Origin of the sequence: Streptomyces sp. NRRL WC-3742 (assembly GCF_000720635.1) — a bacterium.
Classification (GTDB): domain Bacteria; phylum Actinomycetota; class Actinomycetes; order Streptomycetales; family Streptomycetaceae; genus Kitasatospora.
The window spans coordinates 1-115,343 of the sequence record NZ_JOCF01000056.1; the positions used below are offsets into that span (position 1 = coordinate 1).

At 73.7% G+C, this 115,343-nt stretch carries 92 protein-coding genes and 3 pseudogenes (1 of these 95 running past the window's edge); 41 read left to right on the forward strand and 54 right to left on the reverse strand.

The features are described 5' to 3' along the window. Window positions 1–631: 631 nt before the first annotated feature. From IH61_RS47205 to IH61_RS0127440, 4 genes are all read right to left on the reverse strand, one after another. Window positions 632–949 (reverse strand): hypothetical protein, encoded by a 318-nt coding sequence (locus IH61_RS47205; protein ID WP_158845347.1) that lies wholly within the window; start codon window positions 947–949, stop codon window positions 632–634. Window positions 950–1,248: 299 nt separating this feature from the next. Further along, on the reverse strand, window positions 1,249–1,908 hold the full coding sequence (locus tag IH61_RS0127430; RefSeq protein WP_234327353.1) for a transcriptional regulator: 660 nt from the start codon (window positions 1,906–1,908) through the stop codon (window positions 1,249–1,251). Between the two features lie 139 nt (window positions 1,909–2,047). Continuing rightward, window positions 2,048–2,443 (reverse strand): hypothetical protein, encoded by a 396-nt coding sequence (locus tag IH61_RS0127435; protein ID WP_158845352.1) that lies wholly within the window; start codon window positions 2,441–2,443, stop codon window positions 2,048–2,050. A gap of 132 nt (window positions 2,444–2,575) precedes the next feature. Then, on the reverse strand, window positions 2,576–3,175 hold the full coding sequence (locus tag IH61_RS0127440; protein ID WP_031074542.1) for a hypothetical protein: 600 nt from the start codon (window positions 3,173–3,175) through the stop codon (window positions 2,576–2,578). A gap of 265 nt (window positions 3,176–3,440) precedes the next feature. On the opposite strand from IH61_RS0127440, the gene IH61_RS0127445 reads away from it, so the two are divergent. Further along, on the forward strand, window positions 3,441–4,100 hold the full coding sequence (locus IH61_RS0127445) for a ScbR family autoregulator-binding transcription factor (RefSeq protein ID WP_234327354.1): 660 nt from the start codon (window positions 3,441–3,443) through the stop codon (window positions 4,098–4,100). Window positions 4,101–4,143: 43 nt separating this feature from the next. Here the strand turns inward: IH61_RS0127445 and IH61_RS0127450 are convergent, their stop codons facing one another. After that, on the reverse strand, window positions 4,144–5,682 hold the full coding sequence (locus IH61_RS0127450) for an MFS transporter (RefSeq protein WP_037973427.1): 1,539 nt from the start codon (window positions 5,680–5,682) through the stop codon (window positions 4,144–4,146). A gap of 134 nt (window positions 5,683–5,816) precedes the next feature. Here IH61_RS0127450 and IH61_RS0127455 point away from each other — a divergent pair, with 134 nt between their 5' ends. The 8 genes from IH61_RS0127455 (at window position 5,817) to IH61_RS0127490 (ending at window position 20,787) form a co-directional block, all read left to right on the forward strand. Then, complete coding sequence (locus IH61_RS0127455) at window positions 5,817–6,497, forward strand: TetR family transcriptional regulator (RefSeq protein WP_037973428.1); 681 nt, start codon at window positions 5,817–5,819, stop codon at window positions 6,495–6,497. 339 nt (window positions 6,498–6,836) lie between these two features. After that, complete coding sequence (locus IH61_RS0127460; protein ID WP_078911431.1) at window positions 6,837–8,198, forward strand: MFS transporter; 1,362 nt, start codon at window positions 6,837–6,839, stop codon at window positions 8,196–8,198. Between the two features lie 56 nt (window positions 8,199–8,254). Beyond that, a complete protein-coding gene (locus IH61_RS0127465; RefSeq protein WP_031074550.1) occupies window positions 8,255–9,604 on the forward strand; it encodes a hypothetical protein in 1,350 nt (449 codons plus the stop codon). A gap of 173 nt (window positions 9,605–9,777) precedes the next feature. After that, entirely contained in the window at window positions 9,778–12,909 is a 3,132-nt protein-coding gene (locus tag IH61_RS0127470) for a non-ribosomal peptide synthetase (protein WP_031074552.1), read from the forward strand. 64 nt (window positions 12,910–12,973) lie between these two features. Continuing rightward, the gene (locus IH61_RS0127475) at window positions 12,974–14,149 is read left to right on the forward strand and encodes an acyl-CoA dehydrogenase family protein (protein WP_031074554.1); all 1,176 of its coding nucleotides are present in this window, start codon (window positions 12,974–12,976) and stop codon (window positions 14,147–14,149) included. 51 nt (window positions 14,150–14,200) lie between these two features. Further along, window positions 14,201–16,003, forward strand: coding sequence for an AMP-binding protein (locus IH61_RS0127480; protein WP_051838114.1), 1,803 nt, complete (start codon window positions 14,201–14,203; stop codon window positions 16,001–16,003). 57 nt (window positions 16,004–16,060) lie between these two features. Then, window positions 16,061–17,995: a non-ribosomal peptide synthetase gene (locus tag IH61_RS0127485; protein WP_063763280.1), complete on the forward strand. Its 1,935-nt coding sequence runs from the start codon at window positions 16,061–16,063 to the stop codon at window positions 17,993–17,995. After that, window positions 17,992–20,787, forward strand: coding sequence for a condensation domain-containing protein (locus tag IH61_RS0127490; protein ID WP_031074559.1), 2,796 nt, complete (start codon window positions 17,992–17,994; stop codon window positions 20,785–20,787). The genes IH61_RS0127485 and IH61_RS0127490 overlap by 4 nt, the downstream gene beginning before the upstream one ends. A 104-nt stretch (window positions 20,788–20,891) precedes the next feature. On the opposite strand, the gene IH61_RS0127495 is transcribed toward IH61_RS0127490, so the two are convergent. Genes IH61_RS0127495 through IH61_RS0127505 form a run of 3 tightly spaced genes read right to left on the reverse strand, consistent with a single transcriptional unit; the run spans window position 20,892 to window position 24,766 of the window. Further along, window positions 20,892–22,127, reverse strand: coding sequence for a DUF2201 family putative metallopeptidase (locus IH61_RS0127495; RefSeq protein WP_031074561.1), 1,236 nt, complete (start codon window positions 22,125–22,127; stop codon window positions 20,892–20,894). Then, window positions 22,124–23,353 carry an AAA family ATPase gene (locus IH61_RS0127500; protein ID WP_031074564.1) on the reverse strand — a complete coding sequence of 410 codons (1,230 nt, stop codon included), beginning with the start codon at window positions 23,351–23,353 and terminating at the stop codon, window positions 22,124–22,126. The genes IH61_RS0127495 and IH61_RS0127500 overlap by 4 nt, the downstream gene beginning before the upstream one ends. Window positions 23,354–23,410: 57 nt before the next feature. After that, the gene (locus IH61_RS0127505; protein WP_031074566.1) at window positions 23,411–24,766 is read right to left on the reverse strand and encodes a hypothetical protein; all 1,356 of its coding nucleotides are present in this window, start codon (window positions 24,764–24,766) and stop codon (window positions 23,411–23,413) included. Window positions 24,767–25,265: 499 nt separating this feature from the next. Between IH61_RS0127505 and IH61_RS48890 the strand changes: the two genes are divergently transcribed. Both IH61_RS48890 and IH61_RS0127515 read left to right on the forward strand, forming a co-directional pair. Then, complete coding sequence (locus tag IH61_RS48890) at window positions 25,266–25,511, forward strand: DUF1772 domain-containing protein (RefSeq protein ID WP_051838116.1); 246 nt, start codon at window positions 25,266–25,268, stop codon at window positions 25,509–25,511. A 214-nt stretch (window positions 25,512–25,725) separates the two neighbouring features. Beyond that, window positions 25,726–26,412, forward strand: coding sequence for a polysaccharide deacetylase family protein (locus IH61_RS0127515; protein WP_051838119.1), 687 nt, complete (start codon window positions 25,726–25,728; stop codon window positions 26,410–26,412). A gap of 9 nt (window positions 26,413–26,421) precedes the next feature. Here IH61_RS0127515 and IH61_RS0127520 read toward each other — a convergent pair whose 3' ends face one another. Next, window positions 26,422–26,964, reverse strand: a complete 543-nt coding sequence (locus tag IH61_RS0127520) for a DUF1772 domain-containing protein (protein WP_234327355.1) — start codon at window positions 26,962–26,964, stop codon at window positions 26,422–26,424. A gap of 156 nt (window positions 26,965–27,120) precedes the next feature. Here IH61_RS0127520 and IH61_RS0127525 point away from each other — a divergent pair, with 156 nt between their 5' ends. Then, window positions 27,121–28,137, forward strand: a complete 1,017-nt coding sequence (locus tag IH61_RS0127525; protein WP_031074570.1) for an AraC family transcriptional regulator — start codon at window positions 27,121–27,123, stop codon at window positions 28,135–28,137. 72 nt (window positions 28,138–28,209) lie between these two features. On the opposite strand, the gene IH61_RS0127530 is transcribed toward IH61_RS0127525, so the two are convergent. Next, a complete protein-coding gene (locus IH61_RS0127530; protein ID WP_031074572.1) occupies window positions 28,210–29,235 on the reverse strand; it encodes a phosphotransferase family protein in 1,026 nt (341 codons plus the stop codon). A 120-nt stretch (window positions 29,236–29,355) separates the two neighbouring features. Between IH61_RS0127530 and IH61_RS0127535 the strand changes: the two genes are divergently transcribed. After that, window positions 29,356–30,351, forward strand: a complete 996-nt coding sequence (locus IH61_RS0127535) for a zinc-dependent alcohol dehydrogenase family protein (protein WP_031074574.1) — start codon at window positions 29,356–29,358, stop codon at window positions 30,349–30,351. 102 nt (window positions 30,352–30,453) lie between these two features. On the opposite strand, the gene IH61_RS0127540 is transcribed toward IH61_RS0127535, so the two are convergent. Further along, entirely contained in the window at window positions 30,454–31,641 is a 1,188-nt protein-coding gene (locus IH61_RS0127540) for an MFS transporter (RefSeq protein WP_031074576.1), read from the reverse strand. A gap of 131 nt (window positions 31,642–31,772) precedes the next feature. Between IH61_RS0127540 and IH61_RS0127545 the strand changes: the two genes are divergently transcribed. Then, on the forward strand, window positions 31,773–32,132 hold the full coding sequence (locus IH61_RS0127545) for an ArsR/SmtB family transcription factor (protein WP_051838121.1): 360 nt from the start codon (window positions 31,773–31,775) through the stop codon (window positions 32,130–32,132). 128 nt (window positions 32,133–32,260) lie between these two features. Continuing rightward, on the forward strand, window positions 32,261–32,755 hold the full coding sequence (locus tag IH61_RS0127550; RefSeq protein ID WP_037973430.1) for a hemerythrin domain-containing protein: 495 nt from the start codon (window positions 32,261–32,263) through the stop codon (window positions 32,753–32,755). 75 nt (window positions 32,756–32,830) lie between these two features. On the opposite strand, the gene IH61_RS0127555 is transcribed toward IH61_RS0127550, so the two are convergent. Then, window positions 32,831–33,376 carry an NUDIX hydrolase gene (locus tag IH61_RS0127555; RefSeq protein ID WP_031074581.1) on the reverse strand — a complete coding sequence of 182 codons (546 nt, stop codon included), beginning with the start codon at window positions 33,374–33,376 and terminating at the stop codon, window positions 32,831–32,833. Between the two features lie 172 nt (window positions 33,377–33,548). On the opposite strand from IH61_RS0127555, the gene IH61_RS0127560 reads away from it, so the two are divergent. Further along, on the forward strand, window positions 33,549–34,454 hold the full coding sequence (locus IH61_RS0127560; RefSeq protein WP_031074584.1) for a neutral zinc metallopeptidase: 906 nt from the start codon (window positions 33,549–33,551) through the stop codon (window positions 34,452–34,454). A gap of 202 nt (window positions 34,455–34,656) precedes the next feature. After that, a complete protein-coding gene (locus IH61_RS0127565) occupies window positions 34,657–35,022 on the forward strand; it encodes a hypothetical protein (RefSeq protein ID WP_031074586.1) in 366 nt (121 codons plus the stop codon). Between the two features lie 56 nt (window positions 35,023–35,078). Here IH61_RS0127565 and IH61_RS0127570 read toward each other — a convergent pair whose 3' ends face one another. Beyond that, complete coding sequence (locus IH61_RS0127570; protein ID WP_031074588.1) at window positions 35,079–35,990, reverse strand: MBL fold metallo-hydrolase; 912 nt, start codon at window positions 35,988–35,990, stop codon at window positions 35,079–35,081. Window positions 35,991–36,124: 134 nt separating this feature from the next. On the opposite strand from IH61_RS0127570, the gene IH61_RS0127575 reads away from it, so the two are divergent. Then, window positions 36,125–37,153, forward strand: coding sequence for an AraC family transcriptional regulator (locus IH61_RS0127575; protein ID WP_063763282.1), 1,029 nt, complete (start codon window positions 36,125–36,127; stop codon window positions 37,151–37,153). Between the two features lie 84 nt (window positions 37,154–37,237). On the opposite strand, the gene IH61_RS0127580 is transcribed toward IH61_RS0127575, so the two are convergent. Then, the gene (locus tag IH61_RS0127580) at window positions 37,238–37,807 is read right to left on the reverse strand and encodes a TIGR03086 family metal-binding protein (RefSeq protein WP_078911445.1); all 570 of its coding nucleotides are present in this window, start codon (window positions 37,805–37,807) and stop codon (window positions 37,238–37,240) included. Here IH61_RS0127580 and IH61_RS0127585 point away from each other — a divergent pair. After that, complete coding sequence (locus tag IH61_RS0127585; RefSeq protein WP_199823395.1) at window positions 37,806–38,615, forward strand: helix-turn-helix domain-containing protein; 810 nt, start codon at window positions 37,806–37,808, stop codon at window positions 38,613–38,615. The genes IH61_RS0127580 and IH61_RS0127585 overlap by 2 nt on opposite strands. Before the next feature lie 111 nt (window positions 38,616–38,726). On the opposite strand, the gene IH61_RS0127590 is transcribed toward IH61_RS0127585, so the two are convergent. From IH61_RS0127590 to IH61_RS0127630, 9 genes are all read right to left on the reverse strand, one after another. Continuing rightward, window positions 38,727–40,664, reverse strand: coding sequence for a PIG-L family deacetylase (locus IH61_RS0127590; RefSeq protein WP_031074593.1), 1,938 nt, complete (start codon window positions 40,662–40,664; stop codon window positions 38,727–38,729). Between the two features lie 213 nt (window positions 40,665–40,877). Further along, entirely contained in the window at window positions 40,878–41,948 is a 1,071-nt protein-coding gene (locus IH61_RS0127595; protein ID WP_199823396.1) for a glycerate kinase, read from the reverse strand. Window positions 41,949–42,079: 131 nt separating this feature from the next. Then, complete coding sequence (locus IH61_RS0127600; RefSeq protein ID WP_031074595.1) at window positions 42,080–42,901, reverse strand: sugar phosphate isomerase/epimerase family protein; 822 nt, start codon at window positions 42,899–42,901, stop codon at window positions 42,080–42,082. Next, window positions 42,898–44,055: a dihydrodipicolinate synthase family protein gene (locus IH61_RS0127605; protein ID WP_031074596.1), complete on the reverse strand. Its 1,158-nt coding sequence runs from the start codon at window positions 44,053–44,055 to the stop codon at window positions 42,898–42,900. The genes IH61_RS0127600 and IH61_RS0127605 overlap by 4 nt, the downstream gene beginning before the upstream one ends. 3 nt (window positions 44,056–44,058) lie before the next feature. Further along, entirely contained in the window at window positions 44,059–45,210 is a 1,152-nt protein-coding gene (locus IH61_RS0127610; protein WP_031074597.1) for a Gfo/Idh/MocA family protein, read from the reverse strand. Window positions 45,211–45,291: 81 nt separating this feature from the next. Continuing rightward, entirely contained in the window at window positions 45,292–46,317 is a 1,026-nt protein-coding gene (locus IH61_RS0127615) for a hydroxyacid dehydrogenase (protein WP_031074598.1), read from the reverse strand. Further along, window positions 46,314–47,228, reverse strand: coding sequence for a carbohydrate ABC transporter permease (locus IH61_RS0127620; RefSeq protein WP_234327356.1), 915 nt, complete (start codon window positions 47,226–47,228; stop codon window positions 46,314–46,316). Before IH61_RS0127620 ends, IH61_RS0127615 begins: the two co-directional genes overlap by 4 nt. Beyond that, entirely contained in the window at window positions 47,225–48,094 is an 870-nt protein-coding gene (locus IH61_RS0127625) for a carbohydrate ABC transporter permease (RefSeq protein WP_037973431.1), read from the reverse strand. The genes IH61_RS0127620 and IH61_RS0127625 overlap by 4 nt, the downstream gene beginning before the upstream one ends. 89 nt (window positions 48,095–48,183) lie before the next feature. Beyond that, window positions 48,184–49,515 carry an ABC transporter substrate-binding protein gene (locus tag IH61_RS0127630; protein WP_031074601.1) on the reverse strand — a complete coding sequence of 444 codons (1,332 nt, stop codon included), beginning with the start codon at window positions 49,513–49,515 and terminating at the stop codon, window positions 48,184–48,186. A 310-nt stretch (window positions 49,516–49,825) separates the two neighbouring features. Between IH61_RS0127630 and IH61_RS0127635 the strand changes: the two genes are divergently transcribed. Both IH61_RS0127635 and IH61_RS0127640 read left to right on the forward strand, forming a co-directional pair. Further along, a complete protein-coding gene (locus IH61_RS0127635) occupies window positions 49,826–51,772 on the forward strand; it encodes a DUF2264 domain-containing protein (protein WP_031074603.1) in 1,947 nt (648 codons plus the stop codon). A 2-nt stretch (window positions 51,773–51,774) separates the two neighbouring features. Continuing rightward, a complete protein-coding gene (locus IH61_RS0127640) occupies window positions 51,775–52,551 on the forward strand; it encodes a sugar phosphate isomerase/epimerase family protein (protein ID WP_031074605.1) in 777 nt (258 codons plus the stop codon). Window positions 52,552–52,658: 107 nt separating this feature from the next. Here IH61_RS0127640 and IH61_RS0127645 read toward each other — a convergent pair whose 3' ends face one another. Continuing rightward, window positions 52,659–53,723, reverse strand: a complete 1,065-nt coding sequence (locus tag IH61_RS0127645) for a substrate-binding domain-containing protein (RefSeq protein ID WP_031074607.1) — start codon at window positions 53,721–53,723, stop codon at window positions 52,659–52,661. A gap of 242 nt (window positions 53,724–53,965) precedes the next feature. Here IH61_RS0127645 and IH61_RS0127650 point away from each other — a divergent pair, with 242 nt between their 5' ends. The 3 genes from IH61_RS0127650 (at window position 53,966) to IH61_RS0127660 (ending at window position 56,500) form a co-directional block, all read left to right on the forward strand. Then, complete coding sequence (locus IH61_RS0127650) at window positions 53,966–54,385, forward strand: hypothetical protein (RefSeq protein ID WP_031074609.1); 420 nt, start codon at window positions 53,966–53,968, stop codon at window positions 54,383–54,385. A gap of 118 nt (window positions 54,386–54,503) precedes the next feature. Further along, window positions 54,504–55,166 (forward strand): ArsR/SmtB family transcription factor, encoded by a 663-nt coding sequence (locus IH61_RS0127655; RefSeq protein WP_031074612.1) that lies wholly within the window; start codon window positions 54,504–54,506, stop codon window positions 55,164–55,166. Continuing rightward, on the forward strand, window positions 55,163–56,500 hold the full coding sequence (locus IH61_RS0127660; protein ID WP_031074616.1) for an MFS transporter: 1,338 nt from the start codon (window positions 55,163–55,165) through the stop codon (window positions 56,498–56,500). The genes IH61_RS0127655 and IH61_RS0127660 overlap by 4 nt, the downstream gene beginning before the upstream one ends. Before the next feature lie 163 nt (window positions 56,501–56,663). Here IH61_RS0127660 and rpmG read toward each other — a convergent pair whose 3' ends face one another. Beyond that, window positions 56,664–56,828 (reverse strand): 50S ribosomal protein L33, encoded by a 165-nt coding sequence (rpmG, locus tag IH61_RS0127665; protein WP_030461239.1) that lies wholly within the window; start codon window positions 56,826–56,828, stop codon window positions 56,664–56,666. A 154-nt stretch (window positions 56,829–56,982) separates the two neighbouring features. Here rpmG and rpmB point away from each other — a divergent pair, with 154 nt between their 5' ends. The 3 genes from rpmB to IH61_RS0127680 are packed head-to-tail and all read left to right on the forward strand — an operon-like array spanning window position 56,983 to window position 58,693. After that, entirely contained in the window at window positions 56,983–57,219 is a 237-nt protein-coding gene (gene rpmB, locus IH61_RS0127670; protein WP_031074618.1) for a 50S ribosomal protein L28, read from the forward strand. Beyond that, complete coding sequence (gene rpsN / locus IH61_RS0127675) at window positions 57,219–57,524, forward strand: 30S ribosomal protein S14 (protein WP_031074620.1); 306 nt, start codon at window positions 57,219–57,221, stop codon at window positions 57,522–57,524. Before rpmB ends, rpsN begins: the two co-directional genes overlap by 1 nt. Window positions 57,525–57,529: 5 nt before the next feature. Continuing rightward, on the forward strand, window positions 57,530–58,693 hold the full coding sequence (locus IH61_RS0127680) for a CobW family GTP-binding protein (protein WP_031074621.1): 1,164 nt from the start codon (window positions 57,530–57,532) through the stop codon (window positions 58,691–58,693). A gap of 363 nt (window positions 58,694–59,056) precedes the next feature. Here the strand turns inward: IH61_RS0127680 and IH61_RS41485 are convergent, their stop codons facing one another. The 15 genes and pseudogenes from IH61_RS41485 to IH61_RS0127755 all read right to left on the reverse strand — a co-directional run bounded on the left by IH61_RS41485 (window position 59,057) and on the right by IH61_RS0127755 (window position 90,561). Continuing rightward, the gene (locus IH61_RS41485; RefSeq protein ID WP_158845355.1) at window positions 59,057–60,712 is read right to left on the reverse strand and encodes an RICIN domain-containing protein; all 1,656 of its coding nucleotides are present in this window, start codon (window positions 60,710–60,712) and stop codon (window positions 59,057–59,059) included. A 701-nt stretch (window positions 60,713–61,413) separates the two neighbouring features. Beyond that, complete coding sequence (locus IH61_RS0127695) at window positions 61,414–63,333, reverse strand: putative Ig domain-containing protein (protein ID WP_078911446.1); 1,920 nt, start codon at window positions 63,331–63,333, stop codon at window positions 61,414–61,416. Window positions 63,334–63,815: 482 nt separating this feature from the next. Continuing rightward, window positions 63,816–64,661, reverse strand: coding sequence for a TIGR03943 family putative permease subunit (locus IH61_RS0127700; protein ID WP_031074626.1), 846 nt, complete (start codon window positions 64,659–64,661; stop codon window positions 63,816–63,818). Next, window positions 64,658–65,662 (reverse strand): permease, encoded by a 1,005-nt coding sequence (locus IH61_RS0127705; RefSeq protein WP_234327363.1) that lies wholly within the window; start codon window positions 65,660–65,662, stop codon window positions 64,658–64,660. The genes IH61_RS0127700 and IH61_RS0127705 overlap by 4 nt, the downstream gene beginning before the upstream one ends. A 130-nt stretch (window positions 65,663–65,792) precedes the next feature. Then, window positions 65,793–67,616 carry an ABC transporter ATP-binding protein gene (locus tag IH61_RS48895; RefSeq protein WP_078911434.1) on the reverse strand — a complete coding sequence of 608 codons (1,824 nt, stop codon included), beginning with the start codon at window positions 67,614–67,616 and terminating at the stop codon, window positions 65,793–65,795. Further along, window positions 67,613–68,173: an ATP-binding cassette domain-containing protein gene (locus IH61_RS48900; protein WP_051838125.1), complete on the reverse strand. Its 561-nt coding sequence runs from the start codon at window positions 68,171–68,173 to the stop codon at window positions 67,613–67,615. Before IH61_RS48900 ends, IH61_RS48895 begins: the two co-directional genes overlap by 4 nt. Before the next feature lie 424 nt (window positions 68,174–68,597). Further along, window positions 68,598–69,311, reverse strand: a pseudogene (locus IH61_RS48905) (ABC transporter transmembrane domain-containing protein); the annotation flags it as partial. Then, a complete protein-coding gene (locus IH61_RS0127720) occupies window positions 69,304–70,818 on the reverse strand; it encodes a (2,3-dihydroxybenzoyl)adenylate synthase (protein ID WP_031074631.1) in 1,515 nt (504 codons plus the stop codon). The gene IH61_RS0127720 and the pseudogene IH61_RS48905, both read right to left, overlap by 8 nt. A gap of 28 nt (window positions 70,819–70,846) precedes the next feature. Beyond that, entirely contained in the window at window positions 70,847–72,142 is a 1,296-nt protein-coding gene (locus IH61_RS0127725; protein ID WP_051838129.1) for a salicylate synthase, read from the reverse strand. Between the two features lie 11 nt (window positions 72,143–72,153). Next, window positions 72,154–77,589, reverse strand: coding sequence for a non-ribosomal peptide synthetase (locus IH61_RS0127730; protein WP_031074637.1), 5,436 nt, complete (start codon window positions 77,587–77,589; stop codon window positions 72,154–72,156). Further along, window positions 77,586–78,941: an FAD-binding oxidoreductase gene (locus tag IH61_RS0127735; RefSeq protein ID WP_037973432.1), complete on the reverse strand. Its 1,356-nt coding sequence runs from the start codon at window positions 78,939–78,941 to the stop codon at window positions 77,586–77,588. Before IH61_RS0127735 ends, IH61_RS0127730 begins: the two co-directional genes overlap by 4 nt. Then, the gene (locus tag IH61_RS0127740; protein WP_031074640.1) at window positions 78,932–79,636 is read right to left on the reverse strand and encodes a VOC family protein; all 705 of its coding nucleotides are present in this window, start codon (window positions 79,634–79,636) and stop codon (window positions 78,932–78,934) included. Before IH61_RS0127740 ends, IH61_RS0127735 begins: the two co-directional genes overlap by 10 nt. Then, window positions 79,633–81,843, reverse strand: a complete 2,211-nt coding sequence (locus tag IH61_RS0127745; RefSeq protein ID WP_031074642.1) for a bifunctional Gfo/Idh/MocA family oxidoreductase/class I SAM-dependent methyltransferase — start codon at window positions 81,841–81,843, stop codon at window positions 79,633–79,635. The genes IH61_RS0127740 and IH61_RS0127745 overlap by 4 nt, the downstream gene beginning before the upstream one ends. Then, on the reverse strand, window positions 81,840–82,925 hold the full coding sequence (locus IH61_RS0127750) for a saccharopine dehydrogenase NADP-binding domain-containing protein (protein WP_031074645.1): 1,086 nt from the start codon (window positions 82,923–82,925) through the stop codon (window positions 81,840–81,842). Before IH61_RS0127750 ends, IH61_RS0127745 begins: the two co-directional genes overlap by 4 nt. 40 nt (window positions 82,926–82,965) lie before the next feature. Then, window positions 82,966–90,561, reverse strand: a complete 7,596-nt coding sequence (locus IH61_RS0127755) for a non-ribosomal peptide synthetase (RefSeq protein WP_031074647.1) — start codon at window positions 90,559–90,561, stop codon at window positions 82,966–82,968. A gap of 189 nt (window positions 90,562–90,750) precedes the next feature. Here IH61_RS0127755 and IH61_RS0127760 point away from each other — a divergent pair, with 189 nt between their 5' ends. Then, on the forward strand, window positions 90,751–92,295 hold the full coding sequence (locus IH61_RS0127760) for an MFS transporter (RefSeq protein ID WP_051838131.1): 1,545 nt from the start codon (window positions 90,751–90,753) through the stop codon (window positions 92,293–92,295). A 103-nt stretch (window positions 92,296–92,398) separates the two neighbouring features. Here the strand turns inward: IH61_RS0127760 and IH61_RS0127765 are convergent, their stop codons facing one another. From IH61_RS0127765 to IH61_RS0127780, 4 genes are read right to left on the reverse strand one after another with little or no spacing between them, the layout of a single operon-like run. Continuing rightward, window positions 92,399–93,136 carry a thioesterase II family protein gene (locus tag IH61_RS0127765; protein WP_031074652.1) on the reverse strand — a complete coding sequence of 246 codons (738 nt, stop codon included), beginning with the start codon at window positions 93,134–93,136 and terminating at the stop codon, window positions 92,399–92,401. Next, the gene (locus tag IH61_RS44010) at window positions 93,133–95,580 is read right to left on the reverse strand and encodes an ATP-binding cassette domain-containing protein (protein WP_234327357.1); all 2,448 of its coding nucleotides are present in this window, start codon (window positions 95,578–95,580) and stop codon (window positions 93,133–93,135) included. Before IH61_RS44010 ends, IH61_RS0127765 begins: the two co-directional genes overlap by 4 nt. Next, the gene (locus IH61_RS0127775) at window positions 95,577–96,575 is read right to left on the reverse strand and encodes an ABC transporter permease (RefSeq protein ID WP_234327358.1); all 999 of its coding nucleotides are present in this window, start codon (window positions 96,573–96,575) and stop codon (window positions 95,577–95,579) included. The genes IH61_RS44010 and IH61_RS0127775 overlap by 4 nt, the downstream gene beginning before the upstream one ends. After that, window positions 96,572–98,164 (reverse strand): ABC transporter substrate-binding protein, encoded by a 1,593-nt coding sequence (locus IH61_RS0127780; protein WP_031074659.1) that lies wholly within the window; start codon window positions 98,162–98,164, stop codon window positions 96,572–96,574. Before IH61_RS0127780 ends, IH61_RS0127775 begins: the two co-directional genes overlap by 4 nt. Before the next feature lie 315 nt (window positions 98,165–98,479). On the opposite strand from IH61_RS0127780, the gene IH61_RS0127785 reads away from it, so the two are divergent. The 5 genes from IH61_RS0127785 to IH61_RS0127805 are packed head-to-tail and all read left to right on the forward strand — an operon-like array spanning window position 98,480 to window position 102,569. Further along, entirely contained in the window at window positions 98,480–99,448 is a 969-nt protein-coding gene (locus IH61_RS0127785; RefSeq protein WP_031074662.1) for a metal ABC transporter solute-binding protein, Zn/Mn family, read from the forward strand. Next, on the forward strand, window positions 99,445–100,329 hold the full coding sequence (locus IH61_RS0127790) for a metal ABC transporter ATP-binding protein (protein WP_234327359.1): 885 nt from the start codon (window positions 99,445–99,447) through the stop codon (window positions 100,327–100,329). The genes IH61_RS0127785 and IH61_RS0127790 overlap by 4 nt, the downstream gene beginning before the upstream one ends. Beyond that, window positions 100,329–101,228 (forward strand): metal ABC transporter permease, encoded by a 900-nt coding sequence (locus tag IH61_RS0127795; protein ID WP_051838134.1) that lies wholly within the window; start codon window positions 100,329–100,331, stop codon window positions 101,226–101,228. Before IH61_RS0127790 ends, IH61_RS0127795 begins: the two co-directional genes overlap by 1 nt. After that, on the forward strand, window positions 101,225–102,061 hold the full coding sequence (locus tag IH61_RS0127800; protein WP_037973433.1) for a metal ABC transporter permease: 837 nt from the start codon (window positions 101,225–101,227) through the stop codon (window positions 102,059–102,061). Before IH61_RS0127795 ends, IH61_RS0127800 begins: the two co-directional genes overlap by 4 nt. Window positions 102,062–102,089: 28 nt before the next feature. Continuing rightward, window positions 102,090–102,569: a Fur family transcriptional regulator gene (locus IH61_RS0127805; RefSeq protein ID WP_078911436.1), complete on the forward strand. Its 480-nt coding sequence runs from the start codon at window positions 102,090–102,092 to the stop codon at window positions 102,567–102,569. Between the two features lie 30 nt (window positions 102,570–102,599). Here IH61_RS0127805 and IH61_RS48910 read toward each other — a convergent pair. Continuing rightward, window positions 102,600–102,897: pseudogene (locus tag IH61_RS48910) on the reverse strand (IS5/IS1182 family transposase); the annotation flags it as partial. Window positions 102,898–102,987: 90 nt separating this feature from the next. On the opposite strand from IH61_RS48910, the gene IH61_RS48915 reads away from it, so the two are divergent. Then, window positions 102,988–103,875 carry an ATP-binding protein gene (locus IH61_RS48915; RefSeq protein ID WP_234327360.1) on the forward strand — a complete coding sequence of 296 codons (888 nt, stop codon included), beginning with the start codon at window positions 102,988–102,990 and terminating at the stop codon, window positions 103,873–103,875. A 59-nt stretch (window positions 103,876–103,934) separates the two neighbouring features. Here IH61_RS48915 and IH61_RS0127820 read toward each other — a convergent pair whose 3' ends face one another. Beyond that, window positions 103,935–104,576: a DUF6461 domain-containing protein gene (locus IH61_RS0127820; protein WP_031074671.1), complete on the reverse strand. Its 642-nt coding sequence runs from the start codon at window positions 104,574–104,576 to the stop codon at window positions 103,935–103,937. A 190-nt stretch (window positions 104,577–104,766) separates the two neighbouring features. Between IH61_RS0127820 and IH61_RS0127825 the strand changes: the two are divergent. Then, window positions 104,767–105,066, forward strand: a pseudogene (locus IH61_RS0127825) (transposase family protein); the annotation flags it as partial. A 1-nt stretch (window position 105,067) separates the two neighbouring features. On the opposite strand, the gene IH61_RS0127830 reads toward IH61_RS0127825, so the two are convergent. The 5 genes from IH61_RS0127830 to IH61_RS48920 form a co-directional block, all read right to left on the reverse strand. Then, window positions 105,068–105,796 (reverse strand): SDR family oxidoreductase, encoded by a 729-nt coding sequence (locus tag IH61_RS0127830; protein ID WP_031074676.1) that lies wholly within the window; start codon window positions 105,794–105,796, stop codon window positions 105,068–105,070. Window positions 105,797–105,868: 72 nt separating this feature from the next. Further along, entirely contained in the window at window positions 105,869–106,111 is a 243-nt protein-coding gene (locus tag IH61_RS0127835) for a DUF397 domain-containing protein (RefSeq protein ID WP_031074680.1), read from the reverse strand. A gap of 18 nt (window positions 106,112–106,129) precedes the next feature. Continuing rightward, window positions 106,130–106,375, reverse strand: a complete 246-nt coding sequence (locus IH61_RS44895; protein ID WP_078911437.1) for a DUF397 domain-containing protein — start codon at window positions 106,373–106,375, stop codon at window positions 106,130–106,132. Between the two features lie 18 nt (window positions 106,376–106,393). Further along, window positions 106,394–106,525: a DUF397 domain-containing protein gene (locus IH61_RS50035; protein WP_324607626.1), complete on the reverse strand. Its 132-nt coding sequence runs from the start codon at window positions 106,523–106,525 to the stop codon at window positions 106,394–106,396. Next, window positions 106,488–107,435 carry a helix-turn-helix domain-containing protein gene (locus IH61_RS48920; RefSeq protein ID WP_031074682.1) on the reverse strand — a complete coding sequence of 316 codons (948 nt, stop codon included), beginning with the start codon at window positions 107,433–107,435 and terminating at the stop codon, window positions 106,488–106,490. Before IH61_RS48920 ends, IH61_RS50035 begins: the two co-directional genes overlap by 38 nt. 161 nt (window positions 107,436–107,596) lie before the next feature. Between IH61_RS48920 and IH61_RS0127845 the strand changes: the two genes are divergently transcribed. Genes IH61_RS0127845 through IH61_RS0127855 form a run of 3 tightly spaced genes read left to right on the forward strand, consistent with a single transcriptional unit; the run spans window position 107,597 to window position 109,839 of the window. Next, complete coding sequence (locus tag IH61_RS0127845; RefSeq protein ID WP_078911440.1) at window positions 107,597–108,013, forward strand: ATP-binding protein; 417 nt, start codon at window positions 107,597–107,599, stop codon at window positions 108,011–108,013. A gap of 13 nt (window positions 108,014–108,026) precedes the next feature. Continuing rightward, a complete protein-coding gene (locus IH61_RS0127850) occupies window positions 108,027–108,608 on the forward strand; it encodes a hypothetical protein (protein WP_031074687.1) in 582 nt (193 codons plus the stop codon). Between the two features lie 34 nt (window positions 108,609–108,642). Next, window positions 108,643–109,839, forward strand: coding sequence for a hypothetical protein (locus tag IH61_RS0127855; protein ID WP_037973435.1), 1,197 nt, complete (start codon window positions 108,643–108,645; stop codon window positions 109,837–109,839). A gap of 73 nt (window positions 109,840–109,912) precedes the next feature. Here the strand turns inward: IH61_RS0127855 and IH61_RS0127860 are convergent, their stop codons facing one another. Beyond that, the gene (locus tag IH61_RS0127860) at window positions 109,913–110,923 is read right to left on the reverse strand and encodes a hypothetical protein (RefSeq protein WP_031074693.1); all 1,011 of its coding nucleotides are present in this window, start codon (window positions 110,921–110,923) and stop codon (window positions 109,913–109,915) included. A 557-nt stretch (window positions 110,924–111,480) separates the two neighbouring features. Here IH61_RS0127860 and IH61_RS0127865 point away from each other — a divergent pair. From IH61_RS0127865 to IH61_RS0127875, 3 genes are all read left to right on the forward strand, one after another. Beyond that, entirely contained in the window at window positions 111,481–112,113 is a 633-nt protein-coding gene (locus tag IH61_RS0127865) for an SMI1/KNR4 family protein (protein WP_031074696.1), read from the forward strand. Between the two features lie 126 nt (window positions 112,114–112,239). Further along, a complete protein-coding gene (locus IH61_RS0127870) occupies window positions 112,240–113,001 on the forward strand; it encodes an IMP cyclohydrolase (protein WP_234327361.1) in 762 nt (253 codons plus the stop codon). A 181-nt stretch (window positions 113,002–113,182) separates the two neighbouring features. Then, window positions 113,183–113,899 (forward strand): phosphatase PAP2 family protein, encoded by a 717-nt coding sequence (locus IH61_RS0127875; protein WP_037973436.1) that lies wholly within the window; start codon window positions 113,183–113,185, stop codon window positions 113,897–113,899. A gap of 7 nt (window positions 113,900–113,906) precedes the next feature. Here the strand turns inward: IH61_RS0127875 and IH61_RS50040 are convergent, their stop codons facing one another. Beyond that, window positions 113,907–114,896 (reverse strand): SMI1/KNR4 family protein, encoded by a 990-nt coding sequence (locus tag IH61_RS50040; protein ID WP_063763284.1) that lies wholly within the window; start codon window positions 114,894–114,896, stop codon window positions 113,907–113,909. 139 nt (window positions 114,897–115,035) lie between these two features. Continuing rightward, on the reverse strand, window positions 115,036–115,343 hold the end of the coding sequence (gene deoC / locus IH61_RS0127885; RefSeq protein ID WP_031074708.1) for a deoxyribose-phosphate aldolase. Its footprint extends 412 nt past the window's final position; the window shows 308 of its 720 coding nt (coding positions 413–720); its start codon lies beyond the right edge, outside the window; it ends in the stop codon at window positions 115,036–115,038.

Sequence of the window (115,343 nt, forward strand, 5' to 3'; positions counted from 1 at the left end):
TGCTGACTCGCACGGGGCCCCCGCGTGCGCCCGTCCATCCGTCAGCGGTCAGTCCCAGCGTGATCTTCCGCTGCGATTTCCCCTGCGACGCCTCCTCGTGAATCCGTTCGCCCGCTGGGCCTCCACGTACGCGGCGTCGAGCCACCGACCTCGTGCCGTCGGCGCTTCGGACGGCGAGGCGAGCATCGCGAGTGCACGGTCGAAGGCGTGCTGGGCGGTCCGCTCGTCGCCAAGGAGCGCGTGGCCGTGAGCGCCGGCTGCTGTTCGGCATCTACTCCGGCATCGTCCCCGACGGCATTGACGACCTGGTTACCGACGACATCGACTGGGCGGGGGACTCGACAGTCCTTCTCTCCTATATCAAGGGCCGCACGACGGCGGAGAGCCTGATCCTGCCTCGCCGGGCCGTGCGCCTGCTGGAGCAGTGGCTGGCGCACTCGGCTCTGCTGCGGAGTTTCGCCGGGCCCGAGGACCGGCGGCGTCTGTGGCTGGCTCTCAGCCGCCCGGGGCAGTTCACCGTCGTCACGGGCTCCGGTGCACGGGCGGCCATCCAGCGGTGGGTGGTGCGCCACCAGATACTCGCGCAGGACGGCCGCCCGTTGAAGATCCACCGATCCCGGATCCGCACCACTCACCATGCAATGCGCGACAAGAGCACCTGGACGGGCAGCGGGCGGGCCACCATCGACCCGAACCACACCCCAGCGGTCCCGGACGGCGAGCCCCTGCGCCCGCAGTGGGTCCTCAAACAGCTCCGCAGGACGAGGTCCTCGAGTCGGCCGTCGGGGTGGGCGTCCATCTGGAGGGCGGCCTGGCGGTGGAGGGCCGTCATGACTCTGGGGGAGAGGCTGATCCAGGCGCGGCTGGCTTCGGTTTTGGGCTCGCTGAGGTGGATCTTCCCGTTGTTCACGGCGGTCAGGGTCCAGCGGACGTAGAGCTGGCGGTCCATGAGGTGTACGTCGGACCAGTGCGGGGCGAGGACCTGCGGGCATGTCCCCAACCCTCGGTGTTTGGCTCCAACGAGCTGGCGGCACTGGCGGGGTGGGTGTACGTGCGCCACGCGGCGTCGGACAGCTGGGTGCGGGCGCGGGAAAGACTCAGGAGGGCGGAGGCGTTCGCGCTGGCGGGAAGGACGGCGATGGGGCGGCGAAGTCGCTCTCACCAGTGCCCCAGACGGCGATCGGCTCACGGCGGTCGGGTCCGAACCCGTGGCGGGTCGGGTCGGGCTCCGTTTCCCGGGCGGGAGAGTCAGCGGGCCGTCGCCTCGAGGGTGTCCCAGAACAGGTGCTCGTACGCCTGGAGCAGCAGTCCGTACTCCCGCGCCGTGGCCACTGTGGCCGGGTCCAGGGGTTCGGGGCCGAGGGCGTCGGAAGCCTGTTGCTCCAGCTCGGTGGCGGGCTGGGCGAAGAAGTCGAAGAAGGCGCAGGCTTCGGCCGGGAAGCCGTAGTGCGTGCGCAGGGCCTGGCCGACGGTGGCACAGTAGCCGCCCCACGCGGCGAAGTTGGCGACGAGCGCGGCGGCGGCCGAGGCGGGTCGGCCGTTGAGGGCGAGCCAGGCGAGCTGGGCCGGGTACGCCTGGCAGCCGGGCAGCGGCGGGCGCTCGCCGAAGGTGTCGGGGTCGAGGCCCGTGGCGTCGGCGAGGGCGGGCAGGGTGCGCAGGGCGGCGCTCTCGCCGTCGGCCAGGGTCGCGAACCAGGAGCCGAGGGGTTGGTCGGCGCAGCGGGCGGCGAGGTAGAGGAGGCTGCGGCGGTCCGAGGTGATGATCCGGTGCTGCTGGGCGGCGAGTTCGGCCAGGGCCGAGCTCGGGGCCCGGCCGGCGGCGAATGCGGTGACCAGGGCTGGCTCGGCGTCGCCGGGCGCCAACTCGGCGCGCAGGGCCTGGATCTGGTCGAGGATCGGGTGGTTCACCGGTGCCTCCGGGGTGCGGGTCGGTCCGGAGCCCATTCCTACCGCCTCCGGGCCGGTGGATGGCGGCGACAGGCCGTCCGTGCGTCGGACGGGGCTCCCGGCCGTGCATCGGGCACGTCCGGGAGCGGGTCGGTACGGGTCAGCCGGCGCACGCCTTGGTGACGTCTCCGGAGGCGTCGCGGATCGCCCCGTAGTCGGGGGTCTCGCCCTTGGAGACCTTGCTCACGGCGGAGTCGAGCGCCTTGGACAGCTTGTCGGTGGCGGAGTTGAGCTTCCCGTCGCCGTCGTGGTGGAGCTTCTTCACGTCGTCGGCGATCTTCCGCAGCGCGGCGAGCGTGTGCTGACGGCGGTCGGCGTCGGTGATCTGGCCGACGTTGATGGCCGAGTCCATGAGGTCCTGGACGTCGCCGGTGAGGCTGATGGCCCGCTTCCCGCAGTCGAGGGCGTCGTCGGCGTTCTTGCAGGCGGTGAACAACGGGGCGGCCGCGAGCAGCACCAGCGCGGCGGCGGCCAACCGGTAAGGCTTCCTTGTCATGTCTGTATCCCTCCCGATGTCACCAACGCCCTTGCGGGGTAAGGCGGTTCCTGTGGGGCGGGTGAATGATCGGTGAAGCCTCCCCTTATTTGACGCGACGTCAGATTCCGGTCACGGTGGGGCGATGTGGCCTCAGCGGGTGTCCGGTTCCGAGTGGTCGGTGGCGCTCAGAGAGACTGAGCCGAAGGTGAACGGTGGCTCGTGGCGCGCCTTCGAGGCCGATCGGGCCTTCCGTCCGGGTGCGGGTGCGGGTGCGGGTGGGCGCGGGGCCGGGCCCTGGCGGCAGAGGTGGAGCGGGCCGTGTCGGACGGTGCCGCCGTCGGGGTCGGGCAGGGCCAGCCCCTCGGCGCGCAGGGCTTCGACCACCTCGTGGGCCGGCCAGCCGAAGACGTCGACGCGGTGCAGGCCGACCGGGCAGGGCGGGCGGTCGTCGTGAGGGTTGCGGGAGACGAAGACGACCTCAAGGCCGTACGCCTCCTCCGGCTCCTCCGCCTCCTCCGGTTCCTCGAAGCGGCCGGGGGCCCTGGCGCAGAGGGTGACGGTGAGCCCGGGGAGGGTGAAGGACAGGGCCCAGGCCGTGCCGCAGACGAAGGTGTCGCTCAGCCCGTCCGGCAGCGCGTCCCCGTGTGGGGCGAGGAGCCGGATCAGCTCCGCCTTGCCGAGGCCGAAGGCCAGTTCGGGCAGCGGTGCGGGCGGTCGGATGCCGCGTCCGGGGAGCAGGTCGATGGTCACCGGCCCATGATTCCCGGCCGGGGCGCTCCCGTCCGCCCCTTTTCGTCCGACGGAGGGGGTGGGTTCGGACAGGTTTGCCATGTTCATGCCTGATGGTGGGGTATCGTTGGTGCCCGTCATACGTCCGGACCCCCGGCTGGGGGCTCCGCTCAAGATCGGCTCCAATCGGGCTGGAGAGCCGGGGGCGCCGAGGTGGGGGCCCATAAGATACGGGGTGTTTGGTTTTTTTCAGTGCCGAGCGCCTGGACGGGGGACGATTGCGGTGGTGCGGCAGGAACGGGCGGTCCGGACGCGGCGGCTGATCCTGGAAGCGGCGGCCTCCGTCTTCGACGAGCACGGCTACGAGGGCGCGACCATCAACCTGGTCGTCGCCCGGGCGGGGGTGACGCGCGGGGCGCTGTACTTCCACTTCACGTCCAAGCGGGAGCTCGCCCGGGGCGTGCTGGCGGAGCAGTTCGGCCGCACCGACGTCCCCCGGCGGCACTGCCGACTCCAGGAGTTCGTCGACCTCGGGATGGTCGTCGCCCACCTGATGCCGCGCGACCCGATGCTGAGCGCGGGCGCGCGGCTCTCCCTCGGCCGCCACGCCTTCGGCGGGCCCGAGGGCGGCGCGGCCCCCGGGTGGATCAAGCGCGTCGAGGCGCTGCTCGAGGTGGCCGACGAGGCGGGCGAACTGCTGCCGCACGTCGTGCCGGCCGAGACGGCCTGGCTGATGACCGGCGCCTGGACGGGCGTGCAGATCCAGTCCCACAAGACCGCCGACCGCTCCGACCTGGAACACCGGGTCGCCGGGCTCTACCGCCACCTGATGCCGAGCATCGCCGTCCCCGGAGTCCTGGCCGCCCTCGACCTCGGCGAGGACCGGGGCGAACGCGTGGCCGCCGAACTGGCGCAGGTCCGGCGCGAGCCGAACGACACGGTCTAGGAAACGGGACGTGCGGTTCTGTGCGCGAGGGCGGTGACACGCCCTAGCGGTCCGTCGGCCGTTCCCTGAGCAGCAGCGACAGCAGGGCCGGGACCACCATGACGCATGCGGCGATGGCGAACACCGTGTCCGTCGAGGAGGCTATGGCCTCCAGCGCGGCCCGGTGGGCGGGGGAGGCCGAGGGTGATCCGAGCACCGCCGCGCCCGTGGACTCGCCGAGGCGGTCGGCGAGTTGGCGGTTCAGGACGGTGCCGAACAGGGCGAGTCCGGCCGAGGCGCCGAGCTGTTGGACGAAGCGGACGGAGGTGGTGGCGACGCCCAGGTCCCCGGCGCCCACCGCGTTCTGGGTGATCGCCAGGCCGACGCCCAGGCAGAGCCCGAGGCCCAGGCCCAGCAGGAACAGGCCGAGGCTCAGGTACCAGAGCGGGGTGTCGACGCCGAGCCGGCTGAACATCAGCATCGCCCCGGCGACCAGCAGGTGGCCCGCGAGGAGCTGGTAGCGGTGGCGGCCCGCCGTCGCGGCCGCGGCCCGGCCGGAGAGCAGGCCGACGGCGGTCATGCCGACGGCCATGGGGAGGAGGAGCAGTCCGGCGTCCGTCGGGTTCATCCCGCGGACCTCCTGGAAGTAGCCCACCAGGTACGCCACCGAGCCGGCCAGCCCGATGCCGCCGAAGAAGCCGAGCGGCACCATGACCCGGAAGGTCGGGTTGCGCAGCAGTGCGAGGGTGAAGACCGGTTCGGCGGCGGTGGCCTGGCGCCACAGGAAGGCGGCGAGCAGGACGGTGGCGGCGAGCGTCAGGCCGAGGATCGTCGGCGATCCCCAGGCGTACTCCTTGCCGCCCCACTGGGAGACCATCAGCAGGGCGCTCGCGGCGGCGGCCACGAGCGCGGCGCCGAGGTAGTCGACGCGGCGCCGGACGGGGGTCACGGGCAGCCGGACCAGGGCGAGCGAGGTGAGGAACGCGGCGATCCCCAGCGGGAGGTTGAGGTAGAAGACCCACCGCCAGTTCAGGTGGGTGGACACCAGGCCGCCCACGGCCGGGCCGAGGACGATGCCGATCCCGACCATGACGCCGCCGAGCCCGGCCTTGCCCTGGCCCTCATCGCCGTTCTCACCCCCATCGCCGCCGTCGCCGCTCGGCCGGAACAGCAGCCCCAGGACGACCATGGTCACCGACATCAGCCCGCCGCCGCCGAGGCCCTGGAGGGCGCGGAAGGCGATCAGCTCGGGCATCGTCCGGGCCAGGCCGCACAGCGCGGAGCCCGCGAGGAAGATCCCGAGGGCGGCCAGGTAGACGCGCTTGGCGCCGTACACGTCGGCGAGCTTGCCGTACAGCGGGAGCACGACGCAGTCCGCGAGCGTGTAGGCCGTCAGCAGCCAGGGCAGGCGGGCGACTCCGTGGGCGGGGTCGAGGTCCCTGACCATCGTCCACGACACCGCGCTGACGATGTTCTGGTCGAGCAGCCCCAGCAGCAGCGTGGCGAAGCAGCCGGTGGCGGCGATCACCACGTGCCGGCGCGGCATCGGCGGCGCGGCCCCGCCGGAGCGCACGCCCGGTGCGGCGGTCCCGGTCTCGGTCATCACAAACCTGTCCTTCGGTGGGTCGAGGTCCGGAGGCCCAGGTGGGCACCCCTCGGGCAGATTTCTATAGTGAGGAAAACTCTTGTGTCAATAAAAGTTTGTAGCAGCCAAAGCGAGCGGGGTAGGGTGTGCCCATGAGCGAACGGATCGGCCTGCGGGAGCGGAAGAAGCAGCAGACGCGGCGTGCCATCTCCGAGGCGGCGATCGCCCTCTTCCTGGAGCGCGGCTTCGACAAGGTCTCCGTCGCCGACGTCGCGGCGGTCGCCGACGTCTCGACGGTCACGGTGTTCAACTACTTCCCGACCAAGGAGGACCTCGTCCTCCACCGGTTCGAGGACCACGTGGACGACCTGGTGGCGGTCGTGCGCGGTCGCCGCTCCGGGGAATCGGCCGTGGCGGCGGTGCGGCGGCACTTCCTGGACGGGCTGGAGCGGCGCGACGCCCTCGCCGGGCTCGACGGGCGTCCGCACGTCCTCGCCTTCCAGCGGATGGTGCTGGCCGCGCCGGGGCTGCGGCTGCGGGTGCTGGACCAGGCGATGCGCAGCGTGGACGCGCTCGCGGCCGTCCTGGCGGAAGAGGCCCGGGAGGAGGCCCGCGAGGAATCCGGGGAGGAGTCCGGCGGGGCCGGTGGCTTCGCGGCGCGGACGGCGGCGGCGCAACTGTGCGCCGTTCGGACGGAGTTGGTGCGGGAGAACGTCCGCCGGCTCGCGGAGGGTGAGGAAGCCGAGGTCGTCCACGCCGACGCGGTGGCGGCGGCGGAGCGGGCGTTCGCCCAGTTGGAGCACGGCCTCGGGGGCTACTGCGTGCGGCCATGACGTGCCGCCTCGGCCGGCCCGGTATCACGGTTGGGTGACGCACTGTCAGTGCTCCATCGAATCCGGCCAAGTTGACGGCGGCCGTCCGGTGGCCGGAATAGGGATGTCCGGATAGCGGACGTCGAAATGGACGTGACGCGCGTGGACCGGCCCGAGGCGGCCCCGGGCCTGCGGCGACGGGGAAGGCGGCAGCTCTGCCGGGGCCTTCGGGGCCGCGCGGGGTCGTCAGGGGCGCGTGAGGACGGGCGGGCCGGTGGCGCGATCCGGCCGAGGCGCGGGTCGTCCGGAATCGGAGCCCGTCGGTTGCCCGTGTCGAATCCGTGACCGAGAGTCGCACCGATGAACGAGACGACGCCTCACCCTCGCCCGGCCCGTCTGTTCGGTCACCGCGACTTCCGGCTCCTGCTGAGCGGAGCCGCGGCGGCCCAGACGGGCAGTCAGGTCACCCTCGTCGCCCTGCCGCTGGTGGCGGTGGTGGTGCTCGACGCCTCCGCGTTCGAGGTCGGCCTGCTGACCGCCGCCGAGACCGCCGCCTTCCTGCTGGTCGGCCTGCCGGCCGGCGCCTGGCTCGACCGGATGCGCAAACTGCCCGTCCTGATCCGCGCCGACCTGGTGCGCTGCCTCGCCGTGGGCTCCATCCCGCCGGCGGCGGCGCTCGGGGTGCTGGGCATGCCGCAGCTCTACCTGGTCGCGCTGGTCACCGGCGTGGCGACGGTCTTCTTCGACGTCGCCCACCAGTCCTTCCTGCCCGCCGTCCTGCCGCGCGAGCACCTGGTCGCGGGCAACGGGGCGATCGAGACCGTCCGCTCCTCCGCGCAGATCGTCGGGCCCGGCCTCGGCGGCGGGCTCGTCCAACTGCTCGGCGCGGCCGCCGCGATCGTCGCCGACGCCTGCGGCTACCTCGCCTCCGCCCTTCTGCTCTCCCGCATCAAGGCCGAGGAGACGGTGCCGCAGGCCCGGCCGGGCCGGTCGCTGCGCGCCGAGATGGCCGAGGGCCTGCGCTTCGTCCTCGGCCATCCGCTGCTGCGGGTGATCGCCGCCGCGACCGCCGTCTCCAACCTGTTCGCCGCCGTCCTGACCGCCGTGCAGACGGTGTTCTGGGTACGGGTGCTGGACCTGGCGCCCGGCGCCATCGGCGTGCTGCTCTCCGTCTCCGCCCTCGGCGGGCTGGCGGGCGCGCTCTGCGCGGGGTGGCTGGCCCGCCGGCTCGGCCAGGCCCGGCTGATCTGGCTCGCCACCGTCGTCACCGCGCCGTTCGCGCTGCTGTGGCCGCTGGCCGGGCGCGGCGCCGGGGTCGTGCTCTTCGGCCTCGCCTCGGCGGTGGTGCTGTTCGGCGCGGTGGCCTACAACGTCGCCCAGGTGAGCTTCCGCCAGAGCGTCTGCCCGCCCGAACTGCTCGGCCGGATGAACGCCACCATGCGCTTCCTGGTCTGGGGCACCCTGCCGCTCGGCGGGCTGCTCGGTGGCGTGGTCGCCGACGCGGCCGGGCCGCGCGCCGCGCTGTGGCTCTGTGCGGCGGGCTTCGCGCTGGTGCCGCTGCCGCTGCTGCTCTCGCCGCTGCGGGGGATGCGCGACCTGCCGGAGGCCGGGCCCGGGGTCGGGGCCGCTGTTGGGACCGTCGCCGAGGAGGTCGCAGGGGAAGGCGCCGAGGACGTCGTCGAGGAGAGGGAGGCGAGCGCCGCCGGCCCGACGACCACCTGACCGGACGATACGACGAACGCCCAGAACGGAAATCGGAGACCAGCCCCGTGCCCCCCGTGTCCGCCAGCATCACCGCCGCCTACCTCGCCCGGTACTGCGCCCTCGCCGCCGACTCCCCGACGGAGTTCCTCCCGCTGACCGGCGCCCAGCGGCGCTTCCTGATCACCCGACGCCTCGCCCCGCAGGGCGCCCGCGCCGACCTCGTCCCGCTGTTCTTCGCCTACCCGCGCGGCACCGTCGACCCCGAGCGCCTCGCCCGCGCCGCCACCGCCGTCGCCGCCCGCCACCCCGCCCTGTGCGGCGCCTTCGCCACCGTCCGAGGCACGCCCGTCCTGCGCGTCGGCGGCCCCTCGGCCGAAGCCGCCCGGGTGCACGTCGCCCCCGGCACCACCGCCCGGCAGGCGCTGCTTGCCGCCCTGCGCGACTGGCCCGAGGACGGACCGGCGCTGCGTCTGCTGCTCGCCGCCGGGGCCGACGAGGAGGAGGAACTCCTCGCCCTCGCCCTCGACCACGCCGCCTGCGACGAGCAGTCCCTCGGCGTGCTCACCGCCGAGCTGACCGAGGCGTACGCCACCGACCAGCGGCCCGCCGGCGGCCCCGACGCGCAGGCCCTGGACGCCTACCGCGAGGCCGTCCATCTTCAACTGGCCGCCGAGGACGCCGCCGCCACCCCCGCCGCGCAGGCCCACTGGGGCCGCAGGCTCGCCGCGCTCACCGGCGCCGGCGGGGGAGCGGCCACCGCCACCGCCATGCTCAGCGCCCGCCTGCCCGCCCCCGTGGGCGCGGCCCGCAGCGCCGTCTTCCCCGCCCTGCTGGCCGCCGTCGGCAGCGCCGCCCACCGCCTGTACGGGACGGGCGAGGCGGGCACGACGGGCGAGGCGGGCACGACGGGCGAGGCGGGCAAGGCGGATGAGGCTGGCACGACGGACGAGGCGGTCGGGGCGGACGGGCCGCTCGCGCTCGGCTACCCCTGGGGCGGCCGTCCGCCCGGGGCGCCCGCCGCGCTCGGCTGCTTCCTCAACACCCTGGTCCACCCCGCCACCCGGGAGACGGCCGACCTCGAAGCCCTCGCCGACCACTGGTGGGACGACCTCGACCACGCCGGCACCCCCTTCGACGAGGTGGTCCGGGCCGCCCGCGCCGCCGGAGCCGGGTGGACCGGCTCCCTGGACGCCATGCTCACCCTCGAGGACCTCCACCGCCGCCCGCCGCTCGCCTTCGACGGCGTCGCGGGCCGCGAGACCCACCTGGCGGGCCGGCCCCTGGCCGCGCCGCTCGCCGTCTCCGCCTCCCACGGCGCCGAGCTGCTCGTCAAGTTCGCCTGGGACGAGGGCCGCTTCCCGGCCGCCGCCGCCCGGGGCGCCTTCGACCACCTGCTCGCCACCCTGAGCGGTCACCTCGCCTGAGCGGCCACCCCACCCGACCGGCCACCTCAGCCGACCGCCCACGAACCTCCGGGCAGCGCCCCCACCCCGTCACGCCGCCCGGCCCCACCGGCCCGGTGCGGGCCCACCCGTGCCCGCACCGGCCACCCGTACCACCGACATGCCAACACACCCACCACACAAGGGAGTCGCCCATGTTCGATCTCTCCCCGTCCCAGCAGATCGTCTGGCTCCACGAACAGATGCTGCCCGGAAGCCGCGCCTACAACTTCACCGCCGTCCTCGACCTCTGGGGCACTCTGGACCGCGAGGCGCTGCACGCCGCGCTCGGCGCCCTGCTCGGCCACCACCCTGGCCTGCGCCTGGAGTTGGTGCACCGCGCCGAGGGGCTGCCCGCCCAGCGCGTCGCCGAGAACGTCCAACCCCTCCTGCGTGAGAGCGACTTCACCACCGAGGCCGACCCGGAGGCGTCCTTCCGTGCCCTGCTCGCCGCCGAGGCCGAGGAGCCGCTGGACACCACCCGCGCCCCGCTGCTGCGCCACCACCTCGTCCGCCTCGGCGAGGACCACCACCGGCTGATCCACGTCGAGCACCACCTGATCCACGACGGCCACTCCTTCGCGATCCTGCTGCGCGACCTGTTCACCGTCTACCGCGCCCAGGTGCTCGGCGAGGGCCACCGCCTGCCCGCCGCCCCCTCCTACGAGGACCACGCCCGCGCCGCCGCCGACACCCCCGTCGAGCGCGCACTCGCCTTCTGGGAGCGGGAGTTGGCCGACGCCCCGCGCGAGATCACGCTCCCGGGCCTGGCCCGCCCCGGCGCCGAACGCCGCCACCACGGCGGCCAGTTGCGCCAGTCCATCGGCGCCGACCTGGCCGTGCGGCTGCGCGACCGCAGCCGGGCCGACGGCCACACCCCCTTCACCACCCTGCTCGCCCTCTTCGCCGAACTGCTGCGCCGCCACGGCGGCCACCGCGAGCTCGTCGTCGGCACCGCCGTCGGCAACCGCCCGCAGGGCTTCGAGGGCACCGTCGGGATGTTCGTCAACACCGTCCCGCTGCGCCTGCGCCTCGACCCGGACGCCCCCGGCACCGAGGCCGTGGACGAGGTCACCGACGTCCTGATGCGCGCCCTGCCGCACCAGGACCTGCCCGTCCAGGAGCTCACCCGGCGCCTGGGCCTGCACACCAGCGGCGCCGACAACCCGCTGTTCAACGTCATGTTCAGCGCCCACGACGCCTCCTTGCCCGACGTCCAGGCCCCGGGCCTCGAGGTCTCGCTGTACGAGGGGTTCAACACCGGCACCACCCGCTTCGACCTGGACCTGGTGCTGCTGCCCGACGACCGCCGGGTGGTCGGCGAGAAGCACGGCGCCGCCGGCATGACCCTCGTCTGGGACTACGACGCCGACCTGTTCGGCGAGCCGCAGGCCCAGCTCCTCGCCGACCGGATGCTGGACCTGCTGCGCGACCACCTCGACCGGCCCGAGGCCCCGCTCGCCGCGCTCGCCCCGACGGCCGTGGTCCCGACGCCCGCCGACGCGCCGGCCGAGCCCGCCCCCGACCTGCCGGCCGCGCTCGACCCGGCCGCCGCCCACGACCCGACCGCCCTCGCCCTGCTCGCCGGCGCCGAGCGGATCACCTACGGCGAACTCGACCGGCGCGTCGGCGAACTCGCCGCCCGGCTCGCCGCCGCCGGCGTCACCCCCGGCCAGCCGGTGGCCGCCGTGCTGCCGCGCGGCACGGACAGCGTCGTCGCCCTGCTCGCCTGCCTGCGCCTCGGCGCCGTCTACGCGCCGCTGTCCACCGAGGACCCGGCCGCCCGCCTGGGCCTGCTGCTCGAGCGCCTCGCCCCCGCCCTGGTCCTCGCCACCCGCACCAGCGCCCTCGCCCTGCCCGCCGAGGGCGTCAGGCCCGCCCTGCTCGACGGGCCCGCCTTCCCCGAGGCCGCGCCGGCCGCCGCCCTGGACGGCGCCGCCTACCTGATCCACACCTCCGGCTCCACCGGTGTGCCCAAGCCCGTCCAGGTCTCCCGGGCGGCGCTGGCCGGGTACGTCGGAGCGATCGCCGGACGGTACGAACTCACCGCCGAGGACCGGGTGCTGCTCTTCGCCCGGCCCTCCTTCGACGTGGCCCTGGAGGAGGTGCTGCCTGCGCTCGCCGTCGGCGCGGGCCTCGTCCTGCCGCAGCGCGAGGTGCCCACCGGGCCCGAGCTGGTGGCCGTGCTCGCCGCCCGGGCCGTCACCGTCGCCAACCTGCCCACCAGCTACCTGCTCGCCGTCCGCGAGGACCTGCGCGAGGCCCTCGAGGACGGACGCTGGAAGCCCAGGCTGCTCGTCCTCGGCGGCGAACGCCTCCCCGCCAGGGCCCTGGCCGGGCTCACCGGGCACACCACCGTCCTCAACGCCTACGGCGTCACCGAGGCCACCGTCACCTCCACCGTCCACCAGGTCGGGGAGGACGACCTGGCGGAGGGCGCGGAGATCCCCCTCGGCACCGAGATCCCCGGCGCCCGCGTCCACGTCCTGGACGACACCCTGCGCCCGCTGCCCGACGGCTGCGTCGGCGAACTCGCCATCGGCGGACGCCTGTTGGCCGACGGCTACCCGGGCCTGCCCGAGCCGACCGCCGCCCGCTTCGTCTGCGCCCCCGCCCTCGACGGCGCCCGCGTCTACCGCACCGGCGACCGCGCCTACCGGGGCCTCGACGGGCGGCTTCGCTTCCTCGGCCGCTCCGACCACCAGGTCAAGCTGCGCGGCCACCGCATCGAACTCGAGGAGATCGAGGCCGCCGCCTCGGCCGAACTCGGCGGCCGCTCCTGCGCCGTGGTCCTGCACAGCGACCCCCACGGTGACCCGCACGGCGACATCCGGACCGGCCCCCGCCTCGTCGGGTTCCTGGAGGGCGCCGAACAGCCCGACCAGGCCGCCCTGCACCAGGCCCTCGGCCGGCGCCTGCCCGGCGGGCTCGTCCCCGCGAGCTGGACGGCCCTGCCCGCCATGCCCACCCTGCCCGGCGGCAAGCCCGACCGCGCCGCCCTCGCCCGGCTCGCCGCCGAGGCCCCGCAGGAGACGGAGCAGAGCGAGCCCGGAGCCTTCACCGACCCCGGCGAGCAGCTCATCGCCGACGCCTGGCGCGAGGTCCTCGGCCACGACCGCTTCACCGCCGACTCCCACTTCTTCGAGGTCGGCGGCCACTCCCTGCTCGCCGCCCAACTCGCCGCCTGGCTGGAACCGCGCCTGGGCACCCGCCCCCCGCTGCGCACCCTCTTCCGCCACGCCGTCCTCGCCGACCAGGCCCGCGCGCTGACCGGAGGTGCCGCATGAGCGAGCGCATCATCGACAGGCGCGTGTGGGCGAACGCCCCTGCCGAGCGCGGCGAGGTGGCCGCATGAGCGCCCCCTCCGCCGTCCTCGAGGACGGCCACCGCGAGATCGTCGAGGCGTTCGAGACCTTCGTCCGCCGCGAACTCGCCCCGCTCGCCGCCGAGTTGCCCGAGACCGAGGACCAGGTGCCGTACGACCTGAGGGCGTACGTGCGCAAGCGCTCCGCCGCCCTCGGCTTCTACGCCGGCGACTACCCCGAGGAACTCGGCGGCTCCGGCATGCCCTTCACCGCCGTCGTCCTGCTGCACCACGCCGCCGGGCGCAGCGGCTGCGTCCTCGCCCCCTACGCCCTCGCGGGCTCCGACGGGCCCAGCCCGCTGCTGCGCAACGGCACCCCCGAACAGGTCGAGCGCCACCTCGTCCCGCTGGTGCGCGGCGAACAGACCCGCTGCCTGGCCCTGACCGAACCGCAGGCCGGCTCCGACGCCTTCCACCTCACCACCACCGCCGTGCGCACCGGCGACCAGTGGGTGGTCAACGGGCGCAAGACCTTCGTCAGCAACGCCGAACACGCGGGCCTGGCCCTGGTCGTCGCCGCCACCGACCTCGGCGACGGCGCCGGCCCCACCAGCGGGGCCACCGCCTTCGTCATGCCCATGGACCAGCCCGGCCTGCGCATCGGCCAGCGCTACGAGGGCATGTCCGGCGAGCCGCTGTTCGAGCTGCTCCTCGACGGCGTGCGCCTCGGCCCGGAGGCCGTCATCGGCGGCGAGGACGCCGTCGGCGCCGCCACCGCCCTCGCCATCGACAGCCTCTCGCGCGGACGCCTCGTCGTCGCCGCGATGTGCAACGGCATCGCCGAGCACGCGCTGCGCCTCGGGGTCGAGTACGCCCGCGAGCGGCGCGCCTTCGGCCGGGTGATCGGCGACTACCAGCACGTCCAGGAGCACCTGGTCACCACCCGTGCCGAGGTGGAGGCGTCCAAGCTGCTCACCCTCGCCTGCGCCCGGCTCGTCGACGAGGGCACCGAGTCCCCGGAGAACGCCGCCCTTGCCAAGCTCACCGCCTCCGAGACGGCCGTGCGCGCCGTGGACCGCTCGCTCCAGGTGCACGGCGCCACCGGCTGGGTGCGCGGCCACCCGCTGGAGTTCCTGTACCGCTACGTCCGGATGACCACGATCATCGAAGGGACCTCCGAGGTCCAGAAGGTGATCATCGCCCGTTCCATGGGCCTGAACTGACGATTCGTCATGTCTGCCACGTCCGTCACGTCACGTTGTCTGGAGACTCCGATGGAACCCCTGAACAGCATCGGGTACGGCCGTCCGCACCAGGACGGCGCGGTCCTCGACCTCTTCGCCACCTGGGTGCAGCGCACCCCCGACGCACCCGCCCTGATCGACGGCGGGCGCACCTACGGCTACGCCGAACTCGACCGCCTCGCCGACACCGTGGCCGACGCCCTGCGCGGCAGGGTCGGCCCCGGCGACCTGGTCGGCGTCTGCCTCGGCCACTCGGCGGCCCTGGTGGCCGTCACCCTCGCCGCCGCCAAGCTCGGCGCCGTCCACCTGCCGCTCGGCCCCCGCCCCGGCGAGCGCAGACTGCGGGCCGTCGCCGAACAGCTGCGTCCCGCCTGCCTCGTGGGCGAACCCGGCGTACTGCCGGACGGCGGCGAGCGCCTGCCGCTGGGCCTGTCGCCGGGCCTGCCCGGCGCCGTCGAGGCGTCCCTCGCCCCCGGCGGGCAGGTCGCCGTCCCGCGCGGCACCCACTACGCCGTCCTCACCTCCGGCTCCACCGGCACCCCCAAGGCCGTCGCGGTCACCGAACCGGCCCTCGGCGCCCTCCTCCAGTGGTACCGGGAACTGACCGGACTCGGCCCCGGCGAGCGGCACAGCCTGCTGATCGGCGTCGCCTTCGACCCGCACGTCATGGAACTGTGGGCCGGCCTCACCTCCGGCGCCGCCCTCGTCGTCGCCCCCGAGGCCGTCCGCTGGGACTCCGGCGCCCTCACCGACTGGTGGCGGGACGCCGGGATCACCGTCGCCGTCCTGCCCACCCCGCTCGCCGAACCCGTCCTCGACCGGCCCTGGCCCCCGGGCCTCGCACTGCGCCACCTCACCATCGGAGGCGACCGGCTGCGCCGCGCCCCCGGGCCCGACGTCACCGCCGCCGTGCACAACGCCTACGGCCCCGCCGAGGCCACCGTCACCACCACCGTGCACACCATGGCCCCCGGCGCCGACCACGGCGAGGGCGCCCCGCCGATCGGCCTGCCCGTCCCCGGCGCCGTCCTGCTCGTCACCGACGAGGACGGCGTGCCCGTGCCGCGCGGCGAGGCCGGCGAACTGCGCATCGGCGGCATCGGCCTGGCCGCCGGGTACCTCGACCCCGAACTCACCGCCCGCCGCTTCGTCGGCGTGCCCGAAGGCGTCCTGGGCACCGACCGGGTCTACCGCAGCGGCGACCGGGTGGTCATGCGACCCGACGGCGTCCTCGAGTTCCACGGGCGCCTCGACGACCAGGTGAAGGTCAGCGGCGTGCGCCTCGAACCCGCCGAGGTCGAGGCCGCGTTCGAGCGCGACGACCGGGTGCGCCGCGCCGTCGTCGCCGCCGAACCGGCCGCCGCCGGGGGCGTACGGCTGCTCGCCTTCGTCCAGCCCGCTGCCGCCGGTGTCGAGCCCGCCGACCTGGTCGAGGCCGTACGGCCCTGGCTGCCCGAGCAGGCGGTGCCCTCCGCCGTCCGGCTCGTCGAGCGGTACCCGCTGGACGCCAACGGCAAGGTCGACCGGGCCGCGCTGCTCGCCGCCGTGGCGGCCGAGTCCGTGGCGCCGGAGTCCGTTCCGGTGGAGGGCGAGACCCCGGTCGAACGGACCGTGCTCAAGCTCTGCCGCGAGCTGATCGGCCGCGCCGAACTCGGCCCCGAGGACAACTTCCTCGCAGTGGGCGGCAATTCGCTCGCCGCCGCCCGGCTCCTGGAGGCGCTGGAGAGCGAGTACGGCCTGCGGCTGCGGGCCTCGCTCCTGCTGCGCCAGCCCGACCTGCGCGCGGTCGCGCGACTGGTCGAGGAACGGCTGGCGCCCGCCGCCACCGCCTGACCACTTCGAGCAGGCGCCCCGGCCCGCGCGGCCGGGGCGCCCGGAAGGGAACCCCCGATGAGCGCCCTGCCCGCGCCCACCACCGCCCAGACCGTCCAGCCAGTCCAGACCGTTGAGCCCGTCCTGACCGCTCAGCCCGTTGAGCCCGCTCAGCCCGCTCAGCCCGCTCAGCCCGTCCTGACCGTCCCCGAACTGATCGCCCGCCACGCCGAGCGGACCCCGGACGCCCTCGCCCTCCTCGACGGCACCACCGCCGTCACCTACCGCGAACTCCACGAGTCCGCAGGCCGGTTGGCCTCCGTCCTCGCCGCCCGGGGCGTCGGCCCCGGCCACGCCGTCGGCCTGCTGTGCGCCCGCGCCGCCCGCCTGGCCGTCGCCCAGCTCGCCGTCTGGCGCGCCGGCGGCCACGTCGTCCCGCTCGACCCGGCCTACCCGCGCCCGCGCCTCGCCGAGACCGTCGAGGACGCCGGAGCGCGGCTCGTCCTCGGTGACAAGGCCCTGCTCGCCGAGACGGGCCTGCCCGCCGAACGCACCCTCGTCCTCGGCGAGCACGACGGCGACTCCGCCTGGGGAGCCGCCCCCGACGCCGCCCGTGCCGACGGGCCCGCGCTCGTCTTCTACACCTCCGGCTCCACCGGCCGACCCAAGGGCGTCCTCGTCCCGCACAGCGCCGTCACCGACCTGGTCACCGCCCCCGACGCCCTCGCCCTCGGCCCCCGCGACCGGGTGCTGTGCCACTCCGCCCTCGGCTTCGACGCCACCACCTTCGAACTGTGGGCCCCGCTCGCCCACGGCGCCGCCGTCGCCGTCGCCTCGGCCGACCGGCCCACCGCCGAGGACCTGGTCCGCGACGTCGAACGGTACGGCGTCACCACCCTGTTCCTCACCACCGCCCTCTTCCACCACCTCGCCGCCCGGCAGTCCCGCGTCTTCGGCGTGCTGCGCACCCTCGCCGTCGGCGGCGAAGCCCTCTCGCCCGAATACGCCGGGGCCGTGCTGCGGGCGTTCCCCTGGCTGGAGCTGTACAACGTCTACGGCCCCACCGAGGCCACCACCTTCACCACCCTGCACCGCATCACCGCCGCCGACTGCACCGGCGAGACGCCCGTCCCCATCGGCCGGCCCTTCGGCGGCGCCCGCGCCCTCGTTCTCGACGAGCGCCAGGAGCCCGTGGCCCCCGGGGAGAACGGCGAACTGTGGATCGCCGGCGCCCGCGTCGCGCAGGGCTACCTCAACCGGCCCGAGCTCACCGCCGAACGCTTCCGTGAGCTGCCCGGCACCGGCCGGGCCTACCGCAGCGGCGACGTCGTACGCCAACGGCCCGACGGCGCACTGGAGTTCCAGGGCCGCACCGACGACCAGGTCAAGGTGCGCGGCTTCCGGATCGAGCCCGGTGAGGTCGAACAGGCGCTGCTGCGCCACCCCGAGGTCGCGGAGGCCGCCGTGGTCGTCCGCCATCCCGGCGCACCCGACGCGGCCCTCACCGCCTGCGTCGTCCTCGCCGAGGGCCACCGCCCCTCGGTCGCCACCCTGCGCGAGCGGCTCGCCGCGCAGCTGCCCGCCCACCTGGTGCCCACCGCTTGGGCGGTTCTCGACGAACTGCCGCTCAACGGCAGCGGCAAGGTCGACCGCAAGGCCCTCGCCGCCTCGACGGCCGATCCCGTGGAGGCGGGCGCCACCGCCGACCTCACCCCGATCCAGCAGGTCGTCGCCGACGCCTGGGCCCGCGCCCTCGGCCGACCCGTCACCGACCCGGCCGCCGACTTCCTCACCGAAGGCGGCCACTCCCTGCTCGCCATGTGGATCGTCGACGACCTGCGCGAGGACCTCGGCGCCGAACTCTCCCTCGCCGACTTCCTCGGCCACCCCACCGTCGCCGCCCAGGCCGACCTGCTCGAACAGGCCCTGCTTGCCGCGCACGGCGCTGTGCCGGACGCCGGTTCGGGCGCCGGTTCGGACGCGGGTTCGGCCGGAGAGGAGGCCGCCCGATGAGCATCGTCGACCAGAGCGACCTGCTGCGCCGCGCCCGCAGCCGCCCCGTCAGCCCCGTCAGCCCCGCCGCGCCGCGCCCCGGCGGCGACGGCGGCCCTGCGCCGCTCTCCCACGCCCAGCAGCGGATGTGGCTCATGGACCGCCTCGGGCAGGGCGGCGCCCTCTACAACGTGCCGCTCGCCACCCGGCTGCGCGGTCCGCTCGACTCCGGCGCCCTCGCCGTCGCGCTCACCGCCCTCACCGAACGGCACGCCGCCCTGCGGACCCGCTACCCGCAGCGGGGCGAACAGCCCTACCAGCAGGTCGACCCGGCGGCCCCGGTGGAACTGGTGATCGAGGAGGTCGCGGCCGAGGCGTCGGCGGCCCGGCTCGAGGCGGAGGCTTCCCGGCCGTTCGACCTCACGGCGGGGCCCGTGCTGCGGACGCTGCTGCTCCGGCACGCGGAGGAGGACCACACGCTGATCCTGACGATCCATCACATCGCCGTCGACGGCGGCTCGCTGCCCGTTCTCGCCGAGGACCTCGCCGCCCTCTACGCCGCCGCCCGCGACGGATCGGATCCCCAACTCCCGGCGCCCGCACTGCCGTACACCACCTACGCCCGGGAGGAGCGCGCCCGCGACGCCGAACTCACCGCCGCCGCCGACGCCCGCGCCCGCCACCTGGCCGGCGCCCGCCCGCTCCCGCTGCTGCGTCCCGTCCCGCCGGGGGCGCGCGAACGCCGCGCCGCCCTGCACACCGCCCCGCTCGGCCCGGGCACCGTCGAGGGCCTGCGCCGCCTCGGCGCCCGGCACGGCGCCACCCTCTACGCCGTCCTCCTCGCCGCAGCCTTCGCCACCCTGCGCACCGCCACCGGCGAGGACGACCTCACCCTGGCCTGCGCCAGCGGCCACCGGGCCCGGCCCGCACTGCGCCGCACGGTCGGCCTGGCCGTCAACACCCTCGCCGTCCGGGCCGACCTGGCGGGCGACCCCGCCTTCACCGAGGTCCTGAGCCGGGCCAGGGCCGCCCTGCTGGACGCCCAGCAGCACCACGACGTGCCCTTCGACCTGGTCGTCGAGCGCCTCGGCACCGCCGCCCGGGGCGCCGACGGCACCCCGCTGCTGTCCGTCAGCTGCGACCTCGTCCAGGCCCCGGCCCCGCTCACCCTCCCTGGGCTCGCGGCCGAGAGCGTCGAACTCGACCTGGGGCTCGCCAAGTTCGGGATCGCGCTGCTGCTGGAGGACGGGCCGCAGCCGCGCTGCCTGCTCCAGCGCGACCGGGACGCGCTGGACGAAGCCACGGCCGCCCGGCTGCTCGAGGGCTTCGCCGCGCTGCTGACCGCCGTGGCCGAGGACGGGGACCGGCGGTTGAGCGACCTGCCCGGCGAGCGCCTCGCCCCGACGGCCCTCCGGGACCCGGTCGTCGAAGCCCTGCTGGCCGATCCGAGGGTGGCCGAGGCATCCGTGGTCGAGGCCGGCGACGGGCCGCCCCTCGCCTACGTCGTGGTGCGCGGCCCCGTCGCGCCCAGCGGCACCGACCTGCGGGCCGCGCTGCGCGGGCGCGTCTCGGCCGATCAACTCCCGTACGCCGTCACCCTGGTGGACCGCCTGCCGCGCCACCCGGACGGCGGCCTCGACCACGGACACCTCCCCGGGGCCGCCGTGGAACGGGCGGACCCCGGCCTGCTCGAAGCCGTCCGCACGGCCTTCGGCGACCTGCTCGGCGCCACCCCGCCCGCCGACGGCGACTTCTTCGTCCTCGGCGGCCACTCCCTGGTCGCCGTCCAGCTCGCCGAACGGCTGCGCACGGCCCTCGGCCTCCCGCTGACGGGCCTCGACATCCTCGAACAGCGCACCCCGCGCGCCCTCGCCGCCCTCCTCGCCACCCGCGCCGAGGAACGCCGCGCCGCCCGGCCCCGCAGCGTCGGGTCCGTGCGCCGCACCGGCACCGTCCTGGTGACCGGCGCCACCGGCGGGGTCGGCGCGGCGGTCCTCCAGGAACTCATGGCCCAGGGCCGGCCCGTCCGCGCCCTGGTCCGCCCCGAATCCGCCCACCTGCCCGCCCTGCACGGCGCCGACCTCGCCGAGGGCGACCTCGCCGACCCGGACAGCCTGCGCCGCGCCGTCGAGGGCGCCGACGCCGTGATCCACGCCGCCTGCACCTTCACCGACCACGACACCGACCGTGCCGCCATGAGCGCCCTCCTCGACGGCTGGCGCGGCCGGGGCCCGTTCGTCTTCGTCAGCAGCATCGACGCCTACGGCCGCCCGGCCGCCACCGACGTCCCCGAGGGCGGGCCCGTCGGCGCGGCCGTCAGTCCGTACGGGCAGGCCAAGCTGGACTGCGAACGGCTGCTGTTCGAAGCCGCCGGCCGGGGCCCGGTCACCGCCGTGCGCGCGCCCATCGTCTGGGGCCCGCACCACCGCCTGCGCGACCAGCTGCGCTGGGGATCCACCGGCGCGCTCTACCAGGCCGCGCTCGCCGGTGAACCGATCATCCTCCCGGAGGCACCCTCCTGGGCGGCCTGGGTGCACGCCGCCGCCCTCGCCCGCGCGCTCGCGGGCTGCGCCACGGCGGGACACCCCTCCGCCGGGCGCGTCGTCAACGCGGTCGGCGGCCACGTCACCTGGCCGGAGTTCACCGCCGAACTCGTCCAGTTGCTCGGCTCCGCCAGCACCGTCACCCTCGGCCCGGACGCCGACCCGGAGTTGAGCCGCCCCTGGCACTACCGTGCCGAAACCCTCGCTGACCTGCTGCACCCCGAACCGGGCGAGGACTGGCGGGCCGTCCTGGCCGCCATGGTGAGCTGACCCGAGCCCTCCGGTTGCCCCCGCCACTACATCCGTAGTGTCACTACGCACGTAGTGGCACTACGGATGTAGTGGCGGGGGTCGTGCAGTGAGGCGCTGCGCCATCACCCGATGGTGACCACCCGCGCCCACCCCGGTGGCTGGTCCGGGCGGTAGTCCGGGTCCCACTCCCGTACCTGCGCGTGCCGGGAGAAGAGGCCGACCACCGTCCGGCACGGCGGCGCCGCCGTCGGCCACCGCGTCTGGCCGTCCGTCAGCACGACCACGACGTCCGGCGCGGGCCGGGCTCGCAGGGCGGCCGTGAAACCCGTCCGCAGGTCGGTGCCGCCGCCCCCGACGAGTTCGATGCCCTCGGCCCGGCACAGTTGCTGCACGGCCTGCGCCGCAGCGTCGCAGGAGAGCACCGACACCTGGTCGCGGCGCCCGCCCACCGCCTTGCCGATCGCCGCCACCTCCAGCAGGGCGCTGCCCAGCTCCGCGTCCGAGACCGACCCCGAGGTGTCCACCACCACCGCCACCCGGGGCGGGCGCCGCCGCAGGCTCGGCAGGACCACTCCGGGCAGCGAGGCCGAGCGGCGCGCCGGGCGGCCGTAGCTGTAGTCGTCGCCCGCGCCGCCCGAGGCCAGCGCGGAGCGCAGCGCGGCGCCGAGCAGCTCGCGCCACGGCTGCGGCGGGTGCAGGGCGTCCTCGGCCCAGCGGCGCCAGCCCTTCGGGGTGTCGCCGGGCCGGGCCCGGATGCCCTCGGCGACGCGGAAGCGGACGGCGTCCCGCTCCTGCGGGCTCAGGCCGTGGCCGCCGTCCGGGCCGAGCTCCCAGGGGCGGGGGAGCCCGTCGGCGCCGGCGCCGCAGTCCAGCCAGGCCACACGCGGGTCGTGCGGGTTGACGTGCACGCTCCGCACGTAGTCCTCCATGAGCCAGCCCGCCGGCAGGTTCAGCAGGGCGGCTTCGACCGCTCCCTCGGGGGTGATCAGGCCGTCGCCGTACGCGTCGTCGTTGATCTCGCAGTCGGCGGCGATGTTGACGCGCAGTCGCCAGGCCGGGCCGTCCTCGCCGAGGCGCTTCGCCAGGCGGTCGCCGCGCCCGTGGTGGTCACGCAGCAGGTGGGACACCTCGTGCACCCACACCGAAGCCAGTTCCTCGATCGGGGTGCGGGCGACGAAGGCGGGGGAGGCGTAGCAGCGCCAGTACGGGTCGACGGCCATGGTCGGCACCCGGCGCGACTCGACCACGTGCAGCGCGAACAGGGCCGTCGCCAGGTACGGCCGCGCGCGGGTCGCGTGCAGCCGGGCCGCGTACAGCTTCTCGAGGTCCAGGCCGGACGGGGCGGCGGCGGTGGTCATCCGCGCCCCTTCGCCGTGACGGCATCCGCCCGCCGGGAGATCGCCAGCGTCGAGGCCAGGTGCTCGATCGACTCCGGCACCTCCCAGTCCTCCTGCCGCAGCGAGGCGAGCGTGGTCGCCGGGACGACCAGCAGGTCGGGCGCGCCCGTGCGCAGCGCCCGGGCCAGCAGCTCCCAGGCCGCGTCCCAGCGTTCCCGCTCCGGCCGGTGGCGCACGGCGGCCACCACCGCGTCCAGCACCACCTGCCGCAGGTCGCCGCGCTCGGGCAGGACGGCGGCGCAGGGGTCGGCGAGCAGGTCCTCCGGGTCGGGCAGGTCCATCCGGTCCAGGTATGCCATCAGCTCCAGCCCCGGGCCGTCCCCGACCGTGCCGCGGACCAGCAGCGACAGCACCTCCCGGGAGGAGCCCGCGGCCGTGGCGAAGGCCGTCAGCCGCAGGGTCATGTCCCAGCTGCGCGGGGAGGGCCAGGCCCCGCCGCGCCGGGTCTCGGTGGTGGGCAGCCGGTGCACCAGCTCCGGGCGGGCGGCCAGCAGTCCGCACACCGCCCGCCGGGCCAGCGCCACCGCCGGCTCCAGCGCCTGCGGGTCCAGCCGAGGCAGCGTCGCCACCGGCCAGACGCCGCCGAGGCCCCGCACCACCACCTCGGGGTCGTGCGCCCATTGCAGGTGCACGAACCGGTTCGCCAGCGGCGGGCTCAGCTCCCACCCGTCGGCCGCCGAGGAGCGCGGGTTGGCGGCGGCCACGATCCGTACGCCCGGAGGCAGTTGGAGCGCACCGATGCGTCGCTCCAGGACGAGCCGCAGCAGCGCCGCCTGCACGGCGGGCGGCGCGGTGGACAGCTCGTCGAGGAACAGCAGGCCCCGCCCGGCCCGGACCAGGCGCACCGCCCAGTCCGGTGGCGCCAGCGGGACGCCCTGCTGCGCCGGGTCGTCGCCGATGATCGGCAGTCCGGCGAAGTCGGAGGGCTCGTGGACGCTCGCGATCACCGTCGTCAGCGGCAACTCCAGGGCGGCGGCGAGCTGGTGGAGCGCGGCGGTCTTGCCGATGCCGGGCTCGCCCCAGAGCAGGACGGGCAGGTCGGCGGCGACGGCGAGGGTCAGCGCCTCCAACTGGTCGTCGGAGCGCGGCTCGGTGCTGGTGTCACCGAGGAGGCCGAGCAGCCGGGCGGCGACGTCGAGCCGGGCGGCGGGGGGAGTGGACGTGGGCGTGGGCGTGGACGTGGGCATGGGCATGGGCATGCGTCATCACCTCGTGAAGTCGTGTGGAGTGGGAAGGTGTCGGGCTCAGCGCCCGGTGGTCTCGCGCGGGTGGGAGCGGTGGCCCGTCGGGCGCCGGCGGAAGGGGAAACCGGGGCACCCCGGAGCGACCAGGCCGCTGCGGTAGAGCCCGTACGTGACGCGTCGATTCGCGATCGCGTCCAGCTCCGCCCGCAGTGGGCCCTCGGGCAGCCGTGCCCGCGCGCCGAGCAGGGCTTCGACCTGGACGAGCGCCCCGGCGTGGTCGCCGTGGCGGAGCCGTTCGCGGATGTCGGTGAGCTCCGAGGGACGCCGGTGCGCCTGTTCGACGGCCCGCAGGCAGGGCAGCGGGGTGCCGGAGAGCGCCGACAGCAGCCGCTCGCGCCGCAGTTGGACCGGATCGTGGTCGAGCGGGGTGAGCGCCCCGTCGACCACGGCGATCCGGTGCACGGCTCCCCGGCAGTCCACCAGCCGGTGGGTGGGCGGGAGTTGCGGCCCGACCGGCCCGACCGGCCCGACCGGCCCGGCCGAGGGGTGTTCCGACGGCGCCAGCGCGGCGGCCACCAGCGGGTGCAGGAGATCGGGACCGAGCACGCCGCAGCGCAGCAGGTCCAGATCCGGCGGCACCCAGGTCGCGGCCTCCGGCAGCAGCGGCAGCGCCTTCACGTCACCGGTGGCCTCGACCGGCTCGGCGTCGCCGCCCGGGTCGATCAGCAGCCGACGGTGCCCGCCGAGTCGCACCACGACCGGCCCGGCGGGCCTGCCCTCGGCACGCAGCAGCAGCGAAGCCTCGGCGGCCCAACGGTCCACGGCGGGGCGCAGGTTGACCGGGTCGGAGTCCGCCGCCGGGTCCCCGCGCCCGGCCCGCAGTGCCAGCTCCCCGCTGCGCCCGGCGTCCCACAGGTGCCGGTGCAGGTCGAGGCGGAAGCGCCGACTGGGGTGCGGATGCGGATGCGGGAGCGGGTGCGGGAGCGGGGGTGCGCCGGAGGGCGAGCCGCCCCAGAGCGCCAGGCTGATCCGCTGGCCGAACTCCGCCCAGGCGGGGGGAGTTCGGACCACCAGGGTGAGCGGCCGTTCGCCCGGGTAGCGGACCAGCGGCACGGTCAGGCCCGCCCGCAGCAGCCCGTCCGGGGCCGTTCTGGGCAGGTGCCAGCGCAGCAGGTCCGGCGCCAGGCGGCGCAGGTCGTCCCGTACGCGGTGGGTGAGGTCCCGGCCGTGGGCGCGTGCGACGTCCCGGAGCCGGAACTCCACGTCGACGCGGGAGGCGGAACACGCCCCGGCCCAGTCGCCGACGAGGCGGCGGGCGGTGGCGGTCTCGATCATCTCCGGCGGTACGGCGTAGTCGCGCACCCGGCGCCAGAGGGAGAGGTGGGAGGTGTACCCGTCCAGGGCGGGAGTGCTCATCAGCACTCACCTTGCGTGGACGGGACCTCCGATCTGTGGAGAGCGTGAGTCTTCATCGCCGGGAGCATAACCACAACCGTGGCCCGTCCGCCAGGCCGATTCGCCTCTGGAGGCCCGCTGGAGAGGTGGTCGAAGCCGCTGGCCCGCGCGGTGGAGGCCGTGCTGTGGTAGTCGGCGGAGCCGCTGTGTCCGGGTGCGTCCTGCCCTGGCCGCCGCCGCCCAGGGGGCCTGCCGTTCAGGCCAGTTGACCGCAGGGCCCGCGCCCGACGCGGGCCGGGGAGAATCGAAGGACCGCCGATGACCTGGAACCAGAGCGCGACCCCGGGGTCGCACAGCACCGCACCGCCGCCGGCCGCCCCCGCAGCCGACACCGCCGCTTCGGGGAGTCGGGCCGCCGGTCCGGTGCTGGTGGGGGCGACGATCGCGATGGGGTTGATGGCGGGGTTGTTCTTCGCGTTCGACGTGTCGGTGATGCCGGGGTTGGCGGCGGGGGACGACCGTGTGGGCGGGGGCGGCGACGCTGCTGTACGCGGTGGCGCTGCTGGTGACGATGGGGGTGAACGTGCCGCTGAACAACGACCTTGCGGCGGCCGGAGATCCGGCTCACATCCACGACCTCGCCGCCGTGCGGGAGAAGTTCGCGGGGACGTGGGTGGCGACGAACATGCTGCGGACGGCGCTGTGTACGGCGGGTCTGGGCGCGCTGGCCCGGGCGCTGGTCCTGCACGGCCGCGCCACCCGCTGAACCACTCGCTGAACCGCCGTCGGGCTCCCGGTGCACGCCGGGGGCCCGCTGTTCCTTCAGCTCCCGCCAACTCCCGTTCTGATTGGCCGAATCAACGCCCAACCGACCCGCAGTCCCTCGCCGCGCGGGGCCCTCGGCGCGCACACTGGCCGTATCCGGACATGCCCGGAACAACCGGGAGGTGCCGGGAGTCACCGACCACAGGGGGTTGGCCATGGCCTTACGAATCGGCAGGCGCAGGGCGGCCGGCAGGTTCCGCACCGCGATCGGCGCACTCGTCGTCGCCCTGACCGCCGGTGCCGTCGTCGCGGTGCCCGTCGCGGAGGCGGACGCGGCGGGATCGAAGGTGGTCTACCTCACCTTCGACGACGGCCCGAGCACCGCCTACACGCCCAAGGTCCTGAACGTGCTGGCCCGTTACGGCGTGCAGGCGACCTTCTTCGAGGTCGGGCAGGAGGTCAGTGCCCACCCCTCCGTCACCAGCCAGGTCGCCCGGCAGGGCCACAGCGTGCAGAACCATTCCTGGTCCCACCCGGACCTGAGCCGGCTCTCCGCCTCCGCCGTCACCTCCCAGGTGACCAGGACCGACAAGGCCATCCGCGCGCAGACCGGCCGCACCCCCTCCTGCCTGCGCCCGCCCTACGGCAGCCTCAACTCCACCGTGCGCTCGCGGGCGGCGGCCCTCGGCAAGCAGGTCGTGCTCTGGTCGGTGGACCCGCAGGACTGGGCCCGCCCCGGCACGGGGGCGATCGAGTCGCGGGTGCTGCGCAACGTCCGACCGGGCTCGGTGATCCTGATGCACGACGGCGGCGGGAACCGCGGCCAGACCGTGGACGCGCTGCCGACGATCATCTCCACCCTCAAGGCGCGCGGCTACACCTTCGGCGTCCTCTGCCGCTGAACTCCGGTCTCAGCTCTGCCCGTTCAGCACCAGCGCCCACACCAGGCAGGCCAGGGCGCCGGTGCTGAGCAGGGTGCGCAGCAGATTGGAGCGCACCCACCGTGCCTCGAACCCGGCCCGCACCTGCGCCGGATCGGCGATCAGCGACGGTTCGCCCGCGGCGGCGAGCGCGTCGTTGAGGGGGATGTTGACGGCCCGGGTCACGCCGATCACCGCGACGTACAGGACGAGGGCGGCGGCGGTCGGCCCGAGCGCCCGGTGGCCCTCGGAGGGCAGGTGCAGGGCCACGGCCACGGCGGTGGTCAGCAGCGCGCCGACGAAGCCGAGGAAGAACCAGCCGTTCAGGATCGCGACGTTGATCCGCTGCATGACCTCGACGAACGTCCGGTCCCCGGCCCCGGCCAGGGCGGGCATCACCGAGCAGGAGTAGGCGTAGAACAGTCCGGCGGACAGGCCGCAGGTGACGGTGGCCGCCACCAGGGCGAGCGTGCGTGCCAGTTCCATGATCGGGTGCCCCCGGGTGGTCGCGCGGATCGGTTCGCGGTCGATCATCGGGCATCGGCGGCCGCCGGGCCAGCCCCGCCGCTCAAGAGTCCCTCAAATGACGGACCGTCAACTGATGCTCCGTCATTTACGTCTGTCCCGATCACCGCCGATCGCCGCCGACTGCCGCCGATCGGCGTCGATCACCGTCGTTACACTGGGCCGGTGGACACGCTCACCGGACTCCTCGACGGCCCCAAGGCCCGCGGCGCCTTCCTGCTGCGCTCGGTCCTGACCCCGCCGTGGGCCCTGCGGATCGAGGACGGGGCGCCCCTGTCGGTGGTCACACCCGTGCGCGGCGACACCTGGATCCTGCCCGAGCACGGATCCCCGCTGCTGCTGCGCCCCGGAGACGTGGCGATCGTGCGCGGCCCGCAGCCGTACACCGTCGCCGACGACCCGGCCACCCCGGTCGACGTGGTCGTCGGCCCCGGGCAGGTCTGCAGCCGCGACGGCGAGGACGTCTCCGCCTCGCTCTCGCTCGGCGTGCGCACCTGGGGCGACGGCAGCGAGGCCGACGAGCACGCTTCCGTCCTCCTGTCCGGCACCTACCAGGCCGAGCACGAGATCGGCCAGCGGCTGCTCGGCTTCCTGCCGACCCTGCTGGTCCGCCCGGCCGGCACCGGCGCGGACGACACCCTGGTGCGGCTGCTCGCCGCCGAACTCGGCCGCGACGAACCGGCGCAGGAGCTCGTCCTCGACCGCATCCTGGACCTGCTGGTGGTCTCCGTCCTGCGCTCCTGGCTCGCCGCCCCCGACTCCGGCGCCCCCGCCTGGTACCGCGCCCAGCACGATCCGGTGGTCGGGCCCGTCCTGCGGCTGATGCACGACGACCCGGCCGCCGCCTGGACGGTCGCCGACCTGGCCCACCGGGTCGGCGTCTCCCGGGCGGGCCTCGCCCGGCGCTTCACCGCCCTGGTCGGCGAGCCGCCCATGGCCTACCTCGCGGGCTGGCGACTGGCGCTGGCCGCCGACCTGCTGCGCGAGCCGGACTGCACCATCGCCTCCGCCGCCCGCAGGGTCGGCTACAGCAACGCTTTCGCGCTCTCGGCCGCGTTCAAGCGGGTGCGCGGCCTCAGTCCGCAGGAGCACCGCCGCCTGGCGGCGTCCGGGCAGGCCCCGGCCCGTCCGCTGGAGGCGGGCGCGGCATCCGTTCCGCGTACGGTGATCCTGGCGGGCTGAGCGGGCTGAGCGGGCTGAGCGGGCTGAGCGGGCTGAGCGGGCTGAGCGGGCTGAGCGGGCTGAACTGCTGAACTACCGTCCGAACCGGTCGAACCGGTCGAAGAGCGCCTGGAGGTAGTCCTCCAGGCGGCCGGTGAGTACGGCCGGCGTCAGGTCCTCGCGGCCGAGTTCGCGCCAGGGGACGGCGACCTTCTCGGCGTCCGGGGCGAAGGCGAGCGCGTCCAGCAGGCGCCAGTACAGGTGGTCGCCGGGTTCGGGGCTCAGCAGGCCGCCGGCCTCGCGGTAGCGGTCGGCCAGGGACATCCCGGCCTCCACGCCGTGCAGCAGCGCCAGCGCGGTGGAGCAGTGGGCGACGTCCAGGTCCGCCGGGCCCCAGGAGGTCTCGACCCAGTCGACGACCCCGCTGATCCGGGTGTCCGCGCCCGAGCCGGTGAACAGCACATTGCCCGGGTGGAAGTCGCGGTGCAGGAAGCAGGGCCGGTGCGCGGGTGCCTCGCGGTCGATCGCGGCGATGGCCCGCGCCCACAGCTCGGGCCGCGCGGTGTGCCCGGGCACCGCCACGCGCTCGGGCGCCGTCCACGCCTGCCAGGCGCGGGGGCGCTGATCCTGCGGCGGCGTCACGGCGTGCACGGTGGCCAACTGCCGTGCCAGCAGCCCGATCCGGTGCTCGACCTCGCCGCCCCTGGCTGAGCCACCCTCAACCGAGCCGCCTTCGCCCGCCCCGTCCTCGGCCAGCCGGACGGTGCCCGGCAGCAGCGACATCACCAGCGAGGGGTGGTCGCAGTGCTCGGCCGTCGCGTCGACGGCGTACACCCGCGCGGCCGGGACGGGCCCGGGGGCGAGCAGGCGCAGGATCTCGGCCTCGCGGTTGAGCAGGCCCTCGGCGTGGCGCAGGTAGAACGGCTTGACGAAGGAGCGCAGCACCAGGCTGCGGCCCTCGCCGACCTCGCTCTCCACGTCCAGGCGGCGCATCACCGAGGTCCACCCGCCCCGCAGCGTCCGTACGGTGCCTATCCGCTCGCCGGGGGCGAGCAGGCCCTCCACCCAGCGGCGCGTGGCGCCCCACTCCGGCGCGGTCTCCCCGTTGTCGTCGATCATGGGCGCCACCCTACGGCAGGGTATTTCGACGATCGTCGAAATTTGACAGAGCGCCGGGCGAGGGGTTGTGTGGTGCCCGTCCGATCCGACAGCAGCAGTTCGCAGCAGGGGAGTTGCGCCATGCCCAGGAGCGTCGTCTTCGAGACCGTCGGAGGGCCGGAGGTCCTCACCGTCCGCCCCGTCGGGCTCCCGGAACCCGGCCCCGGCGAACTGCGGCTGCGCGTCGCGGCGATCGGCCTCAACCGGGCCGAGGCGTTGTTCCGTGCCGGGCTCTACCTCGAGCAGCCGAAGCTGCCCGCCACCCTCGGGTACGAGGCGTCCGGCACCGTCGAGGCGGTCGGCGAGGGCGTCGCGGGCTTCGCGGTCGGCGACCGGGTCGACGTCGTCCCCGCGTTCTCGCAGAACGACTACGGCACGTACGGCACCCACGTGCTCGTCCCGGCCGGCGCCGTCGTCCACCACCCGGCGGGGCTCACCCCGGCCGAGGGCGCGGCCGTCTGGATGCCGTACCTCACCGCGTACGGTGCCCTCGCCGAGGACGGGTATCTACGCCCGGGCGACTTCGTGCTGATCACGGCCGCGGCCTCCGGCGTCGGCCTCGCCGCGATCCGCACCGCGAGCCGCCTCGGGGCGGTCCCGATCGCCACGACGCGCACCGCCGCCAAGAAGCAGCACCTGCTGGACGCCGGCGCCGCCCACGTCGTCGTCACCGGCGAGGAGGACCTCGTGCAATCCGTCCTCGACGCCACCGACGGCCGGGGCGTACGCACCGTCTTCGACCCCGTCGCCGGCCCCGGCGTCCTCACCCTCGCCCGCACCGTCACCCCCGGCGGCCGCCTCATCGTCTACGGCCGCCTCGACCCCACCGACACCCCGCTCCCCGGCCAGGACACCTTCGCCTCGGTGCTCAGCCGCTTCTACTCCATGCACGAGGTGACCCACGACGCCGAACGCCTGCGCCGCGCCCACACGTTCGTGACGGCGGGGCTGGCGGACGGCGGCTTCGCACCGGTGATCGACCGCGTGTTCGACGGCCTGGACGCGGTGGTCGAGGCGCACCGCTACCTGGAGGCGGGCGCCCAGGTCGGCAAGATCGTCCTCAGCGTGACGGACTGACACCGTCCCGCATCCGGCCCGGGTGGAGCGGGATCAGGGCCGCACGCACGAGCCCCGGGACTACGGAAGTAGTGCCACTACTTCCGTAGTCCCGGGGGCCGCCTACCCCTGCCGGGCGGCCTCGCGCCGTGGCGCCCCCGCGGCCGCGACACGGGCGGGCCGGGTGGTCGCGGCCGCCGTGGCGCAGGCGGCCAGGGCCCAGGCGGCGGCCGCGAGGGGGAACCGGTCGGTGCCGAGGACGGTGATGGCCGCCGATCCGGCCGCGCCGCCGGCGGCGGTGCCGAGGTAGAGGGCGCTGCTGTTGAGGGAGATGAGCAGCGGCGCGTTGGCCGGGTCGATCGAGGCGAGGCGGTGCGGCAGGGCGACCGACACCGACCAGCCGGCCAGCGGGACCACCACCGCGTAGGCGAGCGCCCCGGGCATGCTGCGCCCCAGCCAGGGGAGGGCGGCGAACATGGTGGCCGCGACGGCGGAGCCGATCAGCAGGACGGGGCGCACCCCGGCCCGGTCGACGAGGCGACCGCCGAGCCAGCTGCCTGCGACGGAGGCGACGCCGGCGGTGAGCAGGACGAGGCTGAGGCGCCCGGCGTCGCCGCCGGTGGCTCCGTGGACGGCGGTGGCGAGGTAGATGTAGACGCTCTGGAAGGCGAGGAAGAACACGAGCGTGGTGAGCGCGGCGCCCAGCACCGGGCCCTTCCCGAGCGGGGCGAGGCGCTCGCGCAGGGTGGGCGGCGCGGTGACGGGGGCGGGCAGGTCGCGCAGGAGGGTGGCGAGGCCGGCCCAGGCGATCAGGCCGAGCGCGGTGACCAGCCACATCGTCAGCCGCCAGTCGCTGCTCCCGACCCAGGTGCCGAGCGGGACGCCGAGCGCGGTGGCGACGGTCATGCCGCCGAGGACGGTGGCCAGGGCGCGTCCGCGTCGTTCGGGCGCGACGAGTGTGGTGGCGACGGCGTTGGCGTTGGGCGTGTAGAGCGCCGCGCCGGCGGCGGCGAGGACGCGGGTGGCGAGGAGGAGCCCGAAGGTGGGGGCGACGGCGCTGAGCGCGTTGGCGAGGGTGAAGACGGCCAGTGCGCCGAGCAGGAGCCGACGCCGGGGCAGCCGGGCGGTGAGCGCGGCCAGGGGCGGGGCGAGGAGGGCGTAGGCGAGGGCGAAGACCGTCACCAGCTGGCCGGCGGTGGGCACGCTCACCCCGAGGTCGGCCGCGACGGGGGAGAGGATCCCGGCCACGACCATGGAGTCGGTGCCGACGGCGAAGGTGCCGAGGGCGAGCAGGAGCAGGCGTACGGGCACGGGACGGTCCCCCCGGAGGTTGTTTGATGTCTGGGCAACAGTTTGACGCTCGCCAAACAATCTGGGATTGGTGGATAATTGTCAAACCATCCCGCGCTCCCGCCCGCCGACCCGAGGACCGATCCGCCGCCATGATCCCGACCACCACCCCCGCCGCCCCCGCCGCCGAGGACGAGCGCCTGCCCCAGCCCGCCGCCGGGGACATCGAGCTCGTCACGGTCCTCCACGCGCTCGGCGACCCGGTCCGGATGCGGCTCCTGCTCAACTACGCGGACGGCGCCGAGCACTCCTGCGCCCCCCACGACCTCGGCCTGGAGCACCTGCACAAGTCGACGGTCTCCCACCACATGCGCGTCCTGCGCGAGGCCGGCGTCACCACCACCCGCGTCGCCGGCCGCAACCGCTTCGTCAGCCTGCGCCGCGCCGACCTCGACGCCCGCTTCCCCGGGCTCCTGGACGCGCTGCTCGCCTCTGCGCCCGCCCTCTCCTGAGGCCCGCCCCCTCCTGGCGCACACCCTTGCCAGGCGCCGGCCGCCCGTGATCCGATGGCGCGAGCATCGCGTGCCGGTGACGGATCGCGTCAGGCATGGAGGTGCGGAACCGAAGGAGTGGCCCCTCCGTGGCCTCCCGCAACGAGGGCGAGCGCGTCCTCGCCCTGAGCCTTCAGCTCACCCGAACCCATGACGAACTGCGCCGCCGCATCCGCGACATCAAGGCCGGCCTCGGCCGTGCCGGCGGCATCGACGAAGCCCTGCGCACCCACTGCCTGGCCTTCTGCAGCGCCCTGACCACCCACCACCGCGGCGAGGACGAGGGCCTGTTCGCCGAACTCCTGCGCGAGCGGCCCGACTTGGCTGGGACGATCGCGAACCTCGTCCAGGACCACACGATGATCTCCGGCATCCTCGCCCGCGTCGTCGAACTCGCCGGGCAGGCGGCCGAGGGGCGGGCGGCCGACGGGCAGCACGCGGACCCCGCCGCGATCGGGCGTGAACTCGACGGCCTGGCAGCCATCATGGAGTCCCACTTCCGCTACGAGGAGCGCGCCCTCGCCGCCGCCCTGGACGCGGGGGTACCGGACACCGGCTGGTCGGGGCCCGTCCTGAGCCCCTGACCGGGCCGTGCCCCTGAGTCCCCGAGTCTCTGACTCCTGAGCCGCTGAATCCCCGAGTCGGCTCTGCCGGGCGTGTCAGCCGCGCCGGGCGAGCCGGTACGGGCCGAAGTAGTACGACAGCGCGGCGATCGTGGCGCCGTCCGAGATGCCGCCGTTCGTGAGGAGGTCCAGCACCTCGGCCTCGGACAGCCACTCCACCCGGTCGGCCTCGGCCACGTCCACCGGCTCGCCGACCCGGGTGGAGCCGGTGGCGAGGAACGCGTGGAAGCGGGCGTCCGAGATGCCGGTCAGCGCGAAGTACTGCGTCAGCGGCTCGACGGCCGCCGGGCGCCAGCCCGTCTCCTCCTCCACCTCGCGGGCGATGGCCGCCGCCGGGTCCTCGTCCGTCTCCACCCATCCGGCGGGCAGCTCCCAGCCCCAGCGACCGGTGATGAACCGGTGGCGGTGGAGCAGCAGCACGTACCCGCGCTCGTCGACGACCACGGCCGTCGCGCAGGCCCGGGGCATCCGCACGGCGTGGTGGTCGACGCGGCCGACGCCGGGGATCTCCACGTCGTCCAGCCACAGCTCGACCCACGGCGACCCGTACACCTGCCGCCGCCCGTGCACCTGCCACTCCACGGACCCGCTCCTCTCCTCGACACCACCGAGCCTCTCACGCCCCGGCCCCCCGCCGCGCCGGGCCGAGCGGCGCACCCGGCGGCGAGGGACGGCCCGTAGGCTGGTGGCCGGTGCGCGACGGCGCGCCGCAGGGCACGCGGGCAGCGACGGAAACGGCAGGTAGGCGGCGGCGATGCAGTTCGACGACCAGGGCGATCTCGACACCTCGCAGGTGGACGACAGACGGGGCATCCCGGGCGGCAAGGTCGCCATCGGCGGCGGCGCGGTGGGCCTGATCGCCGTGCTCTTCGCGGTCCTCCTCGGCGTGGATCCCAAGCTGCTGGGCCTGTCCTCCGGTGGCGGCAACAGCTCCGGCTCGTCCACGGCGCGCAGCGCCGGCGAGGTGCAGCAGGCGTGCAAGACCGGCGCGGACGCCAACAAGCGCCAGGACTGCCGGATCGTGGCGGTCACCAACAGCCTCCAGGACTTCTGGCGCGCCGAACTGCCCAAGCAGACCAAGTCGCCGTACAAGCCCGCCGAGACGGTGCTGTTCACCGACCGGGTCAACACCGCCTGCGGGGGCGCGACCTCCGCCGTCGGGCCGTTCTACTGCCCCGGCGACCAGAAGGCGTACTTCGACCTCGGCTTCTTCGACGAACTCTCCACCCGCTTCGGCGCCAAGGGCGGTCCGTTCGCCGAGTCCTACGTCGTCGCCCACGAGTACGGCCACCACATCCAGACGCTGCTGGGCACCATGCAGAAGGTCGGCAACGACCGGCAGGGCGCCTCCAGCGCCTCCGTCCGGCTCGAGCTGCAGGCCGACTGCTACGCCGGGGTGTGGGCGCACCACGCCACCACCACCCCGCAGGCGTCCACCGGCCGCCCGCTGATCAAGGCGCTCACCGACCAGGACATCGCCCAGGGCCTGGACGCGGCCGCCGCGGTCGGCGACGACCGCATCCAGAAGCAGGCCACCGGCCGGATCAACCCCGAGGCGTGGACGCACGGCTCCTCCGACCAGCGCAAGGCGTGGTTCACCACCGGCTACCGCAGCGGCGACCCCACCCAGTGCGACACCTTCTCCGCCGCCAAGCTCTGACGGCGACGACGACGGCGGCGGACGGCATGAGGGGCGGACGGCACGCGGAGCGGATGGCACGCGGAAGCCGGCACGGCGTGGGGCGGCGGCGGACCCCTGACACCTGTCAGGGACCGCCGCCGCCCCCGTCTTCCTAGGCTGGCGAGCACAGGCCCCGGGGAACACCCGTCAGGGGCCCTGACCAGCAAGGGAGAACCCTCACATGCGCAGGATCACCCACGCCCTCGCCGCCCTGGCCCTCGCCTCGGCCGCCCTCACCACCGCCGCCGCCGGCAGCGCCGACGCGGCGGACGGTTCCTGGGCCGGCTGCCCGTACGGCGCCGTCTGCGTCTACCCGCAGAACCAGGACCCGGCCTCCAGCCCCAGCGAGGTCTACTGGAGCTACGGCGCCCACCCGCTGAGCAACCAGTACGGCAACCACTGGGTGCTCAACAACCAGTCCGGCGGCGCCCACGCGCACCTGTGCCGGGGCTCGAACGGCACCAACTGCGTCTACGACATCGCCGCGCAGAACGGGGTCTGGTACGACCTCGGGCCGATCAACTCGATCACCCTCGACCGCCCCTGACGGTCCGTCGGGTATACGTGTGGTGCCCGTCGCGCGGGGGGCGGCGGGCACCCGCGTCACTGCTGCGCGGGCACCGCCCAGTCGGCGGCGAAACCCGCCCCCGCGCGCCGCACCCGCGCCGCCCCCGTCCCCGCGAAGTGCGCGGGCACCACCAGCGCCCCCTCGTCCGCCGCCCGCGCCAGCACCCGCAGCCGGCTCTCGGCCGCCTGCACCGGGTCGAGGCAGAAGCAGCTGGAGCAGGAGGGGTGCGCCAGCTGGACGGGGGAGTGCATCATGTCCCCGACGAACACGGCCCGTTGACCTCCGGAGTCGACCCGCAGTACCGAGGAGCCCGGCGTGTGCCCGGGCATCTGTTCCAGTGCCAGCGAACCGCCCAGGCGCACCGACCCCGACCACTCCACCTCCTGCCCGGAGGCGAGCACGGGCGCGACGCTGTCCGCGAACACCAGGTCCCACTCCGCCCACTGCCCGGGGTCGATGACTCCCGCCGTGCGGAGCGGGTGCGCGGCCGCCGGGTCGAGGAACTCCCGGTCGGCGGCGGGCAGGTAGTAGGCGGCGTTGGGGAAGGTCGGCACCCACTCCTCGCCCCGCCGCTGGGTGTTCCAGCCCACGTGGTCGGCGTGCAGATGGGTGTTGACCACCACGTCCACGTCCTCCGGCCGAACCCCCGCCTGCGCCAGCAGCTCGAGGAACTCGCCCTCACGACGGTGGAACATCGGCGTCCAGGGCCGCTCCCTGCCGTCCCCGACCCCGGTGTCCACCAGCACCGTCCGCTCGCCGTCGCGCACCACCCAGGTCTGCAGCGCGCCCAGGAACGCACCCGCCTCGTAGTGGTCGGGCACCAGGCGGTCGCCCTCCGTCCAGGCCCGCTCGGCGAGTTCGGGCACCATGACGGCGGCCGGGGCGAATGCCCCCTGCCACTCCAGCACCCGTACGACCTCCACGTCCCCCAGCACGAACCGTTCCACAGCAGCCTCCCAGGCGATCGATCGGTTGTCCCTGCTCTGCCGTCGAGCCTAGGAGTGCCGGATGAGCCGCTCAATGCTCGACCGGCTCCGTCCGATACGCGTACGGCTCACGCCCGGCGGCTACGATGGCCCCCATGGACGTGGTCAGTGACGCCATCGCCGCCGTACGCACCGGTCGGCCCTTCTCCAACCGCCTGCGGGTCAGCGGCCGTTGGGGCGCACGCCTGCCCCCGTACGCCGGCGCCGGCTTCCACGTGGTGCTCGCCGGCCGCTGCTGGCTGCACCCGGACGGCGCGGACCCGCTACCCCTCGCGGCGGGCGACGTCGCACTGCTCCCTCGCGGCGGCGGACACGCCCTCGCCGATCGGGAGATCACCCCCGAACAGGCCCTGCGGCTACCCGAGTTGGACACCATCCTGCCCCCGAACGGCCGCGACTCGCAGAACCTCGACCCGCAGAACCGTGACCCGCAGAACCGTGGCCCGCAGGACAGGACCGACGAACTCCTCTGCGGCAAGTACCGCCTCGACCACGCCGTCTCCCACCCGCTGATGAGCGAGCTCCCCGAGGTCGTCCACTTCTCCACCCGCGACGGTGAGCACCCCGAACTGCGCACCGCCGTCGACCTGTTGGGCGCCGAGGTGGCCTCCGTACGGCCCGGGGGAGAGCTCGCCGTACCCGCCCTGGTTGACCTGCTGCTCGTCTACCTGGTGCGCGCCTGGACCACCCGGCGCAGCGCGGACGGCTGGGGCGCCGCCCTGGCCGACCCGGTGGTGGCCGCCGCGCTCGCCGCCCTCCACGAGGACCCGGCCCACCCGTGGACGGCCCACACCCTCGCCCAGCACGCCGGAGTCTCCCGCGCGACTCTGGTGCGCCGCTTCACCACCCTCACCGGCCGGCCGCCGATGACCTACCTCGCCTGGTGGCGGATGACCCGCGCCGCCGGACTGCTGCGTCGCGGCACCGACCCGCTGGAGGCCGTCGCCCGCCAGGTCGGCTACGGCAGCCCGTACGCCCTCTCCCACGCCTTCCACCGCCACTTCGGCACCACCCCGGGCCGCTACCGCGCCGCTGCGGCCCCCGAAGAGGCGTCTGCCGCACCGGAGTTCGCGCAACGAGCAGCCGTCAGGCCGGGTGCAGCCCGGGGTTCCCGGCCTCCGTGACGAAGGATGAGGTCGTGGACAGGGTGCCGCCCGGGCGGGTGATGGGGGAGGCCACCCGGTTGCCCTCGAACCGGGACGACGGAACTACGCCCAGGCGGGATCGCGTCCGGTCAGGCCGAGGACTCGGTCCAGGGTGGGTGCTTCGGCCGACACCGCGACTTCCGGTCGGTACATGCCCATCTCCCGCCCCTGCTCCACGCCGTGGATCATCGCGTCGTGCAGATGCGCGAGCAGGTCGGCGGGCAGTTCCAGCCGCTGCCCGGTCGCGACCGCCAGGTCCCAGCCGTGCACGGCCAGCTCGCCGACGATCATGTCGCCCAGGACGGGCGCGGGCAGCGTCTGCGGCGTGCCCATGCTCGTCTCGCATTCCCAGGCGCTCGGCGGCGCCCACGACGACGTGATGTCGTCCAGCAGGGCGAGCAGGCGGCCGCGCCAGTGGCCGTCCGCCAGGTCCACCTCGGTCTCGGTGGCCGCGGGCAGCGGAACGGGCTCCTTGCGGCCGGCGCCGGCGAGCGACGGGCCCCAGAACAGGAGGTGGTTGACCAGCGCCCGCACGTCGTACTCCGTGCACGGAGTCTTATTGGCGAGCTGGTCGTCGGTGATGGTGCGGGCGACTGCGGCCATGGCCTGGGCAGCGTTGGAAAGGTGTGACATGACGGCCACGCTAGGTGCATCGGGTCGGAAGAGTATTGAACAAAGGCGCCATACACTTTGCCGTGTGAGGCGAGACGTTCGTGAGCTGGCGGGAGCGTGGAGCAGGTATCAGCGCCACGCGATCCACAGCCCGTCGTCGGCACTCGCGCCATGGGTGGACCATTACTGGGAGGCTCGCTGGGACTACGCCGAGCCCTACCGGCAGAAGATCGTGCCGTACCCGAACGTGCACCTGTCGTTCGGCGGCGGCCGCGCGGACGTCCACGGCGTGTGCGGCGGCTACCGGATCAAGGTCCTCGAAGGCCGCGACCACGTCTTCGGCGTCGCGTTCCGGCCGGGCTGCTTCCGCCCGTTTCTCGGTGCCTCCGTCTCGACGATCACCGACCGCGTCGTCCCGGCAGCCGAGGTGTTCGGCCCGGACCTGCCCACGACGCCCGACGTGCCGACGGTGGAAGCGTTCCTGCTGAAGCACCTGCCGGACGACGACCCCCGGGTGCGCCAGGCGGTGGCCGCGGTCGAGCTGATCGCCGAGGACGAGGCCATGACCAGGGCCGAACAGCTCGCCGCCGAGCTGGGGATGAGCATCCGGGGGCTGCAACGGCTTTTCGCGGAGTACGTCGGCATCGGGCCCAAGTGGGCGATCCGCCGCCACCGCCTGCACAAGGTGACCGCACGCATGGCCGCCGGCGGCGCGATCGACTGGGCCGCGCTGGCGGCGGACCTCGGCTACGCCGACCAGGGCCATTTCATCCGCGACTTCAAGCGCATGTTCGGCGAGCCACCGACCTGGTACGCGCAGCGATATTAGTCGGGTAGTCGGGTAGTGGGGTCACGTCGCCTACGACAAGTACCGGCGGCAGCGCCCGATGCCCCTGCGGCCGGCCGGGAGGGCTGCCGCCCGGCCGGCCGCAGGGGAGGGTCACAGGGGCAGGTCCTGCCAGGGGCCGAAGGTGGTGGGCGTGGTGCCCGTGCGGTAGTGGACGAGGCCGTCCGTGCCGATGGCGAACAGGTGGAGGAGGCCGTCGCCGTCGACGATCGCGGCCGGGTGGTCGAGGACGGTGCCGCCGAGGTCCTGCCAGGGGCCGTAGGCGGAGTTCGGGGCGGTCTGGGCGGTGGTGCTCACGCCGCCGCCGCGGTTGCGTTCGAACAGGACGACCCGTCCGCCGAGGGTGGTCGTCGCCGGCTCGCCCACGCCCGCGTCGCCGCCGAGGTTGGCCGGGGGCTGGCTCCACGGTCCGCCGGGCCGGGTCTGGTAGCTGACGAGCATCGCGCCGGTGCCGACCTCGCGGTAGGCGAGTTCGATGCGCCCGTCCTGGTCGAGTGCGGCCCTGGGCGGGCTCGCCGGGCGGGCGTCGGGAACCGGGGCCGGTCCGCCGTAGGCGTCGTCGTCGGGCGCGGTCTGCGACCAGTTGAGGATCTCGTTGCGGGTGGCGGCGAAGACCTCGATCCTCCCGGCGCCGTTGCGGATCGCGGCGACCGGGTCCTGGAGGTCGGTGCCGTGCAGGTCGTCCCAGGTGGTCGTCCAGGCGCCGCCCGGGATGGTCTGCCGGATGGTACTGAGGCCGCCGCCGCCGTTCTTGACGAAGAGTTCGAGCCGGCCGTCCTGGGAGGCGGCCACCACGGGCACGCCGACCTGGTCCGCGTTGCCGAGCCCGGCGCTGGGGTTGCCGAGGTCGGCCCAGCTGTCGCGCCACAGGCCGTTGGGCGTGGTCTGCGGGACGGAGACGATGTGGTGGTCGGTCAGGCGGCGGGCGAAGACCTCCAGCCGGCCGTCCGCGTTGGTGCCGACGGCTATGCCCGGCGCGAGGCGCCCGCCCGGGTCGGCCAGCCGTGTCGCGCCGCCCCAACTGCCGTTCGCCCGGCGCCAGTAGGTGTGGAGGGCGCCGGCCCGGACGACGAAGACCTGGGGCCGGCCGTCCTGGTTCAGTCCGGCCCAGGAGGTGCCGCGCGACCAGCGGTAGTACATTCGGGAGAACCAGGCGGCCTGGAAGTTCCCCGTGTGGTCGTGGCTGACGTACTCGGAGACGTACGCGCCCTTGGCGTCGGCCGTCCCGGGGTCGAGGTTCACCGGGGAGTCGCCGATGTTGTAGTCCCGGTGGTTCACCTGGATCAGCGTGTCGCCGTACTGGCTCGCCGCCTGGCCGGCGAACTTCGCGGCGGCGACGTGGTCCGGGTGGTCGGGCCAGTAGCGGCTGTCGGGGAGTTCGTCCTGGGCCCGGAGCACGGTCGGCCGGTAGGTCACCATGATCTGCCGCAGTACCTCGACGACGTCCGCGGCCGTGTAGGTCGACGGCCCGGACAGCGGGCTGCCCTTCGGGACGACCGTGGTGTCGGTGCCGCCGGCCAGCACGGCGGCGAGCCCGGCGTCGTGCAGGTTGAGGAAGACCAGGTGCACGGGCCGGTCGTTGAGGACGTACCGCTCGACCTGCTTGCCCGCGACCGTCCACGCCTCGACCGTCCAGTGCCCGATCTCGTCGGTCGCCGGGTCGTCGTCGCCGACCCCGGCCATCCGGGAGTAGGCGTTGACGGCGCCCATCTGGCGGTTCCAGGTGCGAAGCGGCTCGCCGGCGGTGTCCCAGCAGGTCGAGGCACACGGGTCGCCGGTCGCGTTCCCCGCGGTGACGAACACCGTGACGGACGGCGTGCGGTTGGCGATCGCGTTGGACAGGTCCGGGTTCATGAACAGGATGTCGTCGTCCTCGTGCGCGACGACGTGCATGACCAGCGGCCCGGAGTCGGTGGCCGCAGTCGTACTCGCGGCTGCGGCTGCGCGAGTCGCGGTACCTCTGGCCAGGACAGGTGTGGCGAGGGCGGTGAGCGCGATGGAGGTGAGGAGTTGCCGTCGTCCGATCGCCATGTCATTCCTTCCGTCGTGACGCGCACCAGGAAGCCGTAGGGGGAGGGGAGCAGTCGGCGGCGCGGCTCGCAGCGCGTCGAGCATCCGTGGGTATCGGACCCGGACGTCGACGGGGATGGGAATGGGGTCAGGTCGGCGAGGACCTTCGGAGAGATAGTAAAATTCCTTAACTGGCGAGGTGTCAAGGGTGCGGGTGGCTGCGCGGTGAGGCGGTTACCGGTTGCGGGCGAGTTCCGCGCCGGCCTGGCGCAGCCAGTGCGCGGCCCGGGCGCGGGCGTCGCCCGGATCGCCGGCCAGTCCCACCAGCGTGAGGGGTCGAGGGTCGGGGGATTCCCCGGCCACGACGTGGACGGGGACGCCGGCTCGGTTGGCGCGGGTCATGACCTCGCCGACCACCTTGCCGAGCAGGCTGGTCGCGTCGAACCGGCCCTCGCCCGTGATCACCAGGTCGGCTCGGGCGAGGGCGGCGTCGAGGCCGAGCAGGTCGGCGACCGCCCGGGCGCCCGGGGTGACGGTGGCACCCCAGATGGCCATCAGGCCGTAGGCGGCGCCGCCGGCCGCTCCGGCTCCGGGCTGGTCGGGGGAAGTCCGGAGCAGCTCACTGAGCCGGGTCAGACCGCGTTCGAGCAGCGCGATGTCCTCGGGGCCCGCCCCCTTCTGCGGTCCGTAGACGGCGGCGGCGCCGGACGGGCCGAGCAGCGGGTTGGTGACATCGGTGAGCAGCCGGACGCCCTTCGGCGGTGCGGCCCTCAGGCGGCTGCGGTCGATCCGGTGGGCGCGGGCGAGCGCTCCGCCACCGTCCGGCAGGGGTACGCCGTCGACGTCGAGCAGTCGCAGGCCGAGCGCGTGGAGCAGGCCCGTGCCGCCGTCGGTGGAGGCGGAGCCGCCCAGGGCGATCAGCAGGCCCTGCGCGCCGCCGTCGAGTGCGGCGGCGACGGTTTCGCCGGTGCCGCGCGTGGTGGCGGTGAGCGGGGAGGGCCGCTCCATGAGCGGAAGGCCGCTGGCGGTGGCGAGTTCGACCACGGCGGTGCCGTCGGGCAGGAGCGCGTACGCCCCCTCGACGGTCCGGCCGTCGGGGCCGGTGCAGCCGCCGACCCGCGTCAGGGCGGCTCCCGGGTGGGCGGCCGCGACGGCGGAGAGGGTGCCCTCTCCGCCGTCGGCCATCGGACGGACCGTCAGGTGGTCGTCCGGTCGGACGGAGCGCCAGCCGTCCGCCAGCGCCTGGGCCGCGCCGGAGGCGGTGACGGTGCCCTTGAAGGAGTCCGGCGCGATGACGACCCTCATCGGCCTGCCGCTCATTGGTCTGCCACTCGCTGGTCGACCACTCACAGCTGGGCCACTCACAGCTGGGCCACTCACAGCTGGGCCACTCACAGCTGGGTCACTCACAGCCGGGTCACTCACAGCCGGGTCACTCACCGCTGGGCCACGTGGGCGCGATGACGCTCGATCAACGTGGCCAGGGTCTGCTCGCCCGGGGTGTCCCAGATCTGCTGGTTGAAGATCTCGACCTCGACGAAGCCCGTGTAGCCGGCGGCCGTGACCTGTTCGGTCAGGGTGCGGAAGTCGATGTGGCCGTCGCCGACGTGTCCGCGTCCGAGCAGGGCGTCGGCGGGCAGCGGGAGCGTCCAGTCGCAGACCTGGTAGGAGGCGATCCGGTCACCTGCCCGGGCGATCTGCCGGGCGAGGTCCGGGTCCCACCAGACGTGGTAGCTGTCGACGACGACGCCGACCTGGTCGACGGGGTGCTGTTCGGCGAGGTCCAGGGCCTGGCTGAGGGTGGAGACCACGGCGCGGTCGGCGCAGAACATCGGGTGCAGCGGTTCGATCGCCAACCGGACGCGGAAGTCTCCTGCGTGCGGTGCGAGTTCGGCGAGGAGCTCGGCGACCCGGGCGCGGGAACCGGTCAGGTCGCGGCTGCCCTCGGGGAGTCCGCCGACCACCATGACCAGTGTGTCGGTGCCCAGTTCGGCCGCCTCCTCCAAGGCACGGAGGTTCTCGGCGAGGGCGGCCCGGTGACCCTCGGCGCCGGTGGCGGTGAGGAAACCGCCCCGGCACAGCGAGCTGACGGCGAGTCCCGCGTCGCGGACCAGCTTCGCCGCTCGGGTGAGACCGGTCTCGGCGACCTTGTCCCGCCACAGGCCGATGGCCGGGATCGCGGCGTCGACGCAGCCCTGGACGGCCTGGGGCAGGCTCCAGTTCCTGGTGGTGATCTGGTTGAGCGACAGCCGGTTCACTGCTCCACCCCCGCGACGGCGAGGAGCTGCCGCATCCGGTGTGCGGCCAGCTCCGGGTCGGGCAGGACGCCCGCCGCGTCGGCGAGCCTGAACAGTTCGACCAGGTGGGGGACGGAGCGTCCGGTCTGGGCGCCGTTCACCATGATGAAGTGGTCCTGGTGGCCGGTCAGCCAGGCGAGGAGGACGATGCCGGTCTTGTAGTGGTAGGTCGGAGCGGCGAACAGGTGCCGCGCCAGCGGCAGGGTCGGGGCCAGCAGCGCGTCGTAGCGGTCCAGGTCGCCGGCGTCCAGGGCGTGCAGGGCGGCGGCGGCCCGGGCGGCGATCGGGTCGAAGATGCCCAGCAGGGCGTGGCTGTGGCCGAGTTCGTCGCCCCGGATCAGCTCGGGGTAGTTGAAGTCGTCCCCGGTGTAGAGACGCACGCCCTCGGGCAGGGCGCGTCGCAGGGCGATCTCCCGGTCGGCGTCCAGCAGGGAGACCTTGATGCCGTCGATCCGTCCGCCGTGCTCCTCGATCAGCGCGAGGACGGTGTCGGTGGCCCGGTCGAGGTCGGCCGAGCCCCAGTAGCCGGCCAGCGCCGGGTCGAACATCTCGCCCAGCCAGTGCAGGATGACGGGCCGGCGGGACTGGGTGATCAGCCGGCCGTAGAGCTGCAGGTAGTCCTCGGGGTCGGTGGTGGTGGCCACGAGGGCCCGGCTGGCCATCAGGACCGGCTGCGCGCCGGCCTCCTCCACGACGGCGAGCTGTTCCTCGTAGGCGGCCAGGATGTCGGCGAACGATGGTGAGGGCAGGGTGAGTTGGTCGGTGCCGACGCCGCAGGCGAGGCGGCCCGCGACGGCTCGGGCCTCGGCGCCGGAGCGGGTGATCAGCTCCTTGGTGGCGGCCCAGTCCAGGCCCGTGCCGCGCTGGGCGGTGTCCATGGCGTCGGCGATGCCGAGGCCGAGCGCCCAGAGGTGGTGGCGGAAGGCGAGGGTGGCGTCCCAGTCGACGGCGGCGGGTGCGCCGAGGGCGTTCTCTCCCCGGGGGTCGGCGACGACATGGGCGGCGGCGAAGGCGATCCGGCTGGTCGGGGCGTTCGGGGCGGTCGGGTGGACGGGCAGCGGCTCGGGCTCGCTCATCCGGTGGACGCGGCTGCCGGGCAGGTTGACGGTGGCCATGGTTCAGATCTCCAGCTCGGGGACGTCGAGGCGGCGGCCCTCGGCGGCGGAGCGCAGGCCCAACTCGGCGAGCTGGACGCCCCGGGCGCCCTCCAGCAGGTCCCAGCGGTAGTCCGAGCCGGTGGCGACGTGCTTGAGGAACAGTTCCCACTGCACCTTGAAGCCGTTGTCGAACTCGGCGTTGTCGGGCACCTGCTGCCACTGCGAACGGAAGGACTCGGTGACCGGGAGGTCGGGGTTCCAGACCGGCTTGGGGGTGGCGGCGCGGTGCTGGAAGCGGCAGTTGCGCAGGCCGGCCACGGCGCTGCCCTCGGTGCCGTCCACCTGGAACTCGACCAGCTCGTCGCGGTCGACCCGCACGGCCCAGGAGGAGTTGATCTGGGCTATGACGCCGCCCGCCAGCTCGAAGATGCCGTACGCGGCGTCGTCGGCCGTCGCCGGGTAGGCGCGGCCCTGTTCGTCGACGCGCTCGGGGATGTGGGTGGCGGTGTGGGCGTAGACCGAGCGGATCGGGGCGATGATGCCCTCCAGCACGTACTGCCAGTGCGGGAACATGTCCAGGATCATGCCGCCGCCGTCCTCGGCCCGGTAGTTCCAGGACGGGCGCTGGGCGGACTGCCGGTCGCCCTCGAAGACCCAGTAGCCGAACTCGCCGCGCACCGACAGGATCCGGCCGAAGAAGCCGCTGTCCACCAGCCGCTTGAGCTTCAGCAGGCCGGGCAGGAAGAGCTTGTCCTGCACCGCGCCGTTGCACACCCCGGCCGCGCGCGCCAGCCGTGCCAACTCCAGTGCCGCGTCGAGGGAGTCGGCGGTGGGCTTCTCGGTGTAGATGTGCTTGCCGGCTCCGATCGCCCGCCGGATGGCCGGCTCACGGACCTGGGTCAGCTGGGCGTCGAAGTAGATCTCGGCGAGCGGGTGGGCCAGCGCCTCGTCGAGCGAGGTGGTCCAGTGCTCCAGGCCGTGGCGGTGCGCCAGTTCCTCGAGTTTGTGCGCGCTGCGGCCGACCAGGATCGGTTCGGGCCAGAGCACCTGGCCGTCGCCGAGGGCGAGGCCGCCCTGCTCGCGGATGGCCAGGATCGAGCGGACCAGGTGCTGGCGGTAGCCCATCCGGCCGGTGACACCGTTCATCACGATGCCGATCACCCTGCGGGACATGTGGCGGCTCCTCTTGCGGTACGGGGTCGGGTGCGGCGCCGACCTGGCGGTGCGGTCAGGCGGTGTGGTCAGGCGATTCGGTCAGGCGGTGCGGTGGATGTGCCGCGGCAGCACCGGGTGCGCGAAGGGCTGCCCGGCGGTGTAGCGGGCGAGTTCGTCCGCCGCGGCCGCCGCCATCCGGTGCAGCTCGTTGCCGAGCGAGCCGGCGACGTGCGGGGTGAGCAGCACGTTGGGCAGGTCGTAGAGCGGCGAGTCGACGGGCAGGACCTCGGGCGTGGTGACGTCGAGGACGGCGTTGAGTCGCCCGGTGACGAGCTCCTCGGTGAGCGCGTCCTGATCGACCAGCGAGCCGCGTGAGGTGTTGATCAGCGTGGCTCCGTCCCGCATCAGGGCGAGCAACCGGCCGTTGATCATGTGACGGGTCTCGGAGAGTTGGGGGGCGTGGACGCTCACCACGTCGCTCAGCGTGCACAGTTCGTCGAGCGGGACCAGCCGTGCGCCGAGCGCCGCGGCCTCGTCGGTGTCCATGTACGGGTCGTGCAGCAGGAGGGCGAGGTCGTAGGGGCGAAGCAGTTCCATCACCCGGCGGCCGATCTGGGAGGCCCCGACGATGCCGATCGTGCGGTGGTAGTTGCCGATGGTCCCGTACTCGGACTGCCAGTCGAAGCCGCTGCGCCGGACGCGGTAGTCGGCGCTGATCTGCGGCACCCGCTTGTTGGCGAGCAGCACGGTGGCGACGGTGTACTCGGCCACCGGCAGCGCGTTGGCCCAGGCGGCGGAGGTCACCTGGATGCCCTGTTCCCAGCACGCGTCGGTGATGTGGTGCTTGACCGAGCCCGCCGCGTGCAGCACGGCGCGCAGCCCGGGCGCGGCGGCGAGCACGGCCTCGTCGATCGGCGGGCAGCCCCAGCTGCTGACGATGACCTCGGTGTCAGCGAGGGCGGCGACGGCTTCGGGGGTGGTGAAGTCGTCCACGACGAGCGCGGGATCGAGGTCGGCGAGCTCGGTGAGCCGGTCCAGGGTGTCCTGGTCGATCAGCTGGGTCGCCAGTTGGCGATGCATGGCCAGCAGGGCCCGTGGGCGGCGGCGTCCGGCAGGGGTGCTCATTTGACGCTGCCTGCGGTGAGGCCGGCCTTCCAGTGCCGCTGCAGTACGACGAAGGCGACGACCAGCGGGATCACCGCAAGCAGCGAGCCGGTCACCACCAGCGGGTAGAAGGTGGGCTCGGCGTGGGTCTGCGTGTTCCACGCGTACAGACCGAGGCTGACCGGGAAGAGCCTGTTGTTGGAGAGCATGACCAGCGGCAGGAAGAAGCTGTTCCAGATCGCGGTGAACTGGAAAAGGAACACCGTGACGAACCCGGGCATCACCATCTTCAGGCCGATCGACCAGAAGGTGCGCAGCTCGCTCGCGCCGTCCACGCGGGCGGCCTCCAGGACCTCGCCGGGCACGTACCCGGCGCAGAAGACCCGGGCCAGGTAGACGCCGAAGGGGTTGACCAGGCTGGGGATGAAGACGGACCAGAAGGTGTTGACGATGCCGACCTTGGAGGCGAGCAGGTACATCGGCAGCGCGAGCGCGGTGGTGGGCACCAGCACGCCCAGTAGCACCAGGCCGAACAGTTTCTCCTTGCCGCGGAAGGCGTAGACCTCGAACGCGTAGCCGGCGCAGATGCAGACGAACGCGCAGAGCGCGGCGCCGATCCCGGCGTAGAGCAGGGAGTTGAGGTACCAGCGGACGTAGATGCCTCCGTCGGTGGTTGCCAGGTCGTGGAGGTTCTGCCCGAGGTGGAAGTTGGACGCGGTGAGGCTGTTGCCGCCGAGCAGATCGGCGGTGTTCTTGGCGGCGGCGGTGAGCAGCCAGCCGAGCGGCAGCAGGGTGTAGAGGGTGGTGAGGACCAGCGCGCCGTTGACCGCGGCCTTGGAGAGGGTCCAGGGCCGCCGCGCGCGGTGGCCGGGCGCGGGAGTTGGCGGCTTGGTGCGCGCGGCGGTCCGCTTCGGGGAAGAGGGCATGGTCATGCGCGGGCCTCCGGTCGGCGCTCGGAGCGGGCGCGGGTGGCCCGGGTGATGATGAAGGACAGTGCGGCCGCCACCAGCGCGAGCAGCACCGAGGAGGCTGCCGCGAGGCCGTAGTCGTTGCGCGTGAACGCTGCGGTGTAGGCGTACATGTTGGGGGTCCAGGAGCTGTCCACTGCCGACGAGGCGCCTCTGAGGATCGTCGGTTCGGTGAACAGCTGGAGCGAGCCGATGACGGTGAACAGTCCGACCATCGTGATCGAGGCGCGGATCAGCGGGATCTTGATGCTGAGTGCGGTGCGCAGCGGGCTCGCGCCGTCGACCACGGCCGCCTCCAGGATCTCGCGGGGGATGGCCTGCAGGGCGGCGTAAAGGATGACCATGTTGTAGCCGGTCGCTTCCCACACCGCCATGTTGACCACGGCGGGCAGCGGATGGCCGAGTATGTCCAGATGGGCGCCGGCTGAGCCGAGCACGTCGAGCACCGGGCTGATGCCGGGGGTGTAGAGGTACGTCCAGATCAGCGCGGCGATGATGCCGGGCACGGCGTGCGGCAGGAAGAGGGCCAGCTGGAAGAAGCGCTTGGCCCGGGCGAGGACCGAGTCCAGCAGCAGGGCCACCAGGAGCGACAGGACGAGCAGGAGCGGGATGTAGAGCAGGCAGTACGCGGCGATGTTGAGGAACCCGTCCCGGTAGGCGGCGTCGCCGAGGGCCCGCGCGTAGTTGCCGAGGCCGGTGAAGACGGTCTCGCTGCCGCCGAAGCCGAGGCCGGAGCTGTGCTCGGTGAACAGGCTCAGGTAGACCGCGTAGCCGATCGGGGCCAGCAGGACGGCGGTGAAGAGGACGAAGAACGGGGTGAGCAGCACCACTGGCGCCCCGTACCTCCCGCGCCGCCTGACGGTGGCGGAGCGGGAGGAGACGGTAGTGCGGTGCCGCGGCGAAGTCGCTGGAGTGCGTGTCACTGGGCGACCTTGAGCCCGCGGTTCTTGAGCTCGGCGACGGTGCTCTGCTGGGCGGCGTCGACGGCCGCCTGGAGGGTGCCGCCCTGGCCGACCCTGCCGAAGGCGTCCTTCATCGTGTTGTCGGTGGAGCTCATGGTCGGGCCCCACTGCCAGTTCGGCTTGATGGACTTGGCGGCGTCGACGAAGACGGAGTAGATGTCCTGGCCGCCGTAGAAGTCGGTGTTGAAGGCGGCCTTGGCGCCGGGGACCAGGTCCGGGTCGGAGGGGAATACCGAGGAGGTGCCGGAGGCGATGCGGGCCTGGATGCCCTCGGGGGTGGTGGTCGCCCAGCTGGCGAACTCCACGGCGGCCTTGGCATTCTTGCTGTCCTTGGAGACGGCGAAGGTGGAGCCGCCGAGCATGCCGCTGGCGGGCTTGCCGTCCCAGCTCGGGATGGGGGCCACGGCCCACTTGCCGGCGGCGTCGGGGGTGCTGGCGAGGGTGGACTTGAGTACGCCGCCGCCCCAGGCGGCGCCGAGGTAGGTGGCGGTCTCGCCCTTCTGCAGGGAGGCGGTCCACTCCTGGCTGAAGGAGGGCTGGACGCGGACCAGGTCGTCGGAGACCAGCTGCTGCCAGTAGTCGGTGACCCGCTTGGTCTGGCCGCTGCTGATGGCGACGCTCCAGGTGTCGCCGACCCCGGTGAACCAATGTGCGTCGTTCTGCCAGGCCAGCGCCTCCACGGTGGTCGGGTCGTCCGGGAAGAAGGTGCCGATCCGGGTGTTCGGGTTGGACTGCTTGAGCTTCTGGGCGTCCGCGCGGTACTCGTCCCAAGTCGTCGGCGCGGTGGTGATGCCGGCCTTTGCGAACAGGTCCTTCCGGTAGAAGAGCGCCTGCGGAGAGGCGTCCTGCGGCAGGGCCCAGGAGCGGTGGCCCAGGGTGGTCAGCTCCACGCACTGCGGCAGGTACTTCGCCTTGAGGCTGTCCGGCACCAGCTTGGTGATGTCCTGGACCGCGCCCTGGCTGACGAAGTCCGGCAGCGCGTTGTACTCGACGTTGAAGACGTCCGGGGCGTTGCCGGCCTTGACCGCGTTCGAGAGCTTCGCGTAGCCGCCCGCGTCGCCGGACGGGATCTGCTGGAAGTCGACGTGGACGTCCTTGTGCGAGGCGTTGAAGGCGTTCACCACGTCCTGCGTGCCCTTGGCCCAGCCCCAGAAGGTGATGGAGACCGGGCCGCTGCTCGCGGGCCCACCGCTGCTGCCGCAGGCCGCGAGGAGCGGAGCTGAGAGCGCGGCGGCGGTCAGGGTGGCGGCGATGCGGAGGGTTCTGCGGCTGCGACGGGAAGTGGTCATGGCTCTGCTCCTGGTGAACGGGGGAGGGGGAGGTCGATGTGTCCAAGAGGGGGAGGCGGACCGCCGAGCGTTTCGCTGACCGGCGGCCGGATGTCGTCATCTTGCGACCGCCTTCGATCACAGTCAAGAGAATGGGATCGAATAATCGATATCGATCCCGTGATGTGGCCTGAATGAGTGGCTAAATTGGACAAACTGGTTGGATAGGGGCCAGTGGAGCGCAATATCAGATCATTTGATCTGATCGGCTTGACGTTTGATCTGGTCATCCCTAGATTCGATCCACCGTTCTGACCAAGGAGCGCCGGCCATGACATCGATCCCCCGCCCGCAGGAAGACCGCTCGCTCAGCCCGCACACCGGGCTGACCAGATCCCACTGGGAGGCGGTCGCGGACAGGATGCTGAACGCCGTCCGACGCCACGCGGGCCCCGGGCACGCACTGATCAACCTGCCCGGACCCCGCCCCAGCGTCTCGGGCTCACGCTCGGACGGGCTGGAAGGCTATGCCCGCACCTTCCTGCTGGCCGCCTTCCGCGTCGCCGGCGCCGCGGGCGAGGACCACACCGGACTGCTGCCCCGGTACGCCGAGGGGCTCCTCGCCGGCACCCGTACCCCCACCGCCGAGCGCGAGCTGACCGACGGCGACCCGCTCTCCTGGCCGGTGATCGGCGACCGCGGCCAGGCCATGGTCGAGGCCGCCTCGATCGCCCTCGCGCTGCGCCTCACCCGCCCCTGGCTCTGGGACCGGCTCGACGACCGGGCCCGCGAGCAGGTCCGCAGCTGGCTGGCCGGCGCCCTGGACCACACCCCGGTCGACAACAACTGGTGGCTCTTCCCCTTCACCGTCGGCGGATTCCTGGTCGAGGCCGGCATGGACGTGGACGGCTCGGCGCAGGCCGCCGTGGAGCGCGGCCTGGCCAAGATCGAGCAGTGGTACATCGGCGACGGCTGGTACACCGACGGCCGCCCGCGCGCCTTCGACCACTACAACGGCTGGGCCTTCCACCTCTACCCCGTCCTGCACGCCCACCTCACCGGCGACGCCCGGCTGATGGACCTGTACGGCCCCCGCCTCGCCTCCCACCTCGGCCCGTACGCGCGCACCTTCGGCGCCGACGGCTCGCCCATGCACCAGGGCCGCTCCCTCACCTACCGGTTCGCCGCGGCCGCGCCGCTGTGGGCCGGGGCGCTCACCGGCCACACCCCGCTGACTCCCGGCACCACCCGCCGCCTCGCCTCCGGCGCACTGCGGTACTTCCTCGACCGCGGCGCGCTCGACGAGGACGGCCTGCTCACCCTGGGCTGGCACGGCAGCTACCTCCCGCTCGTGCAGCCCTACTCCGGGCCGGCGTCACCGTACTGGGCCGCCAAGGGGTTCCTCGGTCTGCTGCTGCCCCCCGACCACCCGGTCTGGACGTCGGTCGAGGAACCCGCCCCGGTCGAACGCGCCGACGCGGTCGTCCCGCTGCCCCGGCCCGGCTTCCTGATCCAGTCGACGGCCGCCGACGGCATCGTCCGGCTGCACAACCACGGCAGCGACGACCAGCCCGCCGGGGAGGTGCTGCCCGACAACCCGCTCTACGCACGGCTCGCGCACTCCACCGCCACCGGCCCGACCTTCGAGGGCGTACCGGACAACCACGTCGGCCTGGTGGTCGACGGCAGCCTCAGTGAACGCGGCAGGATCCGCCCGCTGGGCGCGGGTGAGGGGTGGGCCGCCTCCGCGCACCGGCCCCGGATCGGCGGCGCCGAGCTGCCCGGCACCACCGTCACCTCGCTGGTCCTCGCCCTCGGCACGGAGGAGATCCACGCCCACCTGGTGACCGGCGCCGCGCCGGGGACCGAGCTGCGCCACAGCGGTTGGGCGGTCGCGGCGGACGCCGTCACCGCCGAAGCGGCCGGCCTGCGGGCCGAAGCCGCGGTCACCCGCTCCGACGGCGGGCGGCTGAGTTCCGTGTTGCGGGGCCTCAGCGGTTTCCGCGCCGCCGAGACCCGGGAGCTGCCGACCGGTACGGCCTTCGGCCCCGTCGGCGCCGTCCCGGTGGTGAGTGGCGCCACCGGCAGCGGGCCCGCGCTCCTCGTCGCCGCCGCGAGACTTGCCGCCGGGAGACTCGCCGGCTCCGAGGCCGGGCCCTTCCCCACGGCGGACGTGCGGGTCGAGGAGAACCGGGTCCGGGTGAGCTGGCCGGACGGCAGCCGGCACGAGGCCGTACTCGAGGCCGACGCCGTCACGGTCGTCCACGAGGAGGCATGATCGTGCGACTCGCGTTCGCCACCCTGGGCCTGCCGGGCGTCCCGCTCGCCGAGGTCCTGCGGCTCGCCGCCGACAACGGCTGGAGCGGGCTCGAACTGCGCTGCGCTCCGGGCGAAGCGGTGCACCCCGCGATGACCGCCGGCGAGCGGAAGGCCGCCGCGCGGGCCCTGGCCGCCGCCGGGATCACACCGCTCTCGGTGGCCGGCTACATCGGAGTCGCCGCGCCCGGCGACGACGACCCGGTGCTCGCCGACCTGTACGAACACCTGCGCCTGGCGGCCGACCTGGGCGCCCGCTCCGTCCGGGTCTTCCCGTGCGGCGGCGACGGGCCGCGGGCCGAGGCCGACGAGCGGGCCGCCCGCCGACTGGCCGCCGCCGCCGACACGGCCCACGAGCTGGGCGTCCGGATCCTGCTGGAGACCCACGACTCGCACCGCGCCGGGCGCGACGTGGCGCGTGTCCTGGACATGGTGGGCCATCCGGCCGTCGGGGCGCTCTGGGACCTCCTGCACACCTGGTTGGCCGGTGAGAGCCCGCTGGAGACGGCCGGGGCACTCGGCCGGCATCTCGGCCACGTCCAGGTCAAGGACGTCGGCGGGGCGCACGACCTCACCCCGCTGCCGCTCGGTGCGGGTGTGCTGCCAATCGCCGAGTGCCTGCGCCTGCTGCCGGCCGGGTGCTGGGTCTCCTGGGAGTACGAGGCGCCCTGGCACCCGGCCGCGGCCCCACTGGCCCCGCTGTTGGGCGAGGGCGCCGACTACCTCGTCGGGCTGGTCTGACGTTCCGTCCCGTCGACCCTGCTGCCACCGTTTGCGTCCGCTCGCCCGACCGGGGCGGGACCGCAGGTGCTGCGGCGCCGGACCGCTTCGCACGTGACGGACGACCGTCAGCTGTGGTCCGTACCCCCGCAGGAGGTGCGGATCTTCAGCTTCGGCAGCAGCTCGACGTGCTGGACGGGCAGCTCGGACCTGTCGTCGTCGATGCGGCGGAGCAGTAGCTCCAGTGCCACCGCGCCCACCGCCCGCTTCGGCGGGGCGACGGCGGTCAGCGGCGGTGCGGCGAGGGCCGCGAAGACGTCGTCGTACGAGACCATCGCCAGGTCGTCGGGCACCCGCAGGCCGCGAGCGCGCAGCATCGAGGCGAGCTGGATGGCGTCCTGGTCGGTGTGGACCAGGACGGCCCGCACGCCGTCGGCGACACCCTCGGCGATCCGCGCGGCGACGGCCTCGGTGTCGGCCTCGGGATGGGCCAGGTCGATCGGCGGGCGCGGTTCCAGGCCGAGCAGCCGGGCGCCCTCGGCGTAGCCGGCCCGTACCTGCAGTGCCGTCCAGGTGTCCGTGCGGGCCGCCAGCATGACCGACCGGTGGCCGAGCTCGGACAGGTGACGCAGGGCCAGCAGCACGCCGTGGTGGTGGTCGGAGCTGACCGAGTCCAGCTCGGCGCAGGCGCTGTCGGCGGGCGCGCGGCGCTCGACCAGGACGGTGGGCGCGGGGAGGTCGCGGATCCAGGCGCTGCCGCCGACCGGGCCGTCCGGCGTCCAGTTCGGGGTGATCAGCAGGCCGTCCACGCCGGATTCCAGGAGCTGCTCCACATGGGCGCGGTCGTCCAGCGACCCGTACGGCGCGATGCCCAGGATCAGCCGGGCGCCGACGGCGCCGGCGGCGGAACGGGCGCCGTCGATGACCTCGTCGAAGTAGGAGCCGGTGGTCGGCACCAGCATGCCGACCGTCCGGTCGTGGCTGCGCGGGGCGGTGACGGGTCCGTTGCCGGGCAGCGAGACGGCTCCGTGCGAGCGGCGCAACTGCCCGCTGTCGCCCAGGGCCGCCACGTCCCGGCGGACGGTGACGGCGGCGAGGCCCAGGCGCTCCGCGAGGTCCACCACGCGGACCGTACCGAGTTCACGGACGAGTTCGAGGATCTCCGCTCGGCGTTCCTCGGCGGTGGCGGACATGGCGGGCCCCTTCCTGTGGTGAAACGCCCGGATCGAGCGGTCAGATACTCAGGTCAAGTTGTATCACTCGATCGACCGGGATCGAAAGAGGAATCGAAACAGTCGATGCTCGGAGCACCTGGTAGCCGAGCTGCTGCTTCATCGCCCCGCGACCTGCGGCCGTAACGCGCCCGGACGGACCGTAACCGACGGGTCACAGGTGTTTCGTGGTCAGGAAACACCGGCCCGGCACTGTGGAGGCCATGGAGCAGCCGAAGCCTTCCGTCCACCGTTCCCGCCGCTGGCGTCGTCAGACCGTCGAGCTCGCCGCCGCCTTCCTCTCGGTGACCGCCGCCGACCTGATCGCGAAGGTCGTCCTGCACGGCACCGACGGCCCGATCGTCCTCACCGGTTCAGCTCTCGTCCTGTTCGCCGTAGCCCTCCTGCATGCCTGGTGGTCCCCGCACGCCCCGCCCCCGACCACCCTGTGGCGCGTGCGCACCGTGCCGCTCGCCCACACCCCTGTGACCCTGGCCGAGCACGAGATCACCCTGATGTCGCTGCACCCCGGCACGGAGGAACTGTTCCTCCGCACCCCCCGTTCCCTCGACCCCGGCGCCTTGGCCGCCCTGCTCACCACCACCGGCCACACCCTGCGGGACTCACCCACCCGAATCGCGTAGGACCGACGGGGGCGGCGGTCATGATCCGGATGGACCCTGCCCCGGTGCGACCTGAACGCGAAGAGTTCTTTGCGAAGAACCCTTTGCGAAGAACTCTTCGCGGACTACCGTGTGCCGCATGGCTGATGCAGTGGAGAGGCCGGACGGCCCGAACGTCGAAGAGGATTCGGTTGTCCTGGATGCCAAGGGGCTGCGTGCCCTGGCGCATCCGGTGCGCGTGCAGCTGGTCGGGCTGCTGCGGAAGTACGGCCCGTCGACGGCCACCCGCCTCGCGGAGCGGCTGGGCGTGAACTCCGGTACGGCCAGCTACCACCTCCGCCAGCTCGGTGCGGCCGGGTTCGTCGAGGAGGACACCGGACGCGGCAACGCGCGAGAGCGCTGGTGGCGTTCGGTGCACCGGACGACCTGGTTCAACGATCCGGAGCTGGCCGAGCGGGAGCCCGAGGCCGCGCTGGCCTACCAGCAGTCCGTCGCCGCCATCTACACCCTGCGTACGCAGCAGACCCTGAACGGGCTTCAGACGATGCCCCGCGCATGGCGGAACACCTTCGACATGAGCGACTGGGCCCTTCGGCTCACGCCCGAGGAAGCCGCCGCCCTGGAACGCGAGTTGACGGAGGTCATCTCGCGCTACCGGCGAGACGACCCGGATTCGGCGGCGAGTGCCCCCGAGGGAGCCGAACGGGTCTCCGTGATCACGCAGATCCTGCCCGAACTGGATGCGCCCGCCGCGTCGTCGCTCCCCTCCGGTCCTCAGGAGGAAGGAGACCCGACGTCATGACGGACGACTCCTCGGAGGCCGGCGGCATACCCGGCAGGAGGTCCTTACGGCCGCTGGGCGGTGTGCTGGCGGCCATGGCCGTGTCGCTGACCGGCACTCGGATCTCCGTGGTGGCACTGCCCTGGTTCGTCCTCGTCACGACCGGCAGCGCCACCCGGACCGGACTGGTCGCCTTCTGCGAGATGACTCCCTACGTGGTGGTCAAGGCGTTCACCGGACCACTGGTGGACCGGATCGGCCCGCGGGCCGTCTCCTGGACCACCGATCTGGCCAGCGCGACCGCCGCCGCCGCGGTTCCCCTGCTCCACACCCTGCACCTGCTCTCCTATCCCCTCCTGCTGGCCCTGGTCGCGCTGATCGGCGCCGCCCGGGGACCCGGCGACCTGGCCAAGGAGGTGATGGTCCCGGAGGCGGCCGAGCGCGGCCGGGTGCCGCTGGAGCGAGCCACCGGTCTGTCCGGTGTGATCGAGCGGCTCGCCTCCACCGTCGGCCTGGCGGTCGGCGGATCCCTGGTGGCACTGCTGGGGCCCCTGACCGGGCTCGCCGTCAACGCCGGCTGCTTCGCCCTCGGATCGGTGATCATCAAACTCGCGCTGCCTCGCGGCACGGGGCACGCGGCCGAGGAAGCTCCCTCGCAGGCCGGGGAGATGGGACCGGGCTACTGGCGGCGGTTCGGGGAGGGCTTCACCTTCCTGCGCGGCGAGCCGCTGCTGCTCACCGTCATCGTCATGGTCGGCATCACCAACCTGCTGGACGCGGCGATCACCTCGGTGCTCGTGCCCGTCTGGGCCAGGCAGTCCGGCGACGGCCCGACCGCGATCGGCCTGATGGGCAGCGTGATGGGGGCCGCGGCGGTCGGCGGGAGCCTGATCGCCGCGGTGGTCGCGCACCGGCTGCGGCGGCGGGTGGTGGTCCTCACCGGGTTCCTGCTGGCCGGGGCGCCGAGGTTCCTGATCCTCGCCTGCGATGCCCCGCTGGGGGTGGTACTGGCCGTCTTCGCGGTCAGCGGCTTCGGTGCCGGCTTCATCAACCCGGTACTGGGGGCCGTCCTCGTCGAGCGGGTGCCCCGCCGGATGCTGGGCCGGGTCAACGCGCTCGGCGACTCGCTGGCCTGGGCCGGCATCCCTCTCGGCGGGCTGATCGCCGGGTCCGTGGTGACCGCTGTGGGACTCGTGCCGGTGCTGCTCGCCTGCGGCGCCGCGTACTTCCTCACCACGAATCTGGCTGGACTGCGGCCGGAATGGCGCGAGATGGACCGTGGGCGTGGGCGGGGCGTCCTGACGCCGCACTCCGAGGAGGACGCCTCACAGGGCAGGGCGAAGGTAGCGACATGACGTTCAGGCTCTCCTCGATCCCCCGCTGAAGTCGTCTGCGGCAACCCGCTGGAGGACATCACGGCGATCGGCACCGTGGACCGGGTGATCCGGGACGGCGCCGTCGTGATCGACAACGGCGCCTGACCCGGAGTACCGGGAGCACCCGGAGTGCCCGGAGCGGTCAGCGTTCCTCGCGGAAGTCGACGTGCTGCCGGACGACGGGGTCGTACTTGCGCAGGACCAGCCGGTCGGGGTCGTTGCGGCGGTTCTTGCGGGTCACGTACGTGTAGCCGGTCCCGGCGGTCGAGCGGAGCTTGATGATCGGGCGCAGTTCGTTGCGGGCCATGTGGAGGACCTCCTTGTCGTGGGTCGTGGGGTGGGAGCGACCATAGCAAATGAAATCCATTTTCATCTAGGCTACTGTGGGCTGGCCGCCCGGGCCACGGAGTGCCAGGGGCGGGCCGCTGTCATGTCCTCGTACTCGCCCATCGGAGTAGCCCATGTCCGCCCACTGCCAACTGACCGGCCGCAGGCCGGGGTTCGGGAACGCGATCTCGCACTCGCACCGCCGCACCCGCCGCCGCTTCGACCCCAACATCCAGCGCAAGCGCTACTGGCTGCCCAGCGAGGGCCGGTACGTGCGCCTCGCGCTCAGCGCCAAGGGCGTGAAGACCGTGGACGTGATCGGCATCGAGGCCGCCGTCGCCCGGATCCGTGCCCGGGGGGAGAAGGTCTGATGGCCAAGCAGAGCAAGATCGCCAAGAACGACAAGCGGCGCGCGACCGTCGCCCGGTACGCGGAGCGCCGCGCCGAGCTCAAGCGGATCATCGCCCACCCGGGCACGGCCCCCGCCGAGCGCGCCGCCGCGCAGGCCGAGCTGGCCCGGCAGCCGCGCGACGCGAGTGCCACCCGGGTCCGTAACCGCGATGCCGTCGACGGGCGGCCGCGCGGCTACCAGCGGGCCTTCGGGCTGTCCCGGATCAACCTGCGCAGCCTGGCCCACGCCGGACAGCTGCCCGGCGTACGGAAGTCGAGCTGGTGAGCGCCGTGCCCGAGCATCTCAGGCTCCCGGTCGTCGTGGTGGCCGGTCTGCACCGGGCCGAACGCCGCCGCGCCGTCCAGGAGTTGCTGGAGGGCAGCGTCAACGGCGTGGTCCTCCACCACGACCTGCGCGACGCCTCGCACGGCGCCGTCCACCGCGAACTGCGCGACGCCGGCGGCACCATCGCCGCGTCGGACGTCCCGCTGACGAACGACTGCCCCTGCTGCGCCCTGCGCGAGGACCTGCTGCCCGAACTGCTGCGGATCGCGCAGGCCGGGCAACACGGCCTGGCCGTCGTCGAACTGTGGGGCGGCAGCGACCCGCACCCCGCCGTCGAGGTGATCGCCGCCGGGGAGGTGGACGGCCGTCCGCTGGAGGAGTTCGTCGAACTGGCGGGCGTGGTGGTGGCGGTCGACCCGGACCGGCTGCTCGGCGAACTCTCCGTCCCCGACGACCTCGCCGAGCACGGCGAACACACCTCCCTGGAGGACACCCGCACCCGCGCGGAGGCGCTCGCCCACCAGATCGAGTACGCCACCACGATCGCCGTCGCCCGTGGCGGGGAGACGGGCCTCGCGATGCTGCGCCAGCTGCACCCCACGGCGCGGCGCGTGCTGCTGGGCACCGGCGAGCTGCTGCGGGCGGCACTGGGCGGCTTCGACGTCGCGGCCGCCCGGGACCGGGTCAACCCCGCCCTCGCGCTGCTGCCGCAACAGGCCGACGAGGCGGGGGTGGCCACCCTGGTGTGGGAGCGCCGCCGCCCGCTGCACCCGGTTCGGCTGTACGAGGCGCTGGAACTGCTCGTCCCGGCCGCCCAGCGCAGCCGCGGACGGTTCTGGCTGGCCAACCGGCCCGAGCTGATGCTCGCCTGGGACGCGGCCGGGGCGAACCTGGCCGTCGAGGAGTGCGGGCCCTGGCTGGCCGGACTGCCCGACGCCGCCTGGGAGTTCTACCCGCCCTCCCGCAGGGCGGCCGCAGCCCTCGACTGGCACCCCGCACACGGCGACCGCGTCCAGCAACTCGTCTTCACCGCCGAGGGATTGGACGTCGACGGGCTCACCGAACTGCTCGACTCCTGCCTGCTCACCGACGCCGAACTGACAGCGGGCGAGGCGGGCTGGAAGGCCCTGCCCGACGCCTTCGGGGACCTGCTCGAACCCGTCTCCTGACCAGAGAGAGGAACCGCCATGGCCAAGCGCCCTGCCGGCGGCCGTCCGGCCCGTCCGCCCCCGAACCCCCTCGTCGAGGCGGGCATCACCTGTCCCCCAGCCTGGCGGCTGGGAGGTGCCCCCACCGCAGTGGCTCCCTCCTCGGCACCGCCGATGCACGCACCCCAACAACGCCCGCTGATCCGACGTGATCCGAAAGACACGGCCTATAGGCCGACGACGGCCGGAGCCGCCCGCTCCCATGGGTCGTCCGGTGCAAGATGAACACGCGCCAGGACGCCCCGTCCACCAAGATCGCCGAACGCAGAACCTGCAGCTCGACTCGCGGCCGTTGCCGTCGCTGCGGATCGTCGGGGGAGCTGGTCAGGCGGTGATCGCGTTCAGGTCGATGGTGTTGGCGATGGCCTGCATGCCGGCGGCGTTGGGGTGCAGGTGGTCGCCGGAGTCGTAGGTGCTGTTCAGGGCGGTGGGGTCGGTGGGGCTGGCGAGCGCGGTTGCGGTGTCGAAGTGGCCGTCGAAGTGGCCCGGGGTGCGGATCCAGTCGTTGGCCTGCTGGCGGATGGATTCGAGCACTGCCGTGTAGCGGGCATGGCCCTTGAACGGCATGATGGTGGCGCCGAAGATCTTGACGCCCTTGGCGTGGGCGGCCTCGATGAGCGTCTGGTAACCGTCGATCAGGTCCTGCGCGGTCAGGGCGGTGCCGTTCGGGCCGGCGTTGTTGCAGATGTCGTTGATCCCTTCGAGCAGGATCACGGCGCTCACCGCGGGCTGGCTGAGTGCGGCGTCGAAGCGCTTGAGGGCGCTGACGCCTTGGTACGCGGTCGGCGAGTCGGTAAGGACCCGGTTGCCGCCGATGCCGAGGTCGACGACGCCGCGCAGCTGGCCGGTGGGCTGGCTGCGGAGCCGGGCACCGAGGAGGTTGGGCCAGCGCTGGTTGCTGCCGTCGGCGATGTTGCTGCCGTCGGTGATGGAGTCGCCGAAGGCGACGACGGTGCCGGTCGCGGTGGTGGACACCAGATCCAGGCCGGAGAGGAAGAACCAGGAGGTCGCGGTGGTGGTGTAGTTCGTGCCCGCGTCCTCGGCGCTGTGGTCGCCCGACGTGGAGATGTAGGTGGTCTCGTGGGCGGCGGCGTGCTGGGTCGAGGCACCGGTCGTGCCGGAGAGGTAGATGCTGACCAGCAGGTTCTGCCCGGGGGCGATCTGCATGGTGAGCGGGTCGGAGCGCAGCTCCGCGCCGGCGGGGATGGTGGTGCCGGTGGCGCCGGCGAATGTGACGGCGTGGTGGGTTCCACTGACGGCGGTCGGGCCGGAGTCCCGTACGGCGATGTCGACCTTGCCGATGGTGAGGGGGGTGGTGCCGTAGCGGTTGGAGAGGTTGATCTGCGGTGCGGTGCCGCCCGCGTCGGCGTGCACCGTCATGCGCACGGTCTGGTTGCTGAACGAGCGTCCCCCGGCGACCACTGCGTTGGCCCAGGCACCGATGCGGGGCAGAGCGGTCAGTTGCCAGCGCTGGTTGTCATTGGTCGTCGCCGGCCACTGGATTACTGGTGCGCCGGCGGTGGTGGAGGAGCCGCTGACGTCGGCGGCCTGGTTGGAGGCGACGTTAACCAGCTGGTAGCCACCGGCGGGGTCGGCGGTGATGCGCCACTGCTGGTGGGTCTGCCCGGTGCATGGGTTCTGCCGGAGCTGTACGCCGGCGGTGGTGGTGCCGTCGGTGTCGAGACACATGCCGCTGTTCACGCTGACCACACGGTAGACGCCGGAGCCGAGCGAGGTGAGGGCCCACTGCTGGTTGGCTCCCTTGCGCACGGTCCCTTGCCGCACGCCAGCCCCGGGCGCGGTGGAGGTACTGATGACGTCCAGGGCCAAGCCGCTGTGCACATTGGTGATCAGATAGACGCCGTCGGGGACCACGCCTGCGGTGGTGGCGGCCGAGGCGACAGCTGTATTCGCAGTCACGTCCGCGCCTATCGCGGGCGTCGCCGTGCAGGAGGTGGCGTCCTTGAACGTTCGGGGCACGGGTGTCACCTCTCAGTAGTGGAGAAGATACGGGCTGTTGGGGCGATGGCGAATCGGGTCCCACCGACTGGCCGACTCAGAGAGCGACAGTAGTCGGTGCGGTCACCACGACGGTGGTCGGGCTGTTCACAAGTGACCCTGACCAGGAAAGACTGTGATCTAGCGAAGATCGCTTCCCGCGTCGCTGTAGATCGTTTCCCGAACCGCTCCAACGTGGCTCGTCTCTCATCGGCATCAGGCCGGAGTGATGCATAGGCCGTGCTCCAGCTGGGCCACTATGCTCTCGGCTACATGTGACGAGAACATAACGAGTGCTGAAGCGGACCGTCGTGGCCCGTGGGCATGCCTCCACCCTCGGCGGTCCGAGGGATCAGTGGGCGACGTCGGCCTGCCGGGCCCAGGTCAGGATGCGGGCGCGCTCGTCCGTGGCCCACGTAGACGCGTTGATCGTCCCCTCGCGCGTGATCTGGGGTGCTTCGGCGAGGCGGCACACCCTGGCCCCACGGATTGGTCTCGCCGGTCTCCAGCGGCCAAGTACCCAGACTCATCCCCCAGGCGCCGGAGCCGTCGCTGTGGAGCTCGGCGACGCACCATGCCGGATCGCCGTCGATGACCTGGCCGAGCTCGCGGTCGACCGGCCGCAGGAGGCCCCGGGGAGCCGCGGCGCGTGGGCGCCGCGGCTCCTTGCATACGCAGGGGTGTCAGGAGGTGGCGAGCGAGGTGTCGTCGACCACGAAGCTGGTCTGCAGCGAGCCGTCCTCGACGCCGTTGAACTTCACGGTGACGCTCTGGCCCGCGTAGGACGAGACGTCGAAGGTGCGCAGCTGGTACCCGGCGGCGGCGTCCACGTTGGAGTAGGTCTTCAGCGTGGTGCCGTTCACCGAGACGGTCAGCTTGTCGTAGGCGGTGCTACCGGTTTCGGCGGTGTCGATGTGCAGGTAGAAGCTGAGTGTCGCCTTGCAGCCGGACGGGATGGTCACCGTCTGGGAGAGGGCGTCGGTGTGGCTGGTGCCGTAGCCGTCGAGCCACGCCTTCCAGCTGCCGCCGTGGGCGGCCTCGCTGCTGGAGTTGTCGATGACGCCGGAGCTGGCCGTCCACGGGGCGGCGCTGCCGGTCTCGAAGCCCGCGTTGCCGAGCAGCTGGGCGGGGGTGCAGGTGCCGCCGGCGCCGGTGACGGTCCAGCCGAAGGTGGTGGAGCCGCTGGCGCCGGTGGTGTCGGTGGCGGTGACCGTCGCGGTGGAGTTGCCGGCGGTGGTCGCGGTGCCGGTGATCAGGCCGGTGGAGGTGTTGATGGACAGGCCGGCGGGCAGGCCGCTCGCGCTGTAGGTGAGGGTCTGGCCGGAGGCGGAGTCGGTGGCGTGGATCTGGAGGCTGACGGCGGAGCCCTGGGCGGTGCTCTGGCTGCCGGGGTTGGTGACGGAGACGGTGTTGCCGCCGGTGCTGCCGGAGGTGAAGGCGGCGGTGCCGTTGGGGGTGCCGAGGCCGGTCGGGCCGTCGTAGCCGGTGGCGGCGGTGCAGAGGTAGGACGGGGAGCAGCTGCCGTTGGCGCCGCTGGTCACGTCGTAGAGCGAGCCGGTGTGGGCGTACGGGTACGAGGCCGGGGTGGTCCCGCCGGCCGGGGAGCCGGCGAGGGCGTAGACGGCGGCGATGATCGGGGCGGAGGCACTGGTGCCGCCGTAGACGTTCCAGCCGGAACCGCCGTAGGTCTGGTAGACGGCGACGCCGGTGGCCGGGTCGGCGACGGCGGAGACGTCGGCGACGGTGCGCTTGCCGCAGCCGGTGTCCTTCTGCCAGCTCGGCTTGGGGTCGTAGGCGGAGCAGCCGGAGCCGGCGCCGTTGCCGCCGGCACTGCTGCCCCAGACCTTCTCGCTCCAACCACGCGCGGTGGAGGCGCGGTTGAGGCTGGTGCCGCCGACGGCGGTGACGTACTGGGAGGCGGCGGGGTACTCGACGCCGTAGCCGGAGTCGCCGGAGGAGACGGTGATGGCGACGCCGGGGTGGTTGAAGTAACTGGCGTCGGAGGCCGTGTCGGTGGAGTCCTCGGAGCCGCCGTAGCTGTTGGAGACGTACTTGGCGCCCATGCTCACGGCGGTGTTGACGGCCGTGCCGAGGTTGTCCATGGTCGCGCTGTCGGCCTCGACCAGCAGGATGTGGCAGTTGGGGCAGACGGCGCTGACCATGTCGACGTCGAGGGAGATCTCGCCGGCCCAGCCGGTGTCGGCGGCCGGGTAGCTGGTGCCGCCGCGCTGGTCGACCTTCTTGAAGCAGCCGTTGGCGGTGGTGCAGGCGGGCAGGCCGTACTGGGAGCGGTACGAGGCGAGGTCGGACTCCGCGTTGGGGTCGTCGTTGGCGTCGACGATGGCCACGGTGGCGCCGGAACCCGCCGACGTGGGCAGGTTGTAGGCGGAGGCGAGGTCGCTGGGCCCGTACCCGGACGGGTTGATGGCCGGGGCGAGCGTCAGGTGCTGGGCGAGGTCGGTGCGGACGAGGGCCAGGCAGGCCATCTCGCCGGGGTGGCTGGGGGCGGCACAGACCCGCTTGGTGGCGGCGCCGGTGGTGGGCGCGTCGGTCTGGGCGTCCGCGCTCGGTGCGGTGGTCGCGAGCAGACCGGTGGCGGCCATGGCCAGGGCGGGCAGGGCCGCGAGGAGTCTGCGCGCCCGGGAGCGCACAGCGGTGGGGGAGTGGAAGCGCAAGGTTCGACCCTCCGTGGGGGGACGAGGGGCGCGGCCGGTTCCGGCATGGGGTGCTCACCGGTACGGGCTCGGGCCCGTGCTGACGGATCGTGGCATGTGCTGACCGGCCCCCGGCGGTGGCCGCGGGCCGACGTGGTGCTTGCGCTGTACGGCAGGTGGACGACCCACGTGAGCGTGGGGTCAGGCTCATGACAGGCGGATTCGCGCAGATGGAGCCACATCACAGCCGGACACTTGCCGACTGGTGAGGCCATGAGGCTACTGACGGGTCGTCTAGGACGACAAGGCGGTGGTCGACGGCTTTACCACCCCTTGGCAGTGAATTTCCGAGGAGCAGAGCCGGGCCCGGGGGCCGCGCAGGAGCGCTGCCCCCGGCGGGGCCCGCCTGGGCGTGGTCCGAAAGACACGCCCTACTGGTCCGAGGGCGGCTCGTCCCGGTACGGGGCCCGGGGCTGGGGGACGGTGTGTTGCTCGGAGACCTCGATCCGCGGCGCGGCGGTGGCCGAGGCGCCCGGGCTGGGCCGCCAGGTTCCGGTGAGGTCCACCCAGCTGTCCGTGGCCGGCGCCGGGCCGGTGGTATGCACCAGGACGCGCAGCCGGCGGGCGTCGGCCGCGCAGCAGCTGACGACCAGCCGGTTGAGGTACCACTCGCCGGGCTGCGCCCCGGGCGAGACGAACCCGGTGAGCCGGACCTTGCGGTCCGCCAGGCTCTTCTGGGGGTCGCGGCTGCGGCCGATGAACTCGCTCAGGGACATCGGCGTCGCCACCGTGACGGAGGCTCCGGCGGCGCCGCCCGGGCCGGTCGGCCGGTCGGACAGGCCGCCGTAGGAGACCGGTTCGACGACGGCGTCCGAGCCGTCCCGGGACGCGGTGAACGAGCCCAGCGGGGGCGGGGTGAGGCAGAGCAGCAGCACGGCGGGTACGGCCAGCAGCCAGGCCACGCGCGGGCCGTGGTCGTGCCCGTGGTCGTGGCTGTGGCCCTCGCCGTCCTCCTCGGCGGGGCGGAGCCAGACCGCGTTGCCCTCGGCGTCCCGCCCGAACCGCATCACGGGCTCCTGCCGGCGGGCGGTCGCGCGGCGCACCACGCCCGCGGCTCCCAGCCCGAGCAGGACGATCCCCGAGGCGATCAGCGGGATCCGCAGGCCCTCCTTGACGTACTGGAGGAACACGTCGCTGCCGACGGTGATCCGCAGCAGGGCCACGCCGACCAGCGCGACGAGCAGGGAGGGGGCGAGCCCCCGGACGGTGGCCTTCAAAGCAGCACCCCTCCGATCACGGCGCTGGCGAGGACGGCGACCACGAAGGTCGCACCGGAGAAGCGGAGCGCGAACGCCCGCCCGAAGGCGCCCGACTGGAGGGCGATCAGCTTGAGGTCGACCATCGGGCCGACCACCATGAAGGTCAGCCGGGCGACGGGGGAGAAGCCGGTGAGCGAGGCGGCCACGAAGGCGTCCGCCTCGGAGCAGACCGCCAGGATGACGGCGAGGCAGGCCAGCACCGGCACGCCCAGCCAGGGCGAGTCGGAGAAGGTCCGCAGCACCGAGGGCGGCACGAGCACGTTGAAGGTGGCGGCCGCCGCCGCGCCGACCACCAGGAAGCCGCCCGCCTGCAGGAAGTCGTGCTGCAGGCCGCGCCGGAACTCCTCGAGGGGGTTGCGCGCGCCCCCGCCGTGGTCGGCCGGCGCCTTCGGCAGCCGCAGCCACTCCGGCCGGCCGAACGCCACCCACAGCCAGCCCATCACGACCGCCGTGACGAGCGAGGCCGCCAGCCGGGCCAGAACCATCTCCGGCTTGCCCGGGAAGGCGATCGCGGTGGCGACCAGCACCACCGGATTGATCGCGGGTGCGGAGAGCAGGAACGCCAGGGCGGCCGCCGGAGCCACCCCGCGCCGCATCAGACTGCCCGCCACCGGGACGGACGCGCACTCGCAGCCCGGCAGGACGGCGCCGGCCACCCCGGCCACCGGTACGGCGAGCGCCGGATTCCTCGGCAGCACACGGGTGAACACCCGCTCCGGCACGAACGCCCCGATCGCGGCCGACACCACCGTGCCGAGTACGAGGAACGGCACGCCCTGCACCACGATGGCGACCATGACGGTGCGCCAGGTCTGCACACCGCCCGCGTCCCACACCCATGCGAGAGCGGCGGCCGTGACGACCGCCGCTCCTCCGATCAGCAGTGCCGGTCTCCGGCGTGGCGGAGTCTCCGCCGGTGCCACCTGGAGGTGCCGGGCGCTGCCGAGACTCGTCTCCACCACAGGTGACCGCCCTTCAGCCCGCTCGCCGCCGATCCGTCGGCGAGATTGTCTGCTCACCGTCATGGGGGAGCGGGGACAGAGTAGCGGTGATAATCATATTCATCTAGTTCTTCCGTGGCGGCACGGTTCACCGGTACTCTGCGGCCGAAGGCTCGGTTCCGGCCTGCCCGCCGACTTGCCCGCTGACTGCCCGTGCACGAACGGACGACGTCGGCAACTGCCAGCGGCGGGCGGCCTGCTGGGCCGCCCACATCCGGGCGTAGCGGCCACCGGGCGCGGCGAGCAGTTCGGCGTGCGTGCCACGCTGGGTGATCCGGCCCCCGTCGACGACCACGATCTGGTCCGCGCCGACCACCGTGGACAGCCGGTGCGCGATGACCACCACGGTCCGCCCGGCCACCAGGCGCTCCACCGCCTGCTGGACCACCAGCTCCGACTCGCTGTCCAGCGCCGCGGTGGGCTCGTCGAGCAGGACCACGGGTGCGTCCTTGAGGATCGCCCGGGCGATCGAGATGCGCTGGCGCTCACCGCCCGAGAGGGCCGACCCGATCTCACCGACCCTGGTCCCGTACCGCAGTGGCAGCCGGTCGACGAACTCGTGGACGTTGGCCGCGCGGGCCGCCGCCTCGACCTCCTCGTCGGTGGCGTCCGGCCGGGCCATCGCGATGTTGGCCCGGATGGTGTCGTCGAAGAGGTGGACGTCCTGGAAGACGACGGCGATGTGGCGCAGCAGTTCGTCGGGGTCGAGGGTGCGCAGATCCGCTCCGCCGAGCCGGACGGCGCCCTGCTGCGGGTCGGCGTAGCGGGTCATGAGCCGGGTGACGGTGGTCTTGCCCGAGCCGGACGGCCCGACCAGCGCGGTCAGACTGCGCTCGGGCACGGTGAGGTCGAACTCCCGCAGGGTGGGCCGGTCCTGCCCGTCGTAGCCGAAGGTGACCTGCTCGAAGCGGAGCTCGAAGCCCTTGGGCTCGGTGCCACCCGGTTCGACCGGCAGGGAGGGCAGGCGCAGGACCTCGTCCACCCGCGCCAGTGCGGCCTCGGACATCTCGAAGAGTTTGGTCATCACGGCGGCCATGCTCAGTGGCTCGGCGAAGCGGGCCGCGGTGACCACGACGGCGACCAGCAGCCCGGGCGAGAGCCGGGCGTCCAGGACCAGCGCCGCGCCGACCGCGACCAGCGCCACCAGGGCCAGCCGGACGAGGAGTTGGGCGGCGGCAAGCGGGACGGCGGCCGAGCGGTTCGCGGCCGACTGGGCGTGGTGCTGGTGGGTCAGCACCTCCTTCAGGCGGGGCGAGTCGGCGCCGGAGCGCCCGGTGGCGCGGAACACCGGCTGGCCCTGGACGTACTCGACGATCCGGCTCGCCGCCCGTGCGTCGGCCTCGTCCACCGCGTGGAAACCGGCGTTGGACGAGCGCTGGACGCGGCGCACCAGCGGCAGGGCGGCGCCCACGGCCGCCGCGAGCACCAGGCCGAGCCGCCAGTCCAGCAGGGCGACCACCAGGCCGAGGACCACCGGGACGGTCACCAGCTGGACGAAGAGCGTGGACAGCGTGGACACGGCGGTGGCCGCGGCCGTCGCGTTGGCGCCGACCACCGAGGTGAGGTCGCCGGCCGCCCGGCGGGCCAGCTCCTGCTGCGGGACGGCCCGCAGTCGCTCGCCGAGCCTCATCCTGGTGGCCTCGGTGACCAGGTGCCAGTAGCCGTAGGTGAAGCCCGACTCCCGGACCCGCAGCGCCCCTTCGAGCGCGACCAGGGCCGCGAGCACGCCGGTCCAGAGCCAGGCGCGGCCGGTGTGCACCGGTTCGTGGGTGAGCTCGGCGAGCAGCGGCACGAAGCTCGCGTACGCCGCCGCCTGGACCAGGCTCGCCGCGACCGAGATCCGCAGGGTGCGGCGGAACTGCGGCGCGTACGGGCCGGCCGCGGTGAGCATCAGGCGCAGGATTCGCCTCAACGGACGGCCTCCTCGGTGGTGGTGGCGCGGGCGGACAGGCCCCAGCCGGCCGCCCGGTCGTGCCGGGCCCAGAGACCGGCGTAGCGGCCCCCGGCGGCGAGCAGTTCGGCGTGCCGGCCGCGTTCGACGATCCGTCCGCGGTCCAGGACGGCGATCCGGTCGGCGTCGGCGATGGTGGCGAGCCGGTGGGCGATGACCAGGACGGTCCGGCCGCGGGTGAGCCGGGCCACCGCCTCCTGGATGGCGGCCTCGCTCTCCGGGTCGGCGAAGGCGGTGGCCTCGTCCAGGATGACGACCGGCGCGTCGGAGAGGATCGCGCGGGCGATGGTGATCCGCTGGCGCTGTCCGCCGGAGAGCAGGCAGCCGCGTTCGCCGACCTGGGTGCGGTAGCCGTCCGGCAGTTCGCCTGTGATGAAGTCGTGGGCGGCGGCGGCCCGGGCGGCGGCGTGGACCTCGGCGTCGGTGGCCTCGGGCCGGGCGAGCCGGATGTTCTCCTCGACCGTTCCCGCGACCAGGAAGGGTTCCTGGAAGACGAGGGCGACGTGCCGCAGCAGCACGTCCCCGGCGATGTCGCGCGCACACCGTCCCGGCCGGGACGTGCAGGTCGATGCCGTCCAGGACGGGCTCGATCCGTTCGGCCCCCGGGTAGCGGAAGGTGACGCCCTCCAAGGTGATCGCGGAGCCGTCCGGCACGCGGGGGTCGGCGGGCTCCGGCAGTGGTTCGACGGCCAGCAGTTCGGCGACGCGCACCGCGCCCGCCTTGGCGTCGTTGAGGTGGTTGGCCAGGTGCATCAGCGGCGCCACCGCCTCGACGGGCATCGCCCCGACCATCAGGGCGAGCAGCAGCTCGGTGGTGGAGATCCAGCCGGCCGCGCACATCGGCACCGAGGCGGCGACCACCACCAGCAGCGTCGGCAGTGGTACCACGAACAGCTGGTTGACGACGCCGGAGGCCCGCGAGGTGGCGATCCACGCGGCCACCGCGGCGGTGAACTCCCGTACCGAGGTGGCGAACCGGCCGACCGAGGACCGGCCGTCGTCGAAGGTCCGCACCACCGGCATGCCCTGGACGAACTCCACGACGGCCGCGTTGACCCGCTCGTTGGCGGCGTTGTACCGGGCCCGCTGCTCGGAGTGGTCCCGGGTCAGCAGCGTCATGCAGACGACCGCCACCGGGACCACCACCAGCACCGCGAGCAGCAGCCGCCACTGGACGAGGCCGAGGGCGAGCAGCGCGGCGAGCGGCTGGGCGATGCCGGAGCCGACGAACGGCAGGGCGTCGGCCACCGCGTTGTGCAGGGCCTTGACGTCGTCCTGGACGATCTTCTTGATCCGCCCGGAGCCCAGTCGCTGCACCTCGCCGAGCGGCATCCGGGCCAGCGCGTCGGCCAGGCGGCGGCGCAGCGCGACCTCGAACGCGTAGCTGGCCTCGTGCGCCAGGTGGTCGGCCAGCCAACGGGAGGCGAAGGAGAGCAGCAGCGCCGCGAGCGCGCCGACCGTCCAGCCGACCGGGAAGGACGGGTCCGCGTCGAACAGCCCGCCCGTGGCGTAGGCGGCGCAGACGAAGCCCATGACCGCGCCGACCCCGGCGAGCACGCCGAGCAGGGCGGCCGAGCGCAGCCGGGCACGGATGCCCGGCTCGGCGGCCACCAGGGCGGACAGCGTGCGCAGGCCGCCTTCCGTGCGCTCAGCCATGCTCCGACTCCCGTACCAGGGCGGCGAGTTCGCGCCGATTGACCTTTCCGAGGGCGGTCCGGGGAAAGGCGTCCAGCACCACCACGCGGTCCGGCAGCTTGAACGCGGCGAGGCCGCGGCCGGTGAGGTGGGCGTTGAGCTCGGCCCGGGTGGGTGCGGCGCCCTGGGCGATCACGCAGGCGCAGTTGCGCTCACCGAGCACATCGTCCGGCACCCCGACCAGCGCGGCGTCGTGCACGGCCGGGTGGGCGAGCAGCAGGTTCTCCACCTCCTCCACCGGGACCTTGTCGCCGCCCCGGTTGATCACGTCCTTGACCCGGCCCTCGACGACCAGGTGGCCGCTGGGCAGCCGGCGCACCAGGTCGCCGCTGCGGTAGAAGCCGTCCGGGGTGAAGGCGCCCCGGTCGGCCTCGGGCGCGCGGTAGTAGCCGCGGATCGTGTACGGGCCGCGCACCAGCAGCTCGCCGGTCCCGCCCGGCGCGACCTCGCGGTCGTCCGGGCCGACGATCCTCAGCTCGTCGTGCTCGGCGAGCGGGCGGCCCTGGGTCTCCAGCAGCAGGTCCTCGGGGTCGTCCGGGCGGGTGTAGTTGAGCAGGCCCTCGGCCATCCCGAAGACCTGCTGGAGGGCGCAGCCGAGCTCGGGGCCGACCCGTTTGGCGGTCTCGGGCTTGAGCCGGGCGCCGCCGACCTGGAGCAGTTCCAGGCTGCTGAGGTCCGCGCGCGTCCACCCGGCGGCCTCCAGCCAGAGCAGGGCGAGCGGTGGCACCAGCGCGGTGGCGGTGACCCGCTCCCGCTCGATCAGCGGGAAGGCGTCGTCGGGGCTCGGGGTCGGGGTGAGGACGACCGTGCCGCCCACGCCGAGTGTGCCCAGCAGGCCCGGGCAGGCCAGCGGGAAGTTGTGGGCGACGGGCAGCGCGGCCAGGTAGCGGGTGGAGGCGTCGAAGCCGCACAACTGTGCACTGGCGGTGGCGTTGTAGAGGTAGTCGTCGTGGGTGCGCGGGATGAGCTTGGGCGCGCCGGTGGTGCCGCCGGACAGCAGCAGCAGCGCCACGTCCGAGGGGTCGGGCCCGGCCAGCGGCAGCGGGTCGGCGTCCACCCCGGCCAGCGCCGTGAACTCCTGCGGCTCACCGGCCACGAGCACCTCGCGCAGCTGCGGTGCCTCGGCCAGCAGGGTGCGGGCGAGCGCCCGGTGGTCGTGGCCGAGGTGGACGTCAGGGGCGATGTAGGTCCGCGCGCCCGACAGCCGGGCCAGGTGGACGAGTTCGGTCTCGCGGTGCGCGGGCAGGGCGAGCATCCCGCGCCGGTGCAGTCCGGTGGCCAGCCGGTCGGCGCGGTCGTCGACCTCGAGGTAGGTCCAGCGGTGGCGGCCGTCGACCACGGCGGTGTGTTCGGGCGTGGCGAGCGCCCGCTCGCGCAGCAGGGAGCCGAGGGTGCGGCCCCGCCAGTAGCCGAGTGCGCGGTAGCGGTCCGCGAACTCCGGTGGCCAGGCGGTGAATCCGTCGAGCATGGGGCCCTTCCAGATGGGGATCGGTGGGTCAGTGGGCGGCGGGCACGACGTACGGGGCGACGGCGGCGAGCTTCTCGCAGGTCTCCTCGTACTCCCGGGACGGCCGCGAGCCGGCGACGACGCCCGCGCCGGCGCGCAGCCAGGCCCGTCCGTCGCGCTGGTAGACGGCGCGCAGCACGAGCGCGGCGTCGAGCGAGCCGTCGGCGTCGGCCATCAGCACCGTTCCGGCGTACAGGCCGCGCGGCTGGTCCTCGAGTTCGGCGATGAGGCGGTAGGCGGCGGCCTTGGGGATGCCGGAGGCGGTGACGGGCGGGAACACCGCGCCGAGCGCGTCCCAGCCGGTGCTGCCCTCGGCCAGCGTGGTGGCGACCCGGGAGGCCAGGTGCTGGACGCTGCCGCGCCGTCTGACCGCCATGAACTCGGTGACGTGGGTGGTCCCGGGCCGGCCGACGGAGGTCAGCTCCTCGACCGCGAGGCGGACCGAGGCGGCGTGCTCGTAGACCTCCTTCGGGTCGGTCAGCAGCTCGGCGCGCAGCGCCTCGTCGGTGCCGGGGTCGCCGGTCAGCGCCCGGGTGCCGGCCAGCGGCTGGGTGGAGGCGCGGCCCGAGGCGTCCGTCTCGACCACGGTCTCGGGGCTGAACCCGGCGGCCTGCCAGCCGCCGAGGTCCAGCAGGAAGGACCGGGCCGGGGTGTTGTGGCGGCGGCCGGCCAGGTAGGTGGCGCACACGTCGACCCGGAACGGGACGGGCACCGGGCGGGACACGATGGCCTTCTCCAATCGGCCGCGCCCGATCTCGGCCACCGCGTGGGAGACCCCGCAGTGGTAGGTCGTGGGGTCGGCGCGCACGTCGACCGGCACGGGCCGGGGCTCGGGCCGGGCGGCGGGTTCGGCGAGCAGCTTGAGCGCGGAGTCCAGCTCTCCCGGGTCCACCGCCCGGACCAGTACCTGGTCCGCGGCGATCTCGAACTCCAGGCGGGGCACGACGAGATGGGCGAGCACCTGGCCGTCGGCCGGCCGGTCCGGGGCGGCCAGTTCGAAGCAGGCCCAGCCATAGGCGCGCCAGCCGGCGACCGGCGTGCGGTCCAGGGCTTCGGCGACCCGGCGCCACGGGGTGCCGGACCACTCCCGGGCCTCGCCGTCGCCGGTGCGCACGTGCCGGGCGTCGACCCGGACCTCGGCCAGTGCGTCGCCCGCGACGTGCCAGCGCCCGCCGCGCTCGTACACCACGTACTCGCCGAGCAGCCCCGAACCGGTCAGCTGGGCGACGACCGCGAGCGGGTCGAACGGGCCCCGGACAGTGGATTCCTGGTAGTGCTGGATCACGGAGGTGCTCCTCACGGGGTGGTGCTCACAGGGGTGGTGCGCGGCGCGACGGTCCGCAGCGGGGCGGCGATCAGTTCGGCGACGGCGCGGGCGTTCTGCTCCTCGATGCAGCTGAAGTGGTTGCCCTCGATATCGGTGACGGCCAGCTCGCCGAGGACGACGTCCCGCCAGAAGCCGAGCGTGGTCTCGTCCATGCCGGGGGCGAAGCCGGAGGAGCCGCGCGGGCGCAGGAAGCGGACGTCGCCGGCGTACGGGGGAGGGGTGAAGCGGGCCGAGCGGAAGCTGTGGGCGAAGACCCGGAACATGCCCTCGGCCATCTCGGCGTGAAGCTCCTGGCCGCTTCCGGCTGAGGCGGCACGGACGTAGCGGGCGAAGCGGTCGGCGCGGGTGTGGGCACTGAGCAGGCGGAAGTACGCGGCGGCGGCGTCGAGTTCGGGAGTGCCGCCCACCTCCAGCAGGGAGCCCTCCGGCACCTTGCCGTCGTGGCGTTCGATGACCTGCATGAAGGCGTCGAGGACGGCTTGCGGGTCGATCGGGCCGAAGCCGGCCTGCGGGAGCTCGATGTGCAGGTTGGGCAGGAACAGCAGCTCGATCATCAGGTCGTCGTCGACGTCGAAGACCACCGGGTGACTGCTGGCCAGGACCAGGTCCTCGACCACGACGCCGCGCTCGCCCAGCCGGCGGGCGACCTCGGTGGCGTACAGGCCGCCGAGGCAGTAGCCGACCAGCTGGACGCGGGTGCGGCCCTCGGCGATCAGCCGCTCGGCGTAGTCGTCGGCGGCCCGTTCGATCACCTCGGCGGGGTCGGTCGCGAGGTACGTCCCGGTGTCGTCGATGACGATGCCGAGCACCGGGCCGAGGTCCTGGGCGACGAGCTGCTCGGCGAGCGGGCGGTAGCAGTCCATGGTGCCCAGGCCCGCGTGGAACAGGACGCGCAGCGGGCCCTCGCCGCTTCCTCCCCTGCCGCCGTCGCCGAACGGCACCAGCAGGGCGTTGCCCGACTCGCTGCGGCGGCCCACGGGTTCGGGCCCGGCGCCGCTCTCGTGGACGGATCCGTCGCGCCCGCGCAGGAAGCGGGCGAGCGCCTCGACGGTCGGCTGGTTGAGCAACCGGCGAAGCAGGGTGTCGAAGGGGACGTCGGCGGCCTGCGGCAGCTCCTCGCGGAGCCGGCCGGCCATCCGCGCCATGATCAGCGAGTCTGCGCCGCGTTCGTAGAAGCTCTCGCTGCGGCCTATCGAGGCGATGGCGAGCGTGTCCGCCCACAACTCGGCCAGCCTGGACTCCAGTTCGTCGGCGGGCGCGTCGCCGGTGGCGCTCGGCTCGGCGGTGCCGGCGGCCGGGCGCCAGGTGCGCAGGGCCTTGCGGTCGACCTTGGCGTTGCCGGTGAGCGGGAGGGCGTCGACCACCTGGAGGTGCGAGGGCACCATATGGGCAGGGAGCCGTTCGGTGAGGTGCTCGCGCAGCTCGGCCTCGGTCACCGGGGCGCGGTCGGTCTTCAGCCGGGCGGCGAAGAGGTGGACGGCCTGCGGGGCGAGGGCGTGGCCGTCCTCGGGCAGAGTGAGCACCCGTTCGGCGCCCGTGGCCTCGATGAGCCGCAGCCACTGGTCCCGGTCGACGTAGGAGGGGCCGCCCTCGCGCAGGCCGTCGGCCGGAGGGGTCATCAGGAACGCCTGCGAGGCGAGGATCCAGGGGTGCTCCCTGGTGGGTTCGGTGAGGACCAGCCAGCCTCCGGGGGCCACGAGTTCGGCGAGCCGCGCGAGCGCGGCCGGGATGTCCCGGGCGTTCTCCAACACGCCGGCGGCCAGGACCACGTCGAAGGAGTTCGGGGCCAGGCCCTGCGCGCGGTGGTCCCGGTCGACGTCGAGGACGCCGAACCGTATTCCGGGTCGTTCGCCGAACCGGGCGCGGGCCTCGGGCAGGAAGAACGGTGCCACGTCGGTGAACAGGTAGTCCACCTCGCTGTCGGTCAGCGCCTCCAGGACCGATTCGGTGGTGCCGCCGGTGCCGGCGCCGGCCTCCAGGACGCGCAGCGGCCGTCCGGCCCCGGCGGTTTCTTCGGCGATCCGCTGGAGCAGCGTGGCCACCGCCCGGTTGAGGTAGCGGGCCATCGCGTTCTCCCGGTACAGCGCCCGGGTGGTGGCGAACCCGCCCTCGGGGTAGAGGAGTTCGAGCGGGTCATGTCGGCCGGCCAGCAGCTCGACGAGGTGCTCGGCGTTGCGGCGCAGGTAGGCGGGGAACTCCGGGGAGCCCAGGTCGGTCGTCCATGCCCGCTCGGCGAGCTCCCAGCGGGCGGCGGCGGTGGCCGCGTCGACCGGGCCGAGGTCGGCGTCGGCGAGGACCGACTCCCAGCGGCGCGCCAGCCAGCGGTGCTTCTCGGCGACGTCCTCGCCGGCCCGGGCCAGGGCGAGCGCCATCGAGGTCAGGACCGCGTGGTCGAGCCGTTCGACGGCGTTCGTGACGGCGGCCCGGTCGAGCCCGGGGACGGCCGCGTCGGCCTCGGCCGAGACCGCCGCCGGGAGGCCCGTGCGCTCGGACTGCGGTTCCCCGATGCGCTCGGGCGGCGGTGCCCCGGTGCGGGCGGCTTCGACGACGCCGAGCAGGCCCTCGCCGTCCACGACCACCCCGGCCGCGGCGACCGCCGGGTGGGCGAGCAGTGCGGCCTCGATCTCGCCGAGCTCGATCCGGTGCCCGCGCAGCTTGACCTGGGTGTCCTCGCGGCCCAGGAACTCGATCTCCCCACCGGGCAGGTAGCGTCCGAAGTCGCCGGTGCGGTAGAGGCGTTGGCCGCCCGCCGGGTGGGTGAGGAAGTGGCGCGCGGTGGTGTCCGGGTCGCCGAGGTACCCCTGGGCGAGGCCCTCGCCGGTGATGTACAGCTCGCCGGGCGTCCAGACCGGGCGGTCCCGCAGGGCCGCGTCCAGGACCCGGAAGCCCTGGTTGGCCAGCGGGCGGCCGTACGGGATGCTGCGCAGGCCGGGTTCGAGGCCGCGGTAGGGGTGGGCGATGGACCAGATGGCGGCCTCGGTGGCGCCGCCGAGGGCGACCACCTCCAGGCCGGGCAGGCGGGCGGTGATCTCGCCGGGGAGGGTGAGCGGCACCCAGTCCCCGGAGAGCAGGGCGAGGCGCAGCGAGGGCAGCTCGAGGCCGGGCTCGGCGTCCAGGTAGGAGGCGAGCATCTGCATCATCGCGGGCACCGAGTCCCAGACGGTGACGCCGTGTTCGGCGATCAGGGCGGCCCAGTGCGACGGGTCGGTGCGGCGCTCGTGCTCCGGCAGGACGAGCGCCCCGCCCGCCGAGAGCGGGCCGAAGACGTCGTAGACCGACAGGTCGAAGCCGAGGTTGGCCAGGCCGAGGACGCGGTCCTGGGCGGTGACGGCGAAGCGCCGGTTGATGTCCGTGACGGTGTTGGCAGCGGCGCGGTGGCTGACCACGACGCCCTTGGGCCGGCCGGTGGAGCCGGAGGTGTAGATCACGTAGGCCGGGGCGTCCGGGTCGCCGCCGTCCGGCAGCGGTGGCGCGAGGGCCGTGAGGCCGTCCACCGCGATGGCGCCCGGCGCGGCCTCGGTCCAGGACTGGGTGAGCACGTGCCGTACGCCCGCGTCCGCCAGGATCGCCTCCCGGCGCAGCGCCGGCTGGACGGTGTCCACGGGCAGGTAGACCGCGCCCGCGAGGAGCGTGCCGAGCACGGCCGCGACCTGCTCGACGCCCTTGTCCATGACGATCGCCACCCGCTCGCCCGGGGTGCAGCCGGCCGCCCGCAGCGCCTCGGCGACGGCGGCGGCGCGCCCGGCGAGCTCGCCGTAGCTCACGGTGCCGCGCGGGCCGATCACGGCGGGCCGCTCGGGGGTGCGGGCGGCCTGGGCGAACACCGCGTGGTGCAGCGGGGCGTCCGGCAGCGGCGCGGCGGTGTCGTTGACCGCCCGCCGCTCCTCGGCCTGCCGGGTGGGAAGCGGGACGACGTCCCCGGAGCCCCAGGGTCGGTCGCCGGCCGCGAGCTCGCGCAGCAGCGACTCGAAGGCGTCGAACATGTCGTCCGCCAGGCCCTCGGGGAAGATGCCCTCGCGGATGTCCCAGTTGACCTGGAGGCCCTCGGCGTCGTCCATGGCCTGGCAGTCGATGAACACCTGCGGGGTCTGGGTGATGCCGAAGCCGTCGAGCCGGCCCTCGGCGCGCCGCTCGGCGGCGTCGTCGCCGAGGCCGATGGCGCTGGTGAAGACCACCGGCATCAGCGCGGCCTCGCGCCCGCGGCGGCGGGCGAGTTCGCGCAGCACCTCGACGCCGGAGCAGAGCCGGTGGTCGAGGTCCTCGAAGAGCCGGCCGCCGAGTGCCCGGGCCCGTTCGGTGAAGGACGCGCCCTGCGTCCAGTCGACGGCGAGCAGGCTGACGGAGGTGAAGTCGCCGACGACCCGGTTCACCTGCGGGTGCAGCGGCAGCCGGTTGAGCACGGTGAGGTTGAGGGTGAACTCCGGTGTGCGGCTCCACCGTTCGAGCACGGCGGCGTACGCGGCGAGCACCGCCGAGGAGGGGGTGAGCCCGCGCTGCCGGGAGCGCTCGCGCAGCGCGTCCCAGGCGGCGGCGTCCAGTCGGAGGAAGCGGCGGCGGAACCGGCCGGGGGTGTCGCGATCGAGCACCGGCAGGTCGGGGGCGGGCGGCAGCCCGTCGATCCGCCCCCACCAGTAGTCGCGGTCGCGCTGGTGGCGGGGCGACTCGCGCAGGGCCCGTTCGGCGAGCAGGTAGTCGCGGAACTCCAGCTCCAGCGCGGGCAGTTCGGCGCCCGGCCGGGCGTGCAGGGTCTCGAACTCGGCGAGCAGCAGCCAGATGCCGGCCCAGTCGGTGATCAGGAAGTCCATGGACACGTGGAGGACGGCCCGCTCGTCGGTGCGGGTGACCCGCAGGTCGAACAGCGGCCACCGGTCGGTCCGGTACACCCGGTGGCCGAAGTCCTCGCGCACCGCCGCGAGTTCCGCCTCGACCAGGTCGCGGTCGGCGCCGCGCAGATCGGCGGCGGGCACCGTCAGGTGCGGGACCTCGGGCAACACCCGCTGGTAGCCCTCGGCCTCGACCACGGCGCGCAGCATGCCGTGCCGCTCGACCAGCCGGTTCCAGGCCCGTTCGGTGCGATGCGGTTCGAGGTCGGGGTAGTTGACCTCCAGGTAGACGTGGCAGGCGACCTTCCCGTGGCCGAAGGCGTCGCCCCGGCCGAGCAGGTAGGCGGCCTGCACGTCGGTGAGCGGGAACGGCTCGGTACGGGAATCCGGATCGGGGACGATCGCGGGCGCGGCGTGCTGCTCGGCCAGGTGCGCGAGGACGGCCTCCTTGCCGGCCCTGAGTCGGGCCAGCAGCTCCGGGGTGAGCGCGCCCTTGGGTGCCCGGTACCGGAGTTGGCCCGCATCCTCCCACAACTGCACTCCAGCGTGCTGGAGTTCGGCGATCAGCTCGTTGACGTTCATGCGTGCTTGGCCTCTTCGGGTCGCGGGGCGATGTTGGCGTTGAACCGGAACACGTTGTCCGGGTCAAGGGCGGTCTTGAGCCGGACCAGCCGCTCGTGGGCCTCGGGCCCGTAGGCGGCGCGCACCCACTCCGGCTCGGGGTCGGGCAGCAGGTTGACGTACGGGCCCCGGGTGACCGGCTGCAGGGCTCGCCAGCCGTCCCGGGCCGGGCGCAGGTGGGCGGGGCTGTCCGGGTCGCCGTACCACTGGGCGCAGATCTCGGCGAACCAGGCGGCGTCCCGGTGGGTGAAGGCGGTCGGTCCGGCGGGGGCGCGGCCGATGGCGCCGCCCAGGGCGCCGAGCACCACCGAGAAGTTGGGCCCGGCGGTGGCCCAGCGGGCGAGCAGGTCGTCGATGGTGTGATCGGAGAGCTCTGTCAGCAACTCGCCCCGGTTGTAGACCTGTTGACGGGTGACATCGGGCGGGGACGGCAGGAGGCGCTGGTAGGCGGTGTACGTCATCGGGCGGATGCCGTCCGCGACCGGTGCGGGGTCGCCGTGGCGCAGCGGGCCGAGCACCTCGTCGGTTCGGGCGGGATCGCCGAACCAGGTCGGGATCAGCACCAGCGAGCGTTCGAAGTGCAGGTGCTCGGGGACGAACGGCAGCGGCGGGGCCGTCCAGAGCAGCATGATCAGTGAGGCGTCGTCGGGGGCGGTGGCCAGCCAGTCCCGGGCGGTGCGCAGCGCGGCCGGGGCGTGCGCGGCCGGGTGGACCAGCGGCCCGGCCACCACCCCGGCCACCGGGTGAAGCCGGAAGCCGAACCGGACGACGACGCCGAAGTTGCCTCCGCCTCCGCGCAGGCCCCAGAAGAGTTCCGGGTGCTCGGTCGCGCTCGCCCGCAGTTGCCGGCCGTCGGCGGTGACCAGGTCGAAGAAGACGGCGTTGTCGCTGGTCAGCCCGTACCGGCGGGAGAGGTCGCCGATGCCGCCGTTGAGGGTGTGGCCGGCGATGCCGACGTCGGGGTTGCGCGGTCCGGGCAGGGCGAGGCCGTGGCGCTGGGTGGCGGCGTCGAACTCGCCCCAGGTGACGCCGGGTTCGGCGGCGGCCAGGCGGGTGCGGGGATCGACCTCGATCCGTTTCATGCCGCCGAGGTCGACGACCAGCCCGCCGTCGCAGGTGCCCCAGCCGGCGACGTTGGCGCCGCCGCCGCGCACCGCGACCGGCAGGCCGTGGTGGCGGGCGTGCTCCAGTGCCACCAGGACGTCGGCCGCGTCGGCGCAGCGGGCGATGGCCGCCGGGCGCCGGTCGGCGCGGGCGTTGCGCACCCGGCGGGCCTGCTCGTAGTCGGGGTCGGTGGGGGTGGTCAGGTGCATCGGGGGCTCCGCTCGAAGACCGCGCCGTGGACGTCGGCGGGGTGGATCTCGTGCTGCAGGCCGGTGAGCCGGACCGCCAGGACGCCGGTGCGGTCGGCCGGTTCGGCGGCCAGCCGGGTATCGGTTCCGGCCAGCGCGTCGAACGCCTCGCGGTCCTGCCGGGCGACGCCGAAGCGCACCCGGGCCACGCCGAGGGCGCCGTTGGGGTGGCTGACCGCGGGCGGCCGCTGCGGCGGGTCGTACTGGGAGACGAGGAACGGGAGCCGGGCCGGGGCCGGGGTGAGGAACTGGTACCGCACCCGGGAGCCGTCCGGCGTGCGGCGGCGACCCTTCATCACCCGCGAGCCGGGGATCCCGGTCTCGCGCAACGCCTGGTGCGCGCCCGTCAGTTCGGCGCCGTCGGTCTCCAGTGCGACGTCCCGCCAGCCCTCGCCTCCGGCTGCCCAGCGGGCCAGCCGCCGACCGGCCGGGGTGCCGTTGACGAGACCGAAGGGCAGGCTCAGGAGACCGAAGCGCCTCGGCAGTTCGAAGAGCTCGATGAACGGCCCGGACTCGAACCAGATGAGGGCGTTGTGGGCCTTGTCCGGCGCGCTTCCCCAGGTCACGGTGAACCCGACGGCGGTGAAGTCCGCGACGGCGGAGTGGATGTCGCTTACCTTGCAGAGAATGTGACTGCACCTCAGATCGAGCGTCATGGTGTGCGGCTCCGGGCGGTTCTGGCCGCGAACAGGCGCTGCCCGAGAGGGCCCAGCGGGTGGTCCTCGGCGGGGAGCGTGCGGACTTCCGGGATCCCGGCGCCCGCCAGGACGTCGAGCCACTGTTCGCGGGAGAGGAAGGTGGTGCCCGAGGCCAGTCGGGCGTCCTGCGCGGCGGTCATCATGAACGCCTGCGAGGCGAGGATCTCCAGGTGCTCCCTGGTCGGTTCGGTGATCAGCAACCAGCCGCCGGGGACGAGGAGTTCGTTCAGCGAGCGGACGGTCGTGCCGGTGTTCCGGGCATTGTTCAGCACCCCGGCCGCGATCACCACGTCGAAGGAGCCCAGATCCTGTCCACCCGGCGGCCGGTCGATGTCGTACGTGCCGTAGCGCACCCACGGCAGCCGGGCGAACCGCCGACGGGCCGGCTCCAGGAAGAACCGGGACACGTCGGTGAACAGGTAGTCCACCCGGGCGTCCGGCTCGCCGGAGAGCGCCGCCACCACCGCCTCGGTGGTCGCCCCCGTCCCGGCGCCGACCTCCAGCACCCGCAGGGGCTTGCCGTGGCCGAGGGCGATCCGCCGGACGGCCGTGGCCACGGCGGTGTTGAGGTAGCGGGCGGTCACGGTGTCGCGGTACACGGCGTCCGCGAGCTCGGTCCGCCCCTCGGGGAAGAGCAGCAGCGTCGCCTGCTGCGCGCCGGTGAGCAGCGCGGGCAGCCGTTCGGCGTTCAGCCGCAGGTAGTCGACGAACCCGGCGCCGCCCAGCCCGTCCTTCCAGAGCCCGGCGGCCCGGTCCCAGGCGCGGGCGGTGGCGGCCGCCTCGGCCGTACGGGTCCCGGTGAAGCGCCCGCCGTCCCGGGTGAGCCACCCGCGCTCGGCCAGGACGGTCAGCCATCGCCCGACGAGGACGTGGTGGGCAGGTGCGACGCCGTCGAGCAGGTCCTCGGCGGTGTGTCCGGGCCCGCCGGGCAGCAGCAGACCCCGGTCCTGGAAGGACTGCAGCATCGCGGCGAGCACCGCCTCGTCGAGGTGGCGGACGAACTCCTCGGCCTGGCCGGGCACGACGTGCCGGGCTTGCGGATCGGCGGCGTCGGCGGCGGCCCGGACCACGCCGTCCAGCGTCGGCGCTCCGGCGTCCTCCACCGGCCACAGGTCGCCCACCGGCAGCGGCTCGTGGCGCTGCCCGGGCCGGAGCGCGGGGTAGCCGAGCCGGGCCGTGACGTCCTGCCACATCCGGGTCAGCGCCAGGTGGTACTGCTCCGGCCGCTCCGCGCCGGGCTCGCCGAGCACCGCCGCCCGCAGCGCGAGCAGGTCCGCCCCGATCGCGGCGGGCCAGTCGGCGCCCAGCGCGTCCCGGTAGCGCGGCGGCTCGGCCGGGCCGAGGACGGTCGTGGTGGGCTCGGCCAGGTGGCCGGTGCCGGGCCCGTCGAAGTCGAAGCGTTCCTTCACCGCGCCGGGGATGTGCAGGCGCGGGCTCCACAGCACCGGCCCGTGCGGGTCGGTCAGGGTGAGACTGCCCGCCGCCGTGCCCAGGGTCACCCGGTGCAGGAGGTGCACGTGGTTGTCGGGGTCCGCCGGGTCCACCTCGTTCTGCACCCGCAGGGTGGCGGGCACGCCGCCGACCGTGCCGGTGAGCAGCCCGAACGGCCCCTGCGAGGGCAGCGCTTCCAGCTTCCAGGGGCGGAGCGTGCCCAGCGCGTCCCCGAGGAGGTGCACCAGCGGGAACGCGACCTGCACCGAGCAGGCGGCGTCCAGGTACAGCGCGGGCCGCCGCTCCAGCAGCCGCCGGGCCGCCGTGGTGAACCGCCGTACGGCGGGCAGCCGGACGTACAGGTCGCCCAGCCGGTACCGCACGCCCCGGCGGTGGGCCTCGCGCAGGCAGGCGGCCAGGTCGTCGTGGTGCACCGGCTGCTCCTGGAGGACGTGGACGCCCCGGCCGAGCAGCTTCAGCGCCAGCACCGTGCCGACGCCGCCCATCGCGCCCGAGCGCACCACCACGCAGGCGAGGTCGATGTCGCCCGGCAGCCCGTCCGGATCGGTGTACAGCGGCACCCCGTACCGGCGCGCGCACTCCACCGAGCGCTCACCGCCGCGCGCCAGCACCCCGGCGATCTCGAACTCCTCCGGCAGCGCGGCGAGTGCGGCCAGGTAGAACTGGCCGAACGTCGTCCCGCACACCACCACCCGCAGTCGACGGCCGGTCACAGTGCCCCCTCCTCTTCCACGGCCAGCTCGGCCGCCGTCCCGTCGGCCACCGTCAGTACGACCCCCGGTACCCGCCGCAGCCGCGCGACGGCCATGAGCGGGTCGAGCACCGCGTCCGCGCGGTGCACCCCGGGCGGCACCTCGCCGCGCAGGACCGCCAGGGCGGCCACCGCCGTTGCGGCGCCCGTCAGTTCGGAGATCCCCGGTGCGCGCAGCACCGCCGTGCGGCTGACCGTGCGGCCCCAGGCCACCCCGTCGAGCTGGGCCAGCAGCACGGCGTACGGGCTGCGCCCGGCGAGGTCCAGCGCCGTCGCCCGGCACAGCGCCGTGACCGCGTCCGCCCGGTCGAGCGTGCGGGCCGCGTCGAGGGCGGCGGTGAGGTGTTCGCCGTCGAGCGCGGTGAACCAGCGGCCGTGGTCGAGCCCGAGGTCGCGGGCCACCCGTTCGCCCTCGCCGTCCAGGTACGGCAGCACGGTGACCGGGCGCGGCAGGTACGGCAGGCGCTGCCCGGCGGCCCGGGCCAGTGCGCCCGGGCGGCGGGCGCCGTCGGCCCAGGCGGCCGACGGCTCGCTGTCGTCGCCGAGGACACCGTGCAGGTAGTCCTCGGCACCGGTCGCCGTGAACGCGTCCAGCACGGCCGCGTGGGCGGTGAGTCGGTGGACCTCGGCGAAGTCCTGCCGGGCCAGCCAGCGCGGCAGCAGCCCGGACAGGCCGGGCAGCGCACCGGCCGCGAACACGGCGGCGCGGCCGGTCGCGGCGAGCGTGTCCAGGCCCTCGGCCGCCCCGGCGTCCACGTGGTGGGCCCCGGCCGCGAGGGCCGCCCGGGCCACCCGGACGGCGGTGCGGTGCGACGGTCCCGCGCAGTGCACGACCAGCGCGCACCCGTCGACGAAGGCCGCCAGCGACGCATCGTCCCCGACGTCCACCCGGGCGGCCTCCGCCCCCGGGCCGAGGTCGGCGGCCAGCAGGGCGGCGCGTTCCCCGTCCCGCGCGCCGATCCGCAGCGGCCCGGCTCCCCAGGCCGCCAGCAGCCGGGCGGCCTGGGTCCCGACGGCGCCGTAGCCGCCGATGATGCCGATCACAGAGCTTCCTCTCTCGGGTCGTTGAGTAGGGCCGTACCGTTCACAGCGCGCCTTCTTCGACGTCCGCCAACTGGGCGAGCTCCTCCGCCACCACGGCGGCGACCTGGGCGAGGCCCGGGCCGGCGAAGATGCGGCGCAACGGCAGCTCGACGGCGAAGCGCTGCCGTACCCGGGTGATGAAGCGGGTGGCGAGCAGGCTGTCGCCGCCCAGCTCGAAGAAGCCGCGCCGTCGGCCGACCTCCGGGATGCCCAGCAACTCCCGCCACATCGCGGCGAGTTCGCACTCCATTTCGCCCTCCGGCGGCTCGTCGGGGCCGAGTTCCCCGCCGCCGTCGGCCAGCACCGCCGCGACCGCCCTGCGGTCGACCTTGCCGTTGGCGCTCAGCGGCAGCCACGGCAGCACCTCGATCCGCTCGGGCACCATCGGGCCCGGCAGCAGGCCCGCGAGGTGCTCGCGCAGCGCCGCCGGGTCGGGAACCGCCGCGTCCTGCGGGCGTTCGGCCCACAGCAGGTCCATGAACGAACCGCCCACCGGCCGGTGACCGGCCCCGCTCAGCCCGGCGCGCGCGAAGAGCTCCGCCCAGCGCTCCCCGGGGAGCATCGGCGAACCGGCCAGGCGCCGCTCGCGGTCGAAGCCGTCGTAGCCGCGGTCGAGCAGGCCCGCCGTCAGCAGGGCCACCGGCGTCAGCGCGGCGCGCTCCACCGCGAGCAGCCGCCCGCCCGGCCGGGCCAGCAGCGCGGCCAGCGCCGGGCCCTGCCCGGGCTCCGGGTGGCGGTGCAGCACGTTGGCGGCCAGCACCACGTCGAAGCCGTACCGCAGGTCGTCCGGGACCGTCGTGCCGGGCAGCAGGAGGCAGACGGTCTCGTGCGGCAGCGCCTCCAGCCGCCCGGCCGCCGTGGCGACCAGGCCGGGGGCGGCGTCCAGCAGGGTGTAGCGCACCTGGTCCGGGCCGATCAGGCCGAGCAGCCGCTCGGCGGTCCGGCCGTCCCGCCCGGCGAGCTCGGCCACCTCGACGGGTCGGCCCAACGCCTCGGACAGGTCGGCGAGTTGAGCGGCGATCTCGTCGAGCGCCAGGGCCGTCCCCGGATCGTGGTCGGCCAGGCAGGCCGGGGCGAGGACGTCGTCGTCCAGCAGCGCCGCCGGGTCGACCCGGCCCGCGAGGATCTCGCGGTAGTCGCCGAGCCGTTCCAGCAGCCTGCGGTGCGCCCGGGCGATCAGTGCGCCGTACGCGTCCGCCCCCGCCCGGGGAGCCTCGCGCAGCAGCGCGGAGGCCAGCTCGGGGCCGGCCAGGTAGCGGCCCCCCTCCTCGGCCAGCACCTTCCGCTCGACCAGCAGCCCCAGCCACAGCCGCAGCACCGCACGGTGCTCGTCCACCGCGTCCAGGCGCGCCACCAGGTCCTCGAACCGCCAGGCCGTCCCCTCCCCGAGGGCGTCCAGGCCGAGCAGCCGGGCCAGCACCGCGCTCGCGGCGTCCGCCTCCAGCTCCCACGCGCCCGCCCGGGCCACGGCCACCTCGGTCGGCACGCCGACGTCACCGGGCGCCGCGCAGGTGCGGACGGCCGCCGGGACGGGCACCACGCCCGCCACCAGCCTGCGGCCCGTCCCCTCACCGACCACCGCGGCGACCGCCCGGCCCACCCCCGGGCCGGAGCGCAGTGCGGACTCGATCTCGCCCAGTTCGATCCGGTGGCCGCGCAGCTTCACCTGCTGGTCGGCCCGGCCGAGGAACTCCAGCGTGCCGTCCGCCCAGTACCGCCCGAGATCCCCGGTGCGGTACCAGCGCTCGCCCGCGTGGGCGACGAAGCGCCGCGCCGTCAGCTCGACGGCGCCCCGGTAGCCGCGCGCCACGCCCGCGCCGCCGATCCAGAACTCGCCCGGCACGCCGTCCGGGCAGTCCCGGCCGAGCGCGTCCACCACCCGGAAACGCTGGCCGCGCAGCGGACGGCCGTACGGCACGGAGCGCCAGGCCGGGTCCACCCCGGCCACCTCGAAGCAGTTGGACCAGATCGCCGCCTCGGTCGCCCCGCCGAGCGCCACGAACCGGCACTCGGGGCGCAGCGCGGCCAGTCGGACGGGCAGGTCCAGCCCGACCCAGTCGCCGGAGACCAGCGCCAGGCGCAGCGGCTCGGGCGCCTCGGCGGCCTCGGCCACCGTCAGCAGCATGTCCAGCAGGGCCGGCACGGTGTTCCACACCGTCACCCCGTGCCGGCGCACCAGCTCCAGCCACCGCCGGGCGTCGCGCCGGTCCTCCTCGCCGATCAGCACGACCGCCCCGCCCGCCGACAGCGGGCCGAACACGTCGTACACCGACAGGTCGAAGTCGAGCGCGGACACCGCGAGCGTCCGGTCCCGCGCGGCGAGGCCGAAGCGCTCGTTGACGTCCGTGACGGTGTTCGCCGCCGCCCGGTGGGTGATCTCCACGCCCTTCGGCTCACCCGTGGAGCCCGAGGTGAAGATGACGTACGCCAGGTCGTCGGGCGACGCCTGTGACACGGCGGCGGGTTCGGCCGCCTCGGCCTGCCGCAGCACCTCCTCGGTCACCGCCAGCCGCGCCCCGGCCACGCCGACGATCCGCTCGCGCCGCGCCGCCGGCTGGTCCACCCCGAGCGGCAGGTACGCCGCGCCGGTGGCCAGCACACCCAGCACCGCCACCAGCTGCTCCGGCCCCTTCGGCAGCGTCACCGCCACCAGTTCACCGGGCCCCGCCCCCCGCTCCCGCAGGACGGTGGCCACCCGCAGCGCCCGCCGCGCCAGCTCGCCGTACGTCAGCGACCCGTCCTCGCCCCACACCAGCGCGGTGCGCCCGGGTTCCTCGGCGGCCAGGCGGAAGAACTCCGCGTGCAGCAGCCGGTCCCCGGCGCCCGCGCCGGTCGCGTTGACGGCCGCCCGGGTGCGCAGCTGCGCCTCGGGCAGCAGGTCGGGCCCCTCGCCGCGCCAGTCGGACCCGGCCTCGCCGAGCCAGTCGACCAGCCGCCGGTAGGCCGCGAACATCTCGTCCACCAGCCCGTCCGGGAACAGCCCGTCGACCACGTCCCAGGTCAGCCGCACGCCGCCGTCGGCGGTCTCGGTGACCTGGTGGTCCAGCCAGACCTGCGGCGTCTGCGAGACGCCCCAGACCGGCGCGGTGAACGGCCCCTCGGCCGGCTCGCCGCCGACACCGAGCGCACTGGTGAACACCACCGGCATGGTGGTCTCCGGCTCGCCGGTGAACCGGGCGAGCTCCCGCAGCACCTCGACCGCCGACACCTCCCGGTGGTCCAGCCCGCGCCACAGCTCCCGCTGCACGCGACGGGCCGCCGCCAGCCGGCTCTCGCCGGGCTCGGGGCGGGAGGGCACCAGCACCAGCGAGGTGAAGTCGCCCATGACCAGGCCGATGTCCGGGTGCACGTCGCGGCGGTCGAACAGGGTGAGGTTGACGGTCAGGTCCGGGCGGGCGCTCCAGCGGCCCAGCACCTCGGCGAACGCGGCCAGCAGCACCGCCGACGGGGTCAGCCCGTGCTCGCGCGCCCGCTCGGCCACCGGCCGCCACCGCTCGCCGGGGACCAGGGCCTCCCGGCGGGAGAACCGCGGCCGGCCGATCTCCGCCGGATCCATCGCGAGCGGCAGCTGCGGGCCCGGCGGCAGGACGGGCAGCTGCTCCGCCCAGTACGCCCGGGCGGCGGCCAGCTCCTGCGGCGCGGGCGCGGAGCCCAGCACGTAGTCGCGGAACGAGACGTCCACCGGCGGGAGTTCGGCGTCCGGGTGCTCGTAGAGGGCGCCGAGCTCGCCGTAGAAGCGCAGGATGCTCAGCGCGTCCAGCACGATGTTGTCCATGCCGATGCCGAGGCGGGTGCGCCCGCCCGCGCGGACGGCGCGGATCGCGAACAGCGGCCAGCAGCCGGGGTCGAACACCTGGTGCGAGGCAGCCTCGCGCAGCTCGGCGAACGCGGCCTCCGGATCGTCCCCGGCCTCGGTGACCGGGAGGGTGAACCGGGGCACCTCGGCGAGGATCCGCTGCTCGCCGCGCTCGTCGACGACCGCGCGCAGCATCTCGTGCCGGGCGACCAGCCGGTTGACGGCCTCCTCCAGACGGACCGGGTCGAGGTCCGGCACCTCGTACTCGCGGTAGTAGTGGCAGCCGGTGCCGCCGAGCGTGAAGCCCTCGCCGCGGCCCAGCCAGTACGCGCGCTGGACGTCCGTCAGCGGGAACGGGTCGTGCCGCCGCGCCGGGTCGGCCGCGAGCGCCGCGCTCTGCGGTCCGGCCTCCAGCGGACGCAGCGTCGCCGCGAAGTCGGCCAGCACCGGGTGGGCGAACAGCTCGGACAGCCGCACGCCCGCGAATCCCGCCGCCCGCAGCCGCCCGATCAGCCGGGTGGCGAGCAGCGAGTCGCCGCCGAGCGCGAAGAAGTCGTGTTCACGGCCGATCACCTCGACGCCCAGCACCTCGGCCCAGACGGAGGCTGCCCGCTGCTCCGCCTCGCCGGCCGGTGGGGTCACCTGTGTACGGCCGGGCAGCTCGGCGGCGGCCAGCACCCGGCGCAGGAGCCCGCGGTCGATCTTGCCGTTGGCGGTCAGCGGCAGGCCCGGCAGGACGGCGATCCGCTCGGGGACCATCGGCGCGGGAAGCACGTCCCGCAGGTGTTCGCGCAGGGCAGCCGGGGTCGCGCCGTCGCGCAGCGCGCCGACGGTGGCCAGCGCCGACCAGTCGGCGGGCGGCTGCGCCCGGTCGTCGGTCACGGCCGCGGCGATCCGGCCGTCCGCGCAGACCACCGCGACGCCCCGGGCCACGCCCGGGAAGGCCGTCAGCGCGGTCTCGATCTCGCCGAGTTCGATCCGGTGGCCGCGCACCTTGACCTGGTGGTCGGCCCGGCCGAGGAACTCCAGGGTGCCGTCGGGCCGGTAGCGGGCGCGGTCGCCGGTGCGGTACCAGCGCACGCCGTCCAGTTCGGTGAAGCGCTCGGCGGTGCGGTCGGGGTCCCCCCGGTAGCCGCGCGCTACGCCGGCGCCGCCGATCCACAGCTCGCCGGGGACGTGGTCGGGGCGGTCCCGCCCGAGCGGGTCGACCACCCGGCAGACGACGTTCTCCAGCGGGGTGCCGTACGGCACGGTCGCCCAGTCGGCGGGGACCTCGCGGACCTCGCACCAGGTGGAGTGGACGGCGGTCTCGGTGGTGCCGCCGAGCGCGGCGAACCGGCACCGCGGGGCGAGGGCCGCGAGCCGCGCCGGCAGGTCGAGCGGCACCCGGTCGCCGCCGAGCAGGACGGCTCTGAGGCTCGTCAGCGGCCGGTCCGCCGCGGTGACCAGCATGTCCAGCAGCGCGGGCACGCAGTTGACCACCGTGGCGCCGTGGCGGGCCGCCAGGTCGACCCACGCGGTGGCGTCCCGGCGGTCCGGCTCCTCGACGCAGACCACCGCGCCGCCGGCCGACAGCGGGCCGAAGACGTCGTACACCGAGAGGTCGAAGTCCAGGGCGGACAGTGCCAGCGTGCGGTCGGAAGAGCCGATCGTCAGGCGGGAGTTGAGGTCCTCGACGGTGTTCATCGCGGCGGCGTGGGTGAGTTCGACGCCCTTGGGCTCGCCGGTGGAGCCGGAGGTGTGGATGACGTACGCGAGGTCGCCGTCGCCCCCGGGCACCGGGGCGGGCAGGGGCTCGGTGCCGGCGGGGACGGCGATCTCCTCGACCACCAGGCGGATTCCGGCGGAGCGGTGGATGCGCTCGCGGCGGGCGGCGGGCTGGTCGACGCCGAGCGGCAGGTAGGCGGCGCCGGTGGCCAGTACGGCGAGGACGGCGACGACCTGGTCGGGGCCCTTGGGCAGAGTGACCGCGACCAGCTCGCCCGGCCCGGCGCCGCGGGCGCGCAGGTGTCCTGCCAACGCGAGGGCCCGCTCGGCGAGTTGGCCGTAGTCGAGGATGCCGTCGGTGCCCCACAGCAGGGCGGGGGCCTTCGGGCGGGTGGCCGCGTGCGCGAAGAACCCGTCGTGCAGCCGGGCACCGGTGCGGGGCGCGCGGGTGTCGTTCGTCCGGGCGCGCACGGCGAGTTGGGCGTCCGGCAGGAGCGCGGGGACGGCGGCGGACCAGGCGGCCGCGTCGGCGGTCAGCCGGTCGAGCAGGCCGCTGTAGGCGGCGAACATCGCGTCGAGGACGCCGGGGGCGAAGGCGTCCTCGCGGGCGTCCCAGTTGACCAGCAGACCGCCGCCGACCTCGGTGACCTGGGCGTCCAGCCAGACCTGCGGGCCCTGCGAGATGATCCAGGACGCCTCGCCGAACGCCTCCCGCACCGCCGGTGCGAACAGCTCGCCGAGACCGAGCGCGCTGGTGTAGACGACCGGGGCGAGGACCTGCTCTCCGTGCAGCCGGGACAGGTCGCGCAGCACCTCGACGCCGGAGTGCCCGGCGTGTGCGGCGTCCTCGTGGAAGCGCCGCTGCAGGCGCAGCGCCCGCTCGGCGAAGGTGCCCGGGGTGGAGCCGTCCCAGGCGAGCAGCACGGAGGAGGTGAAGTCGCCCACCAGCTCGCCGACTTCGGGGTGCAGCGGGGCGCGGTCGAAGAGCGGGAGGTTGAGCAGGAGGTCCGGTTCGGCGCTGAACGCGGTCAGCGTCTCGGCGAACACGGCGGCCAGGGCCATGGCCGGCGTCAGGCCGTGCCGCCTGGCGTGCGCTTCGAAGCGCTCCAACTCGTGGGTGTCCAGCAGGCGGTGGCGGCGCAGCACGGTGGTCGCGGCGGAGCCGTGCGCGTTCGGGGTCAGCGGCAGCGCCGGTGCGGCGGGCAGGTCGGGCAGGCGGGCGTGCCAGTGGGCGCGGTCGGCCTCGCGGGCGGCCGGGTCGGCGGCGGCGGCGCGGTCGGCGAGGTAGCGCGGGAAGCTGTAGCCGAGGGTGGGGAGTTCGCGCTCCGGCTCGGTGTAGGCCCGGGCGAGGTCGGCGAGCAGGACGCGCAGGCTGAGCGCGTCGGCGGCGACCATGTCGAGGTTGAGGTGGAGTCTGGTCCCGCCGGCCCGGACGGCGTCCGGCAGCAGCGTGAGCCGGACGTCGAGGACCTCCCCGGCGGCGATGTCCAGGGTGCGGTGGGAGAGACATCGGCGCAGCTCCGCGAGTTCCGCCTCGGCCTCGGCGGCGCCGCGTTCCCGCAGGTCGTGCACGCGCAGCCCGGGCCAGGCGGCCTGCGGGGCGATCCGCTGCCGGCCGTCGTCGAGGACGTGCACCCGGAGCATGCCGTGCCGGGCGAACACGGCCAGGACCGCGGCCTCCAGCCGCTCCGGGTCCACCCCGGTTCCGTCGAACTCGTGGTAGAAGTGCGCGGCCACTCCGCCGAGTTGCTGCCCGTCGGCGCGCCCGACCCAGTAGGCGTGCTGCATCAGCGCCAGGTCGAAGGGGGCGTCCTCCTCGACGGCGGCCGGCTCGGCCGCCGTGGGGGCGTCGGCGGTGCGGCGCCGGTCGACCAGGGCCTGCCAGGCGGCGAGGGTGGGTTCGGCGGCGAGTTCGGCGAAGCCCAGGTGGATACCGGCCCGGTTGAGGTCCCCGGCCAGGCGCATCATCGTCAGCGAGTCGAGCCCCAGCTCGATCAGGTTGGCGTCGGGGGCGATGGAGCGGGCGCTCAGGTCGAGCAGTTCGCCGACCGCCTTGGGGAGATCGACGGCGGCCGCCGCGCGGTCGTGCGACACGTGGAGGTCCTTCCTCGGGCAGGGGGGCGGACCACGGAGACGTGGCGTGACCGTGGTGTGGTCATCATTAATAGCATTGAAAACCATTTCCATCTAGTGCTAGCGTCCCCACTGTCTCCAGTAGGTCGCGAGGAAGGGGCGGGAATGGCTGATGCAACGTCAGGAGCACTATCCAGCAAGGGAGATGAGGTGAGCGAGGTGCCCTCCGGCGTGCGCTCGACGCGAGCCTGGACCACCGCCGTCACCTCACTCGCGGCCGCCATGATGACCCTCGACATCACCGTCGTGAACGTCGCGATGCCCCGGATCGGCGCCGATCTCGACGCCTCGCTGGACGCCCTCCAGTGGATCGTCAACGCCTACACGCTGACCTTCGCCGCCCTCCTGCTCACCGCCGGCTCGGTCTCCGACCGCATCGGCCGCAGGAAGGTCTTCCTGGCCGGCGTCGCCGTCTTCACCGCGGCCTCCGCCGCCTGCGCGCTCGCCCCCGACGCCGGGGTGCTGATCGCCTCCCGGGCCGTCCAGGGCGCCGGCGGCGCCATGGTCCTCGGCACCTCGCTCGCCCTCATCGCCGGCGCCTACGAGGGCGCCCCCGCCCGGGCCCGTACCGGCGCGGTCGGCCTCTACACCGCCGGTGCGGCCGTCTCCGCCGCCCTCGGGCCCCTGGTCGGCGGCGCGATCACCGAATGGCTGAGCTGGCCCTTCCTGTTCGCCGTGAACGTCCCCGTCGGCCTGCTGATCCTCCTCGGCGCCGTCCGCAAGGTGCCGGAGAGCGTCGACCCCGGCGCGTCCGGCCGGATCGACCGGGCGGGCGCCGTCCTCGCCGTCCTCGCCCTGTTCGCGCTCAACTACGGCCTGCTGACCGGCTCCGAGCACGGCTGGGCACGGGCGGACGTGGCCGGATCGCTCGGCGCCGGGGTGGTGCTGACGGCCGCCTTCGCCCTCGTGCAGTGGCGGCTCGGCGAGCGCGCCATGCTCGACCTGAGGCTGTTCGCCATCCCGACGTTCAGCGGAGCGGTGCTGCTCAGCTTCGCCGCCCGGATCTTCAGCTTCGGCCTGCTGCCGTTCCTCACCCTGTGGCTCGGCGGCATGCTGGGTCTCTCCCCGTTCCGGATCGGCCTGGTGCTGCTCGCCCAGTCCGTCGCGCTGCTGCTCGCCGCGCCCGTCGGCATGCTGCTCGCCCGGAAGGCCCCCGTCCCGGTGGTCCTGGCGCTCGGCATGCTGCTGGTCGCCGCCGGGATGTTCACCGCCGTCGGCATCGGCCCGGCCGACGGCTGGACGGCCGTCCTCCCGATGCTGATCCTGCTGGGCGCGGGCGCCGGCCTGACCCTGCCGCACCTGCTCGACCTCGCCGTCGGGGTCGTCCCCGCCGCCCGGGCCGGGACGGCCTCCGGCGCGGCCAACAGCTTCTTCCCGCTCGGTACGGCCTGCGGCGTCGCCCTCTTCGGCGTCGTCCTGTCCCAGCGGGCCGACGCGGAGCTCTCCCCGGGCGCGCTCGCCGCCCTCGGCGTCCCGGCCTCGGACTCCGGCCGGGTCCACGAGCTGGTCACCGCAGGCCAGTTCGACGCGATGGCCGAGCCCTACGCGGGACCTGCCCGTGAGCAGGTCCTCGCCCTCGCCCACTCCGCGTACACGGACGCCCTGTCCTCGATCTTCCTGATCGCCGCCGTCGCGGCCCTGCTGGCCGCCGGGGCCGCCCTGGTCCTGGTCCGCCCGCGGGACGCCGTCGCGTAGCCCCGTCGCGCTGGTTCGTCGCGCTGGCCCGTCGTGTCGCGCCGACGCCTGTGCCCGGCCGCCCCCGAGAGGGCGGCCGGGCACAGGCGCGTGCCCCGCACGGTCAGCTCCGCAGTCGCTCCACGACGGCCGCTACGACGGCGGCCGGCTGCTCGGAGAGGTAGAAGTGGCCGCCGGGGAAGGCCAGGAGGTCGAAGCCGCCATCGGTCCAGGCGTCCCAGCCCTGCGCCTCCTCGGTGGTGAGCTCCTCGTCCCCGGTGCCGACGAAGGCGGTGACGGGGCAGGGGAGGAACCCTCGGGGCCGGGCCGGGTACGTCTCGATGAGCCGGTAGTCGCCGCGGACGGCCGGGAGGACCAGGGCGCGGACCTCGGGGAGCGCCAGCAGCTCGGCGGAGGTGCCGCCGAGACGGGCGAGTTCGGCGCAGAGCGCGTCGTCGTCCCGGAGGTGGACGGTGCCGCCGTGGTGGAACTGCGGCGCCTCGCGGGCGGAGACGAAGAGGCGCACGGGCGGGCGGTGGCCCCGCCGCAGCATGTGCAGGGCCAGTTCGTGGCCGACCGCCGCGCCCATGCTGTGCCCGAACAGCGCCCAGGGCCGGTCGAGCAGGGGGCCGAGGGCCGAGGCGAGCCCGGCCACCAGGGCGGGCAGGTCGGCGGGCAGGGGTTCGTCGATCCGGTCCTCGCGGCCCGGCATCCGGACCGCCAGCAGCTCGACGTCCGGCGGCAGGAACGCGGCCCAGGAGCGGTAGAGGCCGGGCGAGCCGCCGGCGTGCGGAAGACAGAACAACCGGACCGCGGCTGCGGGCCGGGGCTGCGGGCGGCGCAGCCAGCGGGTGGAGGTCATGGCGCGGTTCCTCGGGGGTCGGAGACGAGGGCTGGCAGGCCGGGCGCGGCGGCCAGCAGGGCGGCGGTGACCGGGTCGGCCGGAGCGGCGAGCACCCGCTCCACCGTCCCCGCCTCCCGGATCGTGCCGTCGGCCAGCACCGCGAGGTGCCCGCCCAGGCGCGCGGGCACGGTGAGGTCGTGGGTGACGACGACCATCGCGACGCCCGACTCCCGGCGCAGCTCGTCGAGCAGGGCGAGCACGGTGGCCGCGGTCGGCGGATCGAGGGCGCTGGTGGCCTCGTCGCACAGCAGCACCTCCGGACCGGCCGCCAGCGCACGGGCCAGCGCGACGCGCTGACGCTGCCCGCCGGAGAGCCCGGACGGGTACCGCTCGGCGTGCTCGGGCGTCAGGCCGACGCGTTCCAGGAGGCGGCGCACCTCGGCCCGGACGGCCGCCGCGTCCAGCTCGGGCCGGTACAGCCGCAGCGGGCGGGCGAGGGCCGCGCCCACCCGGTGGCGGGGGTTGAGCGAGTCCTGCGGGTCCTGCGGGACGAGCTGGAGGCGGCGCAGCTGCGCCCGCCCCCGGGCCCTCACCCCGGGAGCGACCGGCTCGCCGCCGAGCCGCAGTTCACCGGTCCACTGGGAGTGCAGCCCGGTGAGGCAGCGCAGCAGGGTGGTCTTGCCGCCGCCGGACGGGCCGACCACGCTCAGGCAGTCGCCGGGGGCGAGCGCGAGGTCGATGCCGTCGAGGACGGTGGTGTCACCACGCCGGGCGGTGAGGCCGGTCAGCTCCAGCACGGGGGCACCGGAGGCGGCCACCGCCTTGGGCGGCGCGGTGACCCGGACCGAGTCGACCAACAGTTTCCCGGCGGCGCTCGCGGGCCGCGCCAACACCTGGGCGACCGGGCCGCGTTCGACGACCCGCCCGCCGTCGAGCACCGCGACCTCGTCCGCCACCTCGGCCACCTGCGCGAGGTCGTGGGCCACCAGCAGCACGGCCGGTCCGCCGTCGGCCCGCAGCCGCCGCACGTCGGCGAGCAGGGCGCGGGCGGTGGCCGGGTCGAGGGCGCTGGTCGGCTCGTCGAGCACCAGCAGGTCCGGCCGGTGGGCTAGCGCGGCGGCCAGCGCCACCCGTTGCCGCTGGCCGCCGGAGAGCTGGTGCGGCAGCCGCCGCAGGAAGGCCGGGTCGTCCGGCAGCCGGGCCGCGCGCAGGGCGGCGCGCACCCGTTCGGGCCGTTCGGTCTTCGGCACCGCCCGGGCGCGCAGGAACTCGCCGATCTGCTCGGCGACGCGCAGGGTGGGTGCGAGGGAGGTGCGCGGGTCCTGCGGGACGTATCCGCAGTGGCGGCCGCGCAGGCGGCGCAGTGCCCGTTGCGGCAGGCCGAGGACGGGCTCGCCGGCGAGCCGGACCGAGCCGCCGGTGACGGCCAGCCCCGGGCGGATCTCGCCGAGGGCGGCGAGTGCGAGGGTGGTCTTGCCGCTGCCGGAGGCGCCGACCAGGGCCAGGATGCGGCCGGGCGCGAGGTCCAGGCGGACGCCGTCCAGGACGGCGGCGCCGGTCGGTGTCCGTACGGTCAACTCCCGTACGGAGAGGACCGATCCGGGGTCGAAGTCCGCAACGGCACTGTCGGTACGGCGCTTTCGCCGAGCGGCGGCCGGAAAGGCGGTGTCCACCAGGAGGTTGGCGCTCAGCAGCAGCACCAGGATGCCGGCCGCCGGGACGGCGACCGCGAGCGGCTGGAGGGAGAGCCCGTCGCGGTTCTCCAGGATCATCAGCCCCCAGTCGGCCGCCGGGGGCTGTGCTCCGTAGCCGAGGAACGAGGCGGTGGAGACGACGAACACCGCCCCGACGAAACGCACTCCCGCATCCGCGGCCAGCACCGGCGCCGCGTTGGGCAGCACCTCCCGCGCCAGCACGTACCAGGTGCGCTCGCCGCGCGCCGACGCGGCCTCCACGTAGTCGTGTTGGAGGGCCTGCAGGGTGGTCGCCCGGACCACCCGGATGATCTCGGGGAACAGGACGACCGCCGTGGCGGTCCCGACCCCGAGGGCGCCGCGCCCGGTGGCCACCACGGTGACGCTGAGCAGCAGGAATCCGGGCAGGCTGAGCAGCACGTCCGCCGCCCGCAGGGACCAGGCGTCCAGCCGCCCGCCGCGTAGCGCGGCCGTCATGCCGACCGCGCCGCCGGCCAGGTAGGCGACGGCGAGCGCGCCCAGCGACAGCAGGACCAGGGAGCGTCCGCCGGTGAGGAAGCGGCTGAGGACGTCCGCGCCGAGGTGGTCGGTGCCGAGCGGGGCGGCCCCGCCCGTCGGCCCGTACGGCATGTCGAGCACCTGGCCGGGCCCGTGCGGGGCGAGGGCCGGGCCGGCCAGGGCGAGCAGGACGGCGGCGGCCAGGACCGTTCCGGCGAGTGCCGCCCGCGGCCGCCGCTTCGGCGGAGCCTGGTCCATGTGGGGGGTCAATTCGTTCTCCTGGCAGCCGGGTTGAGTGCGGTGGCGAGTGCGTCCGCCAGCAGGTTGAGGGCGACGGTGAGCGCCGCGACCGGCATCGCGACGCCGAGCACCACCGGGGTGTCGCGGGAGGCGGTGGCGTTGACCAGGGCCGCGGCCAGCCCCGGGTAGCCGAAGAGGCTCTCGGCGACCAGCGTGCCGCCGAACAGGTAGGCGAGGTAGCGGGCGAGGACCGGAACGGCCGGCACCACGGCGGCCGGCAGGATCCGGCGCAGCACCACCCGGTGCTCCGGGACCCCGCCGAGCCGGGCCGCGAGCACCGCGTCCGAGCCGGCCGCCTCCACCACCCCGGAGCGGACCAGGCGCACGTTCTGCGCCAGGCTGACCGAGAGCAGGGTGAGCACGGGCAGGACGAGCAACTCCGGCTGGGAGAAGGGGCTTTCGCCCGCCGCCGGGACGGAGACGGCGGGCAGCCAGCCGAGGCCGACCGCGAAGAGCAGCACCAGCAGCGTGCCGACGACGAACTCCGGCAGGCTGACCAGGGCGAGGGTGCCGAGCGAGACGACCCGGTCGGTGAACCGCCCGGCCCGCAGCCCCGCCCACAGCCCGAGCGCGACCGCCAGCGGGACGAGCAGCAGCGCGGTCACCGCGCCGAGCAGCAGCGAGTTGCCCGCCCGTTCGGCGACCAGCTGGGAGACCGGCACCCCGTTGGCGTAGGAGGTGCCGAGATCGCCGTGGAGGGCGTGCCAGAGCCAGCGCAGGTAGCGGGTCCAGGCCGGCTGGTCTAGCCCGAGCTGGTGCCGCAGGGCGGCGACCTGCTCGGGCCCGGCCCGTCCGGCCAGCCGGGCGGCGGCCGCGTCCCCGGGGGCGAGTGCGGTGGCGGTGAACACCAGGACCGACACCACCAGCAGGGTCGCGGCCGCCGCGCCGAGCCGGCGCAACCGGTGGATCACGCGGATGACGCGGATCACGAGGGTCGCGAGGGTCGCGCGGATCACGAGGATCACGAGGAGAGGAACGCGTCGCGCAGGCACGGGTAGTCGAAGGACCCGAGGGCCTTGACCCCCTGGACGGTCGGCTTGGCCGCCGCGACCGGGGGGATCCGCGCGAAGACGGCGTCGCCGCCCTGGTCGTACAGGTGGTGCTGGACGTCCTGCACCGCCTTGGTCCGCCTGGCGTCGCCGACGGCGGCGTGCATCGCCGTCAGCAGCCCGTCCAGGGTGGGGCCGGCGGGCCCGGTGAACGGGTAGGACGCCTTGGGGCCGTAGAAGAACGACAGTTGCAGCGGCAGCGGCATCGCGTGGTAGAGGTTGGTCTGCAACGGAGTGCTGAGCAGGGACGTGAAGTCGGTGTAGTAGTCGGCGGCCGGGATCTTGTCGACGCCCACCGTGATCCCGGCGGCCTGCGCCTGCTGGACGAAGGCGGTCGCGCTCTCCAGCGTGCCGTACTCGTAGTCGCTGGTGCGCACGGACAGTTTGACGTCCGAGAGCCCGGCGTCGGCGAGCGCCTTCTTCGCCCGCCCGGGGTCGTACGCCCGGCGCGGCAACGAGCTGTCGTACCAGGACTGGTGACGGCCGAGCGCGTCGTCGGCGACCTCGCCGTAGCCGAGGGTGACGGTGCGGACCATCGCCTCCCGGTCGATCGCGTAGCGCACCGCCTGGAGCACCGCGGGCCTGTCGAACGGGTGTTGGCCGAGGTTCATGGTGAGCGCGAGGTCGCTCCACAGCTCCTTCGGCGCGGTGATCACCCGCACGCCGGGGTTCCTGGCCTCGGCGCGGGCGGCGGTGAGGGTGATCCCGCCCGCGTAGTCGAACTGTCCGGCCTTGAGCCCGTTGATCCGGGCGCCCGCGTCGGCGACCGAGGACAGCTCGATCTCGTCCAGGTAGGGCCCGCCGCCGAGTGCGGTGCCCCAGTAGTCGCCGCGCGCGGTGAGCAGGCTGCTCGCCCCCCGGGTCCAGCTCTTGAGGACGAACGGGCCGGAGCCGACGGCGTGCGAGAAGTCGGTGGTGGCGTTCGGGATGACGAAGGCGGACTGGGCGAGCGCGAGGTCGAAGAACCCGTCGGGGGACTTGAGGACCAGTTCGACGGTCCGCGGGTCGCGCACGGCGCTGGCCGCCGGGTCGATCCCGGCGAGCAGTCCGGCCTGCGTGGTCGGGTTGCCGGCCAGGGTGCGCAGGCTGAACAGCACGTCCTCGGCGGTGAGTTTGCGGCCGTCGCTGAAGGTGACGCCGTCGCGGACGCGGACGGTCCACCTGGTGGCGTCGGCGTTGGGCTCGACGGACTCGGCGAGGCGCCACACGGGCTTGCTGTCGTCGATCTCGCCGAGGGTGTCCCAGATCAGCCGGGCCCGGACGTAGTCGACGGCGCTGTTGGTGGCCTGGAGCACGTTGGTGGACTCGGCGGCGGACCCGGCGAACGCGGCGCGCAGCCGTCCGCCTCGGCGCGGGGCCACGGACGGTCCACTGCTCGTGGTGAGCAGCGGGTTCCTGCCGCCGTCGGACCCGCAGGCGGCCAGCATTCCGCCGGCCAGCAGGGCTCCGAGCCCGGCTCCGGCGCCGCGCAGCAGGGCGCGGCGGTCTATCTGATGAAACGTCACGTCGTCCTCAACTCCAGGCTGATGCGGTGCGCGCCATCCTAGAATGAAATGATAATGCTTTTCAATAAGCCTCGACGGTGGCGCGCGGTGTGCGCCGGGGCTCGCCGTCGGTCATCGGCGGGCGCGAGGCGCGCCGCCTCCTGTCGTGGCCGCCCCCTCGTCCGGCATGCAGTCCTCCAAGTTTTGGCAATGATTTCCATCTCGGCCTTGATCGGACTAGTTATGAAAATCATTTCTATCTAGGGTGGAAGTGTCCACCGGCGCCGGACCCCGTCCAAGGGGCGGGGCCAGCAGGTATGCGAGGAGTAGCCCGTCATGAGCACCACCCAGTCCCGCCGCAAGCCCCTCAGAGCCGTCCTCGGCGCCGTCGGCGTCGCCGCCCTCGCCGCGACCGCCGCCTGCTCGACCTCCTCCCCGGCGAAGACCGCCTCCGCCCCGGGATCCAGCGGCGCCGGTGGCAGCTCGAAGGTCATCCAGGTCACCGCGGCGGAGAACTTCTGGGGCTCGATAGCCACCCAACTCGGCGGCGACCACGTCAAGGTGACCAGCATCATCGCCAACCCGGACACCGACCCGCACTCCTACGAGCCGACCGCCGCCGACGGCCGCAACGTCGCGGGCGCGGACTACGTGATCAACAACGGGATCGGCTACGACGCCTGGTCCGACAAGCTGCTCGCCGCCAACCCCGCGTCCGGCCGCACCGCGCTGAAGGTCGGCGACCTGCTGGGCAAGAAGGAGGGTGACAACCCGCACCAGTGGTACTCGGCGGAGAGCGTCACCAAGGTCATCGACCGGATCACCGCCGACTACAAGAAGATGGACCCGGCCGACGCGGCCTACTTCGACACCCAGAAGCAGACCTTCACCACCCGGACCCTGGCCAAGTACACCCAGCTGGAAGCCGACATCAAGGCCACGTACGCGGGCACCCCGATCGGCGCCTCGGAGTCGATCGTCACCCCGCTCGCGGAGAGCGTCGGCCTGAAGATGCTGACCCCGGAGACCTTCCTGGCCGCGGTGAGCGAGGGCACCGACCCGACCGCCGCCGACAAGGCCACCATCGACCAGCAGATCTCCGGCAAGCAGATCAAGATCTACGTCTACAACAGCCAGAACTCCAACCCCGACATCGTGGCCCAGGTCAACGCCGCGAAGGCGCAGGGCATCCCGGTCGCCCAGGTCACCGAGACCCTCGCCCCGGCGAACGCCACCTTCCAGGACTGGCAGACCCAGCAGCTGCAGGGCATCGCCGACGCGCTGAAGCAGGCGACGGGCAAGTGAGCATCCACCCGACCGAGACGGTCCGTACGGAGATGGAGCGCACCGCTCCCGACGGGGAGCCGGTACTGTCGCTGCGCGGGGCGGCCGTGCGCGTGGGCGGGCGGACCCTGTGGTCGGGTGTCGATCTGACCGTGGGGGCCGGGGAGTTCACCGCCGTCCTCGGCCCCAACGGCGTCGGGAAGTCCACCCTGGTCAAGGTCCTGCTGGGGCTCCTCCCGGCGGTGGCGGGCGAGGTGCGCGTCCTCGGCGCGGCGCCCGGCGGGCACAACACCGCCGTCGGCTACCTGCCGCAGCGCCGCAACTTCGACGCGAGCGTCCGCATCCGTGGCCTCGACGTGGTGCGGCTGGGACTGGACGGGGATTCGTGGGGGATCCCGGTCCCGTTCCTGAACCGTGCCAAGCGCCGGGCCGCGCGCGAACGCGTCGAGGAGGTCGTCGAGTTGGTCGGCGCCACCGCCTACGCGCACCGGCCGATCGGGCAGTGCTCGGGCGGTGAGCAGCAGCGGCTGCTGATCGCGCAGGCGCTGGTACGGCGCCCGCGCGTCCTGCTGCTGGACGAGCCGCTGGACAGCCTGGACCTGCCCAACCAGGGCGCCGTCGCGGCCCTGCTGGGGCGGATCTGCCATCAGGAGGGGGTGTCGGTGCTGATGGTCGCCCACGACGTCAACCCGATCCTCCACCACCTGGACCGCGTGGTCTACATCGCCGACGGCGGCGCCCTCTGCGGCACCCCGACCGAGGTGATCACCTCCGAGACGCTGACCCGCCTCTACCGCACGCCCGTCGAGGTACTGCGCACCTCGGACGGGCGGCTGGTCGTCGTCGGCCAGCCGGAGGCCCCGGCCATCCACACCGACCGGCACCCGCACGGGGGCTCCTGATGCTGCTGGCATCCGACGCGACCTCGCCGGTCCCCACCTGGGACCTGATCGCCGACTTCCAGGACATGTGGTCCTACGCGTTCATGGTGAACGCCTTCCGCGCCGGCCTGATCGTGGCCGTGGTGTGCGCGGTCGTCGGCTGGTTCATGGTCCTGCGCCGACAGACCTTCGCCGGTCACACCCTGTCGGTCGCGGCCTTCCCCGGGGCCTCGCTGGCCGTGCTGGCCGGGTTCTCCACCTCGCTCGGCTACTTCGGGTTCTGCACCGCCGCCGCGCTCGTGATAGCCGCGCTGCGGCGCAGCGGGTCGGAGGAGTCCGCCGTCACCGGTACGGTGCAGGCGTTCGCGCTGGCCTGCGGATACCTGTTCATCAGCCTGTACAAGGGGCTGCTGGAGGGGCCGACGGCGCTGCTGTTCGGCAGCTTCCTGGGCATCACCAGCGGCCAGGTCGCGGTCCTGGCCGTGGTCGGCGCGGTGGTCCTCGGCGTGCTGGCGCTGATCGGACGGCCGCTGCTGTTCGCCTCGGTCGACCCGGAGGTGGCGGCCGGTCGCGGCGTCCCGGTACGCGCGCTGGGCACGCTCTTCCTGGTGCTGATGGGCGCGGCGACCGCCGAGGCGAGCCAGATCACCGGCACGCTGCTGGTGTTCGCACTGATGGTGATCCCGGCGGCGACCGCCCAACAGGTCACCGCCAGGCCGGGGTTGGGCATGCTGCTGTCGGTGGTCATCGGGCTGGCGGCGTGCTGGGCCGGGCTGATCGCGGCGTACTACCGGCCGTACCCGCTGGGCTTCTTCGTCACCGGCTTCGCCTTCGTCGCCTTCGTGCTCGCCCACCTGTACCGCTTCGCCCGCGAGGCCGTCGGCCGCCGGGCGCCACTACGGACGGGGATTGCCACGTGAGTACCGTCATCACCCAGGCGTTCTTCCAACACGCCCTGCTGGCCGGGACGTTCATCGCGCTGGCCTGCGGCCTGGTGGGGTACTTCCTGGTACTGCGGGCGCAGATCTTCACCGGCGACGCGCTCAGCCACGTCGCGTTCACCGGCGCGATGGCCGCCCTCGCCGGCGGCTACGACCTGCGGCTCGGACTGTTCGCCGCGACCATCGGGGTGGGCCTGCTGATCGGCGGGCTCGGCCGCCAGGGGCGGGCGGACGACGTGGTGATCGGCAGCGTCTTCGCGTGGATCCTCGGCCTGGGCGCCTTCTTCCTGACCGTCTACACCACCTCCCGCAGCGGCGCCCCGGGCGGCGCCGGCACCAGTGTGCTGTTCGGGTCCATCTTCGGTCTGCACGGTGACCAGACCGGGATTGCCGTCGCCGTCGCGGGCGTGATCTGCCTGTGCGTGCTCCTGATCGCCCGACCGCTGCTCTTCGCCACCCTGGACGAATCGGTGGCCGCCGCCCGGGGCGTGCCCGTGCGGTTGCTCGGCTTCGGCTTCCTCGCCCTGGTCGGCGCGACCGCCGGCGAGGCCACCCAGGCGGTCGGCTCCCTGCTGCTGCTCGGCCTGCTCGCCGCCCCGGCGGGCGCGGCGATCCGCCTCACCGACCGGCCGTTCCGCGCGCTCGCCCTGTCCGCCGCCCTCGCCGTCGCGGAGATGTGGGGCGGGCTGCTGCTCAGCGCGGCGGCGCCCAAGCTGCCGCCCAGCTTCGCCATCATGGCGACCGCCACCGCGGTCTACGCCGCCACCTTCCTCGTCCGCCCGGCCCGCACCGGGCGGCCGGTGCCCGCCTGATCGCGCCACGAGAACCGGGGGTGACACCATGACCGAGGCGAGGACCAGCGCACTGACGGATGCCTTCCGCCGCGCGACCGACCGGCGTACGGGCGAGGCCGACCAGCCCGGGGGAGACGGTCTCGGCCGCCTCACCCCGCAGCGCGCCGAGGTCCTACGGGCCCTGGCCGGGTGCGAGGACTTCGTCAGCGCCCAACTCCTGCACGCGGGCCTGCTCGCCACCGGCTCCCGGGTGGGCCTCAGCACCGTCTACCGCACCCTCACCGCACTCGCTGCTGTAGGCCGCGCCGACGTCGTGCGCGACACCAACGGCGAACGCCTCTTCCGCTACCGCCCGGGCACCGACCACCGGCACTACCTCATCTGCCGCGAGTGCGGCCTGAGCCAGCCGGTCGACTCCGCCAACGTCGAGGCATGGGCCGACCACATCGCCGCGATGTCCGGCTTCGCCGACGTCCACCACACCGTCGAACTCACCGGCGTCTGCACGACGTGCCAGGGTGACTGAAGCTTGTTGCAGAAGGGCGGGTGCTGACAGGTCGGCGTGTGCTCTGACCTGCTGGTTCATGCGGTTCGGGTGAGGTCGTGCATGTGGGCGACGGCCGGCTCGTCGGTGCGGGACGACGAGTCCGGTGTAGAGGTAGGCGCCGTCCGCGAGGACGGTGGCGTCGGCGCACCTGGCGGGCAGATCCGATGCCCGCCAGGCGTGGGCGTCGGCCCTGTTGCCCGGCACGGGGCGGGCGGGCAGCGGCCTCCAGCGCCAGCAGCGGGCCCAGGCGCTGCACGATCCGGCACACCGTCGCCGACGAGATCCCGAACAGCGGCGCGAGCTGCCGCGAATCGATCGTCACCGCCACCGCTGTCCCCGCCCGTCGCCCACCCGCCACGGCCGATGATCATGGCGGGTCACAGCGACACCGGGCAGGATGAGGCCCGTGCCGAAGAATCCCCCGGAATCGATGCAGCACCACCTGCGCCAGCGTCTGAACCGCCACGCCCGCGAGTGCTGGCCCCAGGTGGACGCCGTCACGGTCCGCTTCCGCGCGGGGTTCGCCTACGTGGCAGCCGAGTTGTCCGGCGAAAAGAGCCTGCCGCTGTGCCGACTGCGTTTCACCGGCGTGCTGCACACCTGGGGATTCGCCCTCTATCTGGCCAGCAACGACAGCTACCGGGACAACCTCCTGCCCAGCGGACTGCCGGCTGGCTCCCCGGAGGAAGCCCTCGACTGCGCAGGCGGCCTGTACCTCAACGCTCTCGTGTCTGCCATCCGGGTGCCGGCAGGACTTGTCGTCCTCGTCGGCCCACCGGCCTCGGGCAAGAGCAGCTTCGTTCGGGCACTGATCGCGCGCCGGCAGATCGATGCGGAAGCCGTGGTGTCCAGTGACGAGATCCGTGCGGAGCTTTTCGGCACCTCACAAGCGGAAGCGGAATCCGACGCCGCGGACGCACGTATATTCGAGGAACGTGACCGCAGGATCGTCGCCAGGCTCGCCGCCGGGCACAGCGCAATCGCCGAGTCAACGAATGTCACGCCGCAGGCACGCGCACGACTCATCGCCATCGCCAGGCGCTTCAACGCGCCGGTGACCATGCTGCGATTCAACCCGGACGTTCCCGACCTCCTTCAGCAGTACACCGAGCGAGGCCGCACGGACCTCACCGCCGCAGACGTCCGTACCTACGCCGCCATCATGGCCCGGGACGCCAGTGCCGACCAGCTCCGCTCCGAGGGCGCAACCACCGTCCACGATGTCCCCGGACGTCGCCAAGCGACAACGCCCGCCGAAGCCGCCGCGCACTTCTCCTTCGCCTGACACATCCACCGCTTCCAGACTCGCCCTCCGGCCCCTCCACGAACTTCCGCGGGGCACCACTAATCGGCGAGCAGGACGGCCGGCAGCGGGGCCTCCAGCACCATGGCCCGGGGGAGTGTCAGACCGAAGTGCCGCTCCAGCACCCCCAGGACGGTCCGGTGCACATCGCGGCCCGCTCGCTCCTCGTCCGGCAGACCTTCTGCGCTCAGCAACTCCTTGACCTTACCCGCGACTTCGGGGTCTCCGACGACCTGGCCGTTGCCCCAGGAGTCGTCCAGGTGCAGATTGAACGAGCGCACCGTCCGGCCGTCCCGGTGGTAGTGGAAGGTCGGCGGCACCGGCTTGCCGTTCTCCTCCTCGTACTCCACCAGGAAGACCTCGGCCCCGCCCGCGGAGATCGCCGGATCGTCCCCGAACTCACCGAACCAGCCCCCGTATGCCACCGCGAAGGTCCACCCGCCGCTCACCCCCAGCCGCAGCCCGATCCCGTCCCAGGCGTCCCCGAACTCCTCCTCCAACGCCTCGACCAGCCCGTCCCCGGTGAGCTCCCCGACCGGCTCCACCGTCCGTTCCGACCACTCGGCCGACGCCGCGATCCGCGCCGCCAGCGCCTCGACCCCGAGCCCTCGGGCCAGCGTCACGCTGTAGCCGCCGAAGGCGATGCTCTGTGGCTCCGCGAGCCAGGCGATTCCGTCCGTCATACAGGTGATCCTGCCGCACCACACCGACACACCTCCGCCCCGGGCCGCCGGCCCGCTCCGACCCGGCCGCCCACCCGGCCCGATCAAGGAGGCAGGCATTAAAGCTTGTTGCAGAGGGTTTGGGCCGGGGCATTTCTCCTGTATGGGTGGGGTGCTGTGGGTTGAGCCGGACCTGCCCGCCAGGTGCGCCGACGTCACCGTCCTCGCGGACGGCGCCTACCTCAACACCGGACTCGTCGTCCCGCACCGTCGACGAGTCGGCCGCCCGCTCCTGCGCGCGCAGGAGGAGGATAACGCCGAACACCGGCGCGTGCGCGCCCGCGTCGAGCACACCTTCGCCCGGATGAAGAACTACAAGATCCTCCGAGACTGCCGGCAGAAAGGCGACGGCCTGCACCACGCCGTGCAGGCCGTCGCCCCCATGCACAACCTCGCCCGAACAGAGCACACGCCGACCTGTCAGCACCCACCCTTCTGCAACAAGCTTTAGCTCAGACCTGCTCGAAGTGGAACGCCTTGATGAAGCAGTCACGGGGCTGGCCGACGGCGAAGAGGATGCATTCCACGAGGGAGTGAGCGGTCAGGGTGTCCTTGGAACCGCGAGGGGTGGTCTCCCACTCCTCGGAGAGCGGGTCGGCGTTGTCGAAGTCCGGCGGGTAGAGGGAGATCACCCGGACCCCCTGGGGCCGCAGGCGATTGGAGAGGATCTCGGTGAACCCCGCCTGGGCGCTCTTGGACGCGTAGAAGGCGTCGTGCGCGTCCGACCGGTGGTGGCCCGGTGTTCCGCAGGTGGAGACGAGCGTCACGACGTCGGGCTTGTCCGAGTTGAGGAGGAGGGGCAGGAAGCTCTTCGTCGTCAGGACCGTGCCGGTGGCGCCGGAGGCGATGGTGTCCACCACGTCGGCGTCAGTCGCTGAGAGGAGGTCAGGACCTTCCAGCCAGCGGGAGCCGTTGTTGACCAGCACGTCGATGCGGTCCGTGTGTTCGGCGACGCCGGAGGCGAAGGCGCGGATGGAGGCGGGGTCGGTCAGGTCGCAGGCGAAGGCGTGCACCCGCTGGTGGCCCCGGTCGCGGATCTCGTCGCGAACCCGTTGGGCGGCAGTGAGGTCGCGCGCGGAGAGGAAGACCTCGGCGCCGAGGTCCGCGAGGCGGATGGCAAGGGTTCGCCCGAAGTCCCGGCCGGCGGCCGTGATGGCTATCCGATGGTCGTCCAGTCTCATGGTGGCGCGGCTCCTGGTGCGGTGATCGATCGGTGTAGTGAACTGCGCTCGCAGACGGTTCCCAGATGCGTGTCAGAGATCGCCGAACTCACCGGAGTTGACGGCGGCGACGAAGGCCCGCCAAGCGTCGGCCCGGAAGGACAGGGCAGGGCCCTCGGGGTCCTTGGAGTCACGCATGGTTCCCGGGCGCGAGTCGTCGACCTCGACGCACCCGCCTTGTCCGTTGCTGTAGGAGCTCTTGCGCCAGCTGAAGGCCACCTCGATGCAGTTGCCGCCGTCGTGCCCGCTGTAGCTGCTTTTCCGCCAGGTCAACATGCTTGACCCCCAAGGGTTCTACGCCGGGAGCTCGCCCTCGCGGACGGCCGCGACGAAGGACGTCCAGGCGGCGGCAGGGAAGAGGAGTACCGGCCCGTGCGGGTCCTTGGAGTCACGTACGGGGACGAGATCGGGGCACCCTGAGGCCACCTCGATGCAGTCCCCGCCGTCCGGGCCGCTGTGGCTGCTCTTGTGCCATCTGAATGCTACCTCGACGCACTGTCCACCGTTGCTGCTGCAGCTGCTCTTTCGCCAGGTCAACATACTTGACCCCCAAGGGTTCTACGCCGAGAGCTCGCCCTCGCGGACGGCTACGATGAAGGCTTCCCAGGCGGCGGCGGGGAAAACAAGCACCGGGCCCTTGGGGTCTTTGGAGTCACGTACGGGGACGAGGTCGGGGAATCCGGGGGCCACCTCGATGCAGTCGCCGCCGTTCGTTCCGCTGTGGCTGCTCTTGCGCCACTTGGCCGCGTCGAGCTCGTTCCGCGTCATCTTTGAACCCCTTCAGCGCCTCGCCGAACAGTGCCAGCGACTCGCCCACTGTGAGCGCGTCGCCACGCATCCGATCATAGCGCCGACGATGCCCGGAAACGATGGTCGGATCGTCGCTGGGGTTTCCCCTGTCAAGACTTTCCGAGTAGACCAAGTGCTGCCCGTCAGGCATCTCCAGAAGGATCATCGAGGTGTTGATGATCGTCGCGCGGGCCGTGAACGGCACCACCTGGATGACGATGTTCTCGAGTTCGGCGATGCGCAGCAGGTGCTGCATCTGGCGGGCCATCACCGTCGGCCCCCCGACGACCGATCGGATGGCGCTCTCGTCCAGGAGGACCACCAACTGCGGGCCGCCCCTGGCGAGGAACCGCTCCTGCCTCGCGAGCCTCGCCTCGACCCGCTTCTCGATCTCCTTGGAGCGTTCGCCGGTCCCGCCCGCCTCGAACATCGCCCTCGCGTAGTCCCTGCACTGAAGCAGTCCGTGCATGTAGTCGGTCTGGAACACGTGGAGTCCGAGGGCCTCGGCCTCCGAGTCGGCGTGGGTCTGGAACCAGTCCGGATGCCCGATCTGGGCGTTCCAGTCGATCCGGTCCCAGATCCGCTTCAACGCACCGCCCGCGTTGAGCAGTTCGTCGGCCTTCTCCACCAGGTCCGGCGGCATGCGGCGCTGGCCGGTCTCGTACCGGGTGATGTTCGTGCGGCTGCAGTGCAGCAGTACGCCCAACTCCGCCTGTGTGTAGCCGCCCAGCTCCCGGTAGAAGCGCAGCTCCTCGCCGAAGAGCTCCGCCGAAGTGGCCGTCAACTCCCGCTTGAAGCGCCGATGTGCCATCGCTGGCCCCCTCACACACCACGTGCCTACAGCACCCGATTTCGGCCACCACCGTAACTCCGGCATCCGATGATTGATGTCGGAACGCGATCTTTCGCGTGCACAGCGTGACCAATGCGCTCCCTCCGTACGCCCCCTTTCCGCCCCCGAGGTGCCTCGCCATGATCAAAACCTGCTGCCGCCCCCGCGTGTTCGTCGCCCGTCTCGACTCCGGCACGGAGTTCACGCCCGTCGCCCGCCACCTCCTCCGCGCCTACCTCTCCGGGCTTCCCTCCGGCGACCACTACTCGGACGTCGCCGAGCTGCTCCTCAACGAGCTGTTCGCCAACGCCGTCCAGCACTCCGACGCCCCCGACGACCGCCGCATCGAGATCCGCTTCGCCCTCGTCGACGACCGTCTTCGCCTCGAGGTCCACGACGCCGGCAGCGGCCGCCCCACGCTCCGACCCTCAAACCTCGACGACGAGTGCGGCCGTGGGCTGTTGCTCGTCAACGAGCTTGCTGAGCGCTGGGGTTGCTGCCCCCGGATCGGCGGGATCGGCAAGTTCGTCTGGGCGACCATCGCCCCGGCTGCCTGAGAGGCGAAACCCCATGCGACTCGCCCTCACCGCCCGCCACCTCTTCGACATCGGGTCCACCCCCGCCGAGGTGTACGCCAACCTCGCCCGCCGCACCCGCCAGCCCCTGCGCTCGGCCCGCGCCGTCTGCGCGGCCCTCGCAATCCCCGCCGCCGAAGCCGACCGCCGCCTCGACGAGTGCTACGACGCCCTCCTCGCCAACCCCCGCCCCGGCTCCGAAGCCGACACAGGCGAACTCCTCGAAGCCCTCGGCATCTTCGACGTCCCCAAGCCCCTCGACGACCGTGAACGCGCGATCGTCGACCTCTTCCTCACCGCCATCGACGCCATGGGCGGCATCCGCGCCGGACACCAGCACGGTCTGGCCCGTTGGTTCACCACCGGTAACCTCACCACCGCCTACCTCTCCCTCACCGCCGCCCGCCCCCTCGCCCGCACCGGCGACCCCACCCGCTACTGGACCACCCTCGTCCAGGCCGGTGAACTCCTCCTTGCCCAGCCCTCCCCGGACACCCGCATCAGGTACGCATTCGAGCAGTGCCGCGTCCGCGCGGCCCGTACCACCGCCCGGCACGACCTGCCGCTCGGGCCGTAGGCTGCCCGCAACCCGCCGTACCGAAGGGAGCGCCGTGTCCACCACCCCTCGGCCGGAGTCGGCCGTCACGCCGGAGGCCAGCCGGGCCGCGTGGCGGCAGGTCCGGGAGTACCTCAACCGCAGCCGGTTCGAGCTGACGCGGGCAGCCGTGGCCGACCGGCCTCCAGGTGAATTCGCCCCCGGCGGGCGGGTGCTGGCACGCAGGCACTGGATTCCCGCGACGCCCGTGCCCCTGGAGCGGGTCAGGTTGCGGTGGCGGGAGGAGACCCCGGCGGCCCCGATCGACGGCAGCGGCGCCGAGTTGGACGCCGTCCGCGCTAGGCGGGACGACGGTACGCCGTACACCTTCTACGCCGACGCCGTCCGCGACCTGGCCAGGCCGCGGCTGTTCGAGAACCGGGGCTGCTACCGGCTGCTGGAGGTGGGGGAGGACGCGACGGCGCCGACGCTGACCTTCGGCCGAGGCCGGTACTTCGACGTCATCAACGTCTGCGAGGCCGCCGCTCACGAGTACGCCGCCGCGGCCCTGGCCGCGCCCGGCCGCCGGTCGGCGATGAACCCGAGCGCCACACCCTTCCGTACGGCCATCGGCGACCCGACGGACCTCGACCGCCGCCCGGTCATTACCGCCGTCAGCACACTCGTCATCCGCCACGACCGGCAGACCGGCCAGGCCGAGTTCCTCCTCCACTGGCGCGATCCGGCCAAGGTTGCGAGCGGCGGCGGGCTCTTCCAGGTCATGCCGGTGGGGATGTTCCAGGCGTCCCACGACGCCCCCTGGAACGAGGCCAACGACTTCGACCTGTGGCGGGCCGTCGTCCGCGAGCTGAGCGAGGAACTGCTCGGCGGCAGTGAGGACTACGGCAGCGACACCGCCCCGATCGACTACGACACCTGGCCGTTCAACCGGGCCCTGGACGCGGCCCGGGCCGCCGGCACGCTGCGGGTGTACTGGCTGGGGCTCGGCATGGACCCGCTCACGCTCGTCACCGACATGCTGACCGTCGCGGTCTTCGACGCCGAGCTGTTCGACGCGACCTTCGAGTGGATCGTCTCCACCAACGACGAGGGCCACCGGGTGCAGCTCGAGGACGGCACCGGGCAGGCCGTGGGGATCCCCTTCACGGCGGAGCAGGTCGAGCGCCTGACCGGCCGCGAACCGATGCAGCCGGCCGGGGCGGCGCTGCTCCAACTCGCCTGGCAGCACCGCGAAGTGCTCCTCGACGGGTGACGGGCCGGGCGGCCAGTCGGCACCGTCGCCGCAGGGCGCCCCTGGACGCCGCCGACAGAACTCCATCACCCGACTACTCGGGCTGCGTCATTCCCAGGGCGCTGGAACAGACGGGGCGGGTGCGGGCGGCGTAGGAGCGGGCGGCCACGATGAGGCCGATGCCCAGGCCGCCGAACGCCAGGCCGCCGAACTCGACGAACCAGGTGATCCCCGAGCCGGAGGTGAACGGCGGGGACGGTTCGATCCCGGGCATTACGCCGACAGCGATGAGCGGAGCCATGACGGTGAGGGCGGCCCCGTACATCGCCAGTGGGACACCGGTCAGCCAGGCCGGAATCAAGGGCAGCAGGCGCGGGACCCGTCGTCCGGACAGGAACAGCGTCCAGCGGGGGAACACCTGCCCCCACACGTACAGCAGCCCCAGCAGGAGGAAGATCCCCACCATCGCCGCCAGCACGGTCACGTCGATCCCCGCCGACGCGGTTGCCTTCGCCGGACCCGACGCGCCGACGCTCGACGTCCTCTGCCAGTCATCGCCCGCGACGCCGAGCGCGTTGCCGCCCAGCGTCCAGATGGTCTTGGATCCCGCCCACGGCAGGAGTCCGCACATGAGCAGGTACACCGCGACGCGGGTGCGCCTCGGCGCTCGGGAGGCGGCCGGGTGGGTGAGCGGGCCGTCGCTCGCGCCGGCGTGCGGCCGTCCGCAGCGCGGGCAGTCGCCGCGCAGCCGTCGGCGGTACGACAGGCCGACGAGGAGCACGAGGGCGGCGCCGGCCGTGTTCAGCAGCACCTGAGCCAGCCCGGTGGCGCTCTCGATCCCCGAGAGCGTCGCAATCGTCACGAAGTAGATCGGCAGCCCGTTCGTTCCCACGACCAACACCGGGAGCGCCGTGATCAGCGCCGTCGCCACCGCAACCCGGCCGAGCGCGGTGAGCGTTCGGGTGCTGGCCAGGCAGGCGCCGCCGACCAGGAGCGCGAGGGCCGCCAGGAAGAGCTGGACCCCCGGCGCGTACGCGGAGTGCTCCTTCCACTGCACGGCGGTGCCCGTCACCGCCCAGGTGACCTCGACAGCGGCGTACAACACGCCCCACACAGCAGCGGCCGTGGGAACCCACACCGGCCACCGCCGCCACCATGACCTCCGCCCCGGGCCTGTGGTCGGTGGCAGAGGGACGCCGCCGACCTCCGAGTACGCAGGAACAGCCACTGTGACCCCCGAATGTCCGGATTGCTGACGCTCCAAGGCTCCCCGTCACCCGCGCCGATCACATCCGTCCCACGGATCATCCGGCCTCCCCCGCGCGGGGGAAGGCGGGAACGTGAGGTCATCCACCTGCCGCTGCACTGCCGCATTCCTGCACATTCCTGCTCTTCGCCGCTCCAGGCTCGGCCGTCCGCTACGGACCGAGGACCCAGCGCGCGATCGACGCCTTCCACGCCGCCACGGCCCTGGCCTGCCACCTGCGCGTCCCCGCGCTCGCCGCGCGCCTCTCGTGGGAGGACCGGGGCGGCAGTTGGCGCCTCCCCGAGAACCCGGCGCCGACCGAAGGCGGCCGGAAGCCCCGGTGAACGGTTGGCCCCGACGCTCGCCGTCGGACCGGATCACTAGGCTGAGCAGCCGTGGACGGAGGAGGGACTCGAATGGTGGAACACCCGGGCGTCGCAGCGCTCACACAGATCATGTCGCCCGAGCACGGCGCCGACGAACAGGTCGACTGGGCGGTCGCCGAATCGACCTGCAGCACTCGCTTCCCCGCTGACTACAAGGCATTCATGTCCGTCTACGGTGGCGGCTCGATCAACGGCGAGGCCGGCGTCCTGCTGCCCGTCCCCACCGAGGGAATCCAATGGAATCCGGGCGACATCGCGGGGGAGACCGAGGAGGTCCGCTACGGCTGGGAAATGGAGGGCGGTAGAGCCGCTCTCGACGTCGACCCGGAGCACATCCTTGCCTGGGGAGTCACGTCCGGTCCGGACATCCTCTGCTGGCTGACCGAAGACAGCGACCCGGACCGCTGGCCGGTCCTGGTCTACGGACGACACACAAACCCGACCTTCACGGTCCACCCGTTCGGAATGGTCGAATTCCTCCGCCGGCTGCTCCAGAAGGACTACGACGGATGGTCGCGCCGGCCGATCAGCATCGCCGGCGAGCTGTGGGACTGCTCGCCACCGACCTTCGTTCACTGGCGGCTGGAGCAACTCCGCTGGAAGGCCGGCCTCAAGCCCGCGACCGGCGAACCGGACCCGTACGCCGACGCGTTTCCGCGCTGACTGGTGAGTCCGCATGTTCAGGTGTCGTGTGTTCACCGCCGGGCCGTGGTGAAATTCGCGGTCGGTAGCCGTGGTGTGGCCAAAGCTTGCGGCAGCCTCGCCTGGGGGAATCGCTCCCTGGTCCGCTTGAATGTCGTCGACAGCCTCGCGCGCTGCGGGGACATCATGAAATCGGAGGGGCTGAACTCGGTGAACTGGTTGAACGAGGTGCTGGCGGACAACCACTACCCCGGACGCGGGGTGCTGTGGTGCCGAACCGGCGACGGCGACACACTTGGCGCGTACTTCCTCACGGGACGCAGCCGTGCCTCCCAGGCCCGCGTGCTGCACCGCTCTCCGGACGGTGAACTGGTCGTCGCCCCATCGGAATCGCGCGCGCACGACGACCTGCGCCACTACGTCGCCGCCCGCCAGAGCGGCCACTGGATGGTCTTCGGTAACGGTGAACAGGTCGCCACCGTCGCCGACCGCCTCGACTCCGGACAGCTTCCCGCCCTGGCCTTGGACGGGCTGGACTACGAACCGGACCCGCCGATCTTCACCCCCCGCCTGACCGTCATCGCCGACGGCCGGAACGGCGGTCCGGCCTGGTTCGGCGCCGCACGTCACAGCAGCGGGGGACGCGCGGCCACCAACCGGTTGACCTTGCAGGTCAACGGCCTGGAGGCCGGCGAGGGAGTACTCATGACGACCTACCGCTCGGACGGGAACAAGATCGCTACCGGCGACCCGCTCGCCGAGGTCCGCATCGCCGCCGGAGACCGCAGCGACCTCCTCGAGGAGCTGTGGTCCTCCCTGCCGCCCCAGCTTCGGATCGCCGCAGCAGTCTTCGCACCGGGCGGCCTCGTGCAGGCCGACATTCGGCAAGCAGCGCCGACCCAGAGCTGATTCGGCACCGGGCACCGAGTCCGCAGACACGGCCGACCTCGGTGCCCGGCAACCCGCAAAGATCACTTCCGTAACAAGCTTTAGGGTGGCTCGCGTGATGCCACCTCCGAACAGCGGGCACCAGGGCCGTGGGCATGCCTGGGCGGGCGCACTTGTCAGGGGTGTCGGCGGTCGGCCTGGCGTGCTCGTCGAAGTGCTCGGACTGCTGCTCTGGTTCCTGCTCTTCACCCGCCTGCACGCCGCCGCGGGCAAGGACGTCGTGGCCGCCACCGCCCATGCGCTGACCCTCCAGTCCGCGGAACACGCCCTGCACCTCGACATCGAGCGGAGCGCGAACAACTGGCTGGCCGGGCGCCCCCTCCTCGGTCACCTGGCGGTCTACCTGTACCGCTTCTACTACGTGGCGGTCGCCGGCGTGCTGCTCTGGGCGTTCGTCCGGAACGCCGACGTCTACCGCCACGCCCGCCGGACACTCGTCGCCATGACCGCCCTCGTCCTGCCGGTGTACTGGGCGGTGCCGATGTCGCCGCCGCGCTTCGTCCTGCCGGGCGTCGTCGACATCGTCGCCCGCTACGACATCCTGAGCCACACCTCCCGGGACACCGGCAACGGCCAGAACCACTACTCGGCCATGCCAAGCCTGCACGTGGGCTGGTCACTCTGGAGCGCGTACGTCGCATGGTCCGTCCTCCGCCCCACTCACCCCCGGCTGGCGCTTCTGCCCTGGGCCTTCCCACTGCTCATGACGGCGGACGTGCTCACCACCGGCAACCACTACGTCCTCGACGTCGCGGGCAGCGTCGTCCTGATGTTCGTGGCCATCGCCACCGCGACACTGTGGGGCCGCCTCGCCCGAGCCCGAGCTCGGAGCCTGCACTCGGAGCAGCAGACGGCCTGACACGGGCTCAGCCCCACGGGGGCGCGTCCGAAGCGCGCCGATCAGCTGTCACCGGACGAGAGTGATGCGCGCGAGTTCGAGCGGCAGCCGTGTCACGCAGTTCGGGAATCGCTTCTGAAGGCACCCAGACCGGCGCGGTCGACGCCGCGACACCGAGGTCGTCCAGGGTGGAGTCCTCGCCCGACAGCGCCAGCAGGAGGAACCTGGCCATGCCCATGTCGTAGTGGTGCCAGCCGTCGGGGAATTCGCCTCGCAGCCACACCACGACGGGCCAGCGGTCCGGGTCGTTCCCTTCGGTGAGCCAGAAGCAGTGGTCGCCGTTGTCGTTGCCCGCCCAGTACAGCAGGCCACCGGGCTCGGGATGGACGGGGTACGGGCAGAGGTCGGGAGAGTCCTCCCGCATCTGGCTGAACGCGGCCCCGGTGTCGTTGATCAGCGCGTTGACCATGCGGGAGAGAGCGCCGACGCCGACGGGTCGGCCGGGCAGAGGCCGCGGAGTCACGACGCCGAGCTCTCCCCGTAGCTCGCCGGGGCCGAAGAGATCGACGAATGCCCGGTAGTCGGCAGGCAGCCGGATTCCGGCGACTTCCTGGGCCTGGTCCCACGGAAGCAGTGGCGCAGCGGCCGCAGGGTTCAGTCCGGCGAGTCGCGCGAGCCCGGCAACGTCCGGCCGCAGGACGGTGTGGTGCCCTGCCCGTCCGCGGAAGTCGCGTCGGGCGATCCACAGGATGAGGTCTCGCGCGATCTTCTCGGTGCTGGTCTCCGTGACCACAACGTGTTCCCGACAGGACGGATCCCGCAGGGCGACCTCGTAGCCGCCTTTGTCCTCCAGCGCGACCGAGGCACACCAGGAGGACCCGTCCTCGTCGGCCTGGAGGATGACGAACGTGTTCTCCGTGTCGTCGAGGCCGTTGAGCAACGTGCGTATGGCAGCCTCGGACGGGTCGTCGACACGTACGCCGACCTCGTCCTCGGCGTGATAGAAGTCGGCGGCCACGTGCCCCTCCCCGGGTGGTGTCTCGGCAGGTCCGTCGGACGCAGCCTGGCATGCCCGGCCGACAACGCCGCCGGCGAAGGCCGGATCCGTAGGCGCGTCTGGGTATAGGAAGAGTCCGCCGTCGGGGACTGTCCCTTGATCAGCCGGATCGGACCTGGCTGTCCTGGCCGGCGGCGATCCGGGCGGCGAGGTCGTCCAGGATGGTGGCGGTGGCAGTGGCGCCGAAGCGTTCGGCTCCGGCTTCGACCATCTCGAGGAGCCGGTCGAGCGTGCGCACGCCGCCCGCGGCCTTGACCTTCATCCGCGCCGGGACGTTGGCCCGCATCAGGCGGACGTCCTCCAGGGTGGCTCCGCCCGGGGCGAAGCCGGTGGAGGTCTTCACGAAGTCGGCCTGCGCCTCCTCGCTGAGCCGGCAGGCGCGGAGCTTCTCGTCGGTCGTCAGGTAGG

Coding starts and splice junctions, on each gene's coding strand:
- IH61_RS0127450 (WP_037973427.1), bottom strand. CDS start 5,682: ATGACCGAGACCGGGACCGCCGCACCGGGCGTGCGCTCCGGCGGGGCC.
- IH61_RS0127575 (WP_063763282.1), top strand. CDS start 36,125: ATGGACGTGGTCAGTGACGCCATCGCCGCCGTACGCACCGGTCGGCCC.
- IH61_RS0127475 (WP_031074554.1), top strand. CDS start 12,974: ATGAGCGCCCCCTCCGCCGTCCTCGAGGACGGCCACCGCGAGATCGTC.
- IH61_RS0127645 (WP_031074607.1), bottom strand. CDS start 53,723: ATGTCCGCCACCGCCGAGGAACGCCGAGCGGAGATCCTCGAACTCGTC.
- IH61_RS0127585 (WP_199823395.1), top strand. CDS start 37,806: ATGACGGCCACGCTAGGTGCATCGGGTCGGAAGAGTATTGAACAAAGG.
- IH61_RS0127590 (WP_031074593.1), bottom strand. CDS start 40,664: ATGGCGATCGGACGACGGCAACTCCTCACCTCCATCGCGCTCACCGCC.
- IH61_RS0127660 (WP_031074616.1), top strand. CDS start 55,163: ATGACGGACGACTCCTCGGAGGCCGGCGGCATACCCGGCAGGAGGTCC.
- rpmG (WP_030461239.1), bottom strand. CDS start 56,828: ATGGCCCGCAACGAACTGCGCCCGATCATCAAGCTCCGCTCGACCGCC.
- IH61_RS0127820 (WP_031074671.1), bottom strand. CDS start 104,576: ATGACGGACGGAATCGCCTGGCTCGCGGAGCCACAGAGCATCGCCTTC.
- IH61_RS0127740 (WP_031074640.1), bottom strand. CDS start 79,636: ATGACGCTCGATCTGAGGTGCAGTCACATTCTCTGCAAGGTAAGCGAC.
- IH61_RS0127795 (WP_051838134.1), top strand. CDS start 100,329: ATGCTGCTGGCATCCGACGCGACCTCGCCGGTCCCCACCTGGGACCTG.
- IH61_RS0127785 (WP_031074662.1), top strand. CDS start 98,480: ATGAGCACCACCCAGTCCCGCCGCAAGCCCCTCAGAGCCGTCCTCGGC.
- IH61_RS0127805 (WP_078911436.1), top strand. CDS start 102,090: ATGACCGAGGCGAGGACCAGCGCACTGACGGATGCCTTCCGCCGCGCG.
- IH61_RS0127565 (WP_031074586.1), top strand. CDS start 34,657: ATGCGCAGGATCACCCACGCCCTCGCCGCCCTGGCCCTCGCCTCGGCC.
- IH61_RS0127615 (WP_031074598.1), bottom strand. CDS start 46,317: ATGAGCACCCCTGCCGGACGCCGCCGCCCACGGGCCCTGCTGGCCATG.
- IH61_RS0127545 (WP_051838121.1), top strand. CDS start 31,773: ATGATCCCGACCACCACCCCCGCCGCCCCCGCCGCCGAGGACGAGCGC.
- IH61_RS48915 (WP_234327360.1), top strand. CDS start 102,988: ATGAGGCCCGTGCCGAAGAATCCCCCGGAATCGATGCAGCACCACCTG.
- IH61_RS0127635 (WP_031074603.1), top strand. CDS start 49,826: ATGACATCGATCCCCCGCCCGCAGGAAGACCGCTCGCTCAGCCCGCAC.
- IH61_RS48920 (WP_031074682.1), bottom strand. CDS start 107,435: ATGGCACATCGGCGCTTCAAGCGGGAGTTGACGGCCACTTCGGCGGAG.
- IH61_RS0127735 (WP_037973432.1), bottom strand. CDS start 78,941: ATGCACCTGACCACCCCCACCGACCCCGACTACGAGCAGGCCCGCCGG.
- IH61_RS0127830 (WP_031074676.1), bottom strand. CDS start 105,796: ATGAGACTGGACGACCATCGGATAGCCATCACGGCCGCCGGCCGGGAC.
- IH61_RS0127630 (WP_031074601.1), bottom strand. CDS start 49,515: ATGACCACTTCCCGTCGCAGCCGCAGAACCCTCCGCATCGCCGCCACC.
- IH61_RS47205 (WP_158845347.1), bottom strand. CDS start 949: ATGGACCGCCAGCTCTACGTCCGCTGGACCCTGACCGCCGTGAACAAC.
- IH61_RS0127695 (WP_078911446.1), bottom strand. CDS start 63,333: ATGGCCGCCACCGGTCTGCTCGCGACCACCGCACCGAGCGCGGACGCC.
- rpmB (WP_031074618.1), top strand. CDS start 56,983: ATGTCCGCCCACTGCCAACTGACCGGCCGCAGGCCGGGGTTCGGGAAC.
- IH61_RS0127535 (WP_031074574.1), top strand. CDS start 29,356: ATGCCCAGGAGCGTCGTCTTCGAGACCGTCGGAGGGCCGGAGGTCCTC.
- IH61_RS0127850 (WP_031074687.1), top strand. CDS start 108,027: ATGCGACTCGCCCTCACCGCCCGCCACCTCTTCGACATCGGGTCCACC.
- IH61_RS0127650 (WP_031074609.1), top strand. CDS start 53,966: ATGGAGCAGCCGAAGCCTTCCGTCCACCGTTCCCGCCGCTGGCGTCGT.
- IH61_RS0127435 (WP_158845352.1), bottom strand. CDS start 2,443: ATGACAAGGAAGCCTTACCGGTTGGCCGCCGCCGCGCTGGTGCTGCTC.
- IH61_RS0127865 (WP_031074696.1), top strand. CDS start 111,481: ATGGTGGAACACCCGGGCGTCGCAGCGCTCACACAGATCATGTCGCCC.
- rpsN (WP_031074620.1), top strand. CDS start 57,219: ATGGCCAAGCAGAGCAAGATCGCCAAGAACGACAAGCGGCGCGCGACC.
- IH61_RS0127460 (WP_078911431.1), top strand. CDS start 6,837: ATGAACGAGACGACGCCTCACCCTCGCCCGGCCCGTCTGTTCGGTCAC.
- IH61_RS0127530 (WP_031074572.1), bottom strand. CDS start 29,235: ATGATCGACGACAACGGGGAGACCGCGCCGGAGTGGGGCGCCACGCGC.
- IH61_RS0127455 (WP_037973428.1), top strand. CDS start 5,817: ATGAGCGAACGGATCGGCCTGCGGGAGCGGAAGAAGCAGCAGACGCGG.
- IH61_RS0127495 (WP_031074561.1), bottom strand. CDS start 22,127: ATGACCACCGCCGCCGCCCCGTCCGGCCTGGACCTCGAGAAGCTGTAC.
- IH61_RS0127490 (WP_031074559.1), top strand. CDS start 17,992: ATGAGCATCGTCGACCAGAGCGACCTGCTGCGCCGCGCCCGCAGCCGC.
- IH61_RS0127595 (WP_199823396.1), bottom strand. CDS start 41,948: ATGAGGGTCGTCATCGCGCCGGACTCCTTCAAGGGCACCGTCACCGCC.
- IH61_RS0127610 (WP_031074597.1), bottom strand. CDS start 45,210: ATGTCCCGCAGGGTGATCGGCATCGTGATGAACGGTGTCACCGGCCGG.
- IH61_RS0127845 (WP_078911440.1), top strand. CDS start 107,597: ATGATCAAAACCTGCTGCCGCCCCCGCGTGTTCGTCGCCCGTCTCGAC.
- IH61_RS44895 (WP_078911437.1), bottom strand. CDS start 106,375: ATGTTGACCTGGCGAAAGAGCAGCTGCAGCAGCAACGGTGGACAGTGC.
- IH61_RS0127500 (WP_031074564.1), bottom strand. CDS start 23,353: ATGCCCACGTCCACGCCCACGCCCACGTCCACTCCCCCCGCCGCCCGG.
- IH61_RS0127580 (WP_078911445.1), bottom strand. CDS start 37,807: ATGTCACACCTTTCCAACGCTGCCCAGGCCATGGCCGCAGTCGCCCGC.
- IH61_RS0127515 (WP_051838119.1), top strand. CDS start 25,726: ATGGCCTTACGAATCGGCAGGCGCAGGGCGGCCGGCAGGTTCCGCACC.
- IH61_RS0127605 (WP_031074596.1), bottom strand. CDS start 44,055: ATGGCCACCGTCAACCTGCCCGGCAGCCGCGTCCACCGGATGAGCGAG.
- IH61_RS0127485 (WP_063763280.1), top strand. CDS start 16,061: ATGAGCGCCCTGCCCGCGCCCACCACCGCCCAGACCGTCCAGCCAGTC.
- IH61_RS0127835 (WP_031074680.1), bottom strand. CDS start 106,111: ATGTTGACCTGGCGGAAAAGCAGCTACAGCGGGCACGACGGCGGCAAC.
- IH61_RS0127655 (WP_031074612.1), top strand. CDS start 54,504: ATGGCTGATGCAGTGGAGAGGCCGGACGGCCCGAACGTCGAAGAGGAT.
- IH61_RS0127480 (WP_051838114.1), top strand. CDS start 14,201: ATGGAACCCCTGAACAGCATCGGGTACGGCCGTCCGCACCAGGACGGC.
- IH61_RS0127765 (WP_031074652.1), bottom strand. CDS start 93,136: ATGACCTCCACCCGCTGGCTGCGCCGCCCGCAGCCCCGGCCCGCAGCC.
- IH61_RS0127720 (WP_031074631.1), bottom strand. CDS start 70,818: ATGCTCGACGGATTCACCGCCTGGCCACCGGAGTTCGCGGACCGCTAC.
- IH61_RS0127505 (WP_031074566.1), bottom strand. CDS start 24,766: ATGAGCACTCCCGCCCTGGACGGGTACACCTCCCACCTCTCCCTCTGG.
- IH61_RS0127560 (WP_031074584.1), top strand. CDS start 33,549: ATGCAGTTCGACGACCAGGGCGATCTCGACACCTCGCAGGTGGACGAC.
- IH61_RS0127520 (WP_234327355.1), bottom strand. CDS start 26,964: ATGATCGACCGCGAACCGATCCGCGCGACCACCCGGGGGCACCCGATC.
- IH61_RS0127620 (WP_234327356.1), bottom strand. CDS start 47,228: ATGACCATGCCCTCTTCCCCGAAGCGGACCGCCGCGCGCACCAAGCCG.
- IH61_RS0127730 (WP_031074637.1), bottom strand. CDS start 77,589: ATGAACGTCAACGAGCTGATCGCCGAACTCCAGCACGCTGGAGTGCAG.
- IH61_RS0127470 (WP_031074552.1), top strand. CDS start 9,778: ATGTTCGATCTCTCCCCGTCCCAGCAGATCGTCTGGCTCCACGAACAG.